General features: G+C 37.9%; 96 protein-coding genes, 1 pseudogene, 1 riboswitch and 2 other annotated features (1 of these 100 running past the window's edge). Of the genes and pseudogenes, 48 read left to right on the forward strand and 49 right to left on the reverse strand.

The features are described 5' to 3' along the window. Positions 1–4 carry the start of a DNA alkylation repair protein gene (locus AC6HVZ_RS04445; protein ID WP_497556934.1) on the reverse strand. It extends 245 nt beyond the left edge of the window, so only the first 4 of its 249 coding nucleotides appear in the window; it begins with the start codon at positions 2–4; the stop codon falls past the left edge of the window. A gap of 341 nt (positions 5–345) precedes the next feature. Between AC6HVZ_RS04445 and AC6HVZ_RS04450 the strand changes: the two genes are divergently transcribed. Continuing rightward, on the forward strand, positions 346–1,836 hold the full coding sequence (locus tag AC6HVZ_RS04450; protein ID WP_497556935.1) for a BCCT family transporter: 1,491 nt from the start codon (positions 346–348) through the stop codon (positions 1,834–1,836). Positions 1,837–1,883: 47 nt separating this feature from the next. Here AC6HVZ_RS04450 and AC6HVZ_RS04455 read toward each other — a convergent pair whose 3' ends face one another. From AC6HVZ_RS04455 to AC6HVZ_RS04465, 3 genes are all read right to left on the reverse strand, one after another. Next, on the reverse strand, positions 1,884–2,339 hold the full coding sequence (locus AC6HVZ_RS04455; protein ID WP_497556936.1) for a YueI family protein: 456 nt from the start codon (positions 2,337–2,339) through the stop codon (positions 1,884–1,886). A gap of 208 nt (positions 2,340–2,547) precedes the next feature. After that, positions 2,548–2,721: a YfhD family protein gene (locus tag AC6HVZ_RS04460; protein ID WP_497556937.1), complete on the reverse strand. Its 174-nt coding sequence runs from the start codon at positions 2,719–2,721 to the stop codon at positions 2,548–2,550. Positions 2,722–2,798: 77 nt separating this feature from the next. After that, entirely contained in the window at positions 2,799–3,596 is a 798-nt protein-coding gene (locus AC6HVZ_RS04465) for a TIGR00266 family protein (RefSeq protein ID WP_497556938.1), read from the reverse strand. Positions 3,597–3,817: 221 nt separating this feature from the next. Between AC6HVZ_RS04465 and AC6HVZ_RS04470 the strand changes: the two genes are divergently transcribed. Both AC6HVZ_RS04470 and AC6HVZ_RS04475 read left to right on the forward strand, forming a co-directional pair. Continuing rightward, complete coding sequence (locus AC6HVZ_RS04470) at positions 3,818–5,770, forward strand: aconitate hydratase (protein ID WP_497556939.1); 1,953 nt, start codon at positions 3,818–3,820, stop codon at positions 5,768–5,770. Between the two features lie 19 nt (positions 5,771–5,789). Then, entirely contained in the window at positions 5,790–5,966 is a 177-nt protein-coding gene (locus tag AC6HVZ_RS04475) for a hypothetical protein (protein WP_497556940.1), read from the forward strand. A 481-nt stretch (positions 5,967–6,447) separates the two neighbouring features. Here the strand turns inward: AC6HVZ_RS04475 and AC6HVZ_RS04480 are convergent, their stop codons facing one another. Further along, positions 6,448–7,062, reverse strand: a complete 615-nt coding sequence (locus AC6HVZ_RS04480) for a spore coat protein (RefSeq protein WP_497556941.1) — start codon at positions 7,060–7,062, stop codon at positions 6,448–6,450. Between the two features lie 447 nt (positions 7,063–7,509). Here AC6HVZ_RS04480 and AC6HVZ_RS04485 point away from each other — a divergent pair, with 447 nt between their 5' ends. The 3 genes from AC6HVZ_RS04485 to nagZ all read left to right on the forward strand — a co-directional run bounded on the left by AC6HVZ_RS04485 (position 7,510) and on the right by nagZ (position 11,310). Next, positions 7,510–8,811: an alpha/beta hydrolase family protein gene (locus AC6HVZ_RS04485; RefSeq protein ID WP_497556942.1), complete on the forward strand. Its 1,302-nt coding sequence runs from the start codon at positions 7,510–7,512 to the stop codon at positions 8,809–8,811. Positions 8,812–8,988: 177 nt separating this feature from the next. Continuing rightward, on the forward strand, positions 8,989–9,936 hold the full coding sequence (locus AC6HVZ_RS04490; RefSeq protein ID WP_497556943.1) for an MBL fold metallo-hydrolase: 948 nt from the start codon (positions 8,989–8,991) through the stop codon (positions 9,934–9,936). A gap of 150 nt (positions 9,937–10,086) precedes the next feature. Further along, complete coding sequence (gene nagZ / locus AC6HVZ_RS04495) at positions 10,087–11,310, forward strand: beta-N-acetylhexosaminidase (protein WP_497556944.1); 1,224 nt, start codon at positions 10,087–10,089, stop codon at positions 11,308–11,310. Positions 11,311–11,349: 39 nt separating this feature from the next. Here the strand turns inward: nagZ and AC6HVZ_RS04500 are convergent, their stop codons facing one another. Further along, positions 11,350–11,742 (reverse strand): hypothetical protein, encoded by a 393-nt coding sequence (locus tag AC6HVZ_RS04500; protein WP_497556945.1) that lies wholly within the window; start codon positions 11,740–11,742, stop codon positions 11,350–11,352. Between the two features lie 72 nt (positions 11,743–11,814). Further along, on the reverse strand, positions 11,815–12,585 hold the full coding sequence (locus AC6HVZ_RS04505; protein ID WP_497556946.1) for an exodeoxyribonuclease III: 771 nt from the start codon (positions 12,583–12,585) through the stop codon (positions 11,815–11,817). A 303-nt stretch (positions 12,586–12,888) separates the two neighbouring features. On the opposite strand from AC6HVZ_RS04505, the gene AC6HVZ_RS04510 reads away from it, so the two are divergent. The 7 genes and pseudogenes from AC6HVZ_RS04510 to AC6HVZ_RS04540 all read left to right on the forward strand — a co-directional run bounded on the left by AC6HVZ_RS04510 (position 12,889) and on the right by AC6HVZ_RS04540 (position 17,768). Then, entirely contained in the window at positions 12,889–13,278 is a 390-nt protein-coding gene (locus AC6HVZ_RS04510) for a GntR family transcriptional regulator (protein WP_497556947.1), read from the forward strand. After that, the gene (locus AC6HVZ_RS04515; protein WP_497556948.1) at positions 13,275–13,964 is read left to right on the forward strand and encodes an ABC transporter ATP-binding protein; all 690 of its coding nucleotides are present in this window, start codon (positions 13,275–13,277) and stop codon (positions 13,962–13,964) included. Before AC6HVZ_RS04510 ends, AC6HVZ_RS04515 begins: the two co-directional genes overlap by 4 nt. Beyond that, the gene (locus AC6HVZ_RS04520) at positions 13,961–14,794 is read left to right on the forward strand and encodes a hypothetical protein (RefSeq protein WP_497556949.1); all 834 of its coding nucleotides are present in this window, start codon (positions 13,961–13,963) and stop codon (positions 14,792–14,794) included. The genes AC6HVZ_RS04515 and AC6HVZ_RS04520 overlap by 4 nt, the downstream gene beginning before the upstream one ends. Before the next feature lie 15 nt (positions 14,795–14,809). Continuing rightward, entirely contained in the window at positions 14,810–16,021 is a 1,212-nt protein-coding gene (locus AC6HVZ_RS04525) for a hypothetical protein (protein WP_497556950.1), read from the forward strand. Between the two features lie 187 nt (positions 16,022–16,208). Next, positions 16,209–16,770 (forward strand): annotated as a pseudogene (locus AC6HVZ_RS04530) (ABC transporter permease); the annotation flags it as partial. Between the two features lie 155 nt (positions 16,771–16,925). Further along, positions 16,926–17,390 (forward strand): ASCH domain-containing protein, encoded by a 465-nt coding sequence (locus AC6HVZ_RS04535; RefSeq protein WP_497556951.1) that lies wholly within the window; start codon positions 16,926–16,928, stop codon positions 17,388–17,390. A 201-nt stretch (positions 17,391–17,591) separates the two neighbouring features. Continuing rightward, positions 17,592–17,768, forward strand: a complete 177-nt coding sequence (locus AC6HVZ_RS04540; protein ID WP_497556952.1) for a hypothetical protein — start codon at positions 17,592–17,594, stop codon at positions 17,766–17,768. 185 nt (positions 17,769–17,953) lie between these two features. Here the strand turns inward: AC6HVZ_RS04540 and AC6HVZ_RS04545 are convergent, their stop codons facing one another. Both AC6HVZ_RS04545 and AC6HVZ_RS04550 read right to left on the reverse strand, forming a co-directional pair. Beyond that, positions 17,954–18,289, reverse strand: a complete 336-nt coding sequence (locus tag AC6HVZ_RS04545) for a thioredoxin family protein (protein ID WP_497556953.1) — start codon at positions 18,287–18,289, stop codon at positions 17,954–17,956. A gap of 298 nt (positions 18,290–18,587) precedes the next feature. Further along, complete coding sequence (locus AC6HVZ_RS04550) at positions 18,588–19,172, reverse strand: CotY/CotZ family spore coat protein (protein ID WP_497556954.1); 585 nt, start codon at positions 19,170–19,172, stop codon at positions 18,588–18,590. A 453-nt stretch (positions 19,173–19,625) separates the two neighbouring features. Between AC6HVZ_RS04550 and AC6HVZ_RS04555 the strand changes: the two genes are divergently transcribed. Further along, positions 19,626–20,405, forward strand: a complete 780-nt coding sequence (locus AC6HVZ_RS04555; protein WP_497556955.1) for a hypothetical protein — start codon at positions 19,626–19,628, stop codon at positions 20,403–20,405. A 333-nt stretch (positions 20,406–20,738) separates the two neighbouring features. On the opposite strand, the gene AC6HVZ_RS04560 is transcribed toward AC6HVZ_RS04555, so the two are convergent. Both AC6HVZ_RS04560 and AC6HVZ_RS04565 read right to left on the reverse strand, forming a co-directional pair. Then, positions 20,739–21,434, reverse strand: coding sequence for a DUF421 domain-containing protein (locus AC6HVZ_RS04560; protein WP_497556956.1), 696 nt, complete (start codon positions 21,432–21,434; stop codon positions 20,739–20,741). Between the two features lie 87 nt (positions 21,435–21,521). Then, on the reverse strand, positions 21,522–21,740 hold the full coding sequence (locus AC6HVZ_RS04565) for a hypothetical protein (RefSeq protein WP_497556957.1): 219 nt from the start codon (positions 21,738–21,740) through the stop codon (positions 21,522–21,524). An 867-nt stretch (positions 21,741–22,607) separates the two neighbouring features. Between AC6HVZ_RS04565 and AC6HVZ_RS04570 the strand changes: the two genes are divergently transcribed. Both AC6HVZ_RS04570 and AC6HVZ_RS04575 read left to right on the forward strand, forming a co-directional pair. Further along, positions 22,608–22,829: a heavy-metal-associated domain-containing protein gene (locus AC6HVZ_RS04570; RefSeq protein WP_497556958.1), complete on the forward strand. Its 222-nt coding sequence runs from the start codon at positions 22,608–22,610 to the stop codon at positions 22,827–22,829. 62 nt (positions 22,830–22,891) lie between these two features. After that, the gene (locus AC6HVZ_RS04575; RefSeq protein ID WP_497556959.1) at positions 22,892–24,784 is read left to right on the forward strand and encodes a heavy metal translocating P-type ATPase; all 1,893 of its coding nucleotides are present in this window, start codon (positions 22,892–22,894) and stop codon (positions 24,782–24,784) included. Between the two features lie 202 nt (positions 24,785–24,986). Here the strand turns inward: AC6HVZ_RS04575 and lipA are convergent, their stop codons facing one another. Genes lipA through AC6HVZ_RS04605 form a run of 6 tightly spaced genes read right to left on the reverse strand, consistent with a single transcriptional unit; the run spans position 24,987 to position 30,395 of the window. Then, entirely contained in the window at positions 24,987–25,931 is a 945-nt protein-coding gene (gene lipA, locus AC6HVZ_RS04580; RefSeq protein WP_497556960.1) for a lipoyl synthase, read from the reverse strand. After that, a complete protein-coding gene (locus tag AC6HVZ_RS04585; RefSeq protein WP_497556961.1) occupies positions 25,928–26,752 on the reverse strand; it encodes a lipoate--protein ligase family protein in 825 nt (274 codons plus the stop codon). Before AC6HVZ_RS04585 ends, lipA begins: the two co-directional genes overlap by 4 nt. 36 nt (positions 26,753–26,788) lie before the next feature. Next, complete coding sequence (locus AC6HVZ_RS04590; RefSeq protein WP_497556962.1) at positions 26,789–27,568, reverse strand: energy-coupling factor transporter transmembrane component T family protein; 780 nt, start codon at positions 27,566–27,568, stop codon at positions 26,789–26,791. After that, on the reverse strand, positions 27,549–29,219 hold the full coding sequence (locus tag AC6HVZ_RS04595) for an ABC transporter ATP-binding protein (protein WP_497556963.1): 1,671 nt from the start codon (positions 29,217–29,219) through the stop codon (positions 27,549–27,551). The genes AC6HVZ_RS04590 and AC6HVZ_RS04595 overlap by 20 nt, the downstream gene beginning before the upstream one ends. Further along, complete coding sequence (locus AC6HVZ_RS04600) at positions 29,216–29,794, reverse strand: ECF transporter S component (RefSeq protein WP_497556964.1); 579 nt, start codon at positions 29,792–29,794, stop codon at positions 29,216–29,218. Before AC6HVZ_RS04600 ends, AC6HVZ_RS04595 begins: the two co-directional genes overlap by 4 nt. Beyond that, complete coding sequence (locus AC6HVZ_RS04605; protein ID WP_497556965.1) at positions 29,787–30,395, reverse strand: YkoF family thiamine/hydroxymethylpyrimidine-binding protein; 609 nt, start codon at positions 30,393–30,395, stop codon at positions 29,787–29,789. Before AC6HVZ_RS04605 ends, AC6HVZ_RS04600 begins: the two co-directional genes overlap by 8 nt. A 205-nt stretch (positions 30,396–30,600) precedes the next feature. Then, positions 30,601–30,707: riboswitch (TPP riboswitch) on the reverse strand. A 232-nt stretch (positions 30,708–30,939) separates the two neighbouring features. Here AC6HVZ_RS04605 and AC6HVZ_RS04610 point away from each other — a divergent pair. Beyond that, complete coding sequence (locus tag AC6HVZ_RS04610; protein WP_497556966.1) at positions 30,940–31,539, forward strand: TetR/AcrR family transcriptional regulator; 600 nt, start codon at positions 30,940–30,942, stop codon at positions 31,537–31,539. Between the two features lie 81 nt (positions 31,540–31,620). Then, the gene (locus AC6HVZ_RS04615) at positions 31,621–31,776 is read left to right on the forward strand and encodes a hypothetical protein (RefSeq protein ID WP_497556967.1); all 156 of its coding nucleotides are present in this window, start codon (positions 31,621–31,623) and stop codon (positions 31,774–31,776) included. Between the two features lie 212 nt (positions 31,777–31,988). Here AC6HVZ_RS04615 and AC6HVZ_RS04620 read toward each other — a convergent pair whose 3' ends face one another. The 8 genes from AC6HVZ_RS04620 to trpE all read right to left on the reverse strand — a co-directional run bounded on the left by AC6HVZ_RS04620 (position 31,989) and on the right by trpE (position 39,391). Continuing rightward, entirely contained in the window at positions 31,989–32,174 is a 186-nt protein-coding gene (locus AC6HVZ_RS04620) for a hypothetical protein (RefSeq protein WP_497556968.1), read from the reverse strand. Positions 32,175–32,869: 695 nt separating this feature from the next. Next, on the reverse strand, positions 32,870–33,661 hold the full coding sequence (trpA, locus tag AC6HVZ_RS04625) for a tryptophan synthase subunit alpha (RefSeq protein WP_497556969.1): 792 nt from the start codon (positions 33,659–33,661) through the stop codon (positions 32,870–32,872). Position 33,662: 1 nt separating this feature from the next. After that, a complete protein-coding gene (gene trpB / locus AC6HVZ_RS04630) occupies positions 33,663–34,859 on the reverse strand; it encodes a tryptophan synthase subunit beta (protein ID WP_497556970.1) in 1,197 nt (398 codons plus the stop codon). Further along, entirely contained in the window at positions 34,837–35,475 is a 639-nt protein-coding gene (locus AC6HVZ_RS04635; RefSeq protein ID WP_497556971.1) for a phosphoribosylanthranilate isomerase, read from the reverse strand. Before AC6HVZ_RS04635 ends, trpB begins: the two co-directional genes overlap by 23 nt. Before the next feature lie 119 nt (positions 35,476–35,594). Then, positions 35,595–36,398: an indole-3-glycerol phosphate synthase TrpC gene (trpC, locus tag AC6HVZ_RS04640; RefSeq protein ID WP_497556972.1), complete on the reverse strand. Its 804-nt coding sequence runs from the start codon at positions 36,396–36,398 to the stop codon at positions 35,595–35,597. Further along, positions 36,399–37,424 carry an anthranilate phosphoribosyltransferase gene (trpD, locus tag AC6HVZ_RS04645; RefSeq protein WP_497556973.1) on the reverse strand — a complete coding sequence of 342 codons (1,026 nt, stop codon included), beginning with the start codon at positions 37,422–37,424 and terminating at the stop codon, positions 36,399–36,401. Further along, positions 37,408–38,010 carry an anthranilate synthase component II gene (locus AC6HVZ_RS04650; RefSeq protein ID WP_497556974.1) on the reverse strand — a complete coding sequence of 201 codons (603 nt, stop codon included), beginning with the start codon at positions 38,008–38,010 and terminating at the stop codon, positions 37,408–37,410. Before AC6HVZ_RS04650 ends, trpD begins: the two co-directional genes overlap by 17 nt. Further along, on the reverse strand, positions 37,994–39,391 hold the full coding sequence (gene trpE, locus AC6HVZ_RS04655; RefSeq protein WP_497556975.1) for an anthranilate synthase component I: 1,398 nt from the start codon (positions 39,389–39,391) through the stop codon (positions 37,994–37,996). The genes AC6HVZ_RS04650 and trpE overlap by 17 nt, the downstream gene beginning before the upstream one ends. Positions 39,392–39,454: 63 nt before the next feature. Next, positions 39,455–39,707 (reverse strand) — a binding site (T-box leader). Between the two features lie 41 nt (positions 39,708–39,748). Next, positions 39,749–39,995, reverse strand: a binding site (T-box leader). A 773-nt stretch (positions 39,996–40,768) separates the two neighbouring features. Between trpE and ddlA the strand changes: the two genes are divergently transcribed. Further along, entirely contained in the window at positions 40,769–41,872 is a 1,104-nt protein-coding gene (gene ddlA, locus AC6HVZ_RS04660) for a D-alanine--D-alanine ligase (RefSeq protein WP_497556976.1), read from the forward strand. 385 nt (positions 41,873–42,257) lie between these two features. Here the strand turns inward: ddlA and AC6HVZ_RS04665 are convergent, their stop codons facing one another. Next, complete coding sequence (locus AC6HVZ_RS04665) at positions 42,258–42,818, reverse strand: nitroreductase family protein (RefSeq protein WP_497556977.1); 561 nt, start codon at positions 42,816–42,818, stop codon at positions 42,258–42,260. A 1,533-nt stretch (positions 42,819–44,351) separates the two neighbouring features. Between AC6HVZ_RS04665 and AC6HVZ_RS04670 the strand changes: the two genes are divergently transcribed. The 3 genes from AC6HVZ_RS04670 to AC6HVZ_RS04680 all read left to right on the forward strand — a co-directional run bounded on the left by AC6HVZ_RS04670 (position 44,352) and on the right by AC6HVZ_RS04680 (position 47,031). Next, positions 44,352–45,389, forward strand: coding sequence for a PTS sugar transporter subunit IIC (locus AC6HVZ_RS04670; RefSeq protein WP_497556978.1), 1,038 nt, complete (start codon positions 44,352–44,354; stop codon positions 45,387–45,389). A 288-nt stretch (positions 45,390–45,677) separates the two neighbouring features. Further along, positions 45,678–46,385 (forward strand): metallophosphoesterase, encoded by a 708-nt coding sequence (locus AC6HVZ_RS04675; RefSeq protein WP_497556979.1) that lies wholly within the window; start codon positions 45,678–45,680, stop codon positions 46,383–46,385. Positions 46,386–46,578: 193 nt separating this feature from the next. Then, entirely contained in the window at positions 46,579–47,031 is a 453-nt protein-coding gene (locus tag AC6HVZ_RS04680) for a DUF2269 family protein (protein WP_497556980.1), read from the forward strand. A 144-nt stretch (positions 47,032–47,175) separates the two neighbouring features. Here AC6HVZ_RS04680 and AC6HVZ_RS04685 read toward each other — a convergent pair whose 3' ends face one another. From AC6HVZ_RS04685 to AC6HVZ_RS04695, 3 genes are read right to left on the reverse strand one after another with little or no spacing between them, the layout of a single operon-like run. Then, positions 47,176–49,083 carry a PTS fructose transporter subunit IIABC gene (locus AC6HVZ_RS04685; protein WP_497556981.1) on the reverse strand — a complete coding sequence of 636 codons (1,908 nt, stop codon included), beginning with the start codon at positions 49,081–49,083 and terminating at the stop codon, positions 47,176–47,178. Then, positions 49,070–49,999, reverse strand: coding sequence for a 1-phosphofructokinase (pfkB, locus tag AC6HVZ_RS04690; protein WP_497556982.1), 930 nt, complete (start codon positions 49,997–49,999; stop codon positions 49,070–49,072). Before pfkB ends, AC6HVZ_RS04685 begins: the two co-directional genes overlap by 14 nt. Next, positions 49,996–50,748, reverse strand: coding sequence for a DeoR/GlpR family DNA-binding transcription regulator (locus tag AC6HVZ_RS04695; protein ID WP_497556983.1), 753 nt, complete (start codon positions 50,746–50,748; stop codon positions 49,996–49,998). Before AC6HVZ_RS04695 ends, pfkB begins: the two co-directional genes overlap by 4 nt. Positions 50,749–50,951: 203 nt before the next feature. Between AC6HVZ_RS04695 and AC6HVZ_RS04700 the strand changes: the two genes are divergently transcribed. Continuing rightward, positions 50,952–51,491, forward strand: coding sequence for an HD domain-containing protein (locus AC6HVZ_RS04700; protein ID WP_497556984.1), 540 nt, complete (start codon positions 50,952–50,954; stop codon positions 51,489–51,491). Positions 51,492–51,743: 252 nt separating this feature from the next. After that, positions 51,744–52,187 (forward strand): SRPBCC family protein, encoded by a 444-nt coding sequence (locus tag AC6HVZ_RS04705; RefSeq protein ID WP_497556985.1) that lies wholly within the window; start codon positions 51,744–51,746, stop codon positions 52,185–52,187. A 103-nt stretch (positions 52,188–52,290) separates the two neighbouring features. Here AC6HVZ_RS04705 and AC6HVZ_RS04710 read toward each other — a convergent pair whose 3' ends face one another. Both AC6HVZ_RS04710 and pepT read right to left on the reverse strand, forming a co-directional pair. Continuing rightward, a complete protein-coding gene (locus AC6HVZ_RS04710; RefSeq protein WP_497556986.1) occupies positions 52,291–53,325 on the reverse strand; it encodes a D-alanyl-D-alanine carboxypeptidase family protein in 1,035 nt (344 codons plus the stop codon). Positions 53,326–53,874: 549 nt separating this feature from the next. Beyond that, positions 53,875–55,104 carry a peptidase T gene (gene pepT / locus AC6HVZ_RS04715; protein ID WP_497556987.1) on the reverse strand — a complete coding sequence of 410 codons (1,230 nt, stop codon included), beginning with the start codon at positions 55,102–55,104 and terminating at the stop codon, positions 53,875–53,877. A gap of 126 nt (positions 55,105–55,230) precedes the next feature. Here pepT and AC6HVZ_RS04720 point away from each other — a divergent pair, with 126 nt between their 5' ends. From AC6HVZ_RS04720 to AC6HVZ_RS04730, 3 genes are read left to right on the forward strand one after another with little or no spacing between them, the layout of a single operon-like run. Beyond that, positions 55,231–55,731 carry a GNAT family N-acetyltransferase gene (locus tag AC6HVZ_RS04720; protein ID WP_497556988.1) on the forward strand — a complete coding sequence of 167 codons (501 nt, stop codon included), beginning with the start codon at positions 55,231–55,233 and terminating at the stop codon, positions 55,729–55,731. A 1-nt stretch (position 55,732) separates the two neighbouring features. Further along, positions 55,733–56,575 (forward strand): sulfurtransferase, encoded by an 843-nt coding sequence (locus tag AC6HVZ_RS04725; RefSeq protein WP_497556989.1) that lies wholly within the window; start codon positions 55,733–55,735, stop codon positions 56,573–56,575. A 1-nt stretch (position 56,576) separates the two neighbouring features. Next, positions 56,577–57,140, forward strand: coding sequence for a DNA-3-methyladenine glycosylase I (locus AC6HVZ_RS04730; RefSeq protein WP_497556990.1), 564 nt, complete (start codon positions 56,577–56,579; stop codon positions 57,138–57,140). 265 nt (positions 57,141–57,405) lie between these two features. Here the strand turns inward: AC6HVZ_RS04730 and AC6HVZ_RS04735 are convergent, their stop codons facing one another. Next, positions 57,406–59,175 carry a methyl-accepting chemotaxis protein gene (locus tag AC6HVZ_RS04735; RefSeq protein WP_497556991.1) on the reverse strand — a complete coding sequence of 590 codons (1,770 nt, stop codon included), beginning with the start codon at positions 59,173–59,175 and terminating at the stop codon, positions 57,406–57,408. Between the two features lie 246 nt (positions 59,176–59,421). Between AC6HVZ_RS04735 and AC6HVZ_RS04740 the strand changes: the two genes are divergently transcribed. The 3 genes from AC6HVZ_RS04740 (at position 59,422) to AC6HVZ_RS04750 (ending at position 61,413) form a co-directional block, all read left to right on the forward strand. Then, positions 59,422–60,309: a GNAT family N-acetyltransferase gene (locus AC6HVZ_RS04740; RefSeq protein ID WP_497556992.1), complete on the forward strand. Its 888-nt coding sequence runs from the start codon at positions 59,422–59,424 to the stop codon at positions 60,307–60,309. A 148-nt stretch (positions 60,310–60,457) separates the two neighbouring features. Continuing rightward, on the forward strand, positions 60,458–60,727 hold the full coding sequence (locus AC6HVZ_RS04745) for a hypothetical protein (RefSeq protein ID WP_497556993.1): 270 nt from the start codon (positions 60,458–60,460) through the stop codon (positions 60,725–60,727). A 14-nt stretch (positions 60,728–60,741) separates the two neighbouring features. Next, positions 60,742–61,413, forward strand: a complete 672-nt coding sequence (locus AC6HVZ_RS04750) for a Dph6-related ATP pyrophosphatase (protein ID WP_497556994.1) — start codon at positions 60,742–60,744, stop codon at positions 61,411–61,413. 278 nt (positions 61,414–61,691) lie between these two features. On the opposite strand, the gene AC6HVZ_RS04755 is transcribed toward AC6HVZ_RS04750, so the two are convergent. Further along, the gene (locus AC6HVZ_RS04755; protein ID WP_497556995.1) at positions 61,692–62,678 is read right to left on the reverse strand and encodes a diaminopimelate dehydrogenase; all 987 of its coding nucleotides are present in this window, start codon (positions 62,676–62,678) and stop codon (positions 61,692–61,694) included. 261 nt (positions 62,679–62,939) lie between these two features. On the opposite strand from AC6HVZ_RS04755, the gene rsgA reads away from it, so the two are divergent. Further along, the gene (gene rsgA / locus AC6HVZ_RS04760) at positions 62,940–64,001 is read left to right on the forward strand and encodes a ribosome small subunit-dependent GTPase A (RefSeq protein WP_497556996.1); all 1,062 of its coding nucleotides are present in this window, start codon (positions 62,940–62,942) and stop codon (positions 63,999–64,001) included. A gap of 215 nt (positions 64,002–64,216) precedes the next feature. On the opposite strand, the gene AC6HVZ_RS04765 is transcribed toward rsgA, so the two are convergent. Next, on the reverse strand, positions 64,217–64,756 hold the full coding sequence (locus AC6HVZ_RS04765; RefSeq protein WP_497557031.1) for an HD domain-containing protein: 540 nt from the start codon (positions 64,754–64,756) through the stop codon (positions 64,217–64,219). Positions 64,757–64,992: 236 nt separating this feature from the next. On the opposite strand from AC6HVZ_RS04765, the gene fni reads away from it, so the two are divergent. The 9 genes from fni to AC6HVZ_RS04810 all read left to right on the forward strand — a co-directional run bounded on the left by fni (position 64,993) and on the right by AC6HVZ_RS04810 (position 72,914). Next, positions 64,993–66,048, forward strand: a complete 1,056-nt coding sequence (gene fni / locus AC6HVZ_RS04770; protein ID WP_497556997.1) for a type 2 isopentenyl-diphosphate Delta-isomerase — start codon at positions 64,993–64,995, stop codon at positions 66,046–66,048. Between the two features lie 413 nt (positions 66,049–66,461). Continuing rightward, complete coding sequence (locus AC6HVZ_RS04775; protein WP_497556998.1) at positions 66,462–67,178, forward strand: DsbA family oxidoreductase; 717 nt, start codon at positions 66,462–66,464, stop codon at positions 67,176–67,178. A 262-nt stretch (positions 67,179–67,440) separates the two neighbouring features. Continuing rightward, positions 67,441–68,394: an ABC transporter permease gene (locus tag AC6HVZ_RS04780; protein ID WP_497556999.1), complete on the forward strand. Its 954-nt coding sequence runs from the start codon at positions 67,441–67,443 to the stop codon at positions 68,392–68,394. Next, positions 68,384–69,334: an iron chelate uptake ABC transporter family permease subunit gene (locus AC6HVZ_RS04785; protein ID WP_497557000.1), complete on the forward strand. Its 951-nt coding sequence runs from the start codon at positions 68,384–68,386 to the stop codon at positions 69,332–69,334. Before AC6HVZ_RS04780 ends, AC6HVZ_RS04785 begins: the two co-directional genes overlap by 11 nt. Then, complete coding sequence (locus tag AC6HVZ_RS04790) at positions 69,328–70,083, forward strand: iron ABC transporter ATP-binding protein (protein WP_497557001.1); 756 nt, start codon at positions 69,328–69,330, stop codon at positions 70,081–70,083. Before AC6HVZ_RS04785 ends, AC6HVZ_RS04790 begins: the two co-directional genes overlap by 7 nt. A 435-nt stretch (positions 70,084–70,518) precedes the next feature. Continuing rightward, positions 70,519–71,469: a siderophore ABC transporter substrate-binding protein gene (locus AC6HVZ_RS04795; RefSeq protein ID WP_497557002.1), complete on the forward strand. Its 951-nt coding sequence runs from the start codon at positions 70,519–70,521 to the stop codon at positions 71,467–71,469. A gap of 214 nt (positions 71,470–71,683) precedes the next feature. Continuing rightward, positions 71,684–72,394: a SurA N-terminal domain-containing protein gene (locus AC6HVZ_RS04800; RefSeq protein ID WP_497557003.1), complete on the forward strand. Its 711-nt coding sequence runs from the start codon at positions 71,684–71,686 to the stop codon at positions 72,392–72,394. A 5-nt stretch (positions 72,395–72,399) separates the two neighbouring features. Then, positions 72,400–72,540, forward strand: coding sequence for a hypothetical protein (locus tag AC6HVZ_RS04805; protein ID WP_497557004.1), 141 nt, complete (start codon positions 72,400–72,402; stop codon positions 72,538–72,540). After that, positions 72,537–72,914 carry a hypothetical protein gene (locus tag AC6HVZ_RS04810; RefSeq protein ID WP_497557005.1) on the forward strand — a complete coding sequence of 126 codons (378 nt, stop codon included), beginning with the start codon at positions 72,537–72,539 and terminating at the stop codon, positions 72,912–72,914. Before AC6HVZ_RS04805 ends, AC6HVZ_RS04810 begins: the two co-directional genes overlap by 4 nt. Here the strand turns inward: AC6HVZ_RS04810 and hisC are convergent. The 9 genes from hisC to hisZ form a co-directional block, all read right to left on the reverse strand. Then, on the reverse strand, positions 72,868–73,944 hold the full coding sequence (gene hisC / locus AC6HVZ_RS04815; RefSeq protein WP_497557006.1) for a histidinol-phosphate transaminase: 1,077 nt from the start codon (positions 73,942–73,944) through the stop codon (positions 72,868–72,870). The genes AC6HVZ_RS04810 and hisC overlap by 47 nt on opposite strands. Further along, on the reverse strand, positions 73,937–74,578 hold the full coding sequence (gene hisIE / locus AC6HVZ_RS04820; protein ID WP_497557007.1) for a bifunctional phosphoribosyl-AMP cyclohydrolase/phosphoribosyl-ATP diphosphatase HisIE: 642 nt from the start codon (positions 74,576–74,578) through the stop codon (positions 73,937–73,939). The genes hisC and hisIE overlap by 8 nt, the downstream gene beginning before the upstream one ends. After that, positions 74,569–75,342: an imidazole glycerol phosphate synthase subunit HisF gene (gene hisF / locus AC6HVZ_RS04825; protein ID WP_497557008.1), complete on the reverse strand. Its 774-nt coding sequence runs from the start codon at positions 75,340–75,342 to the stop codon at positions 74,569–74,571. Before hisF ends, hisIE begins: the two co-directional genes overlap by 10 nt. Beyond that, positions 75,332–76,054 (reverse strand): 1-(5-phosphoribosyl)-5-[(5-phosphoribosylamino)methylideneamino]imidazole-4-carboxamide isomerase, encoded by a 723-nt coding sequence (gene hisA, locus AC6HVZ_RS04830; protein WP_497557009.1) that lies wholly within the window; start codon positions 76,052–76,054, stop codon positions 75,332–75,334. The genes hisF and hisA overlap by 11 nt, the downstream gene beginning before the upstream one ends. Beyond that, entirely contained in the window at positions 76,051–76,656 is a 606-nt protein-coding gene (gene hisH, locus AC6HVZ_RS04835; protein WP_497557010.1) for an imidazole glycerol phosphate synthase subunit HisH, read from the reverse strand. The genes hisA and hisH overlap by 4 nt, the downstream gene beginning before the upstream one ends. A 622-nt stretch (positions 76,657–77,278) precedes the next feature. Then, positions 77,279–77,863, reverse strand: a complete 585-nt coding sequence (gene hisB, locus AC6HVZ_RS04840; RefSeq protein ID WP_497557011.1) for an imidazoleglycerol-phosphate dehydratase HisB — start codon at positions 77,861–77,863, stop codon at positions 77,279–77,281. Continuing rightward, the gene (gene hisD, locus AC6HVZ_RS04845; RefSeq protein WP_497557012.1) at positions 77,856–79,136 is read right to left on the reverse strand and encodes a histidinol dehydrogenase; all 1,281 of its coding nucleotides are present in this window, start codon (positions 79,134–79,136) and stop codon (positions 77,856–77,858) included. The genes hisB and hisD overlap by 8 nt, the downstream gene beginning before the upstream one ends. A 6-nt stretch (positions 79,137–79,142) precedes the next feature. Further along, entirely contained in the window at positions 79,143–79,769 is a 627-nt protein-coding gene (gene hisG, locus AC6HVZ_RS04850; protein ID WP_497557013.1) for an ATP phosphoribosyltransferase, read from the reverse strand. Position 79,770: 1 nt separating this feature from the next. After that, on the reverse strand, positions 79,771–81,015 hold the full coding sequence (gene hisZ / locus AC6HVZ_RS04855; RefSeq protein WP_497557014.1) for an ATP phosphoribosyltransferase regulatory subunit: 1,245 nt from the start codon (positions 81,013–81,015) through the stop codon (positions 79,771–79,773). A gap of 124 nt (positions 81,016–81,139) precedes the next feature. On the opposite strand from hisZ, the gene AC6HVZ_RS04860 reads away from it, so the two are divergent. The 4 genes from AC6HVZ_RS04860 (at position 81,140) to murB (ending at position 84,617) form a co-directional block, all read left to right on the forward strand. Continuing rightward, a complete protein-coding gene (locus AC6HVZ_RS04860) occupies positions 81,140–81,940 on the forward strand; it encodes a histidinol-phosphatase HisJ family protein (protein WP_497557015.1) in 801 nt (266 codons plus the stop codon). A gap of 95 nt (positions 81,941–82,035) precedes the next feature. Further along, positions 82,036–82,416: a YbaN family protein gene (locus AC6HVZ_RS04865; RefSeq protein WP_497557016.1), complete on the forward strand. Its 381-nt coding sequence runs from the start codon at positions 82,036–82,038 to the stop codon at positions 82,414–82,416. 62 nt (positions 82,417–82,478) lie between these two features. Further along, entirely contained in the window at positions 82,479–83,291 is an 813-nt protein-coding gene (locus AC6HVZ_RS04870; protein ID WP_497557017.1) for an alpha/beta fold hydrolase, read from the forward strand. A gap of 420 nt (positions 83,292–83,711) precedes the next feature. After that, a complete protein-coding gene (murB, locus tag AC6HVZ_RS04875) occupies positions 83,712–84,617 on the forward strand; it encodes a UDP-N-acetylmuramate dehydrogenase (protein WP_497557018.1) in 906 nt (301 codons plus the stop codon). An 8-nt stretch (positions 84,618–84,625) separates the two neighbouring features. On the opposite strand, the gene AC6HVZ_RS04880 is transcribed toward murB, so the two are convergent. From AC6HVZ_RS04880 to ehuB, 5 genes are all read right to left on the reverse strand, one after another. Beyond that, positions 84,626–85,474, reverse strand: a complete 849-nt coding sequence (locus tag AC6HVZ_RS04880) for a hypothetical protein (protein ID WP_497557019.1) — start codon at positions 85,472–85,474, stop codon at positions 84,626–84,628. Between the two features lie 211 nt (positions 85,475–85,685). Next, positions 85,686–86,456, reverse strand: coding sequence for an ectoine/hydroxyectoine ABC transporter ATP-binding protein EhuA (gene ehuA / locus AC6HVZ_RS04885; protein ID WP_497557020.1), 771 nt, complete (start codon positions 86,454–86,456; stop codon positions 85,686–85,688). Next, positions 86,456–87,175, reverse strand: a complete 720-nt coding sequence (ehuD, locus tag AC6HVZ_RS04890) for an ectoine/hydroxyectoine ABC transporter permease subunit EhuD (RefSeq protein WP_497557021.1) — start codon at positions 87,173–87,175, stop codon at positions 86,456–86,458. The genes ehuA and ehuD overlap by 1 nt, the downstream gene beginning before the upstream one ends. Then, a complete protein-coding gene (gene ehuC, locus AC6HVZ_RS04895) occupies positions 87,172–87,834 on the reverse strand; it encodes an ectoine/hydroxyectoine ABC transporter permease subunit EhuC (RefSeq protein ID WP_497557032.1) in 663 nt (220 codons plus the stop codon). Before ehuC ends, ehuD begins: the two co-directional genes overlap by 4 nt. Positions 87,835–88,375: 541 nt before the next feature. Then, on the reverse strand, positions 88,376–89,290 hold the full coding sequence (ehuB, locus tag AC6HVZ_RS04900) for an ectoine/hydroxyectoine ABC transporter substrate-binding protein EhuB (RefSeq protein WP_497557022.1): 915 nt from the start codon (positions 89,288–89,290) through the stop codon (positions 88,376–88,378). A gap of 418 nt (positions 89,291–89,708) precedes the next feature. Between ehuB and ytzI the strand changes: the two genes are divergently transcribed. Beyond that, positions 89,709–89,870, forward strand: a complete 162-nt coding sequence (gene ytzI, locus AC6HVZ_RS04905) for a YtzI protein (RefSeq protein ID WP_497557023.1) — start codon at positions 89,709–89,711, stop codon at positions 89,868–89,870. After that, positions 89,851–90,852, forward strand: coding sequence for a Gfo/Idh/MocA family protein (locus AC6HVZ_RS04910; protein ID WP_497557024.1), 1,002 nt, complete (start codon positions 89,851–89,853; stop codon positions 90,850–90,852). Before ytzI ends, AC6HVZ_RS04910 begins: the two co-directional genes overlap by 20 nt. A 117-nt stretch (positions 90,853–90,969) precedes the next feature. Here AC6HVZ_RS04910 and AC6HVZ_RS04915 read toward each other — a convergent pair whose 3' ends face one another. Next, positions 90,970–91,536 (reverse strand): M15 family metallopeptidase, encoded by a 567-nt coding sequence (locus AC6HVZ_RS04915; RefSeq protein WP_497557025.1) that lies wholly within the window; start codon positions 91,534–91,536, stop codon positions 90,970–90,972. A gap of 453 nt (positions 91,537–91,989) precedes the next feature. Between AC6HVZ_RS04915 and gnd the strand changes: the two genes are divergently transcribed. Both gnd and mgsA read left to right on the forward strand, forming a co-directional pair. After that, positions 91,990–93,399 (forward strand): NADP-dependent phosphogluconate dehydrogenase, encoded by a 1,410-nt coding sequence (gene gnd / locus AC6HVZ_RS04920; protein ID WP_497557026.1) that lies wholly within the window; start codon positions 91,990–91,992, stop codon positions 93,397–93,399. A gap of 403 nt (positions 93,400–93,802) precedes the next feature. Continuing rightward, the gene (gene mgsA / locus AC6HVZ_RS04925) at positions 93,803–94,210 is read left to right on the forward strand and encodes a methylglyoxal synthase (protein ID WP_497557027.1); all 408 of its coding nucleotides are present in this window, start codon (positions 93,803–93,805) and stop codon (positions 94,208–94,210) included. Positions 94,211–94,412: the final 202 nt, after the last annotated feature.

The raw sequence follows: 94,412 nt of genomic DNA on the forward strand, positions 1-94,412 counted from the left end.
TCACTTTGCGAACACCTCCAACCTATAGTATTCCTAGATTGACGTCCTTTATAAAAAATTATTCAAATCCTTGAATTATGGGTATAAAGTTTGCTAGTGTAATAAATGGTTTTTCTATGGATATGTGTTCAAAGGAGGAGAAGTTTGAGGAGGTGTAGGAGCATAAGGAAGGCTACCCCGAATTTGCATCGTTCTCAGGAAAGGTGATCTTCCTTTCCATGAACTGGAACGTATGCGGGTAATACGTGAGTAGCGAAGTAGTAAGCCAACTAGAAACATTGATGTATCATTTTTACCGGATTTTTTAGACCTTCTCTAATAAAATACATAAGTAGGTGCATACAAATGAAAAGTGTAACAAGAGTATTCTGGTATTCCCTGGCTATTTGTATAGCAGTAGTCATTTGGGGTTCAATTGCTCCAAACCAATTAGAATCATTTACGTCAACAATTACATCAGTAATTTCGGTAAACTTTGGCTGGTATTATTTGTTAATTGTGGTAATGATGTTGGCTTTTTGTGTTTATTTAATATTTTCACGGTATGGCAGGGTAAAGTTGGGAAAAGAAAATGATAAGCCTGAATTCAGTTTGCTATCATGGTTTGCGATGTTATTTAGTGCGGGGATGGGAATGGGGCTTGTCTTCTGGACAACAGCGGAACCAATTTCACATGCCTTTATAGATTCCCCAACAGCTGAACCCGGTTCAGATGCAGCAATAAGAGAAGGGCTTAAGTATTCCTTTTTCCATTGGGGTGTTCATGCCTGGGCAGTATACGGAATCGTTGCATTAGTATTGGCATATTTTAAATTCCATCGTGATTCTCCTGGATTAATTAGCGCAACATTGGTCCCATTATTTGGTGAAAAAAGTATGGAGGGAATTTCCGGGAAGTTAATCGACACACTTGCTGTTTTTGCAACGATTGTTGGTGTAGCGGCAACACTTGGCTTTGGGTCTGCACAGATTAATGGTGGAATATCCTTTTTATTTGGAACAGACGAATCCTTCACGAATCAACTGATTATATTAATTGTTGCAACTGGATTATTTATTGGGTCTGCCTGGTCAGGTATTGGTAGAGGAATAAAATATTTGAGTAATATTAATATGGGACTGGCTTTTAGTTTACTGCTTATCCTGTTTATTGTAGGTCCTTCTCTCTACATTTTGAATATGTTTACAAATACATTAGGGAGCTATATATCAGACTTCTTTGATATGAGTCTTCGATTAGCCCCACTGGATGAGGGAAATCGAAGCTGGATCAACGGGTGGACTATCTTTTACTGGGCATGGTGGATATCATGGGCACCATTTGTAGGTATTTTTATAGCACGTATTTCAAAAGGGCGGACAGTGAAGGAATTTATGCTTGGGGTGCTATTTGTCCCTGCGATCGTTTGTTTTATTTTCTTTGCAGTCTTTGGGGTATCGGCATTAAATCTCGAACAAAATGGGATTGCAAAAATCTCCGAATTCTCGTTGGAAACTTCAACATTTGGAGTGCTTGTTGAATATCCACTAGGAACAGTCATGTCGACTATTACGATTTTAGTTGTTGCGATCTTCTTTATCACATCTGCTGATTCAGCAACATTTGTACTTGGAATGCTTAGTACCAATGGTTTGTTAAATCCGACGAATTCTGTAAAAATCACCTGGGGACTTGTTCAATCAGCAGTTGCAGCAATTATCGTTTATTTTGGGGGGACACAGGGATTGCAAAATATGCTTATAATTGCTGCATTACCATTTTCCGTTGTCATCCTGTTAATGGGCGTATCCTTTTTCAAAATAGCGAGAACAGAACATGGATCGAGGAAAAAATAACGATTCACTTCAAACGGACGAATAAAGGTTAGTATTCGTCCGTTTCCTTAGGTGAACCACTGTTTTAGTTTAGACAGAAATGTAGCTGAATTAGCAGTTTTTTCTGTTTCTTCGTCTGTTTCAGCTATTATTTCTTCCTCTTCAATAAAAATATCCTCTTTGTCAATCGCATAGTCATAGGTTAAGACAGCACCAATATCAGTCTTGTTTTCTTCATCTGTAATAGTAGTATGTGTAATGTTATATTTATTGGCTAATTCTTTCTCTTCTTTTAAAAATCGATAAGATACATGCCCATTGATAAGTAATTTAGCACCCTTATGCTCCTTCATCGCTTCTTCCAGTTTACCAATTCCTTTATCTGTCATCACTTGGCCGATGGTTAGGGCAAGTACGATTCTTTCTCTAAGTGTACCTAAGAACTGCTGCCGCTCAGCCTCTTTTGGTCTTCGTTTTCCATATATTCCTTCTGTTAGATAATCATCAACGTTTTTATTACTCATTTTCATGCCTCTCTTTTTACTTCTTCTATCATTAATTGTACGAATTTTTATGGATTGAAGCAAATGTTCACACTTTAACAGTTGAAAAAGGCAATTCATCTACAATATGAATTGCCTTGTATAAAAAGTAAAGAAAGAAATCGGCTTTTAACCGATTTCTTCAAATCTGACTTCTGACCTCAGGAAAGACGCTTTATCGTTTTTCTCATTAGCTGCGTTTCACACGCTTAGCTGCTGCACGACTTCTTGCTTGTGCTTCTTTGTCCTCCGTGTCAGCAAATTCCTCTGCAAACTCCACATCAGTTCCAGCTTGTTTCTTCTGATGCTCAGGAGTCTGTGCAAGAAAGCTGTTTTTTGACTTGTTGTGTTCATCTCTTCCCATGTCATCCCACCTCATTTAAAGTAGTTTGCATGGATAGTATGTGTAAATATAAATAATTTACCACATCTGAAAAAATGTTATTTTCGGTCTCCACCTAAGATATCAAATAATCCTCCGGCAATACTCCCTTCCCCTTTGGAGCCGCCTCTCTCAGGTGCTGCTGCAAATACTCTGCTTGCCAGTCTGCTGAATGGCAGAGATTGAATCCAAACAGTTCCAGGACCGTGAAGCGTTGCAAAAAATAAACCTTCTCCGCCAAATAATGCTGTTTTTACCCCTCCAACAAATTCGATATTATAATCAATTCTACCAGTCATTGCGACAAGACACCCTGTATCAACACGTAATGTTTCTCCTACCTCGAGCACTTTCTTATGAATCGTACCACCAGCATGGACAAAAGCCATCCCATCACCTTCCAGCTTTTGCATGATGAAACCTTCGCCACCAAAGAATCCTGTTCCAATTTTACGTTGGAATTCAATTCCGATAGAGACTCCCTTTGCAGCCGCCAGAAAAGCATCCTTTTGACAAATTAATTTTCCATCAATTTCACTTAAATCCATGGGAATGATTTTACCTGGATATGGTGAGGCAAAGGAGACGTGTTTTTTACCTGTACCTTGGTTTGTGAATGTTGTCATAAACAGACTTTCCCCAGTGATCACACGTTTGCCTGCCCCTAGAAGTTTTCCCATAATTCCACTTCCCTGTTTTTCAGAGCCATCTCCAAAAATTGTCTCCATCTGAATCTGGTCATCCATCATCATTAAGCTACCCGCTTCGGCAATTACTGTTTCCTGTGGGTCGAGCTCAACTTCCACAAATTGCATGTCATCACCGTGAAGCTTGTAATCAATTTCATGGTTATTCATTTCTCCAGCTCCCTTGATCTTATTTTTCTTTATTTCTACGAGTTGATCTCTGAAACAGATTCACTTTTTTAAAGAAAGTATAACTGAAATCGGTCCTTTCGCCGATTTCTTCAAATCTGACTTCTGATCTCTGACCTTTGAAAAGACGCTTTAGCGTTTTCTCAGTTGCTTTTAAATAATTATATCGTACTTTCATATACTAAGGAAAAGGAGGTTGTTTTATGCCATTAAATATCACACAAAAATTAATAAAAGATCATCTGGTTTCTGGAAAGATGGAGCCAGGAACCGAGATTGGACTTAAAATTGACCAGACATTGACACAGGATGCAACAGGTACATTAGTAATGCTGGAGCTGGAGGCAATGGAACTGGACAGGGCAAAAACGGAGGCATCAGCCCAATATGTAGATCATAATCTAATTCAAGTAGATAATAAAAACCCGGATGATCATTTGTTTTTACATAGTGCCACCAGAAGATTTGGCCTATACCACAGTCGACCAGGAAATGGTGTCAGTCATCCTGTTCATATGCAGCGGTTGGCAAAACCAGGAAAAACCCTGCTAGGTTCAGATAGCCATACCTGTGCCAATGGCTGTATGGGAATGCTAGCGATGGGCGCAGGGGGGATTGATGTCGCATTAGCCATTGCTGGTGAGCCTTTCTATGTAAAAATGCCTAAAGTATGGGGGATAAAATTAACCGGGGAACTGCCTGATTGGGTCAGTGCAAAAGATATGATTCTCGAGCTGCTTCGCAAATATGATGTAAAGGGTGGAGTGGGCAAGGTTATTGAATATTATGGACCCGGATTAAAACATCTGAGTGCAATGGATCGACATGTGATTGCAAATATGGGAGCAGAGCTTGGAGCAACTGGTACAGTATTTCCTTCCGATAAAGAAATAAAGCGATTTTTAAAAGAACAGGACCGGGAGGGTGATTGGATAGAACTTATTGCAGATAAGTGCGCAACCTATGATATTAATGAGGAACTAAATCTGTCTGATGTTGAACCACTCATTGCAAAACCATCCAGTCCTGGTAATGTAGTGCCTGTTGCAGAGATCGCAGGAACGCCAATATATCAATCCTATATCGGTTCCTCGGCCAATCCAGGTTTTCACGATTTTGCGGTTGCTGCAGAAATTGTTAAAGATAAGCATATAGCTGACGGTGTATCCTTTGATATTAATCCTACATCTAGACAAATGCTGGCAGATCTGGTGAAGGAAAGTCATATTGCAAGCATGCTTCAGGCAGGAGGTCGCCTGCACCAAGCCGGATGTAATGGATGTATTGGTATGGGGCAAGCTCCTGCATTCGGGAGAAATAGTTTACGAACAACACCGAGAAATTTTCCAGGCAGATCTGGGACAAAAGAAGATAGTGTCTATCTATGCAGCCCTGAAACTGCGGCAGTATCGGCATTAACAGGTGTGATCACAGATCCTAGAACAGTTGATGGAAACTATCCAAAGATAAAGAATCCAAAGAATCCAACAATAGATGTGAATTTATTGGATAAACCATTGCCATATGAAGAAGCTAAAAAAGTTCAATTACAAAAAGGACCAAACATTGCTTCCATCCCTAAAATGGATGAAATGCCTGACCAGATAGAGATTCCTATTTTACTGAAAATGGGTGATAACATTTCTACAGATGAGATACTAGCCGGGGGAGCAAGGGTACTGCCATATCGCAGTAATCTTCCGGAAATCAGTAAATTTACGTTTGAGATTATTGATGAAACCTATTATAAACGAGGAAAAGAAACAGTCGAACAAGGTGGTCATGCAATCGTTGGTGGATTTAACTATGGGCAGGGCTCAAGTCGAGAGCATGCAGCACTTGCACCAAGATATCTTGGACTGCGGGTTGCCTTGGTTAAGGATTTTGCACGCATCCATTGGCAAAATCTCGTTAATTTTGGTGTACTCCCATTAACCTTTGTAAATGAAGAGGATTATGACCTGCTAAAGCAAGGTGACATTATTGAGGTCTCTGGTTTAAGGTCAAAAGTTAGCACGGGAAATGAATTTACTATCAATATAAAAGGTAAAAATCAGCAAATAAAAGTAAGTCATACTTTGTCTAAACGGCAAATAGAAATTATGGTAAAAGGTGGAATTATTAACTGGGTAAAAGATCGAAAGGTAAAACAATAATATAAAGGAGAAGATGTCCATGGTAGGTAGAGAGAATATGTGCAAGGCTTGTGAAGGAACAGGAATGCTCTCCGATGACGAGGGCTGGCAATATAAGTGCAGTGTTTGTAATGGAGATGGGATCTATGCCCAGTCTGATGCTGCGAGATCAGCAAGAATCATGTCAGTAGACGAAAATAATCGCTTGTTGGATTAGTCTTTAGTTGGAGTGAAAGAGTGAAAAGTTGAGAGAAACCATAAGAAAGTTGAGAGAAACCAGTGAAATGTTGAGAGAAACCAGTGAAATGTTGAGAGATAAAAGGAATATTAGCACTTATCTCTCAAGTTTGCTGGAATTTCTCTCAACAATACCCATTTCTCTCTCAACTTTGTCCGTTCGTCTCTCAACTTTCCCGGGACGTATTCGGTTTTACCCGGCTACTCTTGAATACAAAGGGTTCGGGCACATAGATTCCAGCACGAGTAACTAAAGAATCGACCAATAGAACATGTTATCAAATAAAAAATAGCATACCAATTGAATTTGGTATGCTATTTCACTTGGCAGATAAGAAAGGAGAAAAACTCTTTCTTACTGTATAAGTTCGGAATTTGGCTTTCACATAAGGGGTTGCTGACAACCAATTTTTCTAATTAATCCAGCAATATTATACTTCCGACCTTAAAATCCTATTACATTAATGTGGCAGTGTACCTTGTACTGGTGCAAAGCTATTGATATAATTTTGCATATCCTCTTGTTTCAGCTGAGGGACCTGATAATATTGATTTTTATTCTGGTATAAAAATACTTCATAAGCCATTTCGATTAAATTGGGAATACTATCAGCAAATACCCTTCTTAATACTGGGTTTGTTGCCTCCAATGCGGTCATGGTAAAAGCTGAAGCACATGCTTTTAAATTTCCCATCATAAAACTGGAGATGCACTCATCATTTAGTTCATTTACAGTCTGCGCAGGAGATTTTGGCTGAGATGGCTGCATTCCATATACTACATTATTCCCCCCAGCCATATTATACGTCTGTGTTTTAACAGTAGGCTCCTGTCCTGTTTTCAATGTCTCTACAATCGTATTGTAAGTTTGCGTTAAAAATGCTTTATGATTTTGTAGCATCGTTTTTAACTCAGGATCCTGAATATGCTGTTCATAAAGTAAACCCTGTTCCAATCCTCCAACTAATCCGCCGATTGCTTCATGTGCATCAAAAAGTTCATGACCTCCATGGCTATGCTGTGCAGGCATTTGGGTTGAACCCTGCATGTTTTGGTTTTGTTGTTGATTTTGCAATAAAATTACCTCCTTTATTATAGTCAATGTTATTTTGAACATAACTGGTGAACTTATTCACTCGAAATAATCGATTATTTGTATACCAATAAAAGTAATGCCATTTGAGCTTTTGACCATTGTGCTTCATCTCATATAAAAACTATTGTAATAGTTAATTTCACAAGAAGTTTATCACGCATTAACGGACTGTAATACCCCCACCTCTAAGCGTGAGAAATCCCAAACGTGAAGGTGGGATAAAAACAGCCCGTAAATTTCCTGATTCTGTTCAATGATGTGCAATTTCCGGTACTTATTCGACAAGTTGGATTGTTATGCAGCTATTGGAGAGACTGTTCTGGAAATGAATTTAAAATAAAGCATATGCACTTGTTCTTGTCGGATTGAAACCTTATTAAGACTTTATTCGTATCATAACTATAATCTTCTGTAAGGAGGGCAATTGTGAGAAAAAGTTTAATGTTAATTTTAGTTGTATTCATTATGTTAACCGGATGCAATAATGATAATAAAAAAGCTGATACTTCCGAAGAGGATGATCTAATAATGGAAATTCTGCCAGGGTCTTGGTCAGGCATAATCGAAATACCTAAGGAGCCCCTTAACATTCAAGTAGATTTTGAAAATAATGATGAGTTGGAAGGGAAAATTAGTATTCCCGTTCAAGGAGTACAAAATTATCCTTTAGCGACTATTGAAGTTGAGGAAAACAATATTGTATTCACAATGGAAATCCAAGGTCAATATATTACATTTGATGGTGACTTGGGAGATGAAAAGATTGTCGGCACATTTAAACAGAATGGACAGTCATTTCCGTTTGAATTAGTGAGAGGAGCAACTGTGGGAAACAATGATGTGGAAGATGGTGAATTCCTTCAGGTCGAAACAGATCTTGGAACCCTTTATGGAGAATTGGCAAGTCCTGAAGGTGATGGCCCGTTCCCGGTTATGATTATTATTCCTGGTTCAGGGCCAACAGATCGTAATGGGAATTCCCCAGGGATTCAAAATAATAGTTTAAAACTATTGGCAAAACAGCTTGCTGAAAATGGAATAGCCAGTGTTCGTTACGATAAAAGAGGTGCAGGGGAAAATATACAAGCTGCAATACCAGAGGAAGAAATGAATTTTGACCAAATGGTTAATGATACTATCTTATGGGTAGAGTTACTTGAAAAAGCGGATAACTATTCGGAGGTAGGGGTCATCGGTCATAGTCAAGGTTCATTAGTAGGCATGCTCGCTGCTCAAGATAGTAATGTTTCTTCGTTTGTATCATTGGCTGGAGCTGGTCAACCTATAAATGAAGTATTACATAATCAACTTAGTGAACAATTAACAGGGAATTTGCTAAAAGAGAGTAGGGATATTTTGCAGCAGTTAAAAGAGGGTAAACAAGTAGAGCAAATCAGCCAGGAATTGCAAAGTGTTTTTCGTCCATCGGTTCAAGTATTCCTCTCATCATGGATGCAATATGACCCGGCAGAAGAAATTCAGAAACTGGAAGTTCCCACACTTATTATTCATGGTGGAAATGACTTGCAAGTTCCTGCTAGTGAGGCAGAGTTGCTTCATGAAGCAAAACAAGCTGCCAAGTTTATGCTTATTGAAAAAATGAATCATGTTTTGAAAGAAGCTCCAGCAAATCGTGATGGAAATATGCAGACATATACAAATCCAGATCATCCATTAGCCGATGGATTGATAAATGGAATCGTGGAATTTTTAAAGAAAAACAACTGATTTTGAATTTCGTGTTGAAACTGAAGAGGGATTGGTTATTTCCTTTGATTCCTTTTTTGTTTTAACAGCATTTTCAGAATTGAAATTTGTATATATTAGAAAAATCATCAATGCAGCTGTATAATAACAATAGGGGAAAATTTCTGTAAATTTAAAAAAGGAAAGGGAGGTCTTGATATGCATGAGAAGGATCCGATTCAATTAGATGATAGAATTCATCTGATTGATGGTTTTGATTTGGATGTACCGATGCGCACTGGTACGTATGTTATTGATGAGAAAGAATTGACTATTGTGGAAACCGGTCCAAGCCCATCTGTAAAATATATTAAAAAAGGGTTGGAAGTACTAGGTTTCTCGCTTGATCAGGTAAAGCATATAATCGTTACACATATTCACCTTGATCATGCCGGTGGTGCAGGTCTTTTACTGAAAGAATGTCCCAATGCTAACGTAATTGTTCATGAACGTGGAGCGAGGCACTTGGTTAATCCCACAAAACTGGCAGCTGGAGCCAGAGCTATTTACGGTGAAAGCTTTTCAGCGTTATTTGATCCGATTATTCCAATTCCTGAAGAACGATTGTCAATTAAGGGAGAAGGAGATACACTCAAGATTGGTCCTGAATGCACACTTCAATTTTTAGATTCTCCGGGACATGCGAAGCATCATTTCAGTATTTATGATTCAGTTAGTCATGGGATGTTTACAGGAGATACGGTGGGAATTCGTTATGAACAATTAATCCGGGATGGTGTCAGTCTATTTTTGCCAACTACCTCTCCAAATCATTTTGATCCTGAAGCGATGCAGGTATCCATTACCCGCATGCTTGAAATGAATTTGGATCGAATCTATTTCGGCCATTTTGGAATGACAATGGAAACTGACCAGGCACTTCGTCACGTATCTGAATGGCTTGATGTTTTTGTCGAAGAAGGGGAACAGGTTATTGCAGAGGGGAAAGGGTATGAAGAACTTGCAATGCGACTGTTGGGACGAGTGAAACATCATCTTCAGGAGCTTGGAATTGGCGATGATCACGAAGTATTTATTTTGATTAATCTGGATATGCAGGTAAGCTCCCTTGGAATCATCGATTATTTTAAGAAGATAAAACAATAACAGGAGGGCACCAGTATTTATAAGGTACTGGTGTTTTCTAATAAGTACGCTAAATCTATTCGTTTCCATTATAGTTATACAAAAGGGAAATAATGGATAAAATGAAACATAGTTGACTAATTTGTAAAGGCAAAATATTGAGGAGTTAGTATGGTTAAAAAAACAGCATTTATCGTCGTACTTATCATTTTCATACTTTTCGGGATTCAATTTTTAACTGGAGAATCTGAAAAAACCTCTGAATTAAATCAGTCTTCAGAACTTGAAGAAAGCAGTTCAGAAAACAGTCAAATCTTGGATGAAATTATCCAACAGATGAATTTGGATGAAAAAATCGGACAAATGATTGTTAGCGGAATTTCCGGCACCACGTTTTCAAAAGAAATGAAGAAATTAATTACTGATTACCATGTTGGCGGATTCATATTATACGCTAATAATATGGAAAGTCCTGATAAAACAGTTAAGCTTTTAAATCAAATTAAACAAGTGAATAAACAAAATGCTTTACCTGTATTACTTGGTGTTGACCAGGAGGGTGGCAAAGTTTCCAGACTTCCGGGAGAGCTCGTTCCTATTCCTGGAAGTGGGGAAATCGGTAAGAAAAATGATACGCAATTCGCCTATGAAATCGGAACACTATTAGGCAAGCAATTACAAGCGTTTGGTTTTAATCTCAATTTTGCACCTGTAATGGATGTGAACAGTAATCCGGATAATCCAATAATTGGCGCACGTTCATTCGGGGAAAATCCTGAAATTGTAAGCAGGCTTGGAGTGGAAATAATGAAGGCGATTCAAGCAGAGAATATTATATCTGTCTTAAAACATTTCCCTGGACATGGTGACACAGCAGTTGATTCCCATTTGCAGCTGCCAATTGTTAATAAAACCTTTGAGCAATTGCAGGAGCTCGAGCTAATTCCGTTCGAGCGTGCAATCGAAAACGGGGCGGACGTTATGATGATTGCCCATATCCTATTGCCTGAAATTGACCCTGAATTACCATCTTCCATGTCTGAAGAAGTCATCACAAATATGCTAAGAAAGGATTATCATTTTAATGGAGTCGTTATTACGGATGATATGACAATGGAAGCAATCACAAATGGTTTTGATATTGGGAGTGCAGCTGTCCAGTCAGTAAAAGCTGGCAGTGATCTTCTATTAGTGGCCCATGACTATAAAAATAGTGTGTCTGTATTTGAGGCAATAAAGTTGGCAGTGGAAAATGGAGAAATAACAGAAGACAGAATTGATGAAAGTGTTGGAAGGATTATAGAACTGAAAAGGAAATATAATGTGGCAAACGAAAAAGTGGAAGGTATTGATGTGGAAAAACTTAATCACACAATAAAAGAAGCTCTTAAATAACGAAACTGTCAACCTTTAAGCTGACAGTTTCATGTGCTTCTACTTCTCATCTTCCGTCTTCAAAAATGTCAAAATCAAGAAAAACGCAAAGCTTAAGAGTAAAATAGTTCCACCAACAATGAAAAGTACTGTTGTCAGCGTATCACCCAAATCGAATGGACGCAGGTAATATAGCCACATACCGCCTGTTAAACCAATGGCACCAATAATTGCCGTCCAGACATGCAGTGCTGCAAGAATTTTATTTGATGGGGTGAAGATTTTGTAATATACAGCCCAGGCAAATAATGAAAGCCAGCCAACAACTAATATATGTGCGTGAACTGTACGAAATTCATATCCTCCGGCACCCGCCATGTGAGAACCTAAAAAAGCTCCTATAAGTGCGAATACCGCTGAAAATCGAAGTAGTATTTTGCTATAATGTTTCAAAAAATCCCTCTCCTTTAATCATTCTATAAGTTTAGGATAAGTTATCTTTATGAATAGAAGATGAACAGTTGATTACACATGCTGATCTGGTGTATCGATTTCCAGCATAATTGGACAATGGTCACTGCCCATTACCTGTGAATGAACCTGAGAATTCTGTAGATGATCTTTTAATCTATTGGATACGATGAAATAATCAATTCTCCATCCAATATTGCGCTCTCTCACTGTATGCATATACGACCACCACGAGTAGATCCCCTCCGTATCGGGATGAAAGTGCCGAAGCGTATCAATAAATCCGGTTTCTAATAATCGAGTCATTCTTCCTCTTTCCTCTGTAGTGAATCCAGAATTCCCGTGATTGGTTTTATGATTTTTTAGATCGATTTCCTGATGCGCAACATTTAGATCGCCGCAATAGATGATTGGCTTTTGGGCATCGAGTTTTTTTAAATAGCTGAATAGCTCATCTTCCCATTCCAGCCGGTATGCCAATCTTGTTAGATCCCTTTTGGAATTAGGTGTGTAAACATTAACTAAATAAAAATCTTCAAATTCCAATGTTATGATTCGGCCTTCCTCCTGTGTATCTGCCTTATCTAACCCGTATTCTACGCTTAGGGCCTTTTGCTTTGAAAAAACGGCTGTTCCAGAATATCCTTTTCTAAGCGCATAATTCCAATATTGATGGTAGCCTTCCAGCTCTAAATTCAATTGACCATCCTGTAATTTCGTTTCCTGAAGACAGAAGATATCTGCATCCACTTCATGAAAGTAATCCAGAAATCCTTTTTTTACACATGCTCGTATGCCATTTACATTCCAAGACACTAACTTCATGCTTACATTCTTCCCCTTTTTTGCATCTATTTGTTTGTTCATTTTAGCATATTTTCAGTTTAAATGATTGAGTTTCTAATGGATAATGAGAAATATATAGAAATATTTCCCGGGAAATGAAACTATTTGCAGGCTCCGCTCACTATTTGTCGATTGAAAATTAGTGTTGACTTCAAAGTGTATCACGTATATAATACAGGTCAGATGTATCGATCGATTAATACACATATGTTTTTACCTAATGTGTATTAATAGGTTGATACACATTAGAAATGTTCATCTATGAAAATAGGAGCTGTGCTTATGAATGTGAATTTTAATAACAGGGATCCCGTCTATGTGCAAGTTGTTCGTCATTTTAAGGAACAAATTGCAACAGGGATACTGGAACCGGGACAGGAAATCCCGTCACGCAGGGAGTTGGCAAATAAACTGAAGATCAATCCGAATACGGCACAACGAGCTTACAAAGAGATGGAGGAGGCGGGCTTGATTCATACAGAGGGGAATTTACCAAGTAAAATCACAAGTGAAAAGAAAACATTGGAAGCAGTGCGTGGGGAACTTATTTCCGGGGCGGTTGATGCGTTTGTTGCAGCGATACGTCCAATTAATGTACCACTTGATGAGATTGTTGGTCTGATAAAGGATAAGTACCAGGAGGAAACCATGGATGAGGGGGGCTTTGAATGATTGAAGTAAAAAATATTTCAAAAAAATATGGGCGAAAAAAAGTATTAAATGATGTTTCTTTTACAGCAAAAAAGGGGGAGATCAGCTGTCTGATCGGGATCAATGGTGTTGGGAAGACAACCATCCTAAACGCTATTATGGCACTTACCCCTGTAAATAGTGGTGAAATATTGATAAATGGTAAAAAAATCAGTAAAGCAAGCTATGAAAAGATTACGTTTATCCCTGACGCAATTACAATGCTGCCACAAATGACTATCGCTGAAGCAATGCAATTCATGCAGGATTTTTATAAGAGCTGGAATCAGGAGAGGGCAACGGAATTACTTGGGTTTTTTAAACTAAAGGAAAATGACAAAATTTCTAGCTTGTCTAAAGGAAATACAGCAAAAGTGAATCTCTTGCTTGGGCTGGCGCTGGATGTTGACTTTTTATTAATGGATGAACCATTTTCAGGGATTGATATTTTCAGCAGGGAACAAATCGCTGAGGTGTTTACCTCCCATTTAATTGAGGATCGTGGCGTTATTATTACAACACATGAAATCAACGATATTGAGCATTTAATTGATAAGGTAATTTTGTTGGATGAAGGTACTGTTATAAAAGAATTCAATGCAGAGGAAATTCGCGAAAATGAAGGGAAATCTGTAGTTGATGTCATGAGGGAGGTTTTTCGCACATGAATCGTTTTCTAAAATTGGTTAATTTTGAGCTGGGACGTTTTATGAAAATTTATTTAGCTTTAATTGTAATAACGATCCTATCGCAAATTGCCGGGGTAATTATTCGATCAAATAGCTATGTTGCTAGAGCGAATGAGGCACTGTATGAAGACTTAGTTCCAAAAGAGGAGTTTTTTGCAACAGAAGGCTTCATGAGTATGTTTCATGTGACCAGAAGCATCTGGTTTATGGGACCGATTGCCTTATGTATTGCAGCATTGATATTTTATGTTTTCTTTATTTGGTACCGTGACTGGTTTGGAAAAAATACATTTATTTACCGTCTACTGATGCTGCCGACAGCACGGATACATATATTTCTGTCTAAGGCTGTATCAATTCTACTAATGGTTTTCGGCCTGGTGGCGGTTCAGCTGATTTTATTTCCGCTTGAAAGCTTGATTTTAAAATGGCTTGTGCCACTGGATTATCGTACGGATATGACTGCTGGAGAGATCATTCAGAACTTAGGTTATTTACAAACCCTGATTCCAAGTACATTCATCGAATTTGTACTTTATTACGGTGCCGGCATGATGGCAGTGTTGATCATATTTACTGCAATTCTTTTTGAAAGAAGCTTTCGTTTAAAAGGTGTCTTTCTAGGTGCCGTTTTTAGTGGACTTTCAGTATTAGTTCTATTATCACCTATTCTGATCATGGAAATGTTGCAGACGTATTATTTATATCCAATTGAAATATTTATTCTTGAAATTATCTTAGGATTGGTGGTTATCGGTGTATCCATCTGGACGAGCCATTTTCTATTAAAGAAAAAAATAACGGTTTAAGGGGAGGGAAAGAAAGTGATGCGATATTGGAAAATAATTTCGATTACAATCATTAGCATTCTTGCTATTGGGGCGTTTTATATCCAATCAGCTTTAGCAGAGAATAAGTATCCTGATTTCACTTTTACAACTAAAAGCGGTGATGAAGAAGCTGTGAAAAACCTGATGCTTCAAGGTACTTACTATGAAGGGGAGCAAGGTGATACAGTGATGATTCAAACGGATGGAACAGATTTTTCAAATGCCCTTTCCTTTATGCAGCTAATTAATGGTTATTACATCGACCCAGAAATAAAGAGACTGCAAAAGGAATTTCGCAGTTTTATGCGTGGAAAGGAAAATAATATTGCTCCGTTTTATGAAGACGAGAAACTTTTAGTATATGCAGATGTTGATTGGGGGTCGATGATCATTGATACAGACTTCACTTTTGACATTGAGGTTTTAGAAAAGGGTTCTGATGAAACAGAAGCATTTGAGCTTGAAGTACCGGAAAAGAATAAATATGACTATTTTTACGTGGAAGATGTGCAAATGACAGATGGTGAATTAAAAGTTATAACCCGTCAAAGCGTAAAGCGGACGAATCAGAACGAATTTCACGTGTATCGGTTTGATGTTTCTGCGCAAAAACTAATTAGTGATGATTTGATCACTTCCTATCAGGATGAAACAGATACTGGCTGGTCATACACTGAATTGATTTCCAGCAGTAACACCTCTGAAGAAGAAAATAAATATGTTGCATTTGTAAAAACGATATTGGAAGACGTGCAAGGAGAGAATGGGGAAATTTATTCAGAAGAGGTAGCAAAAGAATTAATTACCTATCATCATGAAACAAAGCAAATGAAAAGCACTGAACTACCTGATGAAATAAATGGAGAAAGTCATAATGCTGTGTTAATTGGTACAACGATTTATTTTGGACAGGATTCTGAAGCTGGCGGTGAGCTTTTTGCTTATAATATAGAAAGCGAAGAAATAGTGTCCAGTCAAAGTATTGATCTGTTATTGAAAAGGGAAAATAATGGATTAGTGATGAACATCCATGAGGGAAAAATGTATGTAGCAAACTATTTTGGTGACAGAAAGGCTCCTGGAGGCATTGCAATAATTGAGTTGGAAACAGGGGAAGTAGTTTATGAAGGTATTATTGAAGTGGCAAATCCAAAGACTGCATCTGCTGGCTATGAATTATATGTGAATGAAATAATGTTTCAGTAAAAACGGGGGGAAGTTTTGATTCATGTAAAAAAGTTAAACCATTATTTTATTTTAGGAAAGAAGGGTCAGAAAACAACCCTATCTGTCCTAAAAGATATATCTTTTGAAGTAGATAAAGGAGAAATTGTTACGGTTGTTTTGTATCGATATTCCTCTTTCAACTCTCCTTGATCATCATACAAATGTAGTGAAAGTCTATGCAACTAGTCTGGAAGAGGTTAAAGCTATATCAGACAAGTTAGATGAAGCCAATTATGCTACCTATTCTATTGTCAGTGAAATGGAGCAGATTAATATGCTCTTTACTATTGCAAAGGCAGGTTTGATTCTTGTTGGAACGATAGCTATTTTGATCGCATCGATTGGAATTTATAATACAATGACAATGGCTGTAACAGAACGTGCTCCTGATATTGGGATCATGAAAGCTAATCGGAGCAAATCCAAAAACGATTAAACAGATTTTCCTTTTGGAAAGCAGTTGTATTGGAATAATCGGAGCATTTATTGGTACAGTAGCAGCTTACTTAATCAGCTTTTTCGTTAACCTTGGATTGCTGTTAATTATTGAAATGGCATTTAAAGAAGAACTTCCAGAAGGCTTACAGTTTTCAGCAATTCCAGGTATTTTAATCCTTATTTCAGTTGGGATTTGTCTGATTGTTACTATTCTGTCGGGTATGCGTCCGTCAAAACGTGCTACGCAAATTGATGTTTTAAAGGCAATGAGACGAGAAATTTACTTTTAATTAGAGTATTGCAATCGCCGCAGGTTATGAACTAAATAACCTGGCAGAGGCTATTTGCAATGCTCTTATTATTGTGGATTTCATTGGGTGTTCCTTTGGTTTGCATTCGGAATTTCAGTTATAATGATACTATCTTTAATACGAGGAGAGTCATGATGGAGAAATATTCAGTTCAGAAAATGTGGAATAACTATCTGGAAACATTGGATGATGGTGAAAGGTCAAATAAAACATATACTGCATGGCCATTTGGGTCTGATGCTAAAATGGCGAAAGAGCTTGCTGATTTAGTAAAAGCAGGAGAAAAGACAGCTACCTCATCACTGCATTTACTATATGACATTGAAAAAGAACCGATCCCAAAAGCGGGTGAATTCAATATCATTATAGATTGGGAGGGGGAGGCTGAAGTCATCACTAAAACGATTGATGTGCGCATTCTGCCTTTTAATGAAGTCAGTGCCGAATTCGCTGCAAAAGAGGGGGAAGGGGATAAAAGCTTGGCATACTGGAGAAGGGTTCATATTGATTTTTTCACAAATGAATTAGTGAATTTGGATAAGGAATTCAATGAGGACATGCTGGTGGTTTGTGAAGAATTTAGTGTGATCTACAAATAAAAATGTGCTTGGCTGTAAAGAAAGTATATTTTGGAAAAGCATCATGGATATGAATAATAGTCACGCTAGATCCACGGTTTTCTTTGGTCAGTGGTTTTTTTATTGAAGGCAAGGTAGCATTTCAAATTGCACGAGGAAATGTATGAAAATTGTTGCTCCTTTACTTTTTATATAAGTAAAGAAGGGAAGGTGTAAATTTAGATGTCAAAACTTGAAGATAAAAGTGAAAAGAGGAAGTTAAAAACCACTTATTCCACGTTATCATCTAAAAATCAAATCACTGTACCTATCTTAATAAGGGAAAAATTATATGCTGAACCTGGTGATAAAGTGGATTTTAATTATCATGAAGAAACAGAAGAAATTATAGTAATGTAAAGAAAAATTCGTTACTATCTTTATATGGGAGTATGCCTCCAAAAGGAGAAAAAGATCAGAAATTTTGGAGTGTCATTGGACAAGAGGCTAGGGATGAAAGATACAATCAAAAATATTAGAAACCCTTATACTTTAGAGTGCGATCCTTTACGGCGAATGCTAAGTTTTCTAAGATATTCGAATGATTATCCAACCACATTTTCATATATTTTATTAATTTTTTCATCAAAAAGATCCATGTGAACAATTCGTGCTTCACGTATATATTCTTTTCCTTCGACAAAAAGCAATAGTACTGGGACAGTAAATACAGAAAAGCGGCTAGCGACTTCTTCTACATCCTCTGCATTTATATGACCAAGTGATATTTCTGGGTATTTCATCATTAATTTCTGAACCTGTGGCAGTAAGCTATGGCAGACACTGCAGTTGGGACGTGAGATATAAAGAAATGCCAGTTGGTTGTCTTCAATGAAGCTTTCTACCATGCCGATACTTGTTAGTTCCTTAAATTCGCTCATGTTTTAATTCTCCCAATGTTGTTTTTATGGCAATAAATTAGGGTTCCTAGTATGCATAGTGTTTACTACAATTTAGGATGTCTCTAGATCTAATTTTCTTACCGGATTACCTATACCATATCATATGTTTCCGCAATTCTAACATAATCAGGCTAAAAAAAGACAGAAAAAATTCGAAGTAGACCTCTTCAATTAGGAAGTCTACTTCATTTTATTATAATATGCCTCCCGCACATAGAAGAGTTATACTGCAGCACTTATTAATGAAAAAACTTAATTACCCTAGAGGCAGGATAAATTAGTAGTTTGTATGCTTATTGGAATGGGGGAATTCTTTGGCTGGTAATGGTGTAATAGGATCTAAACAAGTAATACCAATAAAATGTTCTAAATTGACTGTTAAACAAATTCCTGTCGCAAGAAAGTCTGTTACATGATCATCTGCTGGGAAAAACGAACAAATCGAATTGCTGCAGCTATCCAGGACAGGTGCTACAATTCCACATTTTTTTGCAACTGGTAATAAAAGCTCTAATTTTACACAGCAGTCACTGCCTTTAACAAAATGTTTTGCCCTGAAAACAGGAGACTCTGCACAGCCGAAGAATGATTCTTCGTTTGCGGGGGATCGAAATACACCACTGCCTACAAATGGTTTACAAGTACCGCTACAATAAAGCATGAATGGAACCGTTGTATTTTGTGGATCAAGTCCGTACTTTGTACCGCGCAGTTGTTGAATGGAGCTATCGCATCCGGTTGCACAACAATTATCCAGCACTTCATCCTGTACCTCAACAATATTCCTTACTACATCACATACACAATCATCTACGTTCTTTTTTTCAGGTTTATAACACTCTCTATTCCTATAATTACCCATAAAATCTCTCTCCTTATTCAGTATAGTTAATTCACTATTACTGTATGAAATGTACATAGTAAAGATTGTATAATAGTCTATTTTCTACTAAAAATGAGTTAGTTGTCCTAAAAAAATAGTAAAATGTGTGTATACGTTGGTAGTTGCGCTGATTCAATTTATTATCAAATGCATAAACATAATATAAATCGATACAAGCTTGTAGTAGATTTACCCATGAATATACTCTTACCTAGAAAAGCCAGTTGATCACTGGCTTTTTTGGTCTTTAGAAAAGCATATTTAAAAATAATATATTAGAAATGTGCGCTTGTACAGGTACATCTATCTATTCAAAAGCAAAATAATAACATATATATATTAGCGTAAGGAAGTTTTCTAGCTAATAGATTAAATGCAATTAATAGGCAGAAAAGCTTCTATTAATAACTTAAAAGGAGGAGACATGGATAAATGAGTCAAAGAAGAAATTTTTATAATGTGAATAAGTATTATGAAGATGATGAAAGACACTATCATCATTGTTGTAATAGCTGCGGGAAGGAAAAATGTGAATGTCAACAGGGGGCCTTGGTTGAAAAGGTAATATGTTCAAAAGATGTACAAAAAACTGCAGAATTTTTATTACCTGCTGCCGTTGGTCCCCTCGGGGCAGGCGGTCCACTTGATCCTACTGCTATTCTTGACCTCATTGGTGGTCTCGTAGGGGGACTAGTGAATGTTCGGGTAACACCAGACTATACGAATATTGTGCAAGAGGTAACCGTTATTAAAGATAAAGTTATTAATTTAGGATATATCCCTGCTACACTTGATATCGAAACCGCTCTTGGGGTAATAGGGCTGCGTATTCCAATCCGCGTATTCTTCCAGGAGCATACAGATGTTAAGGGACTCTGTCCTGGTGATCAAGTAATTGAAACTGCTCCGGTGGTTGAAGCACAATTCTTCCAGGATTTAATAGCTACAGATGCTACTGGTGGAACTGTTATTAATTTACTCTTATTCAAAGCTATTGTGCGTACTCACATTACAGTACTTCGTCAAGGCATTGAAAGAAATGGCAAGTTTAAAGATCTGAATAAGCGCCGCTGTGAGCAAACAGGTCCTGTAACTATTAATAATCCTCAAAATCTAACACCTAATACAACTGTATTTGGTGCACCAGAAACACCAGCACCTGCAGCACCAGAAACACCAGCACCTGCAACTCCACCGACAACTACACCATAAGGAATGCTGGAAAATAGTAGAGAAAGTAAAGGTTAAGCTCATACTACAAAAACCCTGCCACAAGCTGTCAGGGTTTTTTCGTGATTTTTTTTTGTAGCAATCCTCCTCTATGGGAAATTCCATATATAGTTCAATTTTAATATCGATGCCCAAGTAAGCCAGTGCTAAGGCATATTCTCTACTAGTTACGCCATATCTTGAAATATACACTACTGGATCTCTTCAGATAATTTGAAAATCATTCAAAAGTATTCCTCTTTCTTTCCCAAATGTTCACATCTTCGTAAAGTATCATTTGATATTACAATCCAAAGGGTTCTAATATCATTGACGTTAGTACTCACCTGATACCTGTTTGAAAGTTTGCACAAAAAGTCCTTCCCCTTCCAACCACTCAGCCAGGAAAACATCACGGAAATTATCAACTCCCTGATTTTTTAGCTCATTTTTTAACCAGTCAGAGCTCTTCCTGATTTCCACTAGTTCATCATGTAGCAATTCCCCATCACGAATTAGCGTCACTGGAACATGCACCGTTTTCGGCGGAAGCTCTATATCCTCCTGCTGCAACTTCTGCTTCGGTGTTTTTTTCAGGATACTGATGGATCCGTTTGCCTCAAGATAGCAATACGCAACTTCGCGGATTGAAAAAGTTTCAGACTGGCGCAAGAGGCTCTGAAGCTGGTTAATATTCATGCGATTCTTTTTCAGCTGGTTGCGATTGATAATGCCGTTGTGAATCAACACCGATGGCTTACCCTCAGAAATTTTTCGGAACAGCAGGGACTTCTGGCTAAGAAATTCCACAGCAAAAATCATGATTGCCCACAATGTCATGGAAAAGATAATATATTCGACTCCGACTTTCTCATCATACAGTGCATTTCCTAGCAGCTCACTCAGAACAATCGCTGCGATAAAGGTAAACGGTGTAATCTGATCGATGATTTTTTTGCCAAGTATTTTAATTAAAATAAACAGGACAACAAATCCGGTAACTAGTTCTACTGCCAATGCTATAAAATTCATATGAGCACTCCAATCCAATAATCTGTTATCATGATTGCCAATTGGATGAGGATTCAACCGGAGTGGACATGTTAATCCAAGTTTCGGCTAGAAGACTTGTAAAGCCATCAGGGACAGTGATGTTAAACCAAATTGTTTGAGGTTCATTTGAGTTTGGTGCTTCAACTCAAAAGTTAGATTTTTATCCAGCATGTGAAGGTGTACGCCGTATACCCTAAAGATGATTTCATTTTTACCATTGGGGAAATCTGTAATCTTCGCACGCTCGATTTCAAATACTTTTTCGTATAATTCCAATGCTTTCATTAAGAAATGTATCTGTTCCTGTCACTGGATCTAGGATTTATACTTTATGAATATCTAATTTATAGAATGATCCCTCTTTCGCTAATACAATCAAAAATAGCGGTATTATTCCAGGAATTCTGATAAAGTACTTTATATATAGATACATATGTTCTAAAATAATGGATAATTACTAGCAAATTAACTTTACCTAGGATGGCAGATAGAGATATACAGACGTTAGTTCGATATAATTTATGCCACCAAATTAAAAGTTAATACAAATTGTAGATACAAAGAAGGATCTAAAAAGCTCAGGAGGTGGCAAATGGATAAAAAGAAAGTAACATTCGAAGAAATTTTCAAGCAGAATGAACTAGAATTCACTACCACATCCACAGATTAAACATAAGAGACACGCATCAGGAATTTACCAAGAAGGCTTATTTGCCATGTGGAATGCATACGAGATATACGAACCAGATAAAGGTCCACTAGCTACGTACTTTAACTATATTATCCTCAGGTCGTATAATCGATTTAATACGTAAACAGGATAGGGATGAGGAAAAACAGGACCGGACTTTTTGAACGTCCTCTTAAAGGCTAACTTAATCATTTCTTGTCTTTTTTTGTTAATCGATTGCATTAAATTTTCCTGCATATACAATATTAAAATGCCTCCACTTCTTTTTTTGAATATCCATTCAGTATTATGTGGCACTTATGTTTTAATGTAAATGCTTTCGACTAAGAAAGGCAAAAGTAAAAAGGATTAGTCGTTTTTCGTCAAATTCCACATAAAAGTTAAATCTTGACCTACGTCAAGGAATCAACTCAGAACAGCATCTACAATGAAGATAGAACAAAACAAAGGAGAGAAACAAAATGACAACAATTAAATTTCAATTAGAACCATTAACTTGTCCATCCTGTATTAAAAAAATCGAAGGTAATTTAGGGAAAATGCATGGAGTAGAAGAAGCAAAGGTAATGTTTAATTCCAGCAAAGTAAAAGCAACCTTTGATGAAGATCATGTTACAGCAGGAAAATTACAGTCAACCATTGAAAAATTAGGTTATCCGGTATTATCAAGCAAGACAGCTTAAGTTTACAGAGCTGCCCCTGCAGCAGGAGCAGCTCATACATTTTTCGAAAGGGGTAAATTAAAATGGGTAAAATCAAAAAGATTCATGTCGTTATTGCTTCGGGAATATTATTAGCTTTAGCACTTATGTTTCATTTTCTGGATATGGAAATTTGGGAAAACATAGCACTTATCGCCGGAACGTTTGTAGCAGGTTATTCCATTGCGAAAAAAGCAATCCAGTCTGTCATGATGAAAGCATTTAGTATTGAACTGCTTGTAACAATCGCAGTTATCGGAGCTTTGATTATTGGAGAATATGTTGAATCAGCAGCAGTAACATTTCTATTCTTGTTCGGGGCATATTTAGAAGCAAGAACATTGGAAAAAACACGCTCATCACTTAGAACATTAATGGATATGGCACCACTTGAAGCAACTGTACTTAAAAATGGTGAACGCATGATCATGCCTGTCGACGAAATTAAAGAAGGGGATCGCATTCTGATTCAATCAGGTGAAAAAGTTGCCATTGACGGCAGAATCGTCTCTGGTCAAGCATTTATTAATGAAGCGGCAATTACAGGAGAATCTGTTCCTGCAAGTAAAAAATTAAAAGATCAGGTTTTTAGTGGAACAATTATTGATAATGGATATGTCGAAGTTGAAGCAGAAAAAGTCGGAGATGATACAACGTTTGCAAAAATCATTGAATTGGTTGAAGAAGCACAGGAAGCGAAAGCAAAAACACAGAAATTCCTTGAACGATTTGCAAATGTATACACTCCAGCAATCCTTGTATTATCTGTCTTAGTCTTTGTATTCACACAGAATGTTGAATTAGCTATCACCTTCTTAGTCATAGCATGTCCTGGAGCACTTGTTATTTCTGCTCCAGTATCACTTGTTGCCGGAATTGGTAATGGGGCCAAGAATGGTACATTAATAAAAGGTGGCGAGGTTATGGAAAATCTCGCAAAAATCGATGTGATTGTTTTTGACAAAACTGGCACGCTTACTAAAGGGAAACCTGCAGTAACAGGATTGAAAGCTTTTGGAATGAAAGAAGCAGAACTTTTAAAAATAACAGCAGAAGCTGAAATAATTTCTGAGCATCATTTAGGTAGGACTATTGTTAATGAAGCAGAACTTCGTGGACTCACATTAATAAATGAACCAGAAGACTTCACCGTTGAGAAAGGGCATGGATTGTATGCAACTGTTGCTGGAAAATCGGTAGTTATCGGAAACCGTAAGCTATTGAATAAAAATGAAATCCAGCTTCCAGGAAACATTGAAAATTATGCTGTTCAGGAAGAAAAGAATGGTAACACAGCGATATTCGTGGGAATTGATAATAAGCTAGCAGGCGTCATTTCCATCGCTGACCAAATTCGCCAGGAAGCGGCTGACGCAATAAGAGAATTAAAAGCTACAGGTGTAAAACAAACGGTAATGCTGACAGGGGATAATCCACATACAGCTAAAAAAGTAGCTGGTCAGCTTGGCATCGATCAGGTCTTTGCAGAAATGCTTCCGATAGATAAGGTGAATCATATTAAACGATTGAAGGCTGAAGGATACCGTGTTGCGATGGTAGGGGACGGAATTAATGATGCACCGGCAATAGCCCTGGCAGATGTCGGACTGGCAATGGGTGCAGCAGGTACAGATGCAGCAATGGAAACAGCAGATGTTGTATTAATGGCAGATAAACTGAACAACATCCCATATGCTTATTCCTTGGCAAAAGCAACTGTCCGCAATATGAAACAGAATATGTTCTTTGCAGTAGGAACTGTAGCATTGCTGTTAGCAGGAGTTTTGCTAGGCAAAGTATTCTTGGCATCAGGAATGTTGATCCATGAACTGAGCGTATTGATTGTAATTTTAAATGCTATCCGTTTAGTGAGATATAAACAGCGTGGTGTAAATGAGGAAAAAGAAATGAATGCAGCAATACCAGAGACCAACTAATAAAAATGATTTTACCCATACTCCTTTTGATGAAAAACAGGCACGCTGATGCTAAGCTTGCCTGTTTTTTTATACTATATAATTAAAATTGGTTCAATCATATTTTGCGGGGAAGGTTGGTTCAATTGGTTTACCCGGAACCGGTATAATGTGTTTTTAAAGAAACAAAACTGTTAATTTCCCCGTACTTTGTGAAAGATCCTTAAAATTTAAAGTCAATCCTTTTATCTTCCTGTTTCTCATAACCTTTCATGTATTTAATTCTGCGTTGTGCAGATGCCTGGCTGACTTGCTCATCTGCATGATAGGATGAACGGACAAGTGGTCCTGATTCACAATGGCGAAATCCCTTTTCCAGGGCGATCTCCTTTAATTCAGCGAATTCATCTGGATGATAATAGCGCTCCACAAAAAGATGTTTCTTGGATGGCTGTAAATATTGCCCGATTGTCATTATATCCACGTTATGTGCTAGTAAATCATCCATTGCCTGAATGATTTCTTCTTTTGTTTCACCAAGTCCAACCATAATGCTCGATTTCGTTGGAGTGGCTGGGGCAATCTCTTTGACGCGTTTGAGAAGCTGCAGAGACCGGTCGTACATCGCTCGAGCACGTACCCGTTTGGTTAATCGTCTGACGGTTTCAATATTATGATTGAAAATATCTGGTTTGCTGTCCATTAATGTGTGCAGGCTTTCATAATCTCCTTTCATATCGGAAGGAAGTATCTCTATGGTACAGCCTGAATTTTCATGGCGAATTGCTCGGACAGTTTCTGCAAAAACCGCAGCACCGCCATCCTTTAGGTCATCACGAGCTACCGCAGTTACTACGACATGTTTTAATCCCATAATGGTTACAGATTCTGCCACTCTCTGTGGTTCTCCCCAATCCAATTCATTCGGCAGACCGGTTTTTACAGCACAAAAGCGACAACCACGTGTACAGGTGTCACCTAAAATCATAAATGTAGCTGTCTTTCGCTCACTCCAGCATTCATGTATATTTGGACATTTTGCTTCCTCGCATACCGTATTCAGTTTCTTATCGCGCATCAGCTTTTTTAATCCGGTATAGCTTTTGTTTGTATTAATTTTTATTTTCAACCAGTCTGGTTTTCGGATGTATTCCTGCTGCTTTTTCACTTTTTTTCAATCCCTTCTGAAATAGTTGATGAAACAGATGCGTATTTCGTCCTTGCTAATTCGTAAATTTCTTGCCATTGACTTTCAGATAATGTAATTGGCCGCAGAGTTATATTTAATCCTGTTCGAAAGCCTTCCATAAAAGCAGCCTTTATCTCTTCAAACGTATGCGTTTTATTTGTAAGCTGTTGAATCGCCGAGGCTTTTTGAAAAAACTCCATACGTTTGTTCTCTAAAATTTTTTTAGATGGAAATCGGAATAAATCAAATAACAACTTTTCATCGATGGTAATTGGGATTGAACCATGCTGAAGCAAAACACCTTTCTTTCTTGTTTGGGCATTTCCTGATATCTTCTTCCCATCAACCATCAGCTCATAGAAGGAAGCTCTTTCGAAACAGACTGCGGATTTATCTGATTTTCCTTTTGGTAATGCGTAATCAGCATGGATACCTAAGTTTTTATATCCTTCCAGAAGTCCTTTGGATAAACTGTAATAAGCTTCCCTGATGGAACCCGGAATATTTGGGTGTTCCTCAGAAATCACAATACTATATGTTAGTTCATCATCATGAAGCACAGCACTGCCGCCTGTTAATCTCCGGACGGATTGGCAGTTATGCCTTTCTAATGCTTTAAAGTTAATTGCTTCGACGGATTGAAAATGCCCAATGGAAAGACTTGGTTTTGACCAGCCATACATTCGTAAGGTGGGAGGGATTTTCCCCTCGCTATGCCAATTGAGCAAAGATTCATCCAGTGCCATATTTTCAGCAGCATTTTGAAATCCTGTATCTAAAAAACCCCATTCCTCTTTCACATAATTCCCTCCTTCATGTAAATCGTTTGGATCATCCTAAAGCTCTCCGTTATACCAATTGAAATAGCCAAGTTGCACTGATGTATAAACAGCTGTTGCAAAAGCGGCAAACATAATGATGGGGAAGAGGAAATCTTTTGATGAAATGGTAAAACGACGATAAAATGTCCTGTTTTTATCCCCAGTAAAACCTTTTGATTCCATAGCAATTGCAGTTCTTTCAGCTTTACGGATGGCGCTGGCTAATAATGGGATCGAATAGCGTTTAGATTGGCTCAACCTTTCCTTCCACGTGAGCGCCTGATTAACACCACGTATTCGATGTGCTGCATGAATGATTGTTAATTCATCCTTCATCATTGGCAAGAATCGATAGCCAGCCAAGACTCCATAGGCAATTTTTGGTGGAAGCTTTAGCTGCTGGATCAAACTTAATATAAAATCAACAATATTTGTCGTAAAAATAAATAACAATGATAAAGCAGCTACACTTAACACTCGTAAGGAAAGTGCGATTGCTGTCAACAGTGATTCTCTTGGATAAGCCAAACCAAAAACTGTGATGATATCATCTGGATTTTTCGGTGTATCAGCAAAGGCAATGGTGGTCCATAACATTCCAAAGGCCAGTATAGAAAACGGAATAAAATAGAACAGATATTTTTTAATATTAATCCTGCCACAGGTAAATGTCAGACCGATAGTAAATAACAGAAAAACAAAAGGTGTAACAGGGTCGAAAATGAGCGCCAGCAGAATAACATTTATTCCAATGGTCAGTGCTTTTATACTTGGATTAAGATGATGTAAAAACATAGCTGGTCTCCTTTTGAAATTTATTTTTGAGTTGTATCGGTATAGGGATCTCCAATTGCCATTCGCTCAGTTTTTCAGAAGCTGTATTCCATAACTCTGCTGGTGTACAATCAGCTGATAGTTCTCCTTCGTTCACTACAATAACCCTTGTGGCATAGTCGTTCACGAGCTCCATGTCGTGTGTAATCATAACGATGGTTGTTCCAGATAAATAGCGCTCCTGCAAAAGCTTCATTAGTTCCATGATTGAATGGGCATCCTGTCCAAAGGTTGGTTCATCCAAAATAAGCAATTGCTGATTATCGATTATCATCGTTGCTACACTTAACCGGCGTTTTTGCCCCTGACTTAATGTATATGGATGCTCATTTGCGTATTGGAGTAGACCACAGATCTGCAATATAGAATTTACATTTTCCTTAATTTCTTCCTCTGTTTTTTTCTGTAGTCTTAACCCAAATGCCACCTCATCAAAAACAGAATTTGTGATAAATTGATGCTCTGGATTTTGAAAAACATAGCCTACGTTTTTGCGTAAATCGGATTCCTTCCATTGTTTTAGCATTTTTTTCTTTAATTGGATGGTACCGAAAGTGGGTTTTTGAATTCCAGACAATAAACGAGAGAGGGAGGTTTTTCCACTACCATTTGCACCCACAATGGCAATGAATTCACCCTCATAAATCGTAAGTGACACAGCTTTAATAATTTCTTTGTTTTTTCTGGACCAGGTAATATGGGAAGCATCCAATAAAACAGGAGTGCGTAAAGGATTAATTTGTCTAGTCTCCTTCCACTCTGTTGGATGCCATAAATAAGCCTGCTCAGAAAACTCCTCCATCGTTAATGGAATATTTTTTGTTTCATTCGGTACATGCTGCAACAGGTATTGGGTGACTTTAGGAAGCCAAATCCCTTCTGAATTGAAATGAAGAATATTATCTTTTATCGCATTTCTCAATGAACCATCATAGAAAATTTCTCCATCCTTATTTAGAAGCAGACATCTTTTAGCTAATTCCGTCCAACCATCTAATTGATGTTCAATGATAATCACGGAACAATTGGTTTTTTCTTTTAAATTGTGAATGGTCTGTATTAAATCCTTTGTTGCAACAGGATCAAGATTTGCTGTTGGTTCATCTAAAACAAGAAGTGAAGGCTCAAGGGCGAGAATACAGGCTAATGCTAATTTTTGCTTTTGCCCACCAGAGAGAGAGGCGATCATCTCATTTTTAAATGGAAGCATTTGAACCAAATCCAGAGCGCGATTAATTTTCTTTTCCATTAAATTATTGGGAACGCGGATATTCTCCAAACCGAAAGCAATCTCGTCTTCTACAGTAAGCATGCAGAATTGTGTTTCGGGATCCTGAAATACGACACCGATGTGTTGACTTAGTTCACCAGGGCGGTAGTCTGTTGTTTTCTTACCGTCTATAAAAATATCACCTTGGAATTCACCGTCTAATTCCCTTGGATAAATCCCATTTAGACAAAAAGACAGTGTGCTTTTACCGCTACCGCTTGGTCCAAGTAGTAGTATGCTTTCACCGTGATTTAGTTCAAAGCATACATCGGATAGGATATCCTTTTTTAGTTGATTTTCAAATCGCAAGGAAAGGTGATTGACTTTAATAAATGGTATCATGCGGAATACTTCCTTCGATATTCTTTGCCTAAAGCATAGCTGGATAGGACTCCTGTTTTTGCTAAGCCATCACTTAATGCCTTTCCTAATAACCCGGCAATCAGTGCTCCACTAATGAGACGTGCTACAAACATTGCCAGAACATAACCTGTAGCTAGTGCGACATAACCACTCATAAAATAACCATAGATAAAACTGGTTATTGCGGAGCCAACTCCAGCAGCCATAAGCACCCATGTAGAATAGTTTTTCCAGCGTGTAGCAGCAAAAGCAGCTTCCGCACCAATTCCTTGTATCATACCCGCAATAATAAGCATTGGACCAACGGCATTGCCGATTAAAACTTCGATCATTGCGGCAATGGTTTCTGATAAAAATGCTGCACCAGGCTTGCGAATGATATATGCAGCGATAATGGAAACAATAAACCAAATACCAAAAATAAGGTCATAGCCTATTGGACCGAAGAAGCCTACAAGGATTTTCCCTACAGGTAAAAAGGCTAAATAAACAACTGCGAAAACAACTGACAGTGCTGACATTACAACGATTTCTTTAAAACGCCAGTTATTCATTTTTCGCTTCTCCATTATGTGAGGGACTGTTCGCAGAAATAGAAACAGTCATAACCGTATGACTGGATCCACCTTGAACTGTTGCTTTAAATACTTGTTCCAGACCATTGAATATTGCAATTGCTTCTCCATCTAAGCGGGTTGAGTAATGAGAAGGGGAAACTGTAACATACTGTTTCATTGCTTCGATCTGCTCATAAATCATATTCATATAATTTCCGTCACCTAGAGGGTAGAGTGAAAATTTGGAGGCAACTGTTTGCTTCATATTATTTATTCGTTCAGCATTTAGTGGGCTATCATCTTCTGCCATGTAAATGTCATCTGACGAATCACCTGGACATCCTAATGAATAGGTTGCTTGAAATGCTATATGTTCACCGCTTTTCGATGCATACATGAAAATAGCCTTTGTTACGTCAAAAACATGGACAAGCTTTCCTCTTACCGTTGTCGTCACATCATCTGTTTTCATAAATACCTTTGTTGTGTCAGCTTCATTCAATGCTCCTTTTATGATCTCGATAAAATTGTCGGTCATGGGATGAATAGAAAAACTAACCCCCGCAAGATCACTTATAGTACAAGTTTGATTTGTCATACGAAACCCCTCCTAGTTTGATAGGTGCCTGTCTACACCGATTTTTAGATTTTTTGCCTAGAACAAAAGCGCTGGGCGTGGCTGCTTCGGTTGTTTTGTTATCCACAGCCACAAATTTTATAATTTCCTAGACGATAAAAAAACTGCATCCCTGGGGAATGCAGTCTGACTAGTATGTATTGTCATCAAAAATAAACGTAACATATACACATCGACCACACTTCCCCACGCTGGTATTATCCAGTTCGGGTGCAAAGGGTCAGAACATAACAGTCCTTCTCAGCCGATTTAACAGCTCCCCTAGTGCTAATATTGCTATAGAAATTTTCTACGTCTATCGTAACATGAATAAATTTAATGTAAAGGCTTAATTAACAAATAACATAGAAAAGAAAGGATATTCAAAAAAAACGCCTTTTAAATCGGACAAAAATATGTCACAACTATTTGGAGCATAACCCTTGTAAATTGTGTCAAAATAGACTACAATTTATATAAACTATCCAGTCAGTTTTAATCTATTGATGGGAAGCAGGTGCAGAAATTGCCAAGGATTTCAGATGAAGCAAAAGAAGAGAAAAGACTGTCGTTACTTCAGGCTGCATTGGAGTGTTTTTCTGCAAAAGGATATTATGCTTCCACGGTGGATGATATTGTGAGTTATTCAAAATTAAGTAAGGGATCTTTTTATAATTACTTTGCAAGCAAGGAAGATATTTTTATCAATCTACTTCAAGAGAACAGAGAAAAATCCCTCGAGAAACTTAAAGAAAGTTTGAATAAGATGGATACCCCAAGGGAAAAACTGAAATATTGGATTAATACAGATATTCCGTATGACTTAAACAAGAAAAAGATGATGCGTGTTCATATTGAGTTCTGGCTTTATTCAACAGACTCACCAGATGTGCAGCACATTCTTACGGATCGCTTTGATGTCATGTTCTCAATGACAGAGGAAATCATTAAAGAGGGAATAGATGCAGGTGAATTCAAACAGAATATCAACCCCGAAAAAGCAGCTGCACTGTTCTGGGAATTGCATGATGGTATTTGGCTACATGCAACGATTGGCTATGACGAAGATAAAGTGGAGAAACGCATTAAAGAAATGGAAGCGGCAATGTTTGCATATTTGACATAATGTAACTGTGTGTAACAATATTAAAAATACAACAATATCATGTAAACTGACTAGTCATTTTAAAAAGATAAGGGTGTGAAAATGATGAGATTGAGAAAAGTAAACAGTAAAAAAAATCAAACTAAATTGATGTTGAATAGAAAGACCAGAGATTATTATTATCAAAAAAATGAAGAACAATTGCAAAGAGAAAAAGTAGCATTAGATTATGACTTCATTCGTTCATTAGCAAGATAATGAAAACCGGTTGTCTCCAGATATTGGGGACAACTGGTTTTTTTATATATCATTAATATATAAGGATCTTTCACAAAGTACGGGGAAATTAATAGTTTTGTTTCTTTAAAAACACATTATACCGGTTCCGAATAAAGCAACTTAATCAACCCTTCCCGCAAAATGTGATTGAACCATATATAATTATATGTATGTTCCATTTCTGTCAAGTCCTAATTACTATCTTCTATGTCATTTAACACTGTCAGCTTTGGAATAAATATCTTCTGCGGATCTGGGTCTTTGGTTATCTGTTTTCCAACAACGAAATAAAATATAATTTTCTCGTTATCATCAATTTTAAATATAATTCTCATATTTCCAGTATCAGTTTTTGGTAACCTTGAGTGAAATGTCATCGTACGGAATCCCTGTTCTCGAAGAATTCCGTACTTGCAATCTCTTGAATTGTAGTAAGAATTCTTTCTTAATATGTTTAATTCATGGTGATATAATCAGAAAAATAACTCAAATTCTTCATCTGTCACAACTTTTGTTGCTGCAACCAACGTATCAAAAAAATAGGATGAAACTTTTCCTCATATTGCGGTTTGTCACTCATTATTCTCTCATTCTTTTTTTCCATTCTCTATATTCACCCACCCGGTTTTTCTACACTGTCCGTGAGAACGCCTCTCACGGACAAACGAGCCCGAATCCAAGCCCGCGCTGTCCATGAAAACGCCTCTCACGGACAAACGAGCCCAGATTCCATCTCGCACTGTCCAAGAGAACACTTCTCATGGACAAAACAGCCCGAATCCAAGCTCGCACTGTCCGTGAGAACACTTCTCATGGACAAAACAGCCCGAATCCAAGCCGCACTGTCCGTGAGAACGCCTCTCACGGACAAACGAGCCCAGATTCCATCTCGCACTGTCCAAGAGAACACTTCTCATGGACAAAACAGCCCGAATCCAAGCTCGCACTGTCCGTGAGAACTCCTCTCAACAACCACATTCACTCAAAGTCGTGCACCATCACTAGAAGTTGTGAATCACCCGCCTGAAGTTGTGCATTCACCAATTTAATCAAGGTTCCGCCGAAAACCTACCTAAGAAACAAATTCAGCAGTTGCACTTCCCTTGATCAATTTTCTGACTTCTTCTTCCTTTCCTTGATGAAGCAGATCAACGATTTTACTGCCAACAATTACTCCATCACAATTTGCTCCAAGCCCGTGTGCTTGCTCAATTGTAGAAACACCAAAGCCCGCAAGTACAGGAACAGAACTGTTCTCCTTCAACAGCTGAAGATAGTCTTTTACGCTTTCATCATGAACGGAGCGTGCCCCGGTAGTGCCGGTTACGGAAACCGCATAGAGGAAGCCCTCAGATCTTTTTGCGATTTCCTTGAGACGATCAGCTGGGCTGGTCATTGCAGCAAGGTGTATAAAAGCGATACTGTTTTCCTTCAATACACCAGCAACTATACCTTCTTCTTCCATTGGCAAGTCGGGAATAATGATCCCATCAACACCAGACTCCTTGCAGGCGGCAGCAAAGTCAGCAATCCCATAGCTATAAATCGGATTTAGATAGGTCATTAAAATGATTGGAATGGTACGTGTTTCCTGAAAGGTTTTCAGCGTATCCAATATTACAGTCAATGTTGTGCCATTTTTCAGGGCCCGGATACCAGCTTCCTGAATGGTTGGCCCGTCAGCAACTGGATCGGAAAATGGGATGCCAAGCTCTATCGCTGCAGCACCACATTCCTCCAGAAATGCAATCCGCTCTTCTAAAATTTCCACACCACCATCACCTGCCATAATATAAGGAATAAACAATTTTCCATTGGCTGATTGCTTTTTACGAAATGCATGCTCCAGTTTTTCCTTACCCATGTTATTTTCCCTCCAATATATTTTTTACTTGTTCCACGTCTTTATCGCCACGCCCGGAAAGACAAATGACAAGTGTTTCATCCTGGTTCATTTCTTTAGCGAGCTTTAAAGCATATGCTACTGCATGTGCGCTTTCAAGGGCAGGAATAATTCCTTCTGTTTTTGATAAAAACTGAAAGGCTTCCAATGCTTCCTCATCTGTAATGGATGTATAGGTAACCCTTTTTGATTCATGTAAATGGCTGTGTTCAGGACCGACACCGGGATAGTCCAGTCCTGCAGAAATGGAAAAAGCTTCTTCAATTTGTCCATGACTGTCCTGTAATAAATGTGTTAATGTGCCGTGTAACACGCCAACATTCCCACTGGATAATGTTGCAGCATGTTGATTTGTTTCAAGACCGACACCCCCGGCCTCCACTCCAAATAACTTCACGTCTTTATCCTCAATAAATGGATAAAACATTCCCATTGCATTGCTTCCGCCACCAACACAGGCAACAACTGCATCCGGCAGCCTACCTGTTTGCTCAAGGGTTTGCTGTTTTGTTTCTTTTCCGATCACTGCCTGCAGATCACGAACAATTTTTGGGAAGGGATGTGGGCCAACAACAGAGCCAAGGATATAGTGGGTGTCATTTACATTGCTGACCCAGTAGCGCAAGGCCTCATTTACTGCATCCTTTAATGTTCCGCTACCCTGAGATACACTCTGAACCGTTGCTCCCAATAGTTCCATGCGAAAAACATTCAGCTTTTGACGGCGGATATCCTCTTCACCCATAAATACGACACACTCCAGGCCGAGCAATGCACAGACAGTTGCGGTTGCTACACCATGCTGTCCGGCACCTGTTTCAGCCACAACCTTTTCCTTTCCCATTCTTTGTGTTAACAAAGCCTGACCAACAGTATTATTAATTTTGTGTGCCCCTGTATGATTTAAATCCTCCCGTTTCAAAAAAATTGCGGGACCACCGATTTTCTTGGAGATTCCTTCCGCATAATATAGTGGTGTTTCCCTGCCGACATATTGCTTTAAATAGTAATTTAACTTCTCGATAAATTTAGGATCTTTGATTGCTTCCTCATATGCTTTTTCCAATTCGATTACGGCAGGCATTAGTAATTCCGGTATAAAGCGGCCGCCGAAATTGCCGTATCTTCCTGTTTCATCAGGCATTGTATATGCTGTCAATGGTCTCATCCTTTCCAGTACTTTTAGCTGTTTCAATAAATCTTCTAATCTTCATATGGTCTTTTACACCATTTGTTTCCACACCACTGGACACGTCAACAGCTGCTGGCTTTACAAGGTGTATAGCATCAGACACATTGTCCGGGGACAGCCCTCCAGCTAATATGACTTTTGAAGGGTCAATTGATAGTTTCTCCGTTAAGTTCCAATCAAATGTTGTGCCATTCCCACCACGGTTTTTCCCAAATGGACTATCCAGTAAATAATAGTCACATGGGTAGCCTTGGATATCCTTCACGCGTTCAGGATCCACTGGAAATGCTTTAATAATTTTATAACCAAGATTTTTTGCGACTTCAGGCGGCTCATCACCATGAAGCTGAATAAAGTCTAGTCCAACTGTTACTGCAATCTCCTGCATCTCGTCCACAGATTCATTTACAAACACGCCAACCTTTTGGACAGAAGAGGGGAGAGTCTTAACTATGTTTGCTGCAGCTTCTGGTGTAATCTGTCGCTTTCCCCCTGCAAAAATAAAACCAATAAAGTCTGCACCGAACTCAGCTGCAGTGATTGCCGCATCCTTCGTTTTTATGCCACAAATTTTAACTAGCATCGTTTCATTCACTCCTTTTTAAAAAATCCCATCATTGTGTTTTAAAACCCTGGTGTTTTTAAAATAAAACTGGTGAAGCTTACATATTGAAAATGACTAACCCGCCAATTTCTACTAATCTACCAATCCGACCTCTTACTTTCGACCTCTGTTCTATAATCAGGTATTTGCAAATCCTGAAAGGTTTGAGCCAAATCTGCTGACTGCATCAATGTTTCCCCGACTAGTATGGCATCGGCTCCGGCTTCGCTTACAAGTGCAACGTCATCCCCAGTTTTTATTCCACTCTCACTGATTAGGATTGTTTCTTTATTTGTTACCATAGAGGCTAATTTTTTGGTCGTCTCCAGGCTAACTTCAAATGTTTTTAAATTACGATTATTGATACCGATAATGTCTGGGTTAAGTTTCAGTACACGTTTCATTTCTTCTTCATTATGAACTTCACACAAAACTTCCAGGTCACGGTTCCTTGCATACTCGTAAAGACCTTTCAATTCGGTATCAGATAGAGCTGCAGCAATCAGCAGAATAATGTTGGCACCGGCAGACCTGGCTTGATCAATTTGAACTGGATCGATCATAAAATCCTTGCATAAAATTGGTAGATCAACTGCATTTCTTATAGCTGTTAAATCCTCCATCGAACCATTAAAAAAGGTTTGATCTGTTAATACGGAAATAGCAGCAGCACCGAATGTTTCATATTTCTTGGCTTGAGCTACCGGGTCAACTTTCATATCAATTGCCCCTTTGGATGGGGAAGATCGTTTGATTTCAGAAATTACTGCCATGTTTTTGGAAGCTCTAACGTTTTCTTTAAAGGAAGCAACCTTTTTGCGAATCGGTTGATCAAACGTTTGATTAATTAATTGTGCGACTTCTTTCTCTTTCTGGGCAAGGATTTTCTCCAAAATTGACATTTATAACACCCCACTTGGGATTTTTTTGCTGAACTCTACCAGTCGCTGTAATCTTTCCATTGCGGCCCCGGATGCGATGCTTTCCCTTGCGATATTGATACCGGATTTAATAGTTTTTGCTGTGCCGTTCGCAAAAAGCCCTAGTCCTGCATTTAAGAGCACGGTGTCATAATATGCGCCCTTCTTACCGTTTAAAACATCTCTTAGGATTCCTGCATTATCTTTGGCATTGCCCCCACGAATTTCCTCATTTTGATAGGTGGGCAAATCCACTTCTTCCGGTCTCAGTGTAAATGGCGTCAATTTTCCCTCATCAAGGATGACAAGATGATTTACACCCGCAAGTGATGCTTCATCCATGAAGCCTGCTCCGTTTACAACCACTGCCCGCCGTCTGCCCAACTTACGCAATGCCTCACCAAGCATTTGCACCATATTGCGGCGATAAACACCAAGTAATTGCGAATCCAATGGAACGGGATTTGTTAAAGGACCAATCGTATTAAAAATGGTTGGCAATCCAAGATCTTTTCGTACTTTTGAAAAAGGCTTTAATGCTTTATGGACATTTGGTGCATATAAAAAGGCAATTTTGTTTTCCTGAAGCATTTCATCCACATGTTCGTTTGTAAACGTAAGGGAGACACCTAAATATTCCAGTACATCAGCACTACCTGTTTTACTGGAGATACTGCGGTTTCCGTGCTTTGCAACCGTAACTCCGGCACCAGCGATGACAAATGCTGATGTTGTGCTAATATTAAAGCTGTAAGATCTATCTCCACCAGTGCCGCAGTTATCCATCGCATGTTTTATAGTAGTTGTTTGAAACGTTGATTGGGAACGGATAACGTCAACCATTCCGGCAATTTCATCTGCTGTTTCCCCTTTAGATTGCAGTGCCGTTAAGAAAGCAGCGATTTCAGATTCCGTTACATCATCAGTAAAACAATAATTAGTTGCTTCCTTCATTTCCTCCACTGTTAGGTTTTCTCGCTTGATCAGTTTTTCAAGATAATTTTTCATATTGATGTGTCTCCTTTCTGATTTCCACTAAAAGGTTTCGAATAATTCTTTTTCCTGTTGTTGTACCGATTGATTCTGGATGAAACTGGACACCATATACAGGGTAAATCTGGTGTTTTATTGCCATAACTTCATCGTCCTCCATTGATGTAGCAACAACTTCTAATTGTGCAGGAAGTGAAGTTTTATCAATAACATAGGAATGATATCGCATGACTTCTACCGGTTGGGACAGGTAACTAAAGAGCCCCGATCCATTATGGGTGATCAGTGATGTTTTTCCATGCTTAATCATCTTTGCTTTCAATAACCTTCCGCCTAATGCCTCTGCAATTGTCTGGTGACCAAGGCAGATTCCAAGGATTGGTATTTTAGTATAAAAAGTTCTAACTAAATCCAGACAAATCCCCGATTCAGCGGGTAAACCCGGGCCTGGTGAGATAACAAGCGCTTCCGGATTTAGTGATTCAATTTCCTCCAGTGTGATTTGATTATTTCTGATAACCTTCATATCAATACCTTCCTCTGAAAAATAATGATAAATGTTATACGTGAATGAATCGAAGTTATCAATTAACAGGATCAAGGTCGTACACCTCCATTAAAGATTTGGCCTTTTGCAATGTTTCCTGGTATTCCTTTTCCGGTACAGAATCATAAACAATTCCAGCACCAGCTTGTAAATATGCTTGGTTTTCTTTGATAACAAGTGATCGTATGGCAAGAGCTATATTTACATCATGATTAAAATTAATATAACCAATGCCACCAGCGTAAGATCCTCGCTTCTTTTCCTCTAATTCATTGATAATTTGCATTGCCCGGATCTTTGGTGCTCCGGAAACAGTCCCAGCTGGTAGACATGCAATTAAGGCATCAATACTGGAGAAGTTTGCCTTCAATTTCCCTTTAACTTCAGAAACAATGTGCATAACGTGCTGATATTTTTCAACTTTCATATAGGTTGGAATGCTGATGCTGCCAATTTCACAAACTCGACCAAGATCATTTCTGCTTAAATCGATTAACATTCGATGTTCAGCAATTTCTTTTTCATCTGCAAGCAATTCATTTTTAAGTGCTTCATCTTCAAAAGGCGTATTCCCACGTGCTCGTGTCCCTGCAATTGGATTTGTAACGACATGCTGACTGTTCGTTTGAATCAAGCTTTCTGGTGATGCCCCCAATAAGAGATAGTCCTCAAAGTCGATATAAAACATATATGGGGAAGGGTTGGTTTTCCTAAGCTTCCGATAAAAAGAGAACGGATCCCCATCGATAGTTGCTTTCATTCGTTGGGATAAGACGACCTGGAAAATGTCGCCTTGAAGAATGTGTTTTTTAGCAATCTCCACTTTCTCTTTAAATTGTTCTTCCGTTAATTCTGGTCGGAAATTGATGCCGGAAAGAGAATCCTCTGTTGTATTAGCATGTGTCATTAGCCTATTTCTCAGATGCTCTAACCGATCGTCCAACATAGACTCAGGCTGTTGATTAGGGTTCATCACTATTAAATAGACCATTTCGCTTGTGTGATCATAAACGATTACATCTTGATAGATCATAAAATGAATGTCAGGCATATTCAGTTCATCTGGCAAAGGGCTTCCGATATTCTCAAATTGCCGGATTGCATCATATCCGATGTATCCGATAGCCCCGCCATAAAAAGGGAGGGGGAGATTTATATCTATTTTTGGTAAAAGCTGTTGGATATAAGTCAGTGCATGTTGGTTATGTTTTTCGGTTTTGTCATTTTCTAAGGTCTTTACAGTTGTTTTATTTTCATGTCCGATGATTTCCTGATACGGATCAGTACCGATAAATGAATATTTTCCTTTCTGCTCATGCAGAAATGTGCTTTCCAGCAAAAATCTCTTCTTACCGGATAAACGCTGAAAAATGCTTATTGGTGTTAGCGTATCAGCATTTAACTTAATGAACTTAAAGACTGCGGGTTGGTTCATTTGATTTCTCCTTTCTTCATTGGAAAATAAAAAAATCCTCTATAAACACATATTAATGTGCTTATAGAGGACGAATAATTCGCGGTACCACCTCTGTTGAAAAGAACTTTACATCTTATCATCTTGTTCAGATACGGATTCAGGGTTTAATGAATCGATATCCTATCCGTATAACGTCGGAATCCCCGAGTTTCCCTACTTTTGTTCAAGAAACCTCTCGTAAGTCCATTCAGCATAAGTCACGTACTGGCTTCCACCATCACCAGCTCTCTGTAACGCTTTAGTTATGCCTACTCCTCTTACTCCACAATTTTTGCCTATTAAGCTGAAAAAAAGAATACAAAAAAACCCCCATCCGAAAAGGACGAGGGACCGTGGTGCCACCTTTATTAGCTGAAAAACAGCCGCTTTAGCAATATCAAGCATTCCTGCATAATATTCGTCTCGTATAACGATGAGACCTGTTCGCCAAAGCCTACTGCATGTATGGTTCGGTTTGGAAGCTCAGAAGCCCATTCATCTACTTAGATCACACTGGCTTGCACCAACCACCAGCTCTCTGTAATGTCCAAAATAGACTACTCTTCTTCTTCGACGCTCAAGTTAATTTAATTAGTGATTTTAATCATAGAAGAGTCTGAAAAGAATGTCAAGGGCTGACTTAAAATTTTCTAAAAAAATTTTAAGTCAGCTATACTTAAAAACGTAGCTTCAATAATTCGCTTTCATAATCATCCCATTGGTTCACTACACCTTTATAAGGAGATATAAGTGTAACTCGTAGGTTTAGTTGATGCTGACAAATTAGTTGGAATTGAATTTCTAGATTACGTTTTGCTAACCAATACCCAAAGGGAATTATATCCTTTAGTTAATTTGTTTTTCATCTTTACTGTATATGACGATGTTATATTCTACATCGCTAATTGAAGCAATTTTTTCGGATTCAAGATAACTTTTTATAATACTTTCACCAGAAATGTTGATAGTAACAACTCTGTCTGGGATAAAAGATATTCCGATTTGATCAATGTAGGAGACATTTTAGTTATCTTCTTCTAATCCTTCAGTAATTATCACGTCTAATGGCTTTGTATTGAATAGCTTAGATAGCACTGGAATCTCTGAAATTGCGGCTGAAATCACAGGGGAATTAGAAAGTGAGCTAATTAGTAAAACTAAGAAGACAGCTGCGGCACTAATTATATAGGCAATTTTTTTAGGTTGAATTTAAGCTACAGAGCAGCTAAGCAGCGGGAATAAGGTTGAACAATATGTTTCAAAATATTATCCATCGAAAACAGGATTTTTCTTCTTAAAGCAAGCCGTTTTATGCTATCTTTAATATATAGCTTTTTAAATGAAGGGAGTCAGAAAATGACTAAGAAAAAAGTCGGGATTATTTTCGGTGGAAAGTCAGCAGAGCATGAGGTTTCTCTCCAGTCCGCCAAGAATATTGTTGAAGCAATTGATAAAACAAAATTTGATGTTTTTTTAATAGGAATAGATAAAAAAGGAAAATGGCATTTGAATGATCAGTCCTCCTATTTACTGAATGCTGAAGATCCAAAGCGCATTCGTTTGAATAAATCCAATGATCCGATTGCAATTGTTCCAGGTGAAATGGATAAACAGCTTATTCATGCTGAAAATGCTGTTCAGCTGGAACAACTGGATGTAGTATTTCCAATTGTGCATGGAACGTTGGGTGAGGATGGAAGTCTGCAGGGAATGCTGCGACTCGCTAATCTTCCGTTTGTGGGCCCAAGTGTTCTTGGTTCATCTATTTGTATGGATAAAGATATTGCCAAACGTCTTCTGAAAGATGCGGGAATAAAAGTAGCCAAAGGGCTGAATTTTACAAGTGCAAAGAAAGATGAAATCACCTATGAAAAAGCAGTAGAATATTTAGGTACACCAATGTTTATCAAACCGGCAAATCAGGGTTCTTCTGTAGGTGTAAGCAAGGTATCTTCCAAAAAGGAATTTGACGCAGGTATCCAATCTGCATTTCAATATGATCATAAACTAATCGTTGAAGAAAATATTGTCGGACGAGAATTAGAATGCTCGGTACTAGGAAATACAGATCCAAAGGCTTCATTGCTCGGTGAAATTTTGCCACATACTGAATTTTACTCCTATGAATCAAAATATATCGATGAAAAAGGTGCAGAGCTTGCCATACCTGCAGAATTATCAGATGAAGTTACGAAGGAAATGCAAGAAATAGCTATCAAAGCATTTGAAACACTAGAATGCGAGGGACTGGCAAGGGTAGATTTCTTTCTTACCAAAAATGGAGATATCTATGTAAATGAAGTAAATACATTGCCTGGTTTTACAAAAATAAGTATGTATCCGAAGCTGTGGGAAATCAGTGGAATCAACTATCCTGATTTGATCAAACGTTTGATTGAACTTGCAATTGAGCGTCATGAAAGAGATAGTTCATTGAGAAATACAGTGTGGGATAATTAGTAGAAGGTTGTCTGTGGAGGAATTGCTCCCTAAAAGTGGATGTTCAAAAGGGAGGATAAAAAGGACAGAGAAGTTCGAGGCAGCGTAGTTCCCGTACCGAAACGTATGCAATTAATACGTGAGCAAACGTTCTAGCACGCAGGAAAAGGATGCTTCTTTTCCAAGGAACAAAAATGCAAGCCAACGAGCTTCTCATGTGATGTGGGAACTCTACGTTAGACACAATGGTTTTCGATGGGTGAGCCTTGCTTGGCACAGTCCCATGGTTTTCGCTGGAGCAAGCTTTAGCGAAGTTCTAGAACGTGTCGGTACGTAGTTAGAAGATCCCCTTAGATGTGTCATTTTTACCGGTCTTTTTGAACAACCTCTAAAAGACAACCATTTATTATCCATTAAATCTTGTAAATTTATCAGCAACTGATATACGATTCTTTTTAATCGGCTGTTTGTCGAAATAGCCAAGATGAATGAATCCTGCAATTTTTTCATTTTCTTCAATGTTTAAAATTTTCTTTACTTTAGGCTCATAAATATGTGGATTAGTTTTCCACACAATACCAAGCTGTTTCTCCCATGCCAGTAGCCAGAAATTTTGAATCATTGCAGCTACAGCACCAAAGTTCTCTTCCCATTGCTTTTGAATTTCTGGCTCTTCCATAACAACAATCAAGAATGCATTTGGTTCATTTAAGTATTCCTCGCGATTTTGCCGTTTTTCTTCCGGGTACGTTGCTGCAATCTTTTTTGCGAAATTAGCTTTTTGGTCTGCTCCCACAAATATAAATCTCCATGGCTGACGCATCCCGTGTGTTGGTGCCCATATGGCATCATCCAATAATTCTCTTACTGTTTCTTCGGTTACCTCTTTATTATTATATCCTTTTTTAACTGCCCGGCGTTCACGGATAATATTTGCCAATTCAGATTGTCGTTTTCCTTGTTCCATATAATGTTCCTCCCCTTTGCTCTATCTATCGAGACACTCCTAATTGATATCAATTGAATTGTAGCTGATTAGTTAGGAAAAGGCAATTGCGCCCGAGTTTAAAGATCACCTAAAATTAAAATGTATTATATTTCTTCCAGTTCTGTCTTTCGAAATATCGCATAGCCGCCAGCTAAAGTTGATCCCGTCCGTAAACTGTGCACCCTCGCCCGAGAGTCTTGCACTCGTCTGCAAATGTCAAGCCCGCCTGAAAACTGTGCACCTTTGCCCTGAAAGGTCACACATCCACAAGGAAAAGTCCCCCTTAAGCAGAATCCCACAGTCCACCGTTTGCAATACAATAAATAACTTATATTAAAACTCAACTTTCGCACCGACAAAATCGTAGTCAGCCTAAGGTATGCAAGTGCTTGTAGAATTTAAAATACAGCCTTGACATTGCGTTTAACCCATATTCGGCATCTGAAAGATAAACTTCTCCTTATTTTTCAGGTGCATTTTTAAAAATTGGTATCTTTATTTTTTAATTCTTTACTCAACTTTCGCACCAATAAAATAAGCTCAAACAGTTAACTTTGATCAACCCAAAATGTTTCTAATTGTTGGCTTGACAACCTTGATAAACATAAAAGATCGTTGTACACACAAGTATAAAATGTGCAATTACTGCCGCATTTGATTTCCGCAGCGGGCAGTTGCTTTCCGCGGGCACGGCCTCAGCCTCCTCGGAAGAAAACCACTTCCTGCGGGGTCTTCAGACTCGTGCTTTTCCCGCAGGAGTCAATGCCCTCCGCTCCAATCAAATGCGGGTACAGTGCAACATCGATTGTTAAGCATTGCATTACAGTGAATACGAAAGAAAAAATTAAAAATCAGCGGAGGAAATACATGGAGACTCCTGTGGGAGCAGAGGCCTGGATGAGACCCCACAGAGCGTTAGCTCGAGGAGGCTCATCAGCCGCCCACGGAAAGCGACATGTATTTCCGCAGCGGCATTATAACACATTTCTGCCTTCTAACTTGTTACACATCTTATAGCAAATACGAACCGGTAAACCAAAGTCAACTCGAGTAGTGTATTTTCAGCCTTCCTTATTCCTTCAAGACTTATGTGTTCATTTTACGCTGCGATAGTTGAGTTAAAACTTAACGAATCATCATAAAAGACTTGATTTGGCAGACTAATAGCGTAATAATAGAAATTAATAATTTATCACGCATTAACGGGCAGTAATACCCCCACCTCCAAGCGTGAGAAATTCCAAACGTGAAGGTGGAGGAGGGCCTTGTGTCATACCCTTGCGGTATAAACAGCACGTAAATTTCCTGATTCTGTTCAAGGGCCTTGTGTCATACCCTTGCGGTATAAACAGCACGTAAATTTCCTGATTCTGTTCAAGGGCCTTTAGGTCATACGATGAGATACTAACATTTAGTGGGGGAGGAAGAGAACCTACCACTAAATGAAGTTTCACTTTATATAAAACTACCTTTATTAACTTGTGAAATAATACACATACTGGGAGGGCGAAAATGAAATCATTTCTTATCCGAAAAGGGGTAACACTTTCTATTAAAGAATATCTGATTACAGCATTAAGCTATATGGCATTAGGGTTGTTTTCATCATTAATTATTGGTCTGATTATTAAAACGGCTGGTGAAGAAATCGTAATTAACTTTGCACCAACAATCGGAACTACGTTAATGGAAATGGGAAGCTTTGCAATGGAGACAAAAATAATGGGGGGAGCTATTGGGGTAGCGATAGCTTATGGGTTGAAAGCCCCGCCATTAGTATTATTTTCTGCATTATTTGCCGGGGCATATGGTGCGGAACTAGGCGGACCTGCCGGAAGCTATGTCACTGCTCTTTTGGCAACAGAATTTGGGAAGCTGGTGTATAAAGAAACCCGTGTGGATATTATTATAACCCCACTTGTTACAATATTCATTGGTTTTTTAACAGGGAAATTTATCGGACCGCCAATAAATACATTTATGCTTTGGTTCGGAGAGGTTATTAATTGGTCTACGGAACAACAGCCCTTTATTATGGGTATATTAGTAGCAGTTCTTATGGGACTGGCATTAACCGCACCAATTTCTGCTGCAGCGATAGCAATTATGCTCTCGCTCGATGGAATTGCTGCAGGTGCAGCAACTGTAGGGTGTGCGGCTCAAATGATTGGTTTTGCGGCTGCAAGCTATCGTGATAATGGAATTGGTGGATTTATAGCTCTGGGAATTGGTACTTCAATGCTTCAAGTTGCCAATATTCTAAAGAAACCTGTGATTATTTTGCCGCCAACGATTGCTGGTGCAGTGCTAGCCCCTTTTGCTAGTGTTTGGTTGGAGCTGACTAACAATGCTTCAGGCGCCGGAATGGGGACAAGTGGTTTTGTTGGTCAAATTATGACATTCGAATCGATGGGTTTTTCAATAAGTGTATTTTGGAGTATTTTAATTTTGCACGTTCTCGCACCAGCATTAATCAGTCTCGTTATTGCGGAGAGCTTACGTAAAAAAGGCTGGATAAAACCAGGGGATATGAAAATTAATTATGAATAAGAAATGGTATTATTGTGACGTGCATCACATTTTCTCTCAACCCATTCATTTATACTTAAACTGGAAGCTATATAAAGGTATAGCTTGTGATTTAGGATAGCTTTGAGCGAAAAAGGATGGAAAAGTTGTTGGATGCACAATAGAATTTAAACATAATTTTAATAACATGAGATCTGCATCATTTTAAGCGTAAGATTCTCCAAAATAGCCATTTTGGATCATTTACGTAATAGTTAAAAAGTAGTAAAATTTTGTAAAATACTAAAATGTAAAAAAGGAGGAAATGAAATGCGAACCTTTTTTATAAGTGATGTTCATGGAAACTTTTGTATGTTTAAAAAATTAATAGATCACATTAAGTTTGATCCCGGTAAGGATAAAATTATCATTGGCGGTGATCTGATTAACAGAGGGCCAAGAAGTGCACATATGCTGCAATGGGCAAGAGACCACCATAAAAGCTATCCAGGTAATGTACATATTTTAGTGGGAAATCATGAAGAAATGATGATTTGGTTTATTAATGAGCTCTCCCCAATTTGGATGGAATTTGGTGGAGATGAAACGATAGAAAGTTTTAAAAAGGTCTATGGCTGTGATAATGGCTGGGATATAGCTGAGGATTATGCCTCCTGGCTGGAAACCCTGCCGCTTATTTATGAAGATGAAGATGGTATCTATACGCATGCAGGAATTGATGTGGAGAATGATTTAAAAAGTCAACCTCGTGAAATTGTCTGGATGAACAAGAAGGAATTATTGCAGCTGGATGAACAGAAAGTACATATCTGGAGTAAAGGAAAACGGATTTATCGCGGTCATAACCCATCTGCCAATGTTCAATGGCTTAAGGGATTTATAACCTGTGATCTCGGTAGTGGTAATGTAGATAGCGATGCTGCTGCATTGGCTCTAGTCGAAGTAAAAAGAGAACGATATTTTCGCTGCAGCATGGATGGAGAAATATCTGTACATAAAATAGTAACGTCTTCGTAAGTACGGCTAGGAACAGTTGCTTTAGAGCTTTGAAAGTAGAAAAAGTTTAAAAAAGATATGACAGGAAATAAATTTGTCACTTTTTTGATAAAAGTTGTATGAAATATGTGTGGAATGTCACAGTCAGGGCGATACCTAAATAGTGTATGATAGGATTAGATTAGAAGGATTTCATTATTTGGAGGTAGCATCCATGACATTATATAATACACTTGTTTTTATCCATGTTTTTTCTGCAATTCTAGGGCTGGGTCCAGGATTTGTAATGATTTATATTGTTACAAAATCAACCACGATGACTGAACTGCGACATGCATATATGATTCGGAACAGATTACATATGTTTGTGATGGTTGGTGGCACATTGCTGTTAATAACTGGATTGTGGATGGGATTATTGAATTTTTATCTTTTCTCACAAGGCTGGTATATTACAAGTTTATTCTTATTTCTAGTAGGTCTTGCTTTTGGTCCAATGGTTCTATCCCCACGTTCAAAACCAATTAAGGCATTGTTGAAGGAACAAGAAGGTGAAAAAATTCCGGAAGAATATTATACCCTTTCCAAAAAATTATTCTTTTTTGAGCGGATTGAAAATGTAATATTTTTAATTGTAATAGCTTTAATGATAACAAAGCCTTTTTAAAAAAAGAACGACGCATTTCTATTTCAGGTAGAAATGCGTTTGTCTCATCCTATAGATTGTCTGGTCGTCTAAAACCAGGGAGTATTGAGACCACACATGGTGTTTTTAATTCCTATATGTTTAGTCCTTTGCTTAAGATATACTTTATTGTGAAACCCTTAACTTCTTTTTAAGAATACCTGCAATTAATGCGGTAACGATCATTCCGATAATGATAGCGAGCAGGTAAAACAGAATGGAAATCAATCCACCTTCCACAAGCCCAACAACAAAAATTCCTCCATGCGGTGCGCGTAACCCGATATCGAATAACATAGTAAGTGCACCGGCTACTGCGCCACCTGCTACTGAAGCAGGAATAACACGGGCGGGGTCTGCTGCTGCGAATGGAATAACACCTTCTGTGATAAAGCAGGCACCAAGTACATACGCCGTTTTTCCGGCTTCTCTTTCGGGCTTAGTAAAACGCCTTTTAAATATTGTTGTTGCAAGTGCCATACCAAGTGGGGGAACCATCCCAGCAGCCATAGCAGCAGCAATGAATGTATAATTTCCTGCATCGAGCATTGCAATTCCAAACGTATAGGCAGCTTTGTTCACAGGACCACCTAAATCAAATGCCATCATTGCACCGATGATAATACCGACAAGCAGTTGATTTGTTCCACCTATGCTTTCCAAAAAGGATGTAAGACCTGTATAAATCTGAGTAAGTGGTGGGTTGATTACCATCATAACTAATCCAGTAACAGCAATGCTGAGAACAGGATAGAATAAGACTGGTTTAAGACCTTCTAGCGCATCGGGTAACCCTGATAAAAGCTTTTTAATTAGTAATGTAGCATATCCGGCAAGAAAACCCGCAATAAGTCCACCAAGGAAACCTGAACCACCATCGACTCCTTCCACTCCGGAAACAGTTATTGCAATCAGACCACCGACCATACCAGGTGCAAAGCCAGGACGATCAGCTATACTTGAGGCTATAAATCCAGCCAGTACTGGGACCATTAGAAAAAATGCATTTCCGCCACCAATGGTATTCAGCATGGCTGCAAATGTGTTGTATTCTTCACTGGCTGGATCACTTGAGTTGATTCCCCAGAAGAAAGATAAAGCGATTAAAATACCACCACCCACGACAAATGGAAGCATGTTAGATACACCGTTCATCAAATGTTTATAAAAGCCACTTCTTTCAGCTTTTTCTTTAGACTGATCTGTTGATTGTTCATGGGTATAGACAGGTGCATCTTTGGCTTGAGCACGATGTAATAAACCCTCCGTTTCATGAATGGCTTTTCCAACTGCTGTTTGGATAACGTGTTTTCCATGAAACCTAGCCATTTCCACTTTTGTATCTGCGGCAACAATGATAGCATCTGCTTCCTCTATTTCCTTTTCCGTCAGTCTGTTTTTCACACCACTAGAACCATTTGTTTCCACTTTAAGTGAAATACCAAGTTCCTTCGCAGTTTCTGACAGTTTTTCTGCCGCCATATACGTATGAGCAATACCGGTTGGGCATGCTGTCACAGCAAGGATCCTTTGCTGGTCAGCTTGTTTCACTGCTTCTGGTATTTCAGGTGCCTCTAATTCTACTTCCTTTTCACTTACTGCCTCAAGTATTTCTTTTGTTTTCGTTGCTTTTAAGATTTTTTCCCGGAATCTTTTGTCCATTAGAAAGGTAGATAAACGGGAAAGTGCTTCTAAATGGTCATTATTTGCACCTTCACTTGCGGCAATCATGAAAAAAAGATGTGCAGGTTGTCCATCAAGTGAGTCAAAATCTATACCATCTAGAGATCTACCAAAAGCAATTGCTGGGGTTTTCACTGCAACTGATTTTGCATGTGGAATAGCTACACCTTCGCCAATACCTGTTGTGCTTTGTTCTTCTCTTGCCCAGATGTCTTTTTTATAAATGGTTTTATCCGATAATTTCCCAGCAGAATCCAGCTTACTTATTAATTCTTCCAAGGCATCCTGTTTAGAGGCTGCATCCAGATCTAGAATAATGGTATCTTCTTTTAATAATTCAGTGATTTCCATTTGAACCACATCCTATCATAGAGTTTACTTTTACTTGTGCCACGAGCTTTTCCACATCATCTTTATTGCATAAATCTGATTGAAAAGCCGTTGCACTTCCCGCCGCTACTGCATAACGGAATGCCTCTTTTATATCCTGGTTTTTAATATATGAGGCAATGAATCCAGAAACTAATGAATCGCCTGCTCCAACTGTATTTACAGCTTTGCCTTTTGGCGCCTCGGCTGTTAATACATCTTCACTGGTTACTAAAATAGCCCCTTTAGTGCCAAGTGAAACGATAACGTGCGCTAGTCCATCTTCAATAAGCTGCTTTGCATAATGGGCTGCCTGTTCTCTCGTGGATATAGTTGTTCCGAATAGTTCACCAAGCTCCTTTTCGTTCGGTTTAATTAGAAATGGTTTTGCTTTAATTAATTGTTTAAGAGCTGGACCTGATGTATCCAGTACAAAATGAACGTTACTTTTTTGGCAAATAACTGCAAGTTTGTTGTAATTTAAAGAGTCAGGTAGATTCCCCGCCAGAATGAACCAATCACCAGATTGTACTCTCTCTAGTTTTGCTAATAATTTATCTTCAAGAGCTTTGGTTATTGTTGGACCAGGCCCATTTAATTCTGATTCCCTATCTGCCTTAACCTTTACATTAATGCGAGTAACTTCATCTATTTGAATAAATTCAGTCTGAATTCCTTCCTGTTGTAAATAGTTCTCAATAAAGCTTCCCGTAAATCCTCCTGCAAAGCCTAGCGCTGTATTATTTACACCCAGGCGCTGAAGTACCCGGGAAACGTTGATCCCTTTTCCGCCCGGATAGAAGTATACCTCTTTGCTACGGTTTAATTCTCCGATTCGAAATTCAGGTAAATAGGTGGTGTAGTCTACGGATGGGGTAATCGTGCATGTGTAAATCATGTCTCGATCTCCTTTATCATTGTTAGATTTGATAAGATTTTAAAGTCTTTTTTCGGTATTTTGCTAGTAATAATAGTAGCATCGTTTAAGTTGCATATTTTGGCAAAACTAACTTTGTTTAATTTTGAATGGTCAGCTAAAACGTAAATATGTTTGGAAAAAGAAGCTGCTGTCTGCTTTACATCTGCTTCAATAGGATCTGGTGTAGTGAAGCCATAATCTTGATGAAATCCATTTACTCCTAGAAAGCATTTATCAAAGCGGTAATTTTGAATGGTTTGGATTGCCTGTGGACCTATAAGTGCACTAGTTTTGGGTTTGATCATGCCTCCGGTCAAATAAGCAGAAATATTGTGTTCGATTAATAAATCTGCCAGGTTTAATCCATTTGTTACTGCAACGATGTCTTTACCCTGTAGAAAAGGAATCATTTGAGCTGTCGTAGTGCCTGCATCCAGGTAGATGCATTGACCTGCTTCAACCAAAGAAGCAGCAAATTGAGAGATCTTAATCTTCTCTTGAAGGTTTTTGGTTGATTTTTCGAAAAGACTTGATTCTTCCAGACTTTTTGAAGGCAGTGTTGCTCCACCGTGTATCCGTTCAAGCTTTCCTTGCCTCTCAAGTTCTGTCAGATCTCTTCGGATTGTAGATGGAGAGGCGCTTGTGGCTTTTTCTATATCCTTGAGTGTAATCGTTTGCTTATCATTTAATAATTTTTCTATACATCCTAGTCTTTCCGTAGTTAACATTCGTCATCACCTCGGAACCATTTATAAAAATAGTATAAACTAAACCTCGTTAATAATCAACCAAATTCATTCAAAAAAAACCAATAACTACCATATTTGCTTAAATTGGTTCAGATTATAGAAATTCGGCAATTAACCATTGCAAAGATATAGAAAACATGATATAGTCAGTAAAATTAATTTCAGAAAGGAGTAGAGATCTTATGAGAAACGTGACATTAGAACAGCTTTTCATGCACCCAATTACGCAAAAATATTTAAAAAGATCAGGGATAGCACATGCTGTAGCTGTGGCTGAGTATGCGTATATTTTTGCCAAACGATTTGGAATTGATCCTGATCATGCTACAAAAGCGGCACTGCTCCATGATGTTGGCCACTATACATGGTATCGTGATGGGGAATGGGATTACGATCTATATAAAGAAAATGATATCCATGCAATCAAAGGAGCAAGCCGTGCACATAAGCTGTTAATTCGGATTGGTGAGGATCGTCATGTTGCGAAGGAAATTGCAGTTGCTATTTTACTGCATACAGATTCTTATCTACCAAAAGGAGAATTAAAGTTAACTCCATTACAACAGGTTGTAAATCTAGCTGATGAAGCAGATGAGGAAACCGGTGGAAATCATCATTATAAAAAAATTGAAGACTATAAAGCGATAGAACGAATTCAAGCACTGGATAGGCAAATTAATTCGGAGGTAACAAGTATTAGCAAGTCAGAGGGAATTGTCTGAATCTGGAAAAGGCAACACCCCTATCCTCTCCCTACACACTACTAACTACAAAAAAGAATCCACTTTGTAGAGGTTGTTCCAAAAGTACGGTACAAATGACAGATCGGGATAGATGGATCTTCGACTAAATACCGACACGTCCTTGAAACAAAAAAACACTTTTTCTCATGAAGATGTGCATGGAGTAAATGCGATTTGAACAAAAAAAGTTATGTTAAAATAAAGGTAAACTTTTGATTGTAGGTAAAGCTAATGAAAACATGGTCCCATCATATAGAAATCAATGCGCCAATGGAAGATGTTTGGAAATTATTGAATGGATCATTGGAAGATATGCAGAAGATAATGCCAAATGTAATCGAAAATGAACCAATTAAAGAAACAGAAGAAATTACTGGAAGTATCTATCGACAAAAATATCAAGAGGGAAAACGTGTTCAAGAATATGATGTCGAAACGTTAAAATACGAGGACACGCAGGATCATAAAGAAATGAAGGTTGGCTTCACCCTTGCGAATATGTTCGAAATAACAACACATTATGAGTTAGATAAGATAGATGAAGCTACAACCTATTTTCGGTATACAACAACAAATAAACCGCTTAACGTCCTGTTGAAATTAGTTATGTTTTTTGTGAGTGATAAGGTAGTGGTTCAGTTTGTTGAACGTGTGAAAAACGTAGCTGAAGCTTAACAATCACGGGGAGGTGCACATCCATTTGTGATGTTTTTGTGGTTAACAGGGAAATCAAAAGCTCCTACTTAAAAGCAGTAGATTAGGAGCTTTTCGAAAAGTATTACTCTATTCCTAAATATTCTTCTAATGTACTTTCGTCAGACATTATTGTTTTTGCTGTCTTCTTACCAACGTATCGCAAATGCCACGGTTCGTATTGGTATTCCGTAATTTCTTCTTTTCCTTTTGGGTAGCGAATAATAAAGCCATAATCAGCTGCATGTTCCACCAGCCATTTCCCTTCATCAGTTTCCCCGAATTCTTCTACCAATTCAAAATTCACCTCTGAGTTGGTTACATCCATTGTTAACCCGGATTGGTGTTCACTTTCGCCAGGCTGTGCACTAAACAAATTCGCAGCTTCTTCACCATTTTTTTCTGCATAATTATTGAAAAGCATTACTTGTGTTTCATAGGAGCGATAACCAGATTGAGCATATAAATCGAGTCCCGCTTTCGTTGCAGATTGAAACAATTTTTCCATTGCCTCTGCTGCCACTTTACGCATCTTTTTCTTTGGCAGATCCTCATCGAATGGAAATGGGATATCAGGAACTACAAGATCTTCGGGAACATAATCTGCAGGCAAAGCACTTTGCTTATTGACCAGTGCAAGCTGATCATATGGATTAAATAGAATACTTACCCCATTGTCCGTTGTACTGGTTTCTGTTTCCTGAGGCAGGCCAGCTCCGGGCTTAATTGTTTCCTCTGTTGCTAAAAGCCCCTTGAGAATGTTCTTTGTTTCTTCATTATATACACCTGTAGCTTGAATATTCTGCTGTAATTGTAAATCAGTAATAGCCCAGGTGGTTGTTTCGTCATAAGTACTATTTATCTCAAATGAATAGCCTATAAGATTCAATGTATGTTGAAGTGCTTGAACCATGTCGCCAGTATCTTTCTTTTGCAATCCCGCTTCCGGGACCTGAATCGATTCTTCCTCTGTATCATCGGATTCAGAAGGATAGGTTTCATTACTGGATTGGGTTGTATCAGATGAATCAGTTTCATTCGTATTATCTGTATCGCATGCGGTTATAAGTAAAAGACTTGAAACCAATGCAAGGCTTATCACTATTTCTTTTTTTACCAAATTAGTTCTCTCCTCATGTATAGTCGCCAATCTTCATTTTCTCATAAAGTTAATCAAAGGAGCAATAATTATTTTGCAATCCCCAAAACATCAGAAAATTCACTGCAGTTTCAATTTTTTGTGGGATAATTACAACGTATTTTTAAAATAGGAATAGAATGATTGCAAAATTAGCTGAAGCAATATAAATAGTAGTAGAAAAAAGAAGGATTTTCCGGTGTAGTATTTGCAAAAATATGTATCATTCTGCATACAAGTGCATAAATCGGACTGCTGCCTTGTAAATAAGACGAGCACGTAATCTATATCAACGAACCGGTATGAAGCTGATGGTTTTATTAGTTAAAAGTGAAGAAGTATATGCCAAAATGCTTGCAGTGAAAGAAGCATGCAATAGGAAGTAAAGAGATTGTCACATCAGTGAGACAAATACCATGAGGTACTAACATTCAGTGGGGGAGGAAGGGAAACCAAACCCCCATTGAATGAAGTTTTACTTTATAGAATCGGGCGTAAAATCACGCTCTCTTTAAGGTAGCTGACTGATGCCTACTTTTGCTCAAACAATTTACAAATTTCTACAATCACGTTTGTTGCTTTTTCCATATTATCAACAGAAATATATTCAAACTTTCCATGAAAATTCTCTCCGCCTGTAAAAATATTCGGTGTTGGTAGTCCCTTATAGGAAAGCTGTGATCCGTCCGTTCCACCTCGGATTGGTTTTACGTCTGGCTCAATGCCTAGATTTTTCATTGCCTGATAAGCTATATCAACAATTTCTTTAACGGGTTCGATTTTTTCGCGCATATTGTAGTACTGATCAGTCATTTCAAACTCAACACTGGATTCTCCATATTTTTCGATCATTTCAGCTATGAATTGGTCGAAAGTGTTTTTTCGTGCTTGGAAATTCTCTTTGTCAAAGTCACGGATGATATAAGTTACCTCGGTTCTTTCCACATCTCCGTTTACAGAGATTAAATGATAAAAACCTTCATAGTTTTCCGTATGTTCAGGTGCTTCCAGTTCGGGAAATTTGGTTATAAATTCTGCAGCCATTTTCCCTGAATGGATCATTTTATTTTTTGCTGTTCCTGGGTGGACGCTATTTCCTTTAAAAATAACCCGGGCAGCTGCGGCGTTGAAGCTTTCATACTGCAATTCACCAAGTGGACCGCCATCAACAGTGTATGCGTAGGAAGCATCAAAACGTTCTACATCAAACTTGTGTGGTCCGCGCCCTATTTCCTCATCTGGGGTAAATGCTACACGAATCCTGCCATGCTTTATTTCCGGGTGTTTTATTAGATAATCCATAGCTGTCATAATTTCAGTAATTCCAGCTTTGTTATCTGCACCTAGAAGGGTTGTGCCGTCTGTTGTAATCAGTGTATGCCCTCTATAGCTTGGCAATTCAGGGAAATCCTGCGCAGATAAAACAACATTCAGTTCCTCATTCAGTGTGAGATCATTTCCATCAAAGCTTTCTACAATTTGTGGATTCACATTTTTTCCGGTAAAGTCAGTAGCTGTATCTACATGGGCTAAAAATCCAATTGTTGGAACTTCTTTAGCTGTGTTTGCCGGAAGGGTCGCCATAACATACCCATTGTTGTCAGCTGTGACATCTTCAAGCCCGATTTCCTTTAACTCATCAACCAGCAGATTAGCAAGTTTAAATTGCCCTGGTGTGGAAGGGGTTGAATCGTTAGTATCATCGGATTGTGTATCAATCTTTACATAAGTAGTAAATCTCTCAATTATATCCTTTTTCATTTTAATTTCATCTCCTATATTGATTTAATCTTATCTTACTATAAATTATATCGGGATACGAAATATATATAAGATAAAAGGATAAAAAGAATATGTATTGAATATATAATACGAGGAGTGAATAGCATGATTAGAAACGCTGTTAAAGAAGATGCTGGCAATCTGGCGTCCTTAATAAAAGAAGTAGAAATGGAAAGTCCTTATATGCTCTATGGATCAGGAGAAAGAAATCCAACGGCCCGTAATCAGGAAAAAATGATTGAAGAACTGAATCAACAATCAAATTCGACAATTATTGTGGCGGAAATAGATAATCATCTGGCAGGTTATCTTTTTGCAATTGGAGGGCGAGCAAATAAAACTAAACATAGTGTTTACATTGTCATAGGTTTGTTGACTACGTACCAAAGAAAAGGCATAGGTATAGAATTGTTTCATCATTTAGAGAGCTGGGCTTTAAAACAGCACATACATCGGTTAGAATTAACAGTAATCACTGAAAATATTGCCGGTGTGAAATTGTATGAAAAAGCTGGTTTTGAAATCGAAGGCGTGAAACGAGACTCTTTGTTTATGGATGGGGGATATTTTGACGAATATTATATGAGTAAATTATTGGAGGGGTAGAATGGCTTACTTAATTAGTGTTAATCGACTGAAAAATCGATTGGAAAACAAGCAAAATAATACGGTAATTGTGGACGTGCGGTTTCAATTAAATGATCCGGATGCAGGGAGAAAGACGTACTTGAAAGATCACCTCCCTGGTGCAGTTTATATGGATTTGAATAAGGATTTATCCGGCAGGGCAGAAAAGCATGGGGGAAATCATCCGCTGCCAGACATGAAAATGTTTGCTGTGAAGGTTGGAAAGATCGGTATTGATCATAATACAACTGTTGTTATTTATGATCAGGCAAATGACATGTTTGCATCACGTTTATGGTGGCTGCTTGATAGTCTTGGGCATGATAAAGTGTACGTGTTAGATGGAGGTTATGATAGCTGGGTAAATGAGGGATATAGTGTTACAAATGAAATCCCAAAGCTAAAAGCAAAATCGTTTAAGACTGAATTTTTAGAAGATAAAATAGTAAATATTGAGGAATTGAAAGAAAAGCTAGAGAAGGATTCAGCAGTACTAATCGATTCCAGGGCCAACGCTAGATATTTAGGGGAAACAGAGCCACTTTACGGGAAAGCAGGACATATTCCCGGTGCAAAAAACTTCTTTTGGAAGGATGTTTTAACAAAGGATGGTACTTGGAAAAAGAATGGAGAGCTTAAAGATCATTTTGCTTCCTTGGAAAAAGATGAAGAAATTATTGTTTCCTGTGGTTCAGGCGTATCAGCATGTCCAAATATTCTTGCGTTAAAGTCTGCCGGATTTACAAATGTAAAGCTGTATCCTGGGAGTTTTAGCGACTGGATATCCTATGAAGAAAATAGAGTAGAAACAAAGGAAGAGTAGAATGAATAAAAATCGTTGTGAATGGGTTACATCTGATCAAGTCTATATTGATTATCATGATCTTGAATGGGGGAGGGCCGTCCATGATGATCAAAAACTGTTTGAAATGCTCTCACTTGAAGGGGCACAGGCTGGTTTAAACTGGATTACGATCCTTAAAAGACGTGAACACTACCGGGAAGCTTTCGATGCGTTTGATCCTGAGATTGTTAGTAATTATGATGAGGCTAAAATCAATGAACTTTTGCAAAATAAAGGTATCATTCGAAACAAACTCAAAGTTCGGTCAGTTATTACAAATGCTCAAGCCTTTTTGAAGATTCAAGCGGAATTTGGCAGTTTTGATGCATATATTTGGCAATTTGTTGGGGGAGAGCCAATAAAAAACGATTGGGAAGCACATGCAGAAGTACCAGCCATAACAAAGGAATCGGAGCAAATGAGCAAAGACTTAAAAAAACGTGGATTTAAATTTGTCGGACCAACGATTTGCTATGCTTTTATGCAAGCAATCGGGATGGTTAATGATCATATAAAAGCTTGCTATTTACATCCTGACAAATAATAAAAATAGTTGCCTCCATTTAGGAAGGCAGCTATTTTTATTTTAATTAATTACTGATTAGAGAGAAGTTCAAATAAGGAATTTGGTTCTATCACGCATTAACGGGCTGTAATACTCCCACCTCCAAGCGTGAGAAATCCCAAACGTGAAGGTGGGGGAGGAAGGGAACCCCCCACTAAATGAAGTTTCCCTTTATCACTGATTTCTACCCAACTAACCGCTGATCTCTTGCCACTGGAAAGATGTGGCAGCACTTTGTTCTGTTCTATACAAATTTAAATGCTTTCAGCTCATTATGCAACTGCTCAGCCAATTTAGCCAGAGTCTGGGCACTATATGACACTTCTTCCATGGAGCTGGAAGTTTGCTGGGCTGATGCAGCAGCTTGTTCAACCCCGGCAGCAGATTCTTCTGATACAGAGGCAATCTCTTCAATCAAATTATTCATATTCGTACTATTTTCGGCAATATCTTTTAAATTGGTTGAGATGAATGTAATTTTATTAACCATTTTCGTAACGGATGCATTAATTATGCCAAAATTTTCACCGGTAGTTTCGATTTGATTTGTTCCAGCATGGACTTCTTTATAGCCTTTGTTTAAGGACTCGACGACTTCACTTGTCTCTGATTGAATGCTTTTTACAATCGATGTAATTTCTCCAACAGAAGATGCGACCTGTTCGGAAAGCTTTCTCACTTCATCAGCTACGACAGCAAATCCTCTTCCATGCTCGCCAGCTCTAGCTGCTTCAATTGCAGCATTTAATGATAATAGATTTGTTTGGTCGGCTATATCTTTAATAACAAGAACAAGCTTGGAAATTTCGGCTGATTGCTTATCCAATCCCTGAACTTTTTGTACAGCTTCAGCAACAATAGAATCAATTCGCTTCATTTGGTCAACCGATTTTTTCATAAGCGCTGTACCATCAGTTGTCAATGAAAGGACTTTATTGGAACTTGCTGAGATTTCTTGGCCATTTTGTTCGGAAGTCAGTACCTTTTGTACAAAGTCATTCATATTTTCAGCTAGATCAGAAGCACTGTTTGCTTGCGTTTCTGCACCTGTGGAAATTTCCTCCATCGTTATGGCTATTTGTTCATTGCCTTCTTTTACTTCATTTGCTGATTGCTTTAATTCATCACTCTTTTTTTGTACAGAGGTTGAAGCTGAAGCTACTTTATATAGGATGCCATGAATGTTATCCTTCATTTGGTTAACCGCAAAAGCTAATTGACCAATTTCGTCTTTTCCTTTATAGTTTACCGGTTCCACCTTTAAATTCCCATTAGCCAATTGTGATGTTGTATGTACTATAATTTGTAAACCGGATGAAATTCTCCGACTGATTAAAATCATCATTATTATTCCAATTAAAATTGCAGAAGCATTGGCTGTTATTAATGTAATAACACTGGAGTTTATAATGCTTTTAGATTCCTTTACGGTATTCGCCTGTTCTTCTCTAATAATCTGCATTAATTCATTGACTAATTCAACCGTCTCCGTTCTTAATGCAGAGGAACGTTTCCTGATGGAGTTAGCCATAAATTGCTGTTCATTTTCAACTGCATCCTTAATTTTGCCGAAAAACAGTTCGTTTATTTTATTGTCATTTTCAATAATTGTAGTAAACAATGATGTTTGATATTCCGAGCTCATGGTTGGTTCTAGTTTTGCTGTTAATCCATCAAACTCTTGCTGATATTCAGTGAATGTATCGACATGTCTTTTGTTTCTTGTTAAAAGATAATCGGCAATCTGCACATCCTTTATTTGAACCATGGAAGCAAGTTCTGCCATGTCACTGAATCGATTGCTTTGCTGTTCAACCGCATCGATTCCTTTTTGTCCTGCATTTAATTGGAGAAATACGATTGCTGATGCAATTAGTATGAGCATAGCTGAGACGAAAAAACCTGTTAAATACTTCGGCCCAATTCTTATATTTCTCCAGTTAATGAAAGGTTTCTTTGTTTTCAGTTTTTTATTTTTATTATTATTTTTATTATTATTTTTATTTTTCCCCATTAGTATCCCCCAAGATAGATTGTCTTTTTCTTTATATCGGCATTTTTCGATAAGTATTAAGTACTATTATCATAAGTACAAAAAACAATGGGACATAATTATGATTCGAAAATTCAGATATTGATAATACTGATAAATTCAAATAAAATAAAAATAACTGTTATTTAAGGAGGTAGGTGGTTAGATGAATCATGCTGATAGTGGCATGATAAAACTAAGAGAATATCTCATCATAGGGGGAAGCTTATGTATAAACTTATAAATGGAAAAAATATTCTGAAAGCAGATGCTGCAAATTTCATTGCAGAATTAAATCAGAAAGAACCGCATCATATTGGATTTTGCGGTACAGATGTTCAAGAGATTTATAATTCGCTTCAGGAAGATTTTGAGGATATTAGTTACGAAAATAGTTTTGTAGGAGCAATTTTTAATGGAAAATTAATTGGCTTAATTGGAGCTGACGTTGATTTAGAGGATGGGAGTGCTGAGGTCTGGGGACCATTTGTTGATAAATTACAGGATGTGGATGTTGCTTTAAAAATGTGGGAGGAGCTTCTTAGGATCTTGCCGGAGGCTGTTAAACATTTTATTCTATTTCCAAATGTTGCAAATAAGCTTGTAAGCAGATTTGCAGAAAATCTTCACTTTGAACAGAAATCAGATCAATACATTCTCACCATCTCTGAATCTCAAGTGCTTCATTATCATGTACAGCATGAAGCGTTGTCAAAAGCAGATTATGAGGCATTTAAAGCCTTGCATGATCATACATTTCCAAATACCTATTATAATGGGCAAGAAATAGTAGAAAGAGTAAATGAAAATCAGAAGGTATTTGTGATAAAGGAGGCAGGTAAACTGGCAGCCTATGCTTATGTAGAGGCTGACCCGGAATTTGCTGATGCCTCCATTGAATTCATCGCAGTTAACCCGGAGCAACGTGGAAAAGGCTATGGAAAGAAACTATTGACTGTAGCAGTGAATTGGCTTTTTAACTTTGATACAATTAATGAAATTACACTGTGTGTTGCCGATGATAATACAGGCGCAATTAACCTGTATCAATCAGCTGGATTTAAGGTGGAGCATAGGTTGCATTATTTTGCCAAAGTTAAGGGAAGAAGAAGCTAAAGAAAAAAAAGAATTTCGTCGGTTCTACAATGAAATTTCCATTGTTAAACCAAGCGTTTTTTGTAAGAGTGCAGCGGTTCAGTATGAAGCGACCAAACGCTATGTTATAATAACGAAAAGAATCTGAACAAAGTGAGGAGGAATGGTTATGGAGCTAGAATTTCTAGTGATTATCGCTTTACTCATTTGGTTGCTTGTGAAAAATGATGCGGATCAAAAATCACTGGAAGCAAGGCTGAAGCATACAGAGTTTGAGCTTAGCCGTATCGCAAGGCAGGTTGGTATCCCAGAACATCCGGTTAATGAAAGACTGAGACAGTTGAAGGAAGATGAAAAAAGTGTCGAAGCAGTTAAAGAAGCTCGTGAGCAGTTTGGGTATTCATTGATAGAAGCAAAGAAATATGTCGATAAGTTGTAAGGGGGCTAGAATATATGCCAGAAAATATCATAGTTTCCTGGAGCGGTGGAAAAGATAGTGCTTTTGCAGTGTATGAGCTACTGCATAATGAAAAACTTGTGGTGCAAGGCTTATTATCGACGACTTCTGAGGTCAGCTCTCGCCTGCCTATGCATGAGGTGAAGAGAGAACTGATCCAAGATCAAGCTGATTCTTTGGGTCTTCCTTGGTATGAAGTAAAGCTGCCTTTAAATGCAGATAACCATACATATGAACGCATTCTAAATCAGCAATTCCAAGTATTTAAAAACCAGGGAATTCACGCCATTGCTTATGCTGATTTGTTTCTGGAGGATATTAAAAACTATCGTGACCAGCACCTGTCTCATGCAGGGATGCAAGGAATTTACCCGTTATGGGAAAGGGATACGACTGTACTTGCAAGGGAGTTTCTAGCAAACGGGTTCAAAGCTGTGATAACAACCGTCGACTCACAAAGGCTGTCTCCTTCATGGGCTGGAAAAGTCTTTGATCATCATTTCATCGAATCTCTTCCTGTGAGTGTTGACCCATGTGGAGAGAATGGAGAGTTTCACACATTTGTTTTTGATGGCCCGATTTTTCAGAAACAAATAGATATGAAGCATGGCGAGGTTTTTGAAACGATGTCAGGGAGATTTGTGCATGTGGAATTGGACAAAGCGTAAAGCGAATAAAATTTGAGTTGTCCATTTGAACAATATAGTTGTATCTAGAACAAGTCAGTCATTAAAATGGTGATCCAGAGTCTAAGAAAACTAAAATATACAATCAAGAAGCAGAGTCATAAAGCATAAGGAAAGAAATGGAACAACCCAATAAAAGTATCATGCATAGAAAAAAGCCCAGAGCTAATCTGAGCTTTTGTTCTAAAATTATATTAAACTATCAGTTATGAGATGTTGCCCCCCTAAAGTAAGCAAGTAAGAATACGCTTTAGGATTTCTTACAAATAATCCCTGCGCAATTCTTCAGTAGATTTTGGTGAAATATATCCTGGTGCAACATCAAACACAGTCTTTGCACCCTTTTGTCCTTCTTTATTTAATCGGTATGCAGCACGTGCGTAAGCGGTCAACACACTTGAAGTAAACTCAGGGTTACTATCCAGTTTCAAACTGTATTCAACAATTTGGCTGTTTCCTTCACCGGTTTTACCACTGCGAATAACAAAGCCTCCATGTGGCATAGCGGTGTGGTTTTGTCTTAATTCTTCATCTGAAATAAAGTGAACAGTTGTTTCGTAATCTGCAAAATAATGAGGCATTGTTTTAATTTCCTGTTCAATTTTCTGTTGATCTGCGCCTTGCTCAGCAACGATAAAGCATTCACGCTCGTGGCGATCGTTTTTTGATACTGCTGGGTTTTCTCCATTTCTTACTTGCTCTATCACTTTTTCAGAAGGGATCGTATATTGGACGCCGTTTTGAACGCCTTTCACTCTTCTGACAGCATCTGAATGCCCTTGGCTTAATCCTTTTCCCCAAAATGTGTACGTTTCACCTTCAGTTAAAATTGCTTCAGACATTATGCGGTTAATCGAAAACATTCCTGGATCCCAGCCAACAGAAATAATACTGGTTTTTCCGCTCTCCTGTGCTGCTTTGTCAACGGAGGAGAAATACTCAGGAATTTTTGCATGTGTGTCATAGCTGTCAATTGTATTAAACATTTTAGCGAAAAATGGTACTTGCTCCGGTAGATCAGTGGCCGATCCACCACATAAAATCATCACATCTATTTTATCTGTGTATTTTTTTGCTTCATCTATATGCACTACCTTTACGCCATCATGAATTACATGGACACTATCCGGGTTTCTTCTTGTGAAAACAGCTACAAGCTCCATATCAGATTGCTGCATTATCGCTGATTCCGTTCCTCTGCCTAAGTTTCCATATCCTACAATACCAACTTTGATTTTATTTTCCATCTGTTCCCCTCCACCTGAGTTTTTTATCATTTCTATTTTCTTTATACTACCTTTTTTGAATTCTATGTGCAATTTTCACGATTTTTTCCTGAAATATTAAAAAAGTCTGGTATACTACAGTAGAAGTTCATTCATTTTGAAAGGAGTGATGCAGTATGGCTGTATATAATAATGATTTATTTAGCAAAAACACCGGAATCAAAATGGAGGAACAGTCGGTATAAAGATGACTTTTCCTCCAACATTAGGAGGAAAATAATATTGGATTTTATTAAGAAACTTGGATGGGATGACAGCATTCAGTCTATTGAGAAGGAAAATGCGGCACGTGTTATTACAGTGCAAAAAAACAGCTACCGTATAGCTGATGGTAATCAAGAATACTTAGCACATTTAAGTGGAAAGTTCTTAAACCAGGCAATGTCTTCCCTAGACTTCCCGGCAGTTGGTGATTGGGTAGAGGTACAAAAACTGGTGGATGAACAAAAAGCAGTAATTAAACATGTGTTGCCACGTAAAAGCCAGTTTGTAAGGCAAGCCGCTGGAACGAAGACAGAGGCTCAAATTGTTGCAGCTAATCTGGATAAAGTTTTTATCGTTAACTCGCTGAATTATGACTTGAATGTTCGCAGGATCGAGCGATATATTTTATCAACCTACGAAAGTGGAGCAGTTCCTGTTGTGGTATTAACTAAAAAGGATGCATGCTCATCAGAAGAAGTTAATGCAGCTATTTCTCAGGTGGAAGTGGTAGCAATTGGCGTTCCTATTATAGCCATCAGTAATGTAACAAAAGATGGATTTGATGAATTAATGACCCACCTGCCCCCAGGAAAAACTGCAGCACTGCTTGGATCATCGGGTGTGGGGAAATCAACCTTAGTTAATACACTACTGGATAAAGAAGTTCAGACAACAAAAGATATCCGAGAGGTCGACAGCAGGGGACGGCATACAACAACACATCGGGAAATGTTTATCCTCCCAAATGGTGCATTATTAATAGATACACCAGGAATGAGAGAACTCCAGCTCTGGGAAGGTGAAACAGCAATGGAAGCGGCTTTTGAGGATATCGATTCTTTAGCTAACGAATGCCGCTTTAAAGATTGCAGACATGATTCGGAGCCAGGTTGCCGTGTGAATAAGGCTCTGGCTAATGGTGAATTATCCGAAGACCGATTTCACAGCTACTTAAAGCTGCAACGAGAGATTGCTTATGAAAAAAGAAAACAGGATCAAAAGGCAAGATTGGAAGAGAAGAATAAATGGAAAAAGCTATCCAAAGACTTAAAAAGTAAATATAAACAGCGTAAAGTGTAATGACATAGTACCTTCCTTGGATGAATGAGGAAGGTGCTTTATTATAGAGAAATGAATTCTTCCACACTGTCAGAACAAGGTGCGAGAGCAAGAAAATCTCGTGTGAAATCCAGAACTTCGGCCATGCGGGAAGTATTCGTCTGCATTCAGAACATCCCCCAAAGAGCAAGAAAACCTACCCAAATCTAGAAAGAATCCTCTAAGTGCTAAGAATATCAACCAAAAACTCGTTTTACAGCATTCTCGTATTCCTGGAAATAATCAGGTATATCTCCTTTATCCAACCCAACATACATATTTTCAACAATTGCTTCATTATACCATTTTTGTTTATCAACACTAGCATTAAAATTTTCCCAAATCATTTCACCTTGCTGCTGTAAATCCTTTTCCAAACCAATTAAATTATCCAGTTTGTCTGCTATAATCAAATACTTGACTTCCTTTTCAGCATCCCTAATTGTATCAATGGTATGCTGTTTGCGTTCCTGCCAGGATTTTGATTTATCTTCCGTATGGGCAGCAACTAATTCAGCGATTCTAGATCCGAATTTTTTTCCGATATCCTCAATTTCAACTAATGTATCCTCAACTACGTCATGTAAATAGCCCGCACATACTAATTCATCGCTGTATCCCGCTTTCTCTAGCTGTTCTGCAACGCGAATTGGATGCGTTATATATGGGACATCTGAATTTTTCCGTTTCTGTCCTGCATGGGCCTGTTCTGCAAATTGCTTAGCTAATTGCTTCATTTGTTTATTCCACTCCATTCTAAATAGTGTAATTTTAACTATACCTTAAAAAAGGATAGAAACAGAACTAACTTATATAGTTCTCCCATTACTTTTACATAAATAACTGGTATGATTATAGTATTCATCGATATTTGTTTTGTAACCTTTTTATCAGGATGTGAAACAAATACGTTTGCAGCATAAAATGATCCATTGTTGAAGGATATTGCAAATAAATAGGAGGGTTTCCTAAAATGCAAGAAGGAATTAACCAACGGAAAACAGAACATATAAGACTTTGTTTAACCGGAAATGTGGAGGGTGTAAATAAGTCAACAGGTCTTGAAGGAATATCATTCATACATAATGCATTACCAGAAATAAACTTTGATGACATACAATTAAATACAAGCTTTCTTAATAAAAAACTGAATGCGCCGTTTCTAGTTAGTTCAATGACTGGCGGATCAGAGCTTGCGACAAAAATTAATCAAAGCCTGGCAACTGCTGCTGAAGCGAAAGGCTGGGCGATCGGACTTGGTTCAACACGTGCATTTCTCGAAAGTGATGCACATAAAGAATCTTTCTTAATTAGAGAGCAAGCACCGACAGCTCCGTTGATTGCGAATTTGGGTGCAGTGCAACTGAATTATGGATATGGTGTAAAAGCGTGTCAGCGTCTTGTTGATAAGACTGGTGCAGATTCACTTGTGCTGCATTTAAACAGTCTGCAGGAAATAGTACAGGATGGTGGAGACTTAAACTTTGAAGATCTGCTGCCAAAAATAGAAAAGATAACAAAAGCTTTGGACGTTCCAGTTGGAGCTAAAGAAGTTGGATTTGGTATTGATGGTATTGTTGCAGAAAAACTGCACAATGCGGGAATTGCCTACATCGATGTTGCCGGTGCTGGCGGAACATCGTGGAGCCAGGTTGAAAAGCTGCGCTCGAAGGATCCGTTGAAGAAAGCTGCCGCAGAAGCATTTAATAACTGGGGACTCCCAACGAAGGATTGTATTGTGTCCGTAAGAAGTAAGCTCAATCATGTACCGCTTGTCGCCAGTGGTGGTATGAAAACAGGAGTCGATGCTGCCAAGGCAATTACCATTGGAGCAGATATGATAGGCTTTGCCCGGCAATTATTGCAAGCTGCAACAGAATCAGCTGAAGCAGTCATCCAAACAATGAACCAGATTGAACTTGAGTTAAAGATGACGATGTTTGGTATTGGTGTTAAAAATTTAGATGAATTAAAAAATACAAAGCGTGTAAGTATTATGGGGAGATCTTTATTGGATGAAAACAGCTAGGGCAAAAGTGTCATAGCTGTTTTTGATTTTTATAGGGAAGGATGTTCAAGAGGTTACCTAATAGTTGATAGCACAGCAGATTCCAGATAAATCCTGAGTTATACTGAAAAAATTTTATGCGGATTTTTGGATGGAAATTTTTGAGCAGAAGAATTCTGAAATCAGCAAAGTTGAGAGATATGTAATATTAGTTGAGAGAAAACTGCGCAAAGTTGAGAGAAGAACGTACAAAGTTGAGAGACTCCGGTCAAAAGTTGAGAGAAAACGAAGTTAATTGGGTTCTCTCTCAACTTTACAAGAAGATCTCTCAACTTATAACATCATCTCCAAACTCAATCTCTTCCATAAGCAAAATAATTTATACTATCCTCAATGCTGTGCTACAATGTTTTCAGAGAAAAGAGGTGCAATGAATGAAAATTGAAGTTTGGTCAGATTTTGTTTGTCCGTTTTGTTATATTGGTAAACGGAGACTGGAAAATGCGATGAAGGAATTCCCCCATAATGAAACTATTACTGTTGAGTACAAAAGTTATCAACTGGATCCTACTGCTGAATACGTGCAGGGTGAGAGCTTTTATGAAACCTTTTCCAATAAAAAAAGAATGCCAATTGATCAGGTGAAAGCTATGAATGAACAAGTTGGTCAGCAGGCTGCTGAAGTGGGGTTAACCTATAATTTTGATAAAATGAAACATGCGAATACATTTGATGCACACCGAGTTGCAAAATATGCAACTCAACAAGGTAAAGGTAAAGACATTACAGAACGTTTTTTATATGCGTATTTTACAGAATCAAAACTTATCAGTGATCATACAACATTAGTTGAACTTGCTGAAGAAACAGGCATGAATCCAGAAAAAGTCAAAGAAGTACTTGCAGGAGATAGCTATTCTGATCAAGTACGTGCCGATATCGACACGGCACGTCAAATCGGTGTTCAAGGAGTTCCGTTCTTTGTATTTAATGAAAAATATGCTGTATCTGGTGCACAGCCACCAGAGGTTTTCGCTGAAGTACTTGAAAAAGTATGGAAAGAGGAGAATGAAAAACCTGTGTTACAATCTTTGGATCCTAAAAAATCCAAAACGACTTATTGTACAGATGAGGGCTGTGAAACAAAATAATATAACGTGAATGGAACCAATGTGTGACGAAAACACATTGGTTTTTTTAGATGGTCATTAAATTATAACAAAGATAGCATTTTTTACGTTGACGGTATGTTAAATTCTGTTATACTGTAGATAGGATCTAATTGATAATGAATATCATTCTTAATTAGATCGATTTAAAGTTAATAATTGTTATAAATAGTGATACAAAATATTATTTTGGGATGGTAGAAAAACGCAAGCTATAAGGTTTTTCTCAAGAGAAGGTCATTCTATGAAATTACGATACTTAGTTTTAACACTTTTGATTCTTTCGGTTACATCTGTTTTTATCGGAGTGTCTAATGTTTCTCCATTAGATTTATTCAGTTTAACAGAGGAACAAATACAAATACTGGTTGTAAGCAGAATTCCCCGGCTGTTTAGTATTTTAATTGCTGGCATGAGCATGAGTATTTGTGGGCTTATCATGCAGCAGCTAAGCAGAAATAAATTTGTTTCACCTACAACTGCGGGAACATTGGACTCTGCTAGACTTGGAATTTTGGTTTCCATGATGATATTCACAGCAGCTAGCCCACTTCAAAAAATGCTGGTATCATTTATTTTTGCACTTTTAGGCACATTTATATTTATGAAGATTTTAGAAAAGATTAAGTTTAAAGATGCCATATTTATTCCGTTAATTGGATTGATGTTTGGTAATATCATTAGCTCCATCGCCACTTTTTTCGCATATCGAAACGATCTTATTCAAAATATGTCATCTTGGATGCAAGGTGATTTTTCAATGATCATGAGTGGGAATTATGAGTTGATGTTTGCTAGTATTCCTATACTATTTCTTGCATACTTTTATGCAAATAAATTTACGATTGCTGGAATGGGAGAAGATTTCTCAAAAAACCTAGGTTTGAACTATCGTCAAGTTGTAAACCTCGGGTTAATTATTACGGCATTAGTTACAGCTTCGGTAGTACTATCAGTTGGTGTTATTCCATTTCTAGGACTAATTATTCCAAACATCGTAAGCATATATCAAGGAGATCACTTGAAGAAAAGTCTCATACATACTGCATTGCTAGGTGCTGTATTTGTATTATTTTGCGATATCATTGGCAGGGTCATTATTTATCCATATGAAATTCCTATAAGCTTAACGGTTGGCGTTATTGGTAGTGGGATATTTATCTACCTATTATTAAGGAGAAAGAAATATGGATTATAAGAAAAAGACAATTATTTTAGCCGTTATCGCAGCATTACTAGCATTGTTATATATTCTTTATGATTTAAATGGCAATATTGGATATATTTTACCAAGACGAATAATTAAAGTAGTGGCAATCATCTTGACCGGTGGTGCAATTGCTTTTTCCACAACGATCTTTATGACGATTACGAATAACAGAATCCTAACGCCAAGTATCTTAGGGCTTGATTCTCTCTATATGTTAATACAGACATTTATTATCTTTATTTTCGGTGCTAATTCACTTGTAATGATGAGCAGCGAGCTTAATTATTTAGTATCCATTGGAATAATGGTTCTTTTTTCATTACTCTTGTATCGCTTCTTGTTTAAAGGGGAAAAGAATAATATTTACTTCCTTTTATTAATTGGAATGATTTTAGGAACATTCTTTGGTAGCTTTACAGACTTTATGCAAGTGTTAATTGACCCTAATGAGTTTATGGTTGCGCAGGACAGAATGTTTGCAAGTGTGAACAATGTTAATACAGACCTCGTTTATTTATCCATCGGGCTTGTCGTATTAGTCATACTTTACTTTTTACGTTTTTACAAGTACTTGGATGTTTTGGCTTTAGGTAAAGATGATGCAATTAACTTAGGGGTACCATATGATTATGTGGTAAAGCGCTTGCTAATAGTTGTAGCCATATTAATTTCGATCTCGACAGCCTTAATTGGTCCAATAACATTCCTAGGGCTATTGGTTGTAAATGTAACTTATGAGTTTATGAAGACATTTCGTCATTTTTACATTATTTTGGGTTCCATGCTGATTAGTGTTATCGCATTATTAGGCGGTCAGTTTATTGTAGAAAAGATTTTCACATTTGATACAACGATCAGCGTCATTATTAACTTTGTTGGTGGCGTGTACTTTATATATCTTTTGTTAAAGGAGAATAAATCATGGTAGATATTAAAAATGTTTTTAAATCATATAACCAGAAAAAGGTAATAGAGGATGTCTCTTTGGAAATTGAGAAGGGAACAATTACATCGTTTATCGGCCCTAACGGTGCTGGTAAAAGTACATTAATCTCGATGGTTAGTCGTTTAATCGCAAAAGATGATGGAGAAATTACAATTGATGGGCAGGATATTTTAAAAACGAAAAATAATGAACTAGCTAAAAAGATATCTATCTTGAAGCAATCTAATGCAATTAATTTAAAATTGACTGTTCGTGAGCTTGTTTCATTTGGTCGTTTTCCATATTCTCAAGGTAAATTGAAAAGGGAAGATGAAGAAAAAATAGATGAAGCAATTGATTACATGGAACTAGGCGAAATGGAAAATAGATATTTAGATGAACTTAGTGGTGGGCAACGTCAGCGTGCACATATTGCCATGGTTATTGCACAGGATACGGAATATATCATGCTTGATGAGCCATTGAATAATTTAGACATGCGACATTCTGTTCAAATCATGAAAACATTGCGTAAACTTGTGGATGAATTGGGTAAGACAATTATTATTGTGATTCATGATATCAATTTTGCCTCATGCTATTCAGATAATATCGTTGCACTAAAAGACGGTAAAATTGTGAAGCATGGACGCGCATGTGATGTCATTGATAAATGTGTCCTGAAAGATATTTATGATATGGACATTGATATTAAAGAAATAGATAATAAACGTATTTGTGTTTATTTCTAATAACTGGTGCTGCATGAAAAACAGATGAATATAAGTGAACTTTCAGGCTACTGAAAAATAAGCAAAAAAAGCCCCTTATAATGGAAATGGCACTACATGACCAAATCTATTATAAAGGAACCCTACAAGAGTAATATTACCTTAAATTTATTAGAAGGTAAATGAATTTGCTTTATAAACATTATATGTATACTGAGCGCTCAGATACATAAGTATATAGAAATAATACAGCTCATTTGCTGTCTGAATCATGCTTGCTTTATTATGGATGGAAGTTGAATCACTTATTTTTTTGTACAGATAGAAGGTAAAATTTTTATATAATTACTATAAGTGCAATCAAGGCTTAGTAAAAGGCTAAGTTTTCAAATGTTAAATAATGCAGTCGCTGGTTGTTATTAATATAAATATTTTATAAAAAAAGGAGTTAAATAGATGAGAAAGATACTATTTTTGTTTGTTATAAGTATTTTAGCTACAGTGGCAGTAGCTTGCGGTACATCTGAATCTGATGAGGAAAGTGATGGTGCAAATGCAGATTCCACTAAAACAGTAACAGTCAGTCATGAATTGGATGAAACAGAAGTTCCGAAAAACCCTCAGAAAGTAGTTGTTTTTGACTTTGGTATTCTAGATACATTGGATAGATTAGGGATTGATGTTGCAGGTGTTGCACAATCTGGAGTGATCCCTGCCTATTTAGAAAAATATGCTAGTGATGAATACGAAAATATTGGTAGCTTAAAAGAGCCTGACTTTGAAAAAATCTCTGAAATTGATCCGGATTTGATTATAATTTCAGGACGCCAGGCAACTTTATATGATCAGTTGACAGAACTTGCTCCGACAATCCATCTTGGTGTAGATCCAACAAACTATATGGATTCCTTTAAAGAAAACATGTCTGTTATTGGTGATATTTTTGACAAACAAGATGAAATAGATGAAGAAATAAGTGCAATCGAAGAAACAATTGGAGCGTTAAATGAAAAGGCAGTTAATAGTGGTGAAAATGCACTTATTATTTTATCCAATGACGATAAAATCAGTGCATATGGTCCAAATTCAAGATTCGGTCTAATCCATGATGTATTTGGAGTACCAGCTGTAGATGAAGGGATTGAAGCATCTACACATGGGATGAACGTAACATTTGAGTATGTAATGGAACAGGATCCTGAATTACTATACGTCGTAGATAGAACAGCAGTTGTTGGTGGGGAATCTTCTGCAAAACAAATTGTAGAAAATGATTTAGTAAAAAATACAAAAGCATATAAAAATGATAACATTGTGTATCTAGATCCTGATTATTGGTATTTATCAGGTGGGGGACTTGTATCTGTAGCAGAAATGGTAAAGGAAATTGACGATAGTTTAAATTAAGATATTGGAGGGGCTGTTCAAATGAATAGCTCCTCCTTTATATTTGTGGCAGAAATAAGTGAAGGAGAGACTAAATTGTTATTAAACGTTAATAATGGCTGAGAATACTATTCTAATGCATCTTTTAAAGAATTAGTCGTCTATTCCTACTTGAAATGGATATAGTAAATGTGTTTGAATGAAGAGACATTGAATAGAAAAGAGGTTCGATTAAATGAAGAAAATTGTAATGTTAGCTTTCGCGCTAAGTTTAGCAATAATATTAGCGGCTTGTGGAGATGATGCTGCTGATGAAAATGAGAATGAAGGAACAAAGCAAGATACGGCAGAACAAGCACAAAATCCTGTAGAAGTTAAAGATGAAGAAAAAGTAGATGAAAAATCTGCGGTAGTAAGTGTTAACGGTGATGAGATAAAAGGGGATAAATATAACCCTATATACCTACAAGTAAAAACGCAGATGCAACAAGCTGGAGAGGATGTCAGTAATCTAGATCAGTTAAAGGAACAAACAATAAATGTACTCGTAGAACAGCAATTAATCAAACAAGCCGCCAAAGATAAAGGTTTAGAGGTTACCGAAGAAGAAGTACAATCAGAATTTTCTACTTTAAAAGAAGAAAATGCTGAGCAGTTGTCAGCTGTATTGGAACAATTCCAACTAACGGAAGAGAATTTTAAGACCCAACTAGCTGATGATCTAATTACACAAAAGTTCATTGACTCAGAACTTGATATAAAAGTTACGGATGAAGAAATTGCGGAAACGTATGATCAGTTAAAAGAGCAAAATGAAGAAATTGCTGAATTGGAAGCGATAGAAGAACAACTTAAACAGACACTTGAAAATCAAAAGATCCAAGAACAGCTTCAGGCTCAGGTTGAAAAGTTGAGAAAAAATGCAGAAGTAGAAACGTTGATATAATTAGGTTGCTTAAATTAGTCTTATATCGCCGGGATCGAGCGGATATCGCCCGGAGCAGCGGGAATATCGCCCGGATCGAGCGGAAATCGCCTGGAGAAGCGGAAATATCATCCGGATCGAGCGGATATCACCCGGAGCAGCGGTGAAATCGCCGGGATCGAGCGGATATCACCCGGAGCAGCGGGAATATCGCCCGGATCGAGCGGAAATCGCCTGGAGAAGCGGAAATATCACCTGGATCGAGCGGATATCACCCGGAGCAGCGAGGAAATCGCCGGGATCGAGCGGAAATCGCCCGGAGCAGCGAGGATATCGCCGGGATCGAGCGGAAATCGCCCGGAGCAGCGGTGAAATCGCCGGGATCGAGCGGATATCACCCGGAGCAGCGGTGAAATCGCCGGGATCGAGCGGAAATCGCCCGGAGCAGCGAGGATATCGCCCGGAGCGATCAACTATAATTAAAAGCATCGAGCCTATGAAGGGGTCGATGCTTTTTGCAAAATATCATCTAACTTTTTGAGAAATAATTTCATATCATTATCTGTCCCGATCGTAATTCGTAGGAAGTTATCAATAGACGGCTTGTTGAAATGCCTTACTAAAACTTCATTTTCTTTAAGAGCTATATATAAATCGAGTGCAGATTTTGTATAATGACTTGCGAAAATAAAATTTGCTTTTGATGGAACTACATGAAATCCGCGCTTTTTCATTTCTGTAATAACCCATTCTCTTGTTTGAGTAATTTTCCTGGTTGTATCAATAAAGTATGCTGTGTCCTTCATAGCCGCTTCTGCACCAACAATAGCCAGGCGGTCGAGTGTATAGGAATTAAATGAATCCTTTATCCGGGTTAATGCCTCGATAACATCTGGATTTCCCATGGCAAAACCTACTCGTAATCCTGCAAGTGATCGTGACTTTGACATGGTTTGCACAACTAATAAATTTTCATATTTTTCAATTAAAGATACTGCAGATTCCGATGCAAAATCAATGTAGGCCTCATCAATAATGACCATCTGATTTGGATTGCTTTGAAGGATCTCTTCTATCGCATCCAACCCCAAATAAACACTCGTTGGTGCATTTGGATTTGGAAAAATAACCCCACCCTCTGACTGAAAAAACCCCTCAACTGGTAATGTGAAATCACGGTTTAATGGAATCTCTTCATAAGGAATATGAAAGAGCTTTGCATAAACGGGATAAAAACTGTAAGAAATGGACGGAAAACAAACTTTCTTACCAGGTTCAAAAAAGGCCAAAAAGGAAAACGCAAGTACTTCATCTGAACCGTTACCAACGAAAATATTTTCTTTTGCTAAATGATAGTATGTCGCAATTTCACTCCTTAATGAATCAAGCGTAGGAGAGGGGTATAGATTTAATCTACGCCCAATCTCCTTATGTATTGCTTCGATCACTTTTGGTGATGGAGGATAAGGGTTTTCATTTGTGTTTAGTTTCAATATATTTGGATTGTTTAGCTGTTCACCTGGGACATAGGGATCACATCGCTTAACGGCTTCACTCCAAAACTTATCCATTTTGATTTCCTTCCTTTTGGATATGTCGTGCCTGTAATTCCTTTTTAATATCTTCAACAGTTACATCTAAAAGCTCCATGAGAACAAGCGTATGATAGGTTAGATCAGCGATTTCCCAGGTTACTTCCTCTCTGTCCATGTTTTTAGCACCAATGATAACCTCACTCGTTTCTTCTCCTACTTTTTTGAGTATTTTATCGATCCCTTCCTTAAAAAGATAGGAGGTATAAGTGCCCTCAACCGGGTGATTTTTCCGTTCCTTTATTTTGGAAACTAATGTTGAAATCACATCACTACTGACCTCGCCATTTTCATAAAGACGATTGTGAAAACAAGTCTCATTTCCTGTATGACATGCTGGACCAAGTGGTTTGACCTGAACCAAAAGGGCATCCGCATCACAATCAAAGGTAATTCTTTTGACGAGCTGCTTATTGCCGGAAGTTTCTCCCTTATTCCATAGCTCTTTACGCTTTCTGCTAAAAAACCATGTTTCATTCGTTTGGATGGTTTTCATTAAAGATTCTTCATTCATATAGGCTAAAGTTAATACCTTATTAGTTTCAGCATCCTGGACGACCGCTGGAATGAGTCCGTCTTGGTTAAATAAAAGATTTTCGATGTTTATTTCCATGATGCATCCCTCCTTATAATGATCCCATTGTCAGCTAAATATTTTTTTAATGCTGGTATTGGAATTTCTCCATAGTGGAAAACGGATGCTGCCAGTGCTGCATCTGCATAGCCAGGCTCAAGGACTTGGGAAAAGTGTTCAAGCTTTCCAGCTCCACCACTTGCTACAATAGGAATATTGACTGATTCTGCAATTAATTTTGTTAACTCCAGGTTATAGCCATTTTTTTCGCCATCTGTATCAATCGCATTCACAACGATTTCCCCGGCTCCAAGTTTTTCACCTTGCTTTGCCCAATCAATGGCATCAAGTGAAGTGTTTTTTCTACCACCATTTGTGTAAACATCCCACCGATTTGTATTTGTTTGTTTCGCATCAATGGATAAAACGATACATTGACTGCCAAACTTCAAGGCTGCCTCTTTGATAAGGTTTGGGTTATTTACCGCAGCACTATTAATGGAAACCTTATCCGCACCAGAGCGTAATACCTTGTGAATATCTTCAACTGTACGAATACCACCACCGACAGTAAAAGGAATCGCAATTTCTTTTGCTACCTTTTCCACAACATCAAGAAAAATATTTCGTTCTTCATTTGAAGCTGTAATATCATAAAAAACAAGTTCGTCAGCACCGTTTTCATTGTATCGTTTTGCTAATTCCACCGGATCAGCGACATCACGGATATTTTGGAACTTTTTCCCTTTGACCACTCGTCCTTTGTCAACATCCAGGCATGGAATAATTCGCTTAGCTAACATCTTCATCACCACCCACTAGTTCTTCAAAGTTCACTGTGCCATCATATAATGCCTTTCCAATGATTGCTCCATAAAGATTAAATGATTTTAATGTCAAAACATCTTTGGATGATGAAACGCCACCAGAGGCAATTATATTCATAGAAGTAGCTTTATTAATTGCTTGCAGCTCCTTGAAATTAGGTCCCTGCAGCATGCCATCTTTCAAAATATCGGTATAAATAATTGTTTGGACACCGAGTGATTCCAGCTCTAACACTAGATCAACAGCTTTTACGGTACTTGTTTTGGTCCATCCATTTGTAGCAACATAACCACCACGGGCATCAATAGAAACCGCAATTTTTTCTCCATACGTTGTCACTGCTTTTTGTAAAAATTCCTTATCATTAATTGCTGCTGTACCGATAATGACCCGATCTACACCGGCCGTTATATATTCTTCAATCATAGCTAATGAACGGATGCCGCCACCAACCTGGATCGGTATGGAAGTCTGTTCCGCAATTGCTTTAATACTCGATTTATTGCTGGATTCACCGGTTTTAGCACCGTCAAGATCAACAATATGCAAATATTCAGCCTGCTTTTCCTCCCACTGTTTTGCTACTGCAGTTGTGGAATCACTATATATTTTTTCCTTATTGTAATCTCCTTGTGTCAGGCGAACGCATTTTCCATTTCGTATATCAATTGCTGGAAAAAGAATCATGAAATCATCTCCCCGAAGTTTTTTAGCAGCTGTAATCCAACTGTACCGCTTTTTTCTGGATGAAATTGCATTCCAACAATATTGTCCTGCTGCACCATAGCCGGAATGATTTCACCATAATTAGTGCTTGCTATTAAAGAATTTATTTGATAATTATTGACTGCATAGGAATGAACAAAGTATACATATGCATTGTCGTCTATCTTTTTAAGTAAGGGGCTATTTATATGTGATGTGATGCAGTTCCAGCCAATATGTGGAACTTTAACTGAATCAGGAATACGACTTACCTTTCCGTTTACTAAACCTAGACCTTCCCATTTCCCATCTTCAAAACTAATATCATAAAATAACTGCATACCAAGACATATACCGAGCATAGATTTCCCGCTTGCTGCTTCTTGTTTTAAAACTTCTGTCAGACCTAGCTGATTCAGGGTCGCTATGGCATCCTTGAATGCTCCAACTCCCGGTAAAATAATCGCTGTTGAGTCTTTGATTGTTTTTGGATCAGTAGTTAAACAGGAGTCCATCTCCAGCCTAGCTAAAGCGAATTGTAAGCTGTTAATATTGCCAGCACCATAGTCTATAATAGCGATCATAGATGTCTTCTTCCTTTCTGTAAGATTCTTTTCTAAAATATAGGGTCAGCGGTTACTCTTGTTTCTGAGGCTTGATCATTTGATTTCTGCAATTGTTGTGTATTCAGTCCATTTCGGGTTTCATTCAGCCGAAATTGCAGCTTAATTTGCGTTTTATTTAGCCTCTATCATGGTATATTCAGCATGATTCTAGAATTGTACTTGGTTCATCTGCGATATGTTTGATTTGGCAGAGTATTCAGTCCTTCTCTACGCCCGAACGAAGCCGAAACAGGAGCGAACTGTCCATGAGAGTGTCTCTCATGGACAAACCAGCGCAAAACACTGCCGAAACTGTCCATGAGAGCATCTATCAAGGACAAACCAGCGCAAAACACTGCCCGAACTGTCCATGAGAGCATCTCTCAAGGACAAACCAGCGCAAAACACTGCCCGAACTGTCCGTGAGAGCGTCTCTCAAGGACAAACTAGCGTAAATCACTGCCCGAACTGTCCGTGAGAGCATCTCTCATGGACAAACTAGCGTAAATCACTGCCCGAACTGTCCAATACAATATCCCGCAGGACAAGGAATGCTCCACTACAAAAGTTAACCACCATCAAAAGTCCCTGAAAGACCCTCCTATAAAGCCCCTTTCGTAGACGGCACCCCTTTGATGCGTGGATTTTTGCGACTCGCTTCATCAAGTGCACGGCCAAATCCTTTAAAAATAGCTTCAATAATATGATGTGTATTTTTTCCATAAGCTGAATTGATGTGGAGTGTAACTTTGGCATTGCTTGTAAAGGCTTGAAAAAATTCCTCTACCAGCTCTGTATCAAAGCTGCCTACCTTGTCCTTTAGTCCCGCCACATGATAGACAAGGTATGAACGTCCACTAATATCCAGGGACACATTAGCCAGCGCTTCATCCATTGGGGCGGTTACTGCGGCATAACGATTAATGCCTTGCTTATCTCCAAGTGCCTGGTTAAACGCCTGTCCGAGTGTGATTCCGATATCTTCAACGGAGTGGTGTTGATCAACTGATAAATCACCATTACAGGTAACCTCCAGATCAAATAACCCGTGCTTTGTCATCAATGTCAGCATATGGTCGAAAAAGCCAATACCTGTATTTACCGTAGAAGAACCGGTTCCGTCAATGGTGAAATCTAAATCGATTGCTGTTTCCGATGTCTTTCTATTTAGCTTATAATTACGCATCGGGTTCACTCCTTCTTACGTGAATGGAATTTGCATGTGCTGTTAAGCCCTCTGTGTTTGCCAGCTTAATAATCGCTTCGGAAGCATTTTGCAAAGCCGCTTCAGAATAGCTGATGATACTAGACTTTTTGAAAAAATCATAAACGCCAAGCGGGGAAGAAAATGCAGCAGTCCCATTTGTTGGTAGGGTATGATTTGGCCCGGCGAAATAATCCCCCAATGGTTCTGGAGAATAATTCCCCAAAAAAATGGCACCAGCGTTTTTTATAAATTGCATATTTTCAGTAGGATCTTGAATCATTAATTGCAAATGCTCTGGTGCTAGTTTATTTACTACATCAAAAGCTCCCATAAGATTGTCAGCAATAATTATTCTGCCATTTTGTTCCAGTGATTTTTTCATCATATCTTTTCTCTCAAGTTTTTCAATTTGTTTGTCGATTTCACATGCAATTTCTTCAGCCAAATTCTTGTTTGTTGTAATGCATATCGAGCTTGCAGATTCATCATGCTCAGCCTGTGAAAGCAAATCAGCAGCGACATAGGCGGGTGGTGCAGTCTTATCTGCTACGATACATATTTCACTTGGACCTGCAATCATATCAATCGCTACATCACCAAACACCCATTTTTTCGCACGGGCTACAAAAATATTTCCAGGACCAACAATTTTTACAACTTTCTCAACCGATTCTGTACCATATGCAAGTGCGGCAATTGCCTGTGCTCCACCTAATTTATACACAATATTTGCTCCAGCTTCTTTTGCGGCGACAAGCACATGTGGATTTACCTTTCCATTTGGTTGTGGGGGAGTAGCTATGGCAATCTGTTCAACCCCTGCCAACTTTGCCGGTATTACATTCATTAACACAGAAGAAGGATATGCAGCTTTACCGCCAGGAATGTAGATACCAATCTTTTCAAGTGCTGTAACCTTCTGTCCCAGCATGACCCCACTGGATTTATTGACAAACCAGGACTGTTCCTTTTGTGCCTGGTGGAATTCGGAAATATTTTGTTTTGCTTGCTTTAATGCATTGATAAATTCAGAACTGACAAGCTCGCTTGCTTCCCTAAATTCTTCCTCTGTAACCACAAGCTTATCTATGTTTACTCCATCAAACTTTTGAGTGTAGTAACGCAAGGCATCATCGCCTTTTTTTCTGACTTCGTTAATAATATCCAAAACAGTTTGATCGACACTATATTCACTCTGTTGTACAGTGCTATCTTTTTCTAAAGCAAATTGCTCGGCTGTTATTATTTTCATTGCTCATCACTCCAGTGCAGCTTTTAATCTAGTTATAAATTGGCGGATATTTTCAGATTTAGTAGCAAAACTAGCTTTATTAACAATTAATCTGGTGCTAATGTCTTCCATTTCCTCTAAAATGGTTAGGCCGTTTTCATTGATTGTATTTCCGGTTTCAACAATATCCACAATATAATCAGCAAGCCCAATTAATGGTGCTAGTTCTACCGAGCCATTTAGTTTTACTGTTTCAATCAGTTGGCCTTTTTTTTGGAAAAATTTCTTTGCAATCGTCGGGTATTTGGATGCAATCGTAAGCTTTTGCTTTGTTTCCAGCTTTGTGCCTATTTTCCCTGCAACAACGAACTTGCATTTTCCTAGCTTCAAATCAAGCATTTCATAAACATTTGCCTGTGATTCCAAAATATTGTCTTTGCCTACGATTCCGATATCGGCAGCACCTTTTTCCACATAGGTTGGTACATCAACAGCTTTGACAAAAACGACTTTAATTGTTTTATCTCTATCGAAAAAAACTAGCTTTCTACTGTTTTCGTGGAAACCCTTAAATTGAATACCTGTATTTTTCAAGAGAGTGATGGTGCTTTCTGCGGTCCTCCCTTTGGCCAAAGCCAATGTTATATAACCCAAGTTACATTTCCCCTTTCTCATCTTGAAGCAGTCCATAAAGGTCAGCATAACTTGAGAATTCCGACTTTTTATGCTGAAGCAAAAGTTGATTCTGACTTTCCTCAAAGCTGATAATATATGTAGAGGAAGCTGTGTTATCTGTGTCTGACAATGATGTTAAAACCTGATACCCTGCCTCACGAAGTCTGAATGCAGTTGATAATGCATCCCTCTGTTTTGCTTTTTCATAATAAATAATCATATCTACTGACGGATTCTCATCAGCTAATAACCCTTGCTGATTGAGTGCATGCAATAATAAGTCGACTTCTAAGGCAAATCCAATTGCAGGCATTTTAGTTCCATATTGTTCTCCGAGATTATCATATCTTCCACCCATTAAAACCGGCTTTCCGACATTGTCTACAAATCCTTGAAAAATAATCCCGGAATAATAATTCATATTGTTAATCAATCCGAAATTGAATACAATGGAATCCTCCACACCATAGTCTTGTATCACTTCATATACTTCGATAAGATTTTGCAAGATTAGCTCCATTTTATCGTTTAAAATGATGTCTTTTGCCTGTTGGCTAACCTGATTAGGATCCCCATACAAAAGTGGTATCATCTGGATGGCTTTTTTTACATCGTCTTCAATTGACAAATTTGTGAGAAATGGTTCGATTTCAACAATATTTTTTGATTGTATTAATAGTTGCAGCTGATCTATTTCAACTGGAGATAAGGATGTTTGTGATAGAAGCTCTTTGAAAAATCCCGCATGTCCCATTTCTATTTTAAAATTTGCAAAGCCAAGATCTTTTAATGTATGAATTGCTAGCATGATCACTTCGGAATCTACCTCGGGTTTATTTTCTCCAAAACATTCAATACCGGCTTGTGTACTTTCTTTTTTATCAATCTGTTCCCCTGATTGGCGAAATACATCCAATACGTAGAAAAGTCTGAGATTAGCAGATAAATGCTGTTTATGTAATGCTGTCATTCTCGTAATAGGAATGGTGACGTCAGGACGCAGCACCAATACCTTTCCCCCGGAATCTATTACCTTTATCATCTCATCCTTATTTACAGTCCCAGTAATGGAAGAATATAAATCATAATATTCAAAGGTTGATGTTCTGATTTGTCTATAGCCGTATGTTGTAAAGCGATTTTTTAATGTTGTTATCAGATCTTCTCTAATCTGAAAATTTTCAACACTACTCCCATTGTTGGTATCAATCACATAGGGTTGCATGAAATATAACTCCTTTCGCCTTTTATTTTAACTTTATCGCTTTATCACTTTAACTAAGTAAAGTTATATAGTATTCTAATAATGATAGACAAAAAAGTCAAGTGTAAAAAAAGGAGAGTTTATAATGTTTGATTACCATATTCATAGTGATTTTTCGGCAGATTGTGAAACGCCAATGGAAAAAACCATTGAGCAAGCTATTAAACTGGGGTTAGAAGAAATATGTTTCACTGAGCATATTGATTATGATTATCCCGATAAATCAATCGTCTTTGAATTTAATTTAAAGGAATACGATAAGAAAATGAAATATATGCAAGCAAAATATAGGGAAGATATCCACATAAAAAAAGGAGTCGAGATAGGACTGCAACCACATCTTTTAAATAAATATGAACATCTGTTTAACAATGAAGTCTTTGATTTTGTCATTTGTTCCATGCATACAACAGACAAGCAGGATCTACATTCAGGGGACTTTTTTAAAGATAAATCATTAGATGAAGCCTATCAGACATATTACGAAGAATTACTGTATTGTGTGAAAAAATATAAGAATTTCAATGTATTAGGTCATTTGGATTTAGTTAAAAGATACACAAAACAACAGAGTAAGCAAGATTTTCATGATATTATTAAAGAGATTTTCCATGAAATTATTCCGAGCGGGAAGGGAATTGAACTAAATACCTCTGGTGTACGTTATGGAATGGAAAGCGCAATGCCGAGTACCGATATTTTAAAATTGTACAAAGAATGCGGAGGAGAAATCATTACACTTGGATCCGATTCCCATGTTGAAACAACATTGGCCTATCAGTTTAAGGATTCACTTGACATCCTTCAATCATTAGGATTTAAATATATAGCTACATTTAAAGATCGGCAGCCGGAATTTTATGAAATTCAGCATCTGACCAATTAAAAATTCATTAAATATCCTTATTGATGTGAGGAAAAACCGGTTTATAAGTGCTATAATAGTATAGGAAAATAAAATTATTACAGCTGGTGTTAAACATGGGTTATATAAAAAAGATTTTATTAATTATAGCTGGATCCTTATCTTTAGGACTGGGAGTCTTGGGAATATTTTTGCCGTTATTGCCAACTACTCCGCTGCTTTTATTAGCAGCCGCCTGTTATGTTAGAAGCTCTGAAAAATTATATCATTGGTTAATTACAAATAAATATTTTGGATCCTATATTGAAAATTACCGAATAGGCAGAGGAATACCATTAAAAGCCAAAATTGTAAGTGTAATTGTGCTATGGATTTCTATGCTTTATACGGTATTTTTTGTCATTCCTTTAATACTGGTTAAAATTCTCTTGCTTTTAACTGCTTCTTATTTTACATGGTTTATTTTAAATCAAAAAACATTAAAGAAAAACGCATAAAGAGCGTGTAGATCGGTCTGTTATTGGATCTTTTGAACATTCACATAAACGAGGGAAGAATTTTGAAAAAAAGACATATTGTTAGCATTACAACATTTAGCATGATTCTTATTGGCATCTTAGCAGTTTTCTATATGCCAAATAAAGCTAAATCTGAACTTTACACTGGTCAGCCTACTGTTTTTGTTCATGGCTATAAAGGAACGTCCAATTCCTTTGGGCACATGCTGAACAGATTCGAAAATGAATATAATTGGGGAAATAAAGCATTGGTGTATCATGTATCTTCAGCTGGTAAAGTTCGCCCATATAACCTGAATAAAGGAAAGCTTAAACCAGCTTTTGTTCAAGTCATCTTTGAAAACAACCGTGCAAGTTTTGAGGACAGTGCCAAATGGCTATCCTCTGTCTTAAAACATATGCAAGAGAATTATTTTATTGATTCCGTTAATCTTGTCGGACATTCTATGGGTGGACTTGTTTCATTTAAGTATATAAAGGATTATAATAGTGAAGAATTTCCCAGGGTTAATAAGCTCATTACAATCGGAAGCCCATTTGATGGCATTTACAGTACAGAGTATTTTTATATTCATCGTGATGCAGGAGCAATGGATTTAAAGCCGGATTCAGCTGCACTCCAACTTTTACGTGAACATCCATTTCCAGAAAATGTTAACGTACTAAGCATTGGCAGTACAGGAGATATGGTGGCTGTGCCAGAAAGCGTTGAGGCTTTACGAAAGATGATACCAGGGAGCCAATTACAGGAAATTATGATTGAAGATCAGAAGCTGGGTCATAGTGTCTTACATGAAAATGAGCAGGTTGATAAAATGATTCACTCATTTCTGTGGCAAGAAGAGGAAGATTGACTTACAATGTAACAGAATATATTATTTGGCAGATGGAAAAGATAAATTCTTTGTATATGAAGTGCAAAAGGAATACTTCGTAAGCACTAATACCGCAGACAGACGAAAAATATTTTGGATCTTTCACAACGTACGGGGAAAATAATAGGTTTGTTTCTTTAAATATACATTATACCGGTTCCGAATAAAACAACTGATCCAACCTTCCACGCAAAATGTAATTGAACCAATAATTTTTGCATCTGCATAAATGAATAAAAGAATAAGTGCATCAGTAATACGATGCGTATGTATTACCATAGACGAAAAATAATTTTCATTGAATGGTGGTATTCATCTATAAGCAAGGCTAATGCCTCATTTTTCTTCAGTTAAATAAAATTTTTAAAAGGAATGATACCGATGATAAATTATCATCCTATGTATGAAAAATTAATGGAGATTACATCTGAGCGTAATGTGATGGTGAATGAACCATTAAAAAATCATACCTACACCCGCCTTGGCGGAAAAGCGGATTTTTTTGTAACACCTGAAACATATCAGCAAGTCCAGGCAATTGTCAGGCTTGCAAATAAAGAGAAAATTGCTTTTACATTACTAGGAAATGGTTCTAACTTAATCGTAAAAGATGGTGGTATTCGTGGAATCGTAATGAATTTACAAAAACTAACAAAGATCACTATAAATGAAACTACAATGATTGCTCAAAGTGGTGCGAGAATTATTGATGCTTCAAGGAAAGCCCTAAGTGCAAAATTGTCTGGAATGGAATTTTCCTGTGGCATACCTGGTTCTGTAGGTGGAGCGCTATTCATGAATGCGGGAGCATATGGGGGAGAAATTAAAGACGTTTTATCAAGTGCAAAAGTAGTTAACCGATCAGGGGAGCTTCTTAGCTTAACCGCAGAGGAATTGGATTTGGACTATCGTACCAGTAATATACCCGATCGAGGATATATCGTTTTGGAAGCTACTTTTTCATTAAAAGCAGGTAAATATGAAGACATAAAAGCAATAATGGATGACCTGACATATAAACGGGAATCAAAACAACCACTTGAATACCCTTCCTGTGGGAGTGTATTTAAACGACCACCTGGATATTTTGCTGGAAAGCTAATTCAAGATAGCGAATTGCAAGGAAAGCAGATCGGTGGTGCTCAAGTATCACTCAAGCATGCAGGTTTTATTGTGAATAAAAATGATGCATCTGCAAAAGAATACATTGATCTAATCCATTTTGTTCAAGCTACAGTAAACGATAAATTTGGTGTAAAACTTGAACGTGAAGTAAAGATTATTGGCGAAGATTTGGAAATATAAATTAGTAATTAGTAAGCTGTAATCATTAGATTGGTGATTGCAGTTTTTTTGTTTGCAGTGAATGAGATCAGAGATCCGAGCAAATGACAAAAATCAAAAAATATCACAGCCAAAGCGGAATAAAAGGCAATGACTTGCTTAATGAAATTTCTCTCTGGACGATAAATCCGCTCTCCTGGCGATAAATCCGGTTCTCTGGTCGATAAATTGGCTCTCCTGGCGATAAACCCGGTTCTCTGGCCGATAAATCCGCTCTCCTGGCGATAAACAGGCTCTCCGGCCGATAAATCCGCTCTCCTGGCGATAAATCGGTTCTCCGGTAGATAAATCGGTTCTCCGGCCGATAAACTGGCTCTCCTGGCGATAAACAGGATCTCCTGGCGATAAACCCGGTTCTCTGGTCGATAAATTGGATCTCCTGGCGATAAACAGGATCTCCTGGCGATAAATTGGATCTCCTGGCGATAAATCGGCTCTCCGGCCGATAAACCCGGATCTCCTGGCGATAAACCCGGATTTCCGGTCGATAAACCCGCTCTCCGGTCGATAAATTGGCTATCCTGGCGATAAATTGGCTCTCCGGTCGATAAATTGGCTCTCCGGTCGATAAATTGGATCTCCTGGCGATAAATTGGCTCTCCGGTCGATAAACAGGATCTCCGGCCGATAAATTGGGTCTCCTGGCGATAAATCCGGTTCTCTGGTCGATAAATTGGCTCTCCTGGCGATAAATCGGTTCTCCGGTAGATAAATCGGTTCTCCGGCCGATAAACTGGCTCTCCTGGCGATAAACAGGATCTCCTGGCGATAAACCCGGATTTCCGGTCGATAAACCCGCTCTCCTGATCAAATTGCACCCCGATAGACTAAATAAACAGCGAATGTAGATGAATGTAATGTTAAAATCAACTTATATCATAGCCAAAATCATTGATAAGTAAAGTAGCTCGACCACAATATAACGATCACGTATAGTAGTGGAAATACACTGGGCAAAATCACTGTATCAGCACCTAATTTTAAAATACAAAAAAAGAGAACCCTTTTACCCAGGGTTCACTTTAACAGTTAGCTTCTAAAACGTTTCAAGAAGCTTTGCAGTCGTTCGTTTTTCGAGTGTTCAATAACCTGACTTGCTGTACCTTGTTCAGCAATTACTCCCTCATCCAGGAATAATACTTTATCAGCAACATCAAGCGCAAAGTCCATTTCATGTGTAACTAAGATCATCGCCATTTCACCATCTTTAGCGATATCCCGGATAACTTCTAGTACTTCTCCAACCAATTCCGGATCCAAAGCAGAAGTTACCTCATCAAACAACATAACCTTGGGGCGCATAACTAGTGCGCGTGCCATTGCCACACGCTGTTTTTGTCCACCTGAGAGCTGGCTTGGATAATTGTCTAGTTTATCGCCAAGTCCTACTTTTTCCAGCATTTCGGCTGAGCGTTTTTTTGCTGTCGCCTTATTTTCCCTTTTTACATGAATTGGTGCTGTCATGCAGTTTTCTAAAATTGTCATATGTGGAAATAGATTAAAGTGCTGAAATACCATTCCAATGTCCCCGCGAATATCCCGGAGATGCTTATCATTTGCTTCTATTAATTTTCCTTTTTTTTCCATTTTCCATAGATTTTTATTGTCAACGATGATATCACCCGACGTTGGTTCTTCTAATGTCATCAACATGCGAATGATCGTTGTCTTTCCGGAACCACTGGGACCAATCACCGCAACTTTTTCAGCAGGATTGATTTCTAAATCGATTCCTTTTAAAACTTTTACATCGCCAAATGATTTATGCACATCCTGAAATTTAACTATTGGTTCTGACATCATGTCACAGCTCCTTTGCTACTACTGCTATTTACTACTGCTTTTTTATCGAAACGTGTATTCATCTTTGTTTCCAGCTTTTTAATAAGTATAGCAGATGGATAACTTAAGATTAAGAATAAAACAGCTACAATCGTTAATGGCTCTAGATAAGCCCAGTATTGCGCCCCATAGCTATTCGCCATATGCAGAATTCCTACAACCCCGATTGTTGATGCTAGTGGAACCTCTTTAAACATTATAATCAGGTAATTCCCAAGCATCGGGATTGTTGGCGGAATCGCCTGTGGCAGAATAACTTTCATCCATTTTTGTCTGGTCGAAAAGTTCAAAGCGGTGGAAGCTTCCCACTGTCCTTTATCAACACTTTCTATTCCGGAGCGATATACTTCCCCGATGTATGTGCTGAAATGGATTCCAAGCCCGAGAATCGCACTTGTAAATGGATCTAATGCTACTCCTATTACTGGAACCATTGGCCATGCGTAGAAAATAAAAAATAATTGCACAAGTGGTGGTGTCGAACGAATAAATTCCATCACCCATGTAATAATCCAATTGATTGGTTTATTTGGAATGCGTCTCAGTAGGGTCCAAACAAAGCCAAAGATGAGTGCAAATACATAACAGGCAATGGTTAAGCCTATGGTTATCCAAATGCCTTCGAGTACAACAGGAAAGGCATCAAAGAACGTGTCCCAACTCCAATTTCCATTCATTCGCTAGCCACTCCTTTCTTCGAATAACTTTCCATTTTGCGAGTCAACCAGATTAATGGAAGTGCAAGAATGAAGTAGAAAACGAGAACTAATAAGTATACCGTTGGTGCTTGTGATAGATTCGAGCTTCTAATAATATCTCCATAGTATAAAATATCTGTCATACCAATTAATGATACGAGTGATGTTGCTTTAAGCATTTGTATGAGGTAATTTCCAAACTCAGGTAACATCATTCGAACCGCCTGTGGGAAAATCACAAGTCTCATCCGTTGAAAACTGGACATATTCAGTGCTGTTGCAGCTTCCGTTTGTCCTTTTGCTACAGAAAGAATCGAGCCGCGAACGATTTCCGACATGTAGGCACCATAGTTTAAGGAGATTGCCAGAACACCTGCCCAGAAGTCACTTCCTAGATCAAAGCCAAATAGGATTGGAAGTGCATAATACAGCCAAAATAACTGTACAATTAATGAGGTTCCGCGGAATACCTCGACATATAAGCCAGTGAATTTGCGAAGGAATACATTATTTGAAAGACGGCAAAAGCCTGCGATAAACGCCATTAAGTAACCACATATAATAGAGGCCAACAGTACAGTAACCGTAATTTTTATACCCTGCATAAGCACAGGAAATATATCACTGATTGCGCTAATTGTAATCACACTCCTTGTAATCAATATCATTTTAAAGATTGCTTTCTAAAAGTTTGAGCCTGTAGTAACTCGGTTTTTTTATAAAAGCTATAAACTGCGAAGTAAGATTCCGTATCTAAACTACACTACAAAGACGTTAGAATTTGAAAACGGGAGCACCCGGTCGAATAAAACACGGCCTCTACGCCCTTCGAAATCAAACCAAGTACACCCGGTCGAATAAAGCGCCTCTACGCTCGACTGAAGTTAAACGAAGCACCCGGTCGAATAGAACACGCCTCTACGCCCGAACGAAGTTAAACCAAGCACACCTTCTCGAATAGAGCTCATCTCTACACCCAATCGAAGTCAAACCAAACGCACTCACCCGCTGTATTAGAATGCCTCTCTACTCCCAAACGTCACAGTTTATATTCACGGCAAGGATTAAAAAGCAATGAAGCTTACGTAAAAGCCAGTTTAAAAAGGGCCGACTCCCTGGGTGAGGGAGCCGGACCCTATGGAGTAATCAAACGTTTTAATTATCCAGAATTACAACCATTTAAAATTCGCCGTTACAAACTCTTTCTGTTGTAACTTCAGCTTCCACCATGTTCATTTCTTCACTGAACCCATTTTTCTCCAATAATTCGGCCACTGTTCCATCTTCTTTTAGTTCAGCCAATTTTTCATTGTATGCCTCACGCAGATCATCACTATCCAAATGGAAGGCTGCGGCACCATAGCTTGGCACACCTTCTACATCTGGTTGTTCAAAGCTCTCAACAAATTCTAATTCATCAGTATCTGCAGACTCAAGTGCCATTTTAATTGTCATTTCCGTTCCGGTCGTTGCGTCAGCTCTGCCGGATTCTACTGCTGAGAAAGTTGCTGGAATATCTGGTGCACTTTGAATTTGATCTGGGTCTACGCCTTCTGTTTTAAGGAATTCATTTTCTGTTGCTCCAGCCATAACAGAAACGGTAACATCCGGATTGTCAGCAATATCTGTGTAGCTTTCCAGTCCAAGTGGATTTCCTTTTTGAACGATAAGTCCTTCCCCGTATTTCATTTCCGGTTCACCGAATGCTGCGTTCTCGCAGCGGTCTGGATTGATGGCCATCCCTGCAGTAATAACGTCAAATTTCCCTGCTTTTAACCCAGGTATAAGTTGGCCAAAATCAGAAAGCTGTGATTCCATGTTATCAATACCAAGTTCGGCAAAAACAGCTTTTGCGATATCAACCGCCGCTCCTTTTAGCTCACCATCTTCCTGGTATGCATACGGTTTTTCATTGGCAAAGCCAACGGTTACTGTCCCTGCTTCTTGTAATTCTGCTAATAGCCCTTCAGCGGTATCCCCGCTTTCTCCACTATCTCCGCCTTCCCCGTTCGCAGAATCATCATCCGAACTGCCACATGCTGCTAAGGCAACAAGGGTAAATAATAACGCTGTTGCTAGTAATAATTTTTTCATCTCTAAATGACCTCCCTTTATAATCTTAAAATAGTTTTTAGACGATCTATGACCAATTTACTGGGTATAAATCACCTGTATAAAAAGAAAAAAATTTGAAAGATTGTACGGGGGAAACTTTCAAACAGTTATACTGATAATGTTATAGATTTATTAATATACACTCAAATGCAATATATTTGGATAATTTGGAATTAACCGCTACATTTTCCGTTTTAGAGAGTAAGACTTGCATTTACGAAAATATACTCCTTAATCATGCGTTTTACTTTTATATCCATAAAATTCGCTAAAAAATCAAGAAATTCGTATATTTATTTATAATAGACAAAATGAGCGATAAAAAGTATCATTGGTGTTACTAGTCATATATTAGGATGGAAAATGCTTATTATTTAAATTAAATGAGGGAAATATAATGTCGGTAATCGTTATTGTTGGGATAATTTCTGCCGTTGTTGTAGCTGGAGTTTTGATACTGTCAATGGTTACTATTTCAAAAGGTTATGCTTACAAACATTCCGTTGATCCATTGCCGGACGAGGGGAGAACTAATGAAAATGAAGAAAGAAAAGAGTGATGGAATGAAGTTTTCAACAATTGGAACAAGTTGGATCACTGAAGCATTTATTAAAGCAGCAAATTATTCAAAAGCTGCTGAGCTGCAATCTGTTTATTCAAGATCAGAGAAATCGGCTAAGGATTTTGCAGAGAAAACTGGGGCGAAAAATGCTACTGCAAATTTGACAGCATTATTGACGGAAGAAATTGATTTTATATATATTGCCTCGCCAAATGGATTGCATTATGAGCACATACTTAAGTGCATTGAAAATAAAAAACACATTTTTTGTGAAAAGCCAATGGTATTTACAGAACAACAGTGGAAAAAAGTTAAAGAGCAAGCAGAGAAACAGGGGGTATTTGTGTTTGAAGGGTATCGACATTTATTCTCACCGAATTATGAAATCCTTAAAAAGCAATTACCTTATGCAGGGGAAATACGTAGTGTAATGCTGCAATATGTTCAATATTCATCGCGTTATGATGCATTTAAAAACGGGGAGATGCCCAATGTATTCACAAAGGAATTTGCTGGTGGTGCATTAATGGATTTGGGGGTATATCCGCTGAGTATGGCGATTGATCTATTTGGTGAACCAAAGGATGTAGATTATTTTCCTGTACTTTTATCCAACGGGATTGATGGTAGTGGAACATTAGTATTGACATATGAAGGTTTTATTATAACTATACTATGTTCTAAAATAGCTCAAGGATCGATTCCATCTGAAATACATGGGGAAGACGGTACACTCACTATCGATCATATTGCCCCAATCGAAAGCTTATCATATTATAATCGTAAGTCTAAGGAAAGTGAAGAGTTGGCAAAAGAGCCATTTGAATTAGATATGATCTATGAATTAAAGGCTTTTATTAAAATGATCGAACAAAAGGATTCTGCCTCCCACGATTTATGGATGGAAAGAAGCAGGCAAGTAGCAAAATGGTCAGAACGAGCAAGAAGAAAACAAGGTATATTATTTCCGGGTGAATAATAAAGGATCGCATTGACAAGTGCGATCCTTTATTATCTTTTGATTGCAGTTTTGCTTCAATTTGTTCCTGCTGATTCTCAGGGGAATGTGGCAATGCCGATGACTTCCCAACATGCTTTATTCTTTGTTTTTTTCAAGGTCAGGACGCAATCCCTTTTGCAATTGATGGATACTTAAATCAAAGGTCATTTGTAAATGTGGATAATCCGGGAAATCTTGAAAGTCCCCACCCCATTCAAATCCCAGTTCTTTTGCTATAGCTGCCACTTCAAACCAATCAGCTTTTCCATTTTTATTTCCATCATAATGAATATCCCAAATGATTACCCCATCAGAATTTATTAAGGCGTAATCAATGGCTAACCCATAATTATGATAGGATTCTCCTGCTTCAGCATAGGTGACAATATTGCCTTTTTTAATTCTTCCTTGCTCATATAAATCATTTTGTCTGGAAAAAGATCTGAACCCCTCTGTAATAATTACATCAATATCTAGGTCCGCAGCTTTGTCCAATAAGCTATTTACATTTTCCTCGACAATAGGATGCAAATCGTTGGGAATTGGAGCATCTTCCCCGAAGTCGGTATATTGATTGTTCATTCGGTTATATAAAACAAATATAATGATTAAAAAGATAGTAATGACAATCCATGTTAGGATAATTCTTTTAAAGTCTTTCATGTTGTGGGTGCTCCTTTTGTAAAAGTTACCTTATCGTTATAATAACAGAAAGATGTTTACTAACCTGAGAATAAGTTAACATAAGTGTCTGAATGGTTCTGTTTGGAACTCTGTAGTGGTTTAATGATATAATTGGTGAAGTCCAAAAAAATGAATAGTACAGATAAATATTGCGAAGGGACTTGGCAATAAAGAAAGTTTATGCATATTGTTTATGAGTATAAGCGCATATGTAATTCTTTTGGGGGAAATTTAGGTCGCAGACGATTAATATTTTTCTTCTAAATTAAGGAATCGCTCAGGAGGCTTGTACCCCATAGTATAAAGGTTTCTAGGTAAGAGAAATAGACTTTCATGATACCTTTAATGATTGCCATGTTTTCTAATACAAAGATGAAAGATGGATAAATATTACAGTACTTAAAAAATGAAGAAAAGGAAGGGAACTTGGATATGTCAAAACAACAAATTGGTGTGATAGGATTAGCGGTAATGGGTAAAAATCTAGCTTTAAATATAGAAAGTAAAGGATATTCTGTTTCTGTTTATAACCGAACCACAGATAAAACGGAAGCTTTTTTGGAAAATGAGGCAAAAGAAAAAAACTTTGTTGGTGCTACTTCCATTGAGGAGTTTGTTGGTTCATTGGAAAGGCCACGCAAAATTTTGCTGATGGTTCAAGCTGGTGCGGCAACAGATGCAACCATTGAATCATTACAGCCTTATCTTGAAAAGGGAGATATCCTAATTGATGGTGGAAATACATTATATGAGGATACAATCCGACGAAACAAAGTATTGGACGAAACTGGAGTTCACTTTATTGGAACAGGAGTCTCCGGTGGGGAAGAGGGTGCTTTAAATGGACCAGCTATCATGCCGGGTGGTCAAAAAGAAGCATACGAACTTGTTGCGCCAATTTTAGAAGCAATTTCAGCAAAAGTTGATGGGGATCCATGTGTAACGTATATCGGTCCTAATGGTGCCGGGCACTTTGTGAAAATGGTGCATAACGGTATTGAATATGGCGATATGCAATTAATTGGAGAATCATATTATATTCTTAAACATGTGCTTGGCATGAATACCCAGGAGCTGCATGAAGTATTTCATGAATGGAACAATGGGGAATTGGACAGTTACCTTATTGAAATTACGGCAGATATATTCACGAAACAAGATGATGAAACCGGAGAACCCCTTATCGATGTAATTATGGACAAAGCAGGTCAAAAAGGTACAGGAAAATGGACAAGTAAAAATGCACTGGATTTAGGTGTACCACTTCCACTTATAACAGAATCAGTATTCGCACGTTTTATCTCTTCATTAAAAGATGAAAGAGTGGCAGCCAGCAAGATATTGAGTGGTCCCAAAGCTAAAAATTTTGATGGGAATAGGAAAGAACTGATAGAAGCTGTACGTAAAGCTTTATATATGAGTAAAATCTGCTCTTATGCACAAGGATTTGCTCAAATGCGTGCTGCGTCCGTAGAATATGGATGGAATCTTCAATTTGGTGATATTGCAATGATCTGGAGAGGCGGATGTATTATCCGTGCACATTTCTTACAAAAAATAAAAGAGGCATATGATCGCCAGCCAGAATTAGCTAATCTACTATTGGATCCGTATTTCAAAGAAATTGTAGTGGAATATCAATCGGCTTTGCGTGAAGTTGTTTCTGTTGCAGTTAAAAATGGCATTGCAGTACCAACCTTCTCAAGCGCAATAGCTTACTATGACAGTTATCGCTCAGAGAATTTACCAGCAAATCTGATACAGGCCCAGCGCGATTACTTTGGTGCTCATACTTACGAGCGTAAAGATAAAGAAGGTGTGTTTCATACGAATTGGTTCTAGAATAGATTAGATTAAAAGCAACAGTCGCATAGAACACTTCACTACGCCTGAGTGAATAATTATGAAGTGCGAAATGACCAATAAAAGACCCCCTGGACAAGCAAAGCTTCGGAAGCATTACGTATTTGGAAAAAGTGTTTTCCTTTTTTCGAGAAAGCGATTTTTGTTTATGATCAGGGTGAAATTGCACCTGCTAAAAATTAAAGTTCAGCAGCTGAAAGCAAACTGGAAAATACGTTATGACTGACAAGGATTAAAAGTATTATAAATAATAAAGTGAATCTTAAAGTAAAAAGCAATCCCATTTTAATAACAGGATTGCTTTTTAACATCATATAGAAATGAAGTACATTTGTAGTGGGGCACAGAGTAAGTAAATCGCAAAAGTTAGGAGAAGGAATAAATGAAAATTGCCTTAATAGCTCATGATAAAAAGAAAGATGATTTAATTCGTTTCTCTCAAGCATATAAACACATTTTAATACAACATGAACTATTTGCTACAGGAACAACAGGTTTAAGAATTATTGAAAACACCGGGCTTACGATTCATCGTTTTCAGTCTGGCCCGCTTGGTGGGGATCAGCAAATTGGGGCAATGGTTGCGGATAATAAAATGGATATGATTCTATTTTTCCGTGATCCGTTAACTGCCCAGCCACATGAACCAGATATTTCCGCATTAATGCGGTTATGTGATGTATATTCCATCCCATTGGCAACTAATATGGGAACAGCAGAGCTACTTATTCATTCTTTGAAACGTGGGGACTTAAAATGGCGCGAAATTATACATAGCCATGATAAATGATCTTAGTACTTCTTGGGATGTTAGCGGGGATTGAGCAAGTAAAATCTTTTGAGGGAATAAAGGAAACTATTCCATAAAAATAATGGTAAGGGCTAATCTGGTGAATTATTGAAATACACAAGACATAAGCATATATAAACTTGACAGTCCAAAGTTCTCCCCCATATAATTCAAAAAAAAGCCTACAAAAGCCGGTTTTTGC

The organism is Oceanobacillus sp. NCCP-135 (assembly GCF_059698015.1).

Excerpts from the sequence above, each read along its gene's own strand:
- AC6HVZ_RS04450 (WP_497556935.1), top strand. The coding sequence starts at position 346 with ATGAAAAGTGTAACAAGAGTATTCTGGTATTCCCTGGCTATTTGTATA.
- AC6HVZ_RS04455 (WP_497556936.1), bottom strand. The coding sequence starts at position 2,339 with ATGAGTAATAAAAACGTTGATGATTATCTAACAGAAGGAATATATGGA.
- AC6HVZ_RS04460 (WP_497556937.1), bottom strand. The coding sequence starts at position 2,721 with ATGGGAAGAGATGAACACAACAAGTCAAAAAACAGCTTTCTTGCACAG.
- AC6HVZ_RS04465 (WP_497556938.1), bottom strand. The coding sequence starts at position 3,596 with ATGAATAACCATGAAATTGATTACAAGCTTCACGGTGATGACATGCAA.
- AC6HVZ_RS04470 (WP_497556939.1), top strand. The coding sequence starts at position 3,818 with ATGCCATTAAATATCACACAAAAATTAATAAAAGATCATCTGGTTTCT.
- AC6HVZ_RS04475 (WP_497556940.1), top strand. The coding sequence starts at position 5,790 with ATGGTAGGTAGAGAGAATATGTGCAAGGCTTGTGAAGGAACAGGAATG.
- AC6HVZ_RS04490 (WP_497556943.1), top strand. The coding sequence starts at position 8,989 with ATGCATGAGAAGGATCCGATTCAATTAGATGATAGAATTCATCTGATT.
- nagZ (WP_497556944.1), top strand. The coding sequence starts at position 10,087 with ATGGTTAAAAAAACAGCATTTATCGTCGTACTTATCATTTTCATACTT.
- AC6HVZ_RS04505 (WP_497556946.1), bottom strand. The coding sequence starts at position 12,585 with ATGAAGTTAGTGTCTTGGAATGTAAATGGCATACGAGCATGTGTAAAA.
- AC6HVZ_RS04510 (WP_497556947.1), top strand. The coding sequence starts at position 12,889 with ATGAATGTGAATTTTAATAACAGGGATCCCGTCTATGTGCAAGTTGTT.
- AC6HVZ_RS04515 (WP_497556948.1), top strand. The coding sequence starts at position 13,275 with ATGATTGAAGTAAAAAATATTTCAAAAAAATATGGGCGAAAAAAAGTA.
- AC6HVZ_RS04520 (WP_497556949.1), top strand. The coding sequence starts at position 13,961 with ATGAATCGTTTTCTAAAATTGGTTAATTTTGAGCTGGGACGTTTTATG.
- AC6HVZ_RS04535 (WP_497556951.1), top strand. The coding sequence starts at position 16,926 with ATGGAGAAATATTCAGTTCAGAAAATGTGGAATAACTATCTGGAAACA.
- AC6HVZ_RS04540 (WP_497556952.1), top strand. The coding sequence starts at position 17,592 with ATGTCAAAACTTGAAGATAAAAGTGAAAAGAGGAAGTTAAAAACCACT.
- AC6HVZ_RS04545 (WP_497556953.1), bottom strand. The coding sequence starts at position 18,289 with ATGAGCGAATTTAAGGAACTAACAAGTATCGGCATGGTAGAAAGCTTC.
- AC6HVZ_RS04550 (WP_497556954.1), bottom strand. The coding sequence starts at position 19,172 with ATGGGTAATTATAGGAATAGAGAGTGTTATAAACCTGAAAAAAAGAAC.
- AC6HVZ_RS04555 (WP_497556955.1), top strand. The coding sequence starts at position 19,626 with ATGAGTCAAAGAAGAAATTTTTATAATGTGAATAAGTATTATGAAGAT.
- AC6HVZ_RS04560 (WP_497556956.1), bottom strand. The coding sequence starts at position 21,434 with ATGAATTTTATAGCATTGGCAGTAGAACTAGTTACCGGATTTGTTGTC.
- AC6HVZ_RS04565 (WP_497556957.1), bottom strand. The coding sequence starts at position 21,740 with ATGAAAGCATTGGAATTATACGAAAAAGTATTTGAAATCGAGCGTGCG.
- AC6HVZ_RS04570 (WP_497556958.1), top strand. The coding sequence starts at position 22,608 with ATGACAACAATTAAATTTCAATTAGAACCATTAACTTGTCCATCCTGT.
- AC6HVZ_RS04575 (WP_497556959.1), top strand. The coding sequence starts at position 22,892 with ATGGGTAAAATCAAAAAGATTCATGTCGTTATTGCTTCGGGAATATTA.
- AC6HVZ_RS04590 (WP_497556962.1), bottom strand. The coding sequence starts at position 27,568 with ATGTTTTTACATCATCTTAATCCAAGTATAAAAGCACTGACCATTGGA.
- AC6HVZ_RS04595 (WP_497556963.1), bottom strand. The coding sequence starts at position 29,219 with ATGATACCATTTATTAAAGTCAATCACCTTTCCTTGCGATTTGAAAAT.
- AC6HVZ_RS04600 (WP_497556964.1), bottom strand. The coding sequence starts at position 29,794 with ATGAATAACTGGCGTTTTAAAGAAATCGTTGTAATGTCAGCACTGTCA.
- AC6HVZ_RS04605 (WP_497556965.1), bottom strand. The coding sequence starts at position 30,395 with ATGACAAATCAAACTTGTACTATAAGTGATCTTGCGGGGGTTAGTTTT.
- AC6HVZ_RS04615 (WP_497556967.1), top strand. The coding sequence starts at position 31,621 with ATGATGAGATTGAGAAAAGTAAACAGTAAAAAAAATCAAACTAAATTG.
- AC6HVZ_RS04620 (WP_497556968.1), bottom strand. The coding sequence starts at position 32,174 with ATGACATTTCACTCAAGGTTACCAAAAACTGATACTGGAAATATGAGA.
- trpA (WP_497556969.1), bottom strand. The coding sequence starts at position 33,661 with ATGGGTAAGGAAAAACTGGAGCATGCATTTCGTAAAAAGCAATCAGCC.
- AC6HVZ_RS04635 (WP_497556971.1), bottom strand. The coding sequence starts at position 35,475 with ATGCTAGTTAAAATTTGTGGCATAAAAACGAAGGATGCGGCAATCACT.
- trpC (WP_497556972.1), bottom strand. The coding sequence starts at position 36,398 with ATGTCAATTTTGGAGAAAATCCTTGCCCAGAAAGAGAAAGAAGTCGCA.
- trpD (WP_497556973.1), bottom strand. The coding sequence starts at position 37,424 with ATGAAAAATTATCTTGAAAAACTGATCAAGCGAGAAAACCTAACAGTG.
- trpE (WP_497556975.1), bottom strand. The coding sequence starts at position 39,391 with ATGAACCAACCCGCAGTCTTTAAGTTCATTAAGTTAAATGCTGATACG.
- ddlA (WP_497556976.1), top strand. The coding sequence starts at position 40,769 with ATGACTAAGAAAAAAGTCGGGATTATTTTCGGTGGAAAGTCAGCAGAG.
- AC6HVZ_RS04665 (WP_497556977.1), bottom strand. The coding sequence starts at position 42,818 with ATGGAACAAGGAAAACGACAATCTGAATTGGCAAATATTATCCGTGAA.
- AC6HVZ_RS04670 (WP_497556978.1), top strand. The coding sequence starts at position 44,352 with ATGAAATCATTTCTTATCCGAAAAGGGGTAACACTTTCTATTAAAGAA.
- AC6HVZ_RS04675 (WP_497556979.1), top strand. The coding sequence starts at position 45,678 with ATGCGAACCTTTTTTATAAGTGATGTTCATGGAAACTTTTGTATGTTT.
- AC6HVZ_RS04680 (WP_497556980.1), top strand. The coding sequence starts at position 46,579 with ATGACATTATATAATACACTTGTTTTTATCCATGTTTTTTCTGCAATT.
- AC6HVZ_RS04685 (WP_497556981.1), bottom strand. The coding sequence starts at position 49,083 with ATGGAAATCACTGAATTATTAAAAGAAGATACCATTATTCTAGATCTG.
- pfkB (WP_497556982.1), bottom strand. The coding sequence starts at position 49,999 with ATGATTTACACATGCACGATTACCCCATCCGTAGACTACACCACCTAT.
- AC6HVZ_RS04695 (WP_497556983.1), bottom strand. The coding sequence starts at position 50,748 with ATGTTAACTACGGAAAGACTAGGATGTATAGAAAAATTATTAAATGAT.
- AC6HVZ_RS04700 (WP_497556984.1), top strand. The coding sequence starts at position 50,952 with ATGAGAAACGTGACATTAGAACAGCTTTTCATGCACCCAATTACGCAA.
- AC6HVZ_RS04705 (WP_497556985.1), top strand. The coding sequence starts at position 51,744 with ATGAAAACATGGTCCCATCATATAGAAATCAATGCGCCAATGGAAGAT.
- pepT (WP_497556987.1), bottom strand. The coding sequence starts at position 55,104 with ATGAAAAAGGATATAATTGAGAGATTTACTACTTATGTAAAGATTGAT.
- AC6HVZ_RS04720 (WP_497556988.1), top strand. The coding sequence starts at position 55,231 with ATGATTAGAAACGCTGTTAAAGAAGATGCTGGCAATCTGGCGTCCTTA.
- AC6HVZ_RS04725 (WP_497556989.1), top strand. The coding sequence starts at position 55,733 with ATGGCTTACTTAATTAGTGTTAATCGACTGAAAAATCGATTGGAAAAC.
- AC6HVZ_RS04730 (WP_497556990.1), top strand. The coding sequence starts at position 56,577 with ATGAATAAAAATCGTTGTGAATGGGTTACATCTGATCAAGTCTATATT.
- AC6HVZ_RS04735 (WP_497556991.1), bottom strand. The coding sequence starts at position 59,175 with ATGGGGAAAAATAAAAATAATAATAAAAATAATAATAAAAATAAAAAA.
- AC6HVZ_RS04740 (WP_497556992.1), top strand. The coding sequence starts at position 59,422 with ATGTATAAACTTATAAATGGAAAAAATATTCTGAAAGCAGATGCTGCA.
- AC6HVZ_RS04745 (WP_497556993.1), top strand. The coding sequence starts at position 60,458 with ATGGAGCTAGAATTTCTAGTGATTATCGCTTTACTCATTTGGTTGCTT.
- AC6HVZ_RS04750 (WP_497556994.1), top strand. The coding sequence starts at position 60,742 with ATGCCAGAAAATATCATAGTTTCCTGGAGCGGTGGAAAAGATAGTGCT.
- AC6HVZ_RS04755 (WP_497556995.1), bottom strand. The coding sequence starts at position 62,678 with ATGGAAAATAAAATCAAAGTTGGTATTGTAGGATATGGAAACTTAGGC.
- AC6HVZ_RS04765 (WP_497557031.1), bottom strand. The coding sequence starts at position 64,756 with ATGAAGCAATTAGCTAAGCAATTTGCAGAACAGGCCCATGCAGGACAG.
- fni (WP_497556997.1), top strand. The coding sequence starts at position 64,993 with ATGCAAGAAGGAATTAACCAACGGAAAACAGAACATATAAGACTTTGT.
- AC6HVZ_RS04775 (WP_497556998.1), top strand. The coding sequence starts at position 66,462 with ATGAAAATTGAAGTTTGGTCAGATTTTGTTTGTCCGTTTTGTTATATT.
- AC6HVZ_RS04780 (WP_497556999.1), top strand. The coding sequence starts at position 67,441 with ATGAAATTACGATACTTAGTTTTAACACTTTTGATTCTTTCGGTTACA.
- AC6HVZ_RS04785 (WP_497557000.1), top strand. The coding sequence starts at position 68,384 with ATGGATTATAAGAAAAAGACAATTATTTTAGCCGTTATCGCAGCATTA.
- AC6HVZ_RS04790 (WP_497557001.1), top strand. The coding sequence starts at position 69,328 with ATGGTAGATATTAAAAATGTTTTTAAATCATATAACCAGAAAAAGGTA.
- AC6HVZ_RS04795 (WP_497557002.1), top strand. The coding sequence starts at position 70,519 with ATGAGAAAGATACTATTTTTGTTTGTTATAAGTATTTTAGCTACAGTG.
- AC6HVZ_RS04800 (WP_497557003.1), top strand. The coding sequence starts at position 71,684 with ATGAAGAAAATTGTAATGTTAGCTTTCGCGCTAAGTTTAGCAATAATA.
- hisC (WP_497557006.1), bottom strand. The coding sequence starts at position 73,944 with ATGGATAAGTTTTGGAGTGAAGCCGTTAAGCGATGTGATCCCTATGTC.
- hisIE (WP_497557007.1), bottom strand. The coding sequence starts at position 74,578 with ATGGAAATAAACATCGAAAATCTTTTATTTAACCAAGACGGACTCATT.
- hisF (WP_497557008.1), bottom strand. The coding sequence starts at position 75,342 with ATGTTAGCTAAGCGAATTATTCCATGCCTGGATGTTGACAAAGGACGA.
- hisA (WP_497557009.1), bottom strand. The coding sequence starts at position 76,054 with ATGATTCTTTTTCCAGCAATTGATATACGAAATGGAAAATGCGTTCGC.
- hisH (WP_497557010.1), bottom strand. The coding sequence starts at position 76,656 with ATGATCGCTATTATAGACTATGGTGCTGGCAATATTAACAGCTTACAA.
- hisB (WP_497557011.1), bottom strand. The coding sequence starts at position 77,863 with ATGCGTAATTATAAGCTAAATAGAAAGACATCGGAAACAGCAATCGAT.
- hisD (WP_497557012.1), bottom strand. The coding sequence starts at position 79,136 with ATGAAAATAATAACAGCCGAGCAATTTGCTTTAGAAAAAGATAGCACT.
- hisZ (WP_497557014.1), bottom strand. The coding sequence starts at position 81,015 with ATGCAACCCTATGTGATTGATACCAACAATGGGAGTAGTGTTGAAAAT.
- AC6HVZ_RS04860 (WP_497557015.1), top strand. The coding sequence starts at position 81,140 with ATGTTTGATTACCATATTCATAGTGATTTTTCGGCAGATTGTGAAACG.
- AC6HVZ_RS04865 (WP_497557016.1), top strand. The coding sequence starts at position 82,036 with ATGGGTTATATAAAAAAGATTTTATTAATTATAGCTGGATCCTTATCT.
- murB (WP_497557018.1), top strand. The coding sequence starts at position 83,712 with ATGTATGAAAAATTAATGGAGATTACATCTGAGCGTAATGTGATGGTG.
- ehuA (WP_497557020.1), bottom strand. The coding sequence starts at position 86,456 with ATGTCAGAACCAATAGTTAAATTTCAGGATGTGCATAAATCATTTGGC.
- ehuD (WP_497557021.1), bottom strand. The coding sequence starts at position 87,175 with ATGAATGGAAATTGGAGTTGGGACACGTTCTTTGATGCCTTTCCTGTT.
- ehuB (WP_497557022.1), bottom strand. The coding sequence starts at position 89,290 with ATGAAAAAATTATTACTAGCAACAGCGTTATTATTTACCCTTGTTGCC.
- ytzI (WP_497557023.1), top strand. The coding sequence starts at position 89,709 with ATGTCGGTAATCGTTATTGTTGGGATAATTTCTGCCGTTGTTGTAGCT.
- AC6HVZ_RS04910 (WP_497557024.1), top strand. The coding sequence starts at position 89,851 with ATGAAGAAAGAAAAGAGTGATGGAATGAAGTTTTCAACAATTGGAACA.
- AC6HVZ_RS04915 (WP_497557025.1), bottom strand. The coding sequence starts at position 91,536 with ATGAAAGACTTTAAAAGAATTATCCTAACATGGATTGTCATTACTATC.
- gnd (WP_497557026.1), top strand. The coding sequence starts at position 91,990 with ATGTCAAAACAACAAATTGGTGTGATAGGATTAGCGGTAATGGGTAAA.
- mgsA (WP_497557027.1), top strand. The coding sequence starts at position 93,803 with ATGAAAATTGCCTTAATAGCTCATGATAAAAAGAAAGATGATTTAATT.